The following is a 113,447-nucleotide window of genomic DNA, read 5'->3' on the forward strand; positions in this document are numbered from 1 at the left end:
TGGAGGCAGAATTGACAATCAGTCCATTTTCAACCACCCCTGGAATCATGTTCAACTGCACCTCAAGTTCAGCGGGGGATTCGATCCGCTTAAAGTCACAGTCCAGTATGTAATTGCCATTATCCGTTATAAACGGTTGACCTTCTTTTTCTCTTAATTTCGGCACACAGCCCAGGCTTTTGATATTCCTGGCAGTCATGTAAACTCCAAATTGGACAACCCCCACTGGCAGCGGAAAAGTCCCCAGCTTGTGCGCCAATTTGGTCGAATCGGCAATCACAATAAAGCTGGAAGCAGCATTTGCGATGATTTTTTCCCTCAGTAATGCCCCTCCTCCGCCTTTTATCAAGTTCAAATTGGAATCCACCTGGTCTGCCCCGTCAATGGCAATATCAAGTGCATCGACCTCTTTCAAATCGACCAGGGGAATTCCTTCTTCCTTCGCAAGCGCTGCTGTCTGTTCGGATGTCGGGACTCCTTTGATTTTCAGCCCGCCTCTTACTAATTCACCCAGTTTTCTGATTGTATAATAAACGGTGGAGCCAGTCCCCAGTCCAACCACCATTCCATCTTTGATATACTCAACCGCCTTCTCGCCAACCATCTGCTTTTCATTCATTTGTTATCACCTCTCGTTCATTTTACCCTTTATTAAGAAATACTCGCTTTATTGCGAGCTTAATTTTAAATGGCGATGATTATGGAATTTCTTTTTAGCGTCTAAGCATTTTCAAGAAATGATCCATTAAACTGCAGCTTTTAGCATTTCATATGATTTAAAAAATCCAACTTTTTGTAGAATTTAATGACCCCTAGATACTCTAACACCTCGGGCATTCACGGATATTTCTTGAGAGTAATTGGCCAGATTCCAATGTGCATCCTTTTCTCCTCGCAAGATCGATAAAAAGACCATTTTTCCTTTATGTTGTGTAAGGTGTTGTATAACGTCTTTACTCCTTGATTATTACCTTGACAATATCAGCAAAATCGATGGAAATAGCACTGCCATCTTCAGTGACCATTCGAACCCGCTTCCGGATGGGATCGAGGTAATGGATATGCCCTGTTTCTTCATATGTAAATCCGTCCCACCATTTTGTGATGATGACTGGGTATGTATATTCCATCGCGAAGCAAATCTGGTTCTCCAGTTCCTGGATTTCGTATTCGTCGAGCAGCGGACGAGGCTGCCGCAATTCATCCCGGGCGAGTTCTCTCAACAAGGCCCGATGTTCCGGCATAAAATGTGCCGGCATAAATTTCAGCTTTCCTCTGTCTCGTATTCTCATGCTGACCATCCTTTCGGGATAACTTATCTTCATTATATCCCGAACAAACGTTCGTAAACCATACCAATTTTATTATTCCATGAAAAAAGACCAGCCTCAGCCAGTCTACGCAGTCACTTCATGAAATTTAAAATAAGTCGAGAGCTTTGAATCGACATGATCCTTCCACCCATCAAGCGGTACGTTCAAATTCTTTAGTATTTTATAGGCATGAACCCAGGCACTCATCTCTGCCGTTATCCGGTAGGACCAGTCATTCAGCCATTTTTCATAATCCAACTCTCCATTTACAAAGTCAATTAAATGGCCGACTTCATGGGCAAAAGCATAAATATTTTCAAGCGTGGTCGACAATGGAATTGTTATGGACATGTTAGGATTAAAATTGATTTTTTTCTTAGAATCATAAATCACCCTGCAGTTCAACTTCTCCGCCTCTTCTACTAAACGTAAAAAAGTACCATACGTTACCATACCATTTTCCCCTTTTTTCTTTCTAGTTTTCTAACTATTATATACTAATTTCTATAATCGCATACCCTTTTTCTTAATTTTCAGAAATCACCTTTTTAAAAATAGGACATCTTTTCTCGGCATATCTTGATAAAAGGTACAAATAATTGGGAGGTGATTTACTGTGAATATACATGTCATTAAACCTGGGGACAGTCTATGGAGAATTGCACAGGGATACCAAACAACAATCAACCAAATCGTTTCAGCAAATGAACTTGATAATCCTAATGTATTAGTAGTCGGGCAATCGCTTGTGATACCCGAGAATAACCGGGAATATGTCGTCCAGCAGGGTGACAGCTTATGGTCCATCGCCTCCCGTTACGGGGTTACTCTCCAGGAACTCGCAAGCTACAATAATATAACGGATCCATCATTGGTGTTTGTTGGCCAGTTGCTTAAAATGCCTTATTTTTCACACAGGATTCAGGCTGGGGAGACCCTCTGGGCAATTGCACAGAGATATGGAGTGACGGTCAACCAGATTTCAGAGGCTAATAATATTTCGAATCCCTCTCTTATTTATACAGGGTATGTTCTGAGAATTCCCGCACCTGCAAAACCAGTAATCGAGGTTAATGCCTATATAACCAGGATGAGTGAAGCAGGAAGTCTAACTATCTTAAAATATGGCTCCCTTTTTACCTATCTATCGCCTTTTTCCTATAAGGTGAGTGAAAGCGGTGAATTGATTGAACTGCAGGATGCAAGAGTTCTTCAGGCTGCAAAAAGGACCAACACTTCCTCTCTGCTGACAATCACAAATGAAGCGGATGGGGCTTTCAATTCAGACCGGGCGGCTGCCATCCTGCGCAACCCAGCTGTTCAGGATACTATTTTGACCAATGTCCTTGCAGAAATGAGAGAAAAGGGCTATTCAGGACTGAATATTGATTTCGAGTACGTGTATCCCGAGGACCGGCAAAACTACAATGATTTTCTGCGAAAGGCTGTTGCCCGCATGCATCCCGCCGGTTTTACCGTCTCCACTGCCCTGGCTCCGAAACAAAGAGCCGACCAGCAAGGGTTGCTGTATGAAGCCCACGATTATAATGCACATGGACAAATTGTTGATTTTGTCATCATCATGACGTATGAATGGGGCTGGTCTGGAGGCAGGCCATGGGCAATTGCGCCGATAAACGAAGTGAAGAAAGTCTTGGATTATGCAGTCACAGCCATTCCGCGTAAAAAAATCCTGATGGGTGTGCCTTTGTATGGCAGGGACTGGAACATTCCGTGGGAGCAGGGAACTTACGCGAAGACACTGAGTCCAAAAGGAGCAGTTGAACTTGCCGCACAGCAGGGAGTGAACATACAGTTCAACGAACAGTATCAATCCCCCTTCTTCCGCTATACAGACACAAACGGACAGCAGCATGAAGTATGGTACGAAGACGCAAGAAGCGTACAGGCGAGATACGATACGGTAAAAGAATACGGACTGCGAGGTGTGAGCTACTGGGTACTAGGGCCTTCTTTTCCGCAGAATTGGCCTGTGCTGCAGAACAACTTTAGGGTGAGGAAGCTATAAAAAATACAGCAGAATCCTGCGATTTTGGAATCGCAGGATTTTTTAAATGCCATCAAATATGGATCTCGCAAGGAACCTGAACAAATAGAATACCAGCCGGAATGGAAGGAGAATCAACTCCGGAATATAAAAAAGTACATCAAAAACAAAATCCACAAAAGTATAACTGCCGTTCTGCTTCTTCTTTCTTCTCTTTTCCGTCCGTTTTTCTACAAACATACCAGGTCCCCCTGTCATTTCACTTAACATAGCACACATTAGAAATTATTTTTCCGGGATACTGAATAAATGCTTTGATTTCCGTCATACACTTCGATTTCGGGTACCTAATTTTAACGCATAACTCTTCATTGGCTTGGATTTCTTTCTTACATACCTAGCATGTTGTGTTTTCATTCAAATTTTATACGATTTTTAAGCGAGAAAGTTTCAGCCTATTATTAAAATCAAGCTGAAGAAACCCAACTAGTATTATAACTGTTTCAACTGGTATTAAATCTGATGCAACTGGTATTATATTTACTCCAACTGGTATTAACGCTGCCAAAATCCATATTGATCTCTTTCCACTCCTAAAAATCCTTTCAACCGTCGATAAAATAACTGCAACCGTCGAAAAATGCTGTCCAACCGTTAAAAAAACTGCGACAACCGTTCATATTTTGTCTCTAACCGTTAAATATCTCTCAATCAAAGCCAAAACAATCTCCAATTGTTAAAACCCTGACCAATTCCGGCCAGGGTTTTAGAATTTTAATATATATCCTGCCTGATAAAGACCCCAAATGAAACAATCAAGGCCGCTAATCCCCACACAGCCAGCACCACAAGTGAAAAGCCCAGCGACATTCCTTCGATTGGCGGTGCCTGGCCGGACAGGTAGCCTGTCAGATTCAGATTGATCATGAACAGGTATTTTGCCGATTCCCAGGATGAGACCATATTACTAAGGATTGCTCCGGATATAAGTGCTGCGAGCATGACACCCATTCCGGCTGGTGTATTCCTGATCAAAACGGACAGCATGAAGGTGATCGTGCCGACAATCAGCGCCACAAACCACACAAGGCTGAATTCCATCAGTAGATACTGCCACTGGGGAATCATCTGGACTGCGTTCGTGTTCAGTTCATTCCCTTCAACACTGAACCCGGTGATCACAGGGGCTGACCATCCTTGATAACCAAATATTAGCCCGGATATCAAATATGAGAGCACTCCAAACAGGACAACGATGATTGAGACGGATAGAATCAATGCGATGTATTTGCTCATCAGGATCTTCCAGCGCTTCACCGGCCGTGTCAGCAACAGCTTTACCGTGCCTGCTGTCCGCTCAGATGATACGATATCTGCCGCGACAACCATGATCATCAATGGAAGGAACAGGTTGATCGAATGCTCGGCGAACATCCTCGCGAAGCTTGGTGCACCAGGCTCCATCGGGTTCACATTTTTATCGAGATAATATTGTTGCTGCTGGATCCGCAGCAGCAGCTCGCTTTTCCACTCGTCTGAAATCCCGCTGCTCGTGATCCTGTTTTGCGTATCAATGATTTGCTGCTGCAAGGTCGTCCGCCAATCCACATCCCCGAAACGCTCAAGCCGCCTTTCAATTTCCCTGTATTGGGAATAGGTGAAAAGCGCCACAAGAACCGCGATGATTCCAGCGACTATCAGGATTCTCTTTTTGCGGACGATTTTAAGCATTTCATTCCTGACGAGGCTAATCAATCGATTCACCTCCAGTCAACTCAAGGAAAAGGTCTTCAAGCGCAGGCAATTTCCTGTTCATTTCGTTTACTTGAACCCCTCTTTCCACTAACATCTGATTCCATTTTGCCGATTGAGTTTCAAGATAAGGGGTGATAATAGCCCCATCCGGGCCGTCCAGTACATCTGTAACACCACTTAAAATCTCTTTAGCAGTCTCCCGGGGTTCTGCCTGCCAGATAATTTTTTCCTGCAAAGCCAAAAGGTTTTCTACATAATCGACTTTAATCACCGAACCCCTCGAAATAATGGCGACACGGTCACACATCAGCTGGATTTCACTTAACAGATGGCTTGATACAAGAACAGTCAACCCTTCTTCCTCAGCGAGATAACGGATAAAATTCCGCATTTCCCTTATGCCCATCGGATCAAGGCCATTTGTCGGCTCATCAAGGATTAACACCTTCGGCTTGCCAAGCAAGGCCTGGGCAATTCCAAGGCGCTGCCGCATCCCGAGGGAATATGTTTTAACAGGGTCATGAATCCTCTCTTCAAGACGAACTAGTTCGACAACATAATCCATATAGGCACGATCAACATCTGGCAGCATCCTCGCAAAATGCTCAAGATTCTCCCAGCCTGTCAAATAGGAATAGAGTTCGGGATTTTCCACGATACAGCCCATCTGCGCCATTGCTTTTGTGAAATTCTTCCTGACATTATAACCGCCAATTTCAATTGTTCCGGCACTTGGTTTGATCAAACCGACAAGCATGCGGATGGTCGTCGTTTTGCCCGCTCCGTTGGGCCCAAGGAACCCAAAGACTTCCCCTCTTTTCAAATCAAAGTCGATTCCTTTGATGATCTCTTTTTTGCCGATTGTTTTTCTCAGCCCTTTTACAGACAGCGTAATCTCACTCATCCTTCTCCCCCCTTACCATGTAATCAAAGACGCGATCCGTTCCGCAATCAGCCTGTACCCCTCTGCATTCGGATGGAATTTATCTGTGTACAAATAGTCGTTGACACTCAACTGGAATAAGTCGAAGGTAGGCACATAAAGAGCCTTCTTCTTCTCATCAAGAAGTTTATTTGTATCGTAATTCCAGTCACGGACAATTTTCGTCGTTACCGCTGAATCATTTAAATCGATGAATGGATTATACAAGCCAATATGGAAAATGACTGATGAATCATTCAAGCTCCGCAATTCTGTCAGGATGGAATCAAGATTTTTTAAATATTCTTCCTTCGCCAGGGTTATTTTCTGTTCATCCATCTGTAAAATCGTTTGTCCGCTCTGGAACAGATCATTGCCGCCAATCGTAATCAGTATATAATCTGCATCCTGGACTTTCCGCCGGATTTCGCCCTGCTTCAGCTGTTCAAGCAGTTGATTTGAACGATAACCTTTGACTCCATAGTTATGTATTGAAATTTTCTCATTTGATTTTTCTTCTAACTCTTCGACAAGATAACCAATATAACCCTTGCCTGTGTCATCCCCGGTTCCCCGTGTCAGTGAATCTCCGAGGGCAACAATGACCTTGGCGTCTTGATCTGATGGTTTATCCTCAACCGGCTTTGCCTGCTCAATGGCACCAGTTGAACCTTTGCTGAAAAATTGATTTTGAATTGTCCAGCCGAGACCAAACAGCATTATGATCAATGAAAGCACTGAAAAAAACAGTGTTATACCAACAGAATATTTTTTCACCTAAACATCCCTCGTTCCACTAATTGGTAAGGTTTATTTTATAATAATTTTCCCGTTATTAAAAATGATAATACTGTGGCAGATGTGCTGGCAGTGGCTTCCTCTCTTTTAAAAAGCAAAAAAGCGCGCAGCATTTTATGCTGTACGCGCTTTTAGATGGCAAATGCATGTTTCCCTATTGTTTTCACGACATCACGAGTGAAAATCCATTTGCTTGTTGCAGTTTCTGGATTATAAAAATACAGGCAATCAATTCCATTCTCATTTTCCAGTGCATCTTCAACTGCTTTGATTGCTTCTTCGTTTGCAGGTTTATTGATTGCACCATTTTGGACCGGTTGGAATGCGTTTCGTTGGTATATGACTTCTTTTACGGTATCAGGAAATTGTTCGTTCTCCACTCGATTCAGGACAACTTCCGCCACAGCCACCTTGCCTTCATATGGCTCACCTTTTGCCTCTGCATGGACAAGGCGTGCAAGAAGCTTGACTTCCTCTTCCTTAATGAAGCGTTTATCCGTGACCGAAGACTCCTTGACGACAACATCCACCTTTTTCGTTTTCAATGTATCCGCCTGAATGGTTTTTGTTGATTCTGCAGCATAAACTGTATATGAACCAATTACTAATGTAAGGATTGAAACCAGCATAAGTATTTTTTTCATTGTAAACCTCCTGTTTGGTTTATTAGACTCCACAGGCCCTTTAATAGGCTAACAGGCTTACAATCATATCACACTAGTGAATCAATGGGTTAAGCCTTAACTTATACCAAGAAGGGTAAAAACTGTATCTATTATTACGGGATTATGCTTCCTCGTAAACTTTGTTACAATTTTTTAATGCTTATATCTAATTTCCTATCTATTTCGTAAGTCTAAATAACTGTTTTTCTAAAAATTCAGAATAAATATTTTTTACTATCACACTTCATGTTAAGATGTTGGAAACTATTAACAAAGTGGAGGATGATAGAATGAAAAAGAAAAAAGCACTAGGTTACATACTTACAAGCGGTTTAATCTCTGCTTCTCTGCTGGGCACAACAGTCACAAGTTTCGCAGACTCAACGACAACTCCAAATGGTCCATGGGTTCAGGATGAACAGAATCTGTCTTTTGAAAGCCTTATGTCAAATGAGCAACTGGAAAAAAAACTAATACAGATAGAAAAAACCTCCCAGGGCAGGATGGTCCTGGAGCAGTTCGGTACGTCTAATGACGGCTATCCGTTATACGTCAGCAAATTCGGTGACAATGATACGAGCAAAAAGCGGGTATTAATTTATACTCAGATCCATGGCAATGAAACACTTGGCACCGAGGCAGCTGTTGAATTAATGCAAAAGCTGGCAGCTGGCGGACAAGAAGCGGATAAAATTCTGGAAAAAGTCAGTGTCTGGTTTGTTCCGCGGATCAATCCGGACGGTACTGCCAATCTGTATGAAGGCAAGCCGTTCCCAACTCGATACTCCCATCAAACATGGAACCCAGAGGAACTTGGCCTCCCTTCCGGAACGAAAGCCCCTTGGTATTATAATGCGGAAGGAAGCGAACGAGGACAAAACAACGAAGGAAAAATTGTCTATGGAATCCCTGGTTTTGACCTAAATCGAGATTTTCATCCAAACTATGATTTTGACGTAACTGAAGAGATCAGCAAGGATCCGGCCAAAGTAGCAAGTATTTTAAATGAAAGAGGCACAAACAATGGTTCCCAGGCATCACTTGTCTTCTCTCCTGAAACACGTGCATTGACAAAACTTGTCAAGGAACTAAATCCAGACGTGGCCATCGACTTGCATCACCGCGGATTCAATCGCTTGTCTGAAGATGACAGCCGTTCCGTATCCATACAGCTACTCGCGCAATTCACGACCAAGCCATACACAGATCCTTTCAGCGAGAAAACTTATGACCTGGACCCTGAAGTATTGGAATTAAGCAAGAAAGTAAATGCAGTGGCATATGAATCCTTGCAACGAGGCAATTCATCTTACGGAGCCATTCAAAAATACCCTACGGTCAACTATCCGGGATCGGGTCTTGGCGCCATCCAGCTGAACGGTACAGCAACAATGCTAATTGAAATAAAAGGGCAAACCCAAACCCTTGGCCAAAAACAAAACGGGATGTTAAAGGAAACGGCAAAAGTTCCAGCGATGGCCGTGTTGAACAGCATAGCAGATGGATCAGTTGAAAAAGCGGATCCTGCTGTCTATGATGCTATACCAGAATATGCTCTTCCGGTAAGTCCTGGCGGCGGGCACGACCATTAAGCACAGAAACACCGCACGAGAGTCCCTCCGTGCGGTGTTCCTATTTTGGTTGATGTTCATGACTAAACCACTTCAGACAATGTTTCAAGATATGCATTCGAGCGGTCAAAATAAATAGATCATCAGAGTTATTTTCAACATAGCGTTCGATAATACTGAATCCTTTACTGAACCTGCCCACCAGCAATAAAGTGTATTTTTCATCCCAATCAAACGTATTGATCCTTTTCAGTTCAGCAGCCAGCAATTGAAATTTATACTCTTCTACCCATGACCTGACCTGATACAATTTATCGTGATTTAAAATCAATCCGGATTTCTCCTGATAGCATTTTTGAACAAAGTCGGAAAAACCCCTTATTTGATTAGCCAATAGATTGGCTTTTTGCATTTTAAATTTCAAGTTTTCCCCTCCCTCAAAACAAAATATGCTTTTTGCCGCAAATTTATACAAATCTAGGAAAATAGTCCGTTTTGATATGAATGTAGTTAATTTATAATTATGCGTATTGTTGTATTTTTATATAAAAGGAGGAAATTCTATGAAGAAGTCCATTTGGTCCATTCTAGCTGCTTTCGTACTGTTATTCTCTGCCACAGGAAGCGCCTGGGCGTATGCCCCGTCTTTCGTACATAAGTCTGGAACACTCGCCTACGAACATACCAAGTACTTATCTGAAGAAATAGGCAGCCGAGTGACAGGTACCGAGGGAGAAAGTTTGGCAAAAGAATATATTAAGAAACAATTTGAAGATACGGGTTACAACCCTGATGTACAGGAGTTTTCTTTTACAAAGAGGGGTACATCGCTCTCATCCTCAAATGTGATTGCAATCAAACAAGGTCAATCACCTAAACAAATTATCGTTGGCGCTCACTATGATTCAGTTAAGACTGGCAAAGGGGCAGATGATAACGCATCGGGAGTTGGAGTGATGCTCGAAGCAGCACAGGTCCTGCAAAAGGTATCAACTCCATATACCATCGTCTTCATCGCTTTCGGAGCTGAGGAAGGCGGTTTGAATGGTTCAAATTATTATGCAAGCCAGATGACAGCAGCCGAAATTGACAATACGATTGGAATGATCAATCTCGACAGTCTTGCTGTTGGCGACAAAATGTATGTCCATGGCGGCGCAGATGATGCAGGTTTTATCAGGGAACAAGCTTTGAACATTGCAGAAAAAAGAAAGCTTGATATCGGCATAAATCCAGGTCTGAATGAACACTATCCGGCAGGAACAACAGGTGACTGGAGCGACCACGCTCCGTTTAATAAGCTTGGTATCCCATTCGCTTACTTTGAATCTACTAATTGGGAGATTGGCGAATTAGATGGCTATGAACAGACGATGGAATATGGCGGTGTCTGGCACACAGAAAACGACACGCTCACTTTCATCGAAACCGCCTACCCAGGCAGAATCCAGGAACGCCTTTACAGCTACAGCCAGGTCCTGTCAGAGCTACTTAAACATTTTGATAAAACCAGCACATCTAAATAGGATAAGAAAACTGCTCGGGTAAGATTCAAAACCGTTCCGTTTTAAGGTGCATATCTACTAAATGACAATGAAAATGGCGTGCAAACTGACATCAGTTTTGACACGCCATTTTTCTAATTTAATATATTTTCAGTCCTGAAATATAATTGATCTTTTTAGACATAAGCACATTTTTATTTCATTCTTTAACATTCTTGCCCCGTTTATTTAATAACAGATCGGATAAAATGGCCTTTAATCCTCTCATGATCAAACTACCGCTTAGCTTAAACAGAAATATGTTGTTCCAATTCTTTGTTTAGAATAAAATCCCCTTGATCGTTTTTTAGAAACGGCAACACTGAATCAACTGAATCAACATTTAATTCACCATAAATATGTGGATATTTTCTACCACTATTTTCATCATCTTCCCATTTAATATCTGCTTCAACTTTTCTAGAGTCAATGCAAAGAAGCAACAGAGGTTCATCAATATCTTTAAAGTTAGGAGCAACTCTCCAAAAATTTCCAATAGAAGAACAGTGAATAAAACCAAAAGCCTCAATTGATTCTTTGCCGTAATAGGAGTTTTCCTTAATTTTATCCCAATTACTTTTGGTCAAACAATGCAAAATAATCATCTTTTCGCCTCCTTTGTAATTTAATTAAAAAACTCTTTTGAAAAAAAGACATTTTAAGCATCTCTAATCTGGTACATGCTCTATCCTTAGTTGAAAAGTCAAAGGAATTCTAGTTTTAATTTTAAATCTCCCAATTCCTCAATTAATTTCTTTGCCTTACCATAAGGAATTTCCTGTGTAAGTACAAATGGTAAACTTTTAGACATCTTAAGTAATTCAGATGTAGACATATTTAATCCCAATATCGCTTTAATTTTAATTAAGTCTCTTAATCCTCCGTCTTGAATGTTTACTACAACTATTTTACAATTTTCTGACCAATCAATATTTGAAGATGTTTCTTTTAAATCAATTCTCAAACCAATATTAACCCATTCATTTAGATTTGTTGAAATTAATTCTGCATGATCAGGAATCATGTCTCCAGAATCTACAATTAATATTTCCTCTTTATCACTCAGTGACAACAGAAAAACTCTTCCACCACTATCATCTCCGATAGAGATAAAACCAGGCGCATACTCCTCTGTTTCCCATGCTTCATTACGTTCAAGAATGTCATCAGTACCATAAATGATTATTCCCTCATTAGTTACTAAACCATTAGAAGCTCGTAATAATTCTTTATATGGAATGGGAAGTGTAGTATTTAACCTTTTTTCTACTATTTCAATATCAATATCAGTAGCTGCAGGGCTTAAAATTAAACCACTAACACCATTTAGATTCAAGACCAACGCACCTGCTTTTATAAAAATTATTGTTCTTTTCATAGTCAGCACCATATTCCAAGTTTGACTAACTGCTTCACAAAATATTATTTATTAAGCGAATTATCAATCTTGGTATAAACATTAAGATGTTCCAAACGACCTCACCAATTAGTTCAATTAGGGTATCTTTAAAAAAGCCGCCTCTATTTCTTTTTTTATTTTTCATTTTTTAGCTCCCTATTAATCACTCTTTATTGAACAATTCTTATTTGGAACAATACTACCTATTTATTCAATTTCTTTTTATGCTATCCTGCCCCGTCTCCTAATATAGTTACTAATTATTAAACTAACAAGCCCTTAATTTCAATAAGAAAAAGCCACCTGATTCGGCAGCTAGTCAACCTTAACTCCACTTAACCTTTTTGAAAAAGAAGAAATGAAATCATTTATACTCCTATAAACTTCATCTGGCTGGACATTAAATTCGGCAGTCTGATAATTTGGCAGCCATTGAACTCCAACCGTAAGTACATTCGCTTTTTTACCGGCAAGAATATCAGCGTCGCTATCTCCCAGGAAAACAGCCTCGTTTGGTAACACGTCTAGAAATTCCAATGCCTTATAAATTCCCTCTGGGTGAGGTTTAGGAAACTCGACATCATCGCCTGTAATGATTACATCAAAAAATTCATTTAACCCTAGATAATCTAAAGATATGTCGAGACTTCTTCTTGCTTTCCCGGTCACTATCCCAAGTTTATACCCGTTTGCTTTTAATCTTCTAAGTAAAGTGTTTATATCCTCATTATTCTGAACGAGATTTTCATGTCGATCTCGATATATTTCATAATATAATTCAATAGCTTCATCATAATTATTATTATTAAGGTTTTCACGGATAATTCCAGTCTCTGAGGGTCCGAACATTGCCTTAATTTCCTCCGAGTTAACCTCACGATTATCAAATTGCCTAAACACAGATTCAAATGCCACGAAACATACCGGTAATGTATCAGCAAGTGTACCATCAAAGTCAAAAATCACTGCTTTAATAACAATCACATCCTTTTCCAATACATTACATGTTCTACATTGTGTAATTATTTTCCTTCTTCAACATTACTGGCGGGCATAAAAGGAAAAATGGCGTGGACAATTTCCACGCCATTTGTTGTGCCATTTTCGCTATATTCATTTAATCTTGGAACGGTTTATCAATGTCCCTAAGCAGTTTTCAATCTAAATATTGAGCCATTTTCTTAAGCAATTCACCGGAATTATTTGCAGTCACAAACTCCCCATCCACCATCGCATACGGAGACAACCGGCATTCCTTACATCTGCTTTGGCATTCGAACTCCTTATAATTCACATTTTTGCGACTCAAAAACTCATTATATTCAGCGTAATTTTCTTCTTTTAAAAACTGCTCTAAATTTCGCTGGCAAAATTCAATCTTCACTTTCTTTTGTTTTGAAAAAAGCTTTTGAATTACATTCATATGAGAAACTTCCTTTTCTAAAAAAGTCTAGTTGCCAAAAGGAGTATACAGTGATTGATTATTAAAATAGGCTTCTTTATTAGTAGTATAAACAAGCACAGTAACATATGCCTTATTATAGGATCAAAATAGACAGGGAATATACTTCAATAACACTAACACGAGCATCTTATCCATAAAAAGTATATCATTATTTTTGATATACCATAAACACTTAAATTTTAGTAGTTTTCCAAATAAATTAAGGGGAGAATGATATGATCATTCACGAACGGGAAAAGGATTTTATCATGGTTGCCCAGCATGACCATGCCAGGATTTCTATGGAAACGGCTATAAATTGGAGAGATGATTATTTTGAGGGGTTAGACAGAAAGGACTCTGTGGTTCTCGCTGTTCGAGAGCATGATCGATGTTGGATTGAACCTGACAAAGACCCATTATGGAACGAACAAACAGAGCAGCCCTATTCATTCATGGATTACCCGGGCAGCCCAAAGCTTGACTTTTACAAAAGAGGGATCGATGAAGTCGTGCAAATGGATCCATACGCCGGCTTACTATGCAGCCTCCACTATGCCTCCTTCCTTGAAGATGCGACAAGCACGATAGGAAAGAATTTTTGGAACGAGGAAAAACAAAGACAGGAGTTCTTGCTGAAAGACTTAAGGATTACACATGACCCGGTCCTCACTTTCCATTTAAATCTATTAAAATTCTGCGATAATCTCTCATTGTACATTTGCCTCAATGAACCTGGAACGCCAAAAGAACTTGAGCATTATTTTTACCGGGATGGGTTTCCGCAGCGATTCTCATTTGCTGGGGAAAAACCAATCCACGCCAATTGGTTAGACAAGGGAACTGTCACCCTTTCAATTTCGCCATTTAAAAGACCACTTAAGGTTAAGCTTCCCTATAAGTCTGTTGCCAAAGAGCAAATCATAACATCCGGTCTGTCTGCTGCCTACAATAAAAGCGCCCTTTTACAAAGGGAAGTTAACTTTGTTTAAAACGAAAAAGACCGCTTTTTACTAAAGCTAGTCAGGGTTAATAATATACAATTAATGTTAAAAGAGAGACAGTGACTGAACTTAACCCGAAAAAGAATGCACCAATAAGAATTCTCCCGTAAAGATTGCCTTTGAACTCTTTTAACTTTTCATTGTCTGCTGCCCTTTCGTCTTCACGTTCCATTGCTCTTGATTTTGGGGATATAAATGATCCGAGTTTATTGAAACCATTCATGAACAAAGACAGAAATCCAGTTTTCAAAATCAGGAAGGCCGCTGCCACTAACAAGGATATAATACCAACCATGAATGACCGATCGATGACTTCCCGCCACGAGAGTGAAAGAACTGGTTTTGCTAACAGCCATGCCAGCATGATGAATAGAAAGGCGGTTATTTTCTTTCCCATTGTCATCCTCCTTATTCGATAAAATTGTATGGCAGGAAAAAACAGGGGGCTGTTTTTTCCTGCCATATCACAAAATAGTTACGGAATATACATAGTCAGTGTTTTACTCAGATACCTTCTTTGCCCACTTAACGTTAGGATAACGGTTATATGGGTAGACAAGGCCCTCAAAATTAGGGGATGTCAGGTATGTGTTCGTATAATGATACACAGGAACAAATGGAAGTTCATCCATCAGCACATCTTCTGCCTGGCGCAGTAAGTCAAAGTGCTTCGCTGGATCCTGTTCAGCTTTTGCCTGGTCCATAAGGCTATCGTATTTTTCATTTCTCCATTCTGTACGGTTATTCGGGCTGTCTCCAAGGAAGTAATCAAGGATGACTGCCGGGTCAAGCAGAACGCCGATCCAGCCCATGCGCGCCATCTGGAAGTTACCCTGGTCCGTAGTATCAAGGTAAGTCTTCCATTCCTGGTTAGCCAATTTGATATCCACTCCAAGATTCTTCTTGTACATTTCCTGGACAGCTTCTGCAATTTTCTTGTGGTTTTCAGCAGTGTTATACAAAAGCGTTACTTCCGGAAGAGTGGACCAGCCTTCTTCTGCCATTCCTTCTTCTAAAAGCTTTTTCGCTTCTTCGATATCTTCTTTAAAGTACTTGCCGCCTTGATCACGGAAATCTCCATCAGGCGTTTCAACACCAGGTGGCACGAATGCGTATGCAGGTGTTTCACCAGCTTTTGTGATATTCTTCGTCAGGGCGTCCCTGTCGATAGCCATTGCGAATGCACGCCGTACTTTTTCATTTGTGAATGGCTCTTTTGTGATATTAAACATGTACATATATGTTCCAAAGTAAGGGACGTTCTTGAAGTCTTTGTTTTCCTTTTCCTGTTCTACTACATCGGATGGAAGAGTGGTTACAAGATCCAGTTCCCCTGTTTTATACATCTGATAATAAGTAGTTGCATCATTAACCATTTTCCAGGTAACTTTTGTAAGATTGATATTTTTGTTGTTATAGTAATGTTCGTTCTTTTCGACCACTACTGAGCTGTCATGCTTCCATGCAGTCATTTTGAAAGGCCCGTTGCTGACATACCCTTCAGCTCCTGCAGCCCAGTCTTTGTTGTTTTCAACCAGGTCTTTTTTAACAGGGTAGAAAGTCCACATTGTTAAAAGTTCTTTGAAATAGCCAAGCGGATCATTCAGTTCGACCACTAAAGTCTTTTCATCAGTTGCCTTTACTCCAACATCTTCAGCAGAACCTTTTCCTTTGTTGAAGTCTTCAGCACCCTTTACGTAATAAAGGTAGAAAGCGAATTGGCTTCCAGTCGCGGGATCAAGTGTACGCTTCCAGCTGTACTCAAAATCTTCAGCGGTTACCGGTGAACCATCAGACCATTTTGCATCATCACGGATGGTAAACGTGTATGTCTTTCCGTCTTCAGATACTTTCACATCTTTTGCTGTACCAAGTACTGGCTTGCCATCCTTGTCCTTTGTGAACAAGCCTTCAAACGTATGATCCAACACCCATCCGGATGTTGTATCTGTTGCCATTGCCGGATCAAGCGCTGGCGGTTCACTCATTGCATTCAATACAAGTTCCTGCTTGATGTCTTTTGTGCTTCCTTTAGAACCCGAATCTGATGAAGTGTTCTTGTTGCCCCCGCCGTAACAGCCGGCTAAAACCGAACTGACAAACATAAGGGCAGCTATCATGGATAGCAGCTTTTTCATTGTTTTTCCTCCTCGAAATTGTCTAGATGTTAGTTATATAGATGGCATGCAACGAAATGGTCCTTTTTGACTTCCCGGAAATCAGGAATTATCTCGGCACAAATAGACATCGCATGCGGGCATCTTGTACGGAAGCGGCAGCCGCTTGGAGGGTTGACCGGGCTCGGGGGATCCCCCTGAAGCACGATCCGCTCCCTTTTCGCGGCACCTGGTTTTGCAACTGGAATTGCAGACATTAGTGCCTGTGTATAGGGGTGAAGCGGTTCAGCGAACAAGTCATTGCTGCTGGCAAGCTCCATCATTTTCCCTAAATACATGACACCGATCCGGTCACTGATATGCTTGACCATTCCCAGGTCATGGGCAATGAACAAATAAGTGAGTCCCTCCTGCTCCTTCAGATCCTCCATAAGGTTGATGACCTGGGCCTGGATGGAAACATCGAGTGCTGAAATTGGTTCATCCGCAACTATGAACTTTGGATTGACCGCAAGTGCCCTCGCAATCCCAATCCGCTGACGCTGCCCTCCGCTGAATTCATGCGGGTATCTTCTTGCATGTTCTGGGCGAAGGCCGACTCGTTCCAGCAAATCATATACACGATTTTGCCTTTCCTGCCCGCGGGCAAGACGATGTGCATCGATTCCTTCCGCAATGATATCGCCTACCCTCATCCTTGGGTTAAGGGATGCGTGCGGATCTTGGAAAATGATTTGCATTTCGCGATTCGCAAGTGCTTTATCCTTTCTATCCATAGTGGATAGATCGACACCGTTATAAAACATGGTTCCTTCTGTAGGGTCTTGAAGACCGACAATGGTTTTTCCCAGAGTCGATTTGCCGCTTCCGGATTCACCCACAAGTCCGAATGTTTCTCCCCTTTTGATTTCAATTGAGATATCATCAACAGATTTAACTGTCTTGTCCTTTTGGATTGTGAAATACTTTTTTAGATTTTCGATTTTAAGAAGCGTATCAGCAGCTGTAGCTTTTGGCTCTTTAATGGTTGCTTCGGTCATGTTGTTTCCCTCCCTGCAGCGACAAGATCTTCGACTTTCGGTGACCTCGGATCGTTCAGCCAGCATCTTGCATAATGCCCTGACTCTGTCTCGAATGCTGGAGGCATGTCCTGAAGGCAAACTTCCATTGCATATTTGCATCTAGGAGCAAAAGGACATCCCGGCGGCGGCGAGAACAAATCCGGAGGCGTTCCTTCAATCGGGATGAGCCGCTCTTTTGCAGAGCTTGTATGATCGGGAATTGATTCCATCAATCCCCATGTGTAAGGATGGCGCGGGTTTTCAAAAAGTTCTTGGACCGTACCGCTCTCGACCATCATTCCTGCATACATGACTATCACTCGTTCAGCTGTTTCTGCCACAACGCCCAAATCATGTGTAATGAGGATAATCGCCGTGTCAGTTTTTTCCTTCAGGTCCCTCATCAGATCAAGAACCTGTGCCTGGATTGTCACATCCAATGCTGTCGTTGGCTCATCAGCAATTAACAGCTCCGGATTGCATGCCAGGGCAATCGCAATCATTGCCCGCTGCCTCATGCCGCCGCTGAATTCATGTGGATACTGGTTATAGCGTTCTTCAGGGTTTGGAATTCCCACGAGGCGGATCATTTCGATTGCCCGCTTTTTCGCCTCCGTTTTTTTCATATTTTGATGGACAAGCAATCCCTCTTCAATTTGTTTTCCAATTTTCATGGTTGGATTGAGAGATGTCATCGGGTCCTGAAAGATCATGCTAATCTTTGAACCTTTCACTTTTTGCATTGCCCGTTTTGATAGTTTTAAGAGATCGTTGCCTTCAAAAAGCACTTCTCCATTTTTGATAATTCCTGGGGGTGTCGGGATCAGCCCCATTAAGGTTTGTACAGTCACGCTTTTACCGCTTCCACTTTCACCAACAATGGCGACAATTTCACCTTTGTCCACATGGAAGGAAACATTTCTGACTGCCTTAACTTCACCGCCGTATGTTTTAAAATTCACTTCGAGGTTGTTTACTTCTAGTAAGTGACTCACAGTTGTTCCCTCCTATTTCCGATTCCTAGGATCCAATGCATCCTGAAGTCCGTCCCCAAAGGCATTAAAGGCAAACATCGTCAGGGAAATCATGAATCCAGGGAAGAATAGCCTCCACCATTGGCCGCTTAAAATGACTCCAAGAGCATCGTTCGCCATCGTTCCCCAGCTTGCAAATGGAGCCTGGACACCTAACCCAAGGAAGCTCAGGAACGATTCTGCGAAGATCGCCTGTGGAATCGTGAAAGTCAGATTAACGATGATGATTCCAAGTGCGTTTGGCAGCAGGTGACGCAGGATGATTTTCGCATGGGAAGTTCCCAGCTTCTCGGCAGCCATGACATATTCCTGCGATTTCAGCTGCAAAATCTGTCCCCTGGTAATGCGGGCCATGCTCACCCACCCTGTAACGGACAGGGCGATAATGATTGATGTCACACCAGGATCCATGATGACCATCAGCAAAATGACGATTAAAAGATAAGGAATTCCATAAAGAATTTCGATTACTCTCATGATGGCGTTATCGACTCGGTCGCCTTTTTTGCTGCGTCCAGCCATGTAGCCGGCAATTCCTCCAATGGTAACACCAAGGATTAGGTCGATCAAGGCGGCAACAAACCCGATTGTCAGGGAGACCCTTGCACCATACCAGGTTCGAGACCACATATCGCGGCCAAGGTCATCTGTTCCAAACCAGTGAGAGCTGGATGGTGCAATATTCCCCTTCATTAAATCCTGGTCGGATGGGCTGTAGGGCACCATCTTCGGGCCAAAGAGCGCGAAGAAAACAATCACTAATAGAAGAGACAAGCCCAGGATGGCCAGTTTGTTTTTCATGATATTGATAAGTGTTTCCTTCCATACGCTCAGTGATGGGCGCTGGATGGGGTCGAGAACTTTCTTTTCTGGAGAAACGGGTACGAATAATTTTCTGTCAAGTTGTTTAGGCTGCATGCTATTTCCCCCCGCTTGTCAATTTAATTCTTGGATCAATCAGTCGGTATGAAATATCAATCAAGAACAGGATCACAACAAGTATGGTACTGAAGAAGATCGTTGTTCCCATGATTACTGGGTAATCCCGGTTAAAGATGCTGTCTACGAAGTATTTTCCCAGGCCAGGGATCGCAAATATTTTTTCTATAACGAATGTTCCTGTAATCAAGACGACTGCCAGCGGCCCGATGAACGTGATGACCGGCAGGATAGCATTGCGGATGCCATGTTTGATGACTAACTGTACGGTAGATAATCCTTTTGCATTTGCGGTCTTAATGTAATTTTGGTTCATGACATCGATCATGCTCGAACGCATGAAGCGAGCGATGACTGCCATCGGCGAAGCAGCCAGGGCAAGAGACGGCAGAATACTATGCTGGAAGCTTCCCCATGACGCTACTGGCAGCATTCGCCATTCCACGGCAAAATATTTGATTAAAAGCGGCGCCAATATGAAGCTTGGCACTGAAATTCCAATAATGGCAATCATCATCGCAAAAAAGTCCAGCGGTTTGTTGTGGTTCAGTGCAGCTATGATTCCCAGGATGAGTCCAAAGAACATTGCGACAGTGAGTGCCTGAATCCCAAGAGTGGCCGATGCCGGCATGCCATCAAGAATGATGTCATTTACGGATCGTGTCTGGGATTTAATTGATGGTCCCAGATCAAACATCATGAGATTTTTCATATAAAGGGCATATTGCACAGGAAGCGGCTCATCAAGGTTGTACTTTGCCCGGATATTTTGCAGAACTTCCTCCGGCAGAACATCTGCATCCGACGCGAATGGATCCCCAGGGATAAATTTCATGATGACAAATGTTAACGTAATGATGACCCAGATGGTCAAAAGCATCGTTAAGAGCCTTTTGACTATGTACATTCCATTCACCTCGTTATTTTAAGATTTAAGCATTTACTGAACCGAGAACTCCATTTGTGGCAGTCATGGCAATAATGACGCAGCCCCACATATGCTTGTAGGCCGTAACCATGTCATCGCAGGTGAAGCGGATGCTTTTAGGGCCAGTCAGTTCTACAGTTGGCAAAGTCGTTGTCATTTTTGCCTGCTGCGGGCCTTTAAATTTAAGATCAAACTTAACTGGACCATCAGACACGGTGAAAGGCTTCGCCTGCTTTGCTTTTTTCACAGCCGCTTCTGCCTTTGTACGGATTTCTGCACGTGCAGCTTCTGGATGAAGCAATTCGGCAGCAAAACGGTCAACCGCTCTTTTGGTTACCGCACCTTCAACTTCAGGAAGGGTTTCCTGCACTTCTTTTACATAAGCGTCGTCGCCGCTGATGAATAGCGGAGGAACGCCAAAGGAACCGGCAACATAGGAATTCAATTCCGTTTCTCCTACCACTTTCCCGTTAACCTTCATTTCCTCGACACAGATTCCGGCCAAAGTGTGGCTGATGACTGTTACATCGGAACCGCCTTCGCGTCCATGGTGGCCGACAAACATGATGCCATCGAAGGTCTCATCCAATCCTTCAAGCTGGCACATGACCCGATTGCTTCCGGAAACCAGACGTGCGCGTAGATCCAGCTCTTCAATGATGATATTTGACATATTTCCGTGTCCATCTGCTACAACAATTTCCATAGCTCCTCCGTTAAATGCGCCTTCGATTGCTGCATTCACATCTGCTGTCATCAGTTTGCGGAAACGCTGATATTCGGACGGAGTTTTTAACTGCTGGTTTGTAGCAACACCTGAAATGCCTTCCATATCTGCGGAAATAAATATTTTCATTTTCTTAACCTCTCCCCTTTTTTCAATTTTTCGATAACTAAAGTTAAATGAAAGCTATAATTCTATTAAAATTCAAAACTCTGCTCTTCTGATAGATTCAAAATAAACGCCTTTAACAAGTCTTTTGTTGCCTCAAGATCTCCCAAATCCACCACTTCAACAGGTGAATGGGCGTAACGGGAAGGAACGGATAGGACACCTGTTGGAATCCCTTTGTTGGCATAGTTGACTGCTCCGCCGTCTGTCCCGATACCGGGGAAAACTTCAAGCTGGTAAGGAATGTTCTGTTCTTTTGCAAGATTCACGAGCGTCTCTTTCATGGTTTTATGTACAATCAGGCTGAAGTCCATTACCTTGATTCCTGTACCCCGTCCAAGACCAAGACTCTGGTCCATTGTCTCCTCTGGTGTATCACTGACAGCCGTAGTATCGACAGCAATCGCTGCATCTGCTTTAATATGTTCGGAAGCTGTCTTCGCTCCTCTCAGCCCTACTTCTTCCTGTACTGCAAAAAGGAATATCAGCTCTCCTGCAAAGTTTTCTGCCTGGATTTCTTCCAGTGCCTGCAGCAGGACGGCAACCCCTGCCCTGTCGTCCAACGATTTCGCTCTTACTCTGGGTGCATACTCAGGTCCAAAGACAACGAATTCGCTTCCCCATGTGATCGGCGTTCCGATCTCCACTCCCATTTCGAGGACCTCATGGCGTGAAGAAGCACCAATATCAATATAAAGCTGCTGATGTTTTCTAAGTTTTGAAGGGTCATCAAATTTCACATAATGAGCGGACATTGTACCAATCAGTCCAGGTAACAATCCTTGACACCCCATTACCGTTAACGGCTGCGCCAGAAGGGTTCGGTCATCATTTCCGCCTAGTTTTTCAAATCTCAGCAGTCCGTTCTCCTCGATCTTTTTAACCATAAAGCCCACTTCATCAATATGCGCGGTTAAAATAACTTTTGGCCCAGGCTTGTCCCCTTTCTTCCTGGCGATGACATTTCCGATTGGGTCAATGCTGACCTGATCAGTCCGTTCCTCAAGGTACTCTTTCAAGAAATAGGATACGGAATGTTCATAACCGCAAGGTCCCGAGAGACCTGTCAGTGTTTTCAATAAATCAAGCATCATCTTGCCCCCTCCTAATAATACTCATATGAATTTTTGTAAACATCCAGCTGGATAATACTGTTCATTTCGATGATAGAAGGAAGTTCGTTTATCTTAAGCATGGTTTCGTTTATATCATCCTGTGTTGGTACAGCAATCTGGACCAATAGAGGATATGGGCCTGACGTCAAGGTGATATAGCGTATTTCTCTGAACTCTTTCAAAGAATCGATGGCTTCCTTGATCTTTTGCGGCTGAACCTTCAAAAGAATAATTGCTCCTGCTTTGACCCCAATCGCTACAGGGTTAACTACTCCTACTACATCAAGGATTCCGTTGTCCTTTAGGTTCTTATATCGCAGCCTGACTGTCTTTTCCGTCACATTAAGATTGGCGGCTATTTCAGAAAAAGACATCCTTCCATCATTGGCTAAGTGTTTGATAATTCCCCTGTCCATTTCATCTATTTCGTATTTCAAAACTTATCCTCCTTCCGGTAATAGTTTGTTTATATTTTATCCTTTTTAGTACTTTTGTATTATATAGATATTAATTTAAGTATGTTTTAGCTTCATTAGTATCGTAATAAGGAATTAATATGTATTATAGTAAAAGAATTTTCTAAATTCAATAGATTTTTCAAAAAATCTTTAATGCGTTGCAGTATTAACCCTTTTTATTATCAAAATTGTTAACAGAATTTCAAACAACTGTAACCTAATCTTTCACTAACTGAAATCTTTTTATGGGATAATAGCCCTTCTGGTAAAAAGAGATAGTTCAACCCGGGTGGTGTTAAAGTGACGAAAAAAAGAGGCAGAAAAATCCGGTGGGGACGAGTGATTGGCGCCCTGCTTATCCTTGCGATCTTTACTGTTGGGCTTTTTACCATATATCAGTACATAGAAGGAACTTACCAAGCATTCAATCAACCATTTAAAAAGGCCGAAGCAGAATCGTTTCAAGGAGAGAAGAATACTCAAGAAGAAGTAAATGTTCTATTATTAGGCAGTGACTCTCGCGGAGAAAAAGCAGCGCGAACTGATTCCATCATGGTTGCCCATTACAACCCAAAAACGCATAAGGTAAAACTGATTTCACTTATGAGGGATATGTATGTGAACATTCCTGGACACGGTCAGCAAAAATTAAATGCTGCCTACTCTTTCGGAGGCCCGGAATTACTAAGGGAAACGATTAAAATGAATTTGGGTCTCGACATACATCATTATGCTATCGTCGATTTTAAAGGCTTCGTAAAAGCCGTCGACCTCCTCGTCCCAAACGGAATTCAAGTGGACATTCCATATGAAATGTCCGATGGCATCGGTATGACCCTCGAACAAGGAACACAACAGCTCCACGGAGAAGAGCTATTAGGATATGTCCGTTTCCGCCAGGACCGGTTAAGCGACTTCGGACGAGTCCAAAGGCAGCAGGAAGTAGTCTCTAAATTAAAAGATGAAGCCATAAGCCTTAACAGCGTGGCCAAGCTTCCCGAACTGTTAGATCTCCTAGGTTCATATGTCGAAACGGATATTGAAACATCCACACTCCTGACCATCGGAAAAGACATTCTGACTAATGAAACCGGAGAAATTCAAACCATCCGCCTTCCTGAAGACGGCAGTTTCGAGAATGAACGTTATGAAGGGATTGGAGAAGTGCTCGAGGTTGATTTTGAGCAAAACAAGAGAGCCTTGGAGAAGTTTTTAGAGGATGGAAAAGAATAACTGAAGTATCGGAAACGATGTTTCATGATAGTTGGGGAGTCCATTTAATGGTCTCCTCTTCTTTTTTCTTTGTTATTTTACTTGCATGAAATTTTCATCTCAGTAATCGCTCAATAACTTACAATAATAGGCTTGAGTCTAATTTATTTTTTCCCCGCACCCTGAAAAAAAACGATTGCAAAAGAAAAAAAGAACTCATTAAGAGCCCTTTTTCAAACTAACAAAAACACACGATATGGATTGGAATTTTTAAGGGATTAAATCACATTCTCAGGTGGATCGGTTTTATCTCTCCCGGCTGCTGTTAAAATACCTTAAATAAATTTCAACCAGATCATAAAAAAGGGTATCCGTTCATTAAACAAACAAAAGCTGATTCTTCCATACCGTAGAAAAAAGATGCTTTATATTTTTTATCTGCAGGGTCCCAATAAAAAACTCATATATCCATTACGGTGTACCGTAATGGATATTTTGCAAGCCAATTTAAAATGTTCCTAGTCAATCTTAATCTGTGATTTACTATATAATGTTTTTAATATTTACCGGAACCTCCAGTAACCATCCAACATTTCAAAAACGTGACTTTGGTTCGTGTCAGTTAGGTTCACTAAAAAAAGCGTTTCCCCTTTTTCTTTTAATACCTTAGCAGCCGGACCATCTCCAATTGGTGTAAAAAATAATAAATTAGTTCCGTCCAATTTTAAAATTCTACAACGCGCATTTATTTCCGTATCGATAAATTCCTCACCTTGCTTAAGACCAAATAATTCCCTCCAAATTTCTGGTGTTTTATCCAAATCATGCACGACAAATCCGACACTCTCCAATTTTGGTTGACCAACCATGTGCGACCCTATGACTCCTTGTTCTTCTAATTCTGAATATCTTTCTTCATCCGATTTTTCCCATTGAATAAAAAAAGGTAAAGAAACCTTTTTCCCCGGGTATTCAGGGAATAACAATGACCACATGATTACTTGACCATCAGCACGAACTCTCTCCCCAGTTAGCGGCCCATATACTGTTAGTCCTTCTGCCTTAAGTTTTATTGCTAGTTCTTCTATTTCATTTGTTCGGATAGCTACTGTCGCAGGACCTTCCCGATTTTCTTTTGCTAACTGTTCAACGATTTGCGTTATCAATCGATTTTCATCATGCTTTTCAGCTATTGATAGATTTTCAATTCCTAAAAATTCAATATAACTTAAGCCAAAATAAGTTAGGGTATTATATGTTCCCCAAAACTCATGTCGGCCTCCGGCCACAACATGAAGTCCTCTTTCGTTTAAGGGAGAAATTGCTTTCTCTGGTTGCTTTAAGAACCAAACAAGGTGATCAAAGAAAAATTGCATTATTGTACCCCTTTCTAATAATAAAATAAACATTGGCAATATTTAATTAATTTTCTCTATTATACTGTAAAGAAGTAGAGGGACGAACTTTTTGCTCTGAAATAGGACAAGGTGCTTAAGCTTTCCAATTAACCTTGGATAAACTATACTTCAAACAAAAAAACCGCCCAGCATTCTGAGCGGTTACTATTTATGTATTTGTCGGGACCGCCTGGGAATCGAACCCAGCTGACCTGGCAGGTACCTTGTTTTACGATTTCGACTAACTCATTCTTTTAAACAGTAAAATTCAGTCAGGTACTTAAAAAGTATTCAGTGTTTTCCTAATTGTGTTAAAATATTGACAATAATTGATCAGGAGGTAAATCATGAAAAAGAATAAGTTAGTAATTGTAGGAGTTGGCCATGTTGGCTCGTATGTTCTAGCTGATGCCATGAAATTGGGGCTTTTTAGGGAAATAGTTGTCATTGATAAAGATAAGGATATTGCTTATGGTGAAGCCCTTGACCAGGCGCATGCAACCGCTCTTACCTATATGTCAAATACAACAGTTTATACCGGGGATTATTCCGAATGTGCTGATGCAGATGTAATTATCTGTGCTGCTGGTCCAAGTATGATAAAAAGTGATCAAGATACAATGCCGGACAGGGCCAAATTAGCTGTTGTCAATTCAGAGGTAATTCGTGAAGTTATGACTGGAATAACTAAATATACGAAAGAAGCAATCGTAATTCTTATAACAAATCCGTTAGATACCATGGTGTACATAGCAGAAAATGAATTCGGATATCCGAAGGGACGAATATTTGGAACCGGAACAATGCTTGATTCTGCACGTCTCCGTAAAATAATCGCTACTAATTATGACATCGATCCAAAAAGTGTAACAGGTTATATGATGGGCGAACACGGACACACAGCTTTCCCAGTTTTAAGCCGCTTAAGTGTGCAAGGGTTTGGTGAAAATGAACTCGACCAAGTTTTTCAGGGAAAAGAACCATTAAGTCGGGAAGGTTTGAAAAAACAAGTTGTAAAGGCAGCCTTTGATGTGTTAAATGGAAAAGGGTGGACAAATGCAGGTGTTGCCCAAGCTGCTGTTACACTGGCAAAGGCAGTAATGCTGGATGAACGCAGCGTTTACCCGGTGTCCACAACATTACACGGGCAATATGGATACGATAGAGATGTTGCATTAAGTATGCCATGTATCATCGGCAGAAATGGCGTAGAAAAACAATTAGAAATTACTCTCGACTCACAAGAACTTAAATGGCTGCATGAATCAGCGGAGTATATCAAAGCAGCGATGAAAGTTGCAAAGACAGGCAAAACTCAGAATTCAAAAATTCCTGGGTGATGTTACATTTCTTTTAAGGCGAACAGGATTTGTACTGTTTGTCTTTTTTTTATATTTCCTAAAGCATAGATGTTTATCTTCAAAGCACGTTAGAAGTCATGTAATTCTACTTTTTTTAAAGGTTTATATCTTCAATCCTCCACTTTTTAATACGGTCATCCCTTCCCCTTGCCTTTGTCAAAACAAATCGATACTTATTTTCAATTTCCGGTACGGTTTTATAGGTGAGATTTTTCTTTCTATATTTTAATTTTTTCAAGCCCAAGCATGTCTAAATTAAAAACTTATAAGTTTTCTCTAACTATATTTCTTCTTGTTTTTCAGTCTTTTGTCGACTACCTTCAAATTCCCTATCAAATCCAACGTTCTCAACATAGAATAGGTGCCTGCCCCCTGCCTTATATATCTTTACCGGGATTAGGCACCTATTTTCATTTCTATAGCTTGACTTCGACTGGACGGACTGGGCTCTTCTCTTCTCTGCTGACAGCAGGTTTTTTAGACCAGTAAGTGGCAAGTATTGGTCCAGAAATATTGTGCCAGGCAGCTCCCAGAACACTTGGAAGTGCAGCCAGCGGCCCGAAGTGTGCGGTCGCAAGTGCAACGCCAAGTCCTGAGTTTTGCATTCCAACTTCAATCGCAATCGCTCTTCGATTTACTTCATCCTGACCAAGCACTTTTCCTGCAAAATAGCCAAGCAGAAGTCCGAATCCATTGTGAAGCATGACAGCGGTAAAGATCAACAACCCTGATCCGGCAATAGTTGCCGCATTGCCGGAAACGACAGCAGCCACAATCGTGATAATCGCCGCAACTGAAATAAGCGGTAAAACTGCTAAGCTTTTTTTTACTGCAACAGGGAAAAATTTCTTAACTGCCAATCCTAATACAATCGGAACAATAATTACTTGGACAATGGACGTGAACATGGCTACAGCATCAACCGGCATCCATTGACCTGCCAGCAAAAGCAAAAGCAACGGTGTAATGATTGGAGCCAATAATGTTGAAACGGAGGTCATGGCAATAGATAATGGTACATTTCCCTTTGCCAGATACACCATAACGTTAGAAGCAGTTCCCCCTGGTACAGATCCGAGCAGTACCAGGCCGGCTGCCAATTCTGCCGGCAAATTCATTAGTTTTGCAATGGCGAAAGCAACGGACGGCATGATGACGAACTGTGCACAAACTCCGATGAACACAGGCAGCGGTTTCGTAAAGATGATTTTAAAATCGACTGCCTTCAATGTGAGCCCCATTCCAAACATGACTACGCCAAGCAGGATGGTGATATAGCTTCCCAGGCCTAAAAATGGGTCTGGAACCATAAACGCAATCACCGATATTAAAATTACCCAAACAGCAAAATATTTTCCTGCAACATTACTTACCGCCTCTAATAATTTCATATCATCACACTCTTTCTTTTTTATTCAAGATTTTATTTGGATTCAAAAGGTTATCCGGATCAAGGGCCTTTTTGATTTTCTCCATAACCGCCAATGCTGGTCCATGTTCAATTTGCTGATATTTTTGCTTGCCGACACCCACTCCATGCTCACCCGTGCAGGTTCCACCCTGCTTAAGGGCATAGAGGACAATTTGTTCATTGAGGTCCTCAGCCTTTTTAATCTCCTCAGGATTACTCATATCAATCATCAGGAGAACATGATAGTTTCCATCCCCCACATGACCGAGAATTCCGCCGGTAAGACCGAGTGAATCGACTGCTACCCTTGCATGGCTTATTGCGCCTGACAGCTTTGAAATCGGAAGGCATACATCCGTCACCATCATTTTCTTACCAGGGTGCCCATGGATATAAGCATAAGCAAGATTATGCCGCGCCTCCCATAACCGATTCCTCGCTGCATTATCTGTTTCAAACTGAATATCCAGACAATGATGATCTTCAACGATTTCAGTTGTGAACGCTATATCCTGCTTCAAGCCCGCTTCATTCCCGTGAAACTCCAAAAATAGTGTTGGAGTTTCACTATAGCTAGTTTCACTAAACAGGTTCACCTGCCTCATGGAAGGTTCATCGACAAGCTCTACCCTGGCAATCGGCACACCTGACTGTAAAATCGAAACAACTGCTTCTACCGCATCGTTCAATGAAGGAAAAGAAGCTCTTGCCGCCATCACATGCTCAGGAATCCCATATACTCTTAAAGTCAGTTCCGTAAAGAGTCCAAGAGTACCCTCCGAACCAACAAATAAACCATTCAAATGGTATCCTGATGAAGACTTGGCGGCCAAATTTCCAGTATGTATAATCGAACCATCCGCAAGCACCACTTCAAGATCACGTACTTGGTCACGCATGACTCCATATTTGACCGAAGACGTTCCACTTGCATTTGTCGCTGCCATTCCACCCAGCGTCGCATCTGCTCCAGGATCCACAGAGAAAAACAGGCCATATTTTTTCAATTCTTTGTTCAGCTGCGACCTTGTCACACCAGGCTGTACCCTGACAAGGAAGTCCTTTTCACGTACTTCCACGATTTTATTCATAAGCGAAAAATCGATTGTGATGCCATGTTCGTATGGTATGACATGACCCTCTAGACTGGTTCCAAGCCCAAAAGGCACCACTGGGACTTTATATTTGTCTGCAAGGTGTACAATTTCACTGACTTGCTGTGCTGTTTCCGGAAAAACAACAAGATCGGGAAGACTTTCCCTATGGTATGATTCATCCCGGCCATGCAACTCCCTTACTGACTGATTTTCCGATACCTGCTGTTCAGAAAGGATCTCCTTTAAAGCATGTACGATGTTCATACTAGCTGTTTCCATCCAATACTCCTTCTTTCTACCACAATGAATTTGGTCAGACCAAAGATAAAATTGGTCCAACAAGTTAAAGTCAATTATACTAACTTATCAGAAAAATTCAATAATTCTTTCAAAACTTTTTGTCTTGATTATTAGATTTTACGTCTGTTAAATTTAGGACAGTATTTGAGAACTATTTTGAAAAGAGGCTACGGTTAATGGCGGAGAAGAAAAAGACCTATCTAGTTTTAGTGGATAAAATTACTGAACGCTATTTGACAGGAAATCTTAAACAAGGTGAAAGGCTGCCTTCAGAAAGAGAATTGGCAAGCCAACTAAACGTTAGCCGGACAACCATAAGAGAAGCCCTGAGGACCATGGAACAAAACGGGGTAATAGAAATCCGCCAAGGAGGCGGAAGCTACGTTAAAATTTCTGACTTCCAATCGAGGAAAGAAGAAATTATTGCAGCTGTCAAAGCTGAGACACCACTTGTTTATGAAACGCTGGAACTTAGGCGCGCCCTAGAAGTTGAATCAGCCTTCCTCGCCGCAAAAAGAGCTGCTTCAGCAGACCTTGAAAAGCTGCGGACGGCTCTCAACAATATGGCAGAGTCCCAACAGGATCCAGAGTTGAGGCTTAAGGCGGATCTTGACTTTCATATCGGAATAGTCGAGGCCACCCATAACTCCATATTTATACAACTGATACATACCATTAGCGGACATATGAAAGATACCATCATGGCTACCCAAAAGCATCGCTTTAAAGATCCCTCTCGGTACGGAGATACACTCGACGAACATAAAGAAATCTATCTAGCGATAGCTTCCGGGAATGCGAATAAAGCCAAGGATCTGATGGAAGAGCATATTACAAGGATTAGAGAAGAACTGTTAGAGTCGATGGTGGTTGATCTAGGGAAATGAGATGGATTTTAAGGCAGGATTAGGTTTGTGGATAGTATTGCTGATATCTATAAAGCTGTAATAGATGCATGATACTCAGTTTTAGTTGACTATATGTTCATCTGCCCGTTTATTTTGAATACTACTTCTTAGAGTGCGGCTTAAGATTAAAACAGAAAAAAATCCACCCAACATATCTGATGGGTGGATTTTTGGCACGTTCTAAAACGTTTATACTGTTATGTATTTAATAGAAGGAATAATTGTGTATGTATTAAACGAACACACTGTGCAAATCCAAGTAGTATCACTTTAAAAAAACAGTTAAAACCGATAAGTATACCGAAAAATTGGCGGGACCGCCTGGGAATCGAACCCAGCTAACCTGGCACGCAGGTCACAAGCGGTTTTGAAGACCGTGGAGGACACCAGTACCCCATTCAGCCTCTACTAAATGTTGGTATATCAATGTTTATCCGTACAACCCCGACGGTTTTTCAAGACCATTCGCACGGTCTCTACGTCAGTTCACACGGTCTAGTGTACTGCAGGTATACAAGATTTCAAATGAAATTATGAAAATCTTAATTATTCCCTCCGATCTACCTATCCTCATTTCCTCTTACATCTTAATTAAAAATTCATTCAACTGAGTACATATTAGCCCATTATTACATCGGAGAGTGCAGTGTGAAATTGTTCCTTTGTTACGATTAACATATTTGTGGTATTAAAGGTGTTTTTATCTGCTTCTTTTAGATAATGCAAGTAACGAACTAGTCTAACAAATGCTTTCAACTTATCGTCGGTCCAGGGAATTACTACCCCTAATCTTCCGAGAGCAGATGCATTAATTGCCCCACCCATTAAGTGTTTCCGACTTACTTTATTCTCAATTTCTATTGCCATAAAACATCTGGCATTTAAGTTTTGATATATTACGTTTTCATAAGCACCTGCTTCTACAAAATCTCCATAGCGATACAAATTATCTCGGTTGTAAGTAATTAATCGTTCAACAAAATCACGGATACTACTTAATCTAAACATTTCGTTGTAGTCTAACTCGTGCCTTTGGTGAGTTGCAAAAGGTCCAACTGCAACGTCCACCCTTGGAGAGTAAATATTTAAGGCTCTTTCATCTCTCATTGCATCCCACTCTGTTCTAACATCCGTATTCGGAAACAATATTTTCAATTTTTCCTTAAGATACTCTTGATAAATTTTAAGTTTCACTTCGTCTAAATTTTTCAAATTAATTTCATTAATTGCTAAAGGTCCAGACATAATACACTCTCCTTGTTTAATGGTACTGAACAGCATTGCTCATCTTCACTAAAGTAGAATATTAGTATTATACCAATAATTACTAATACCTAAGTATATCATCCTTCTAATTACCCCTTTAACAATTACTAAATATTTCAAAAGTAGACAAGAAATGAATTGAATATAGCAGGTTTCTGGTATTTTTTGTCGAAATATCTTCTTTAGGAAATCAAGGAGGACAAAAGTATGAGAATAAAAGAGTTTACCATTAGAAATTTCAAAAATTTTGGTAATGCTGAACCATGTACAATTACCTTCCCAAGAGTAGATGGAGAAGGAGCATCAGACTTCATCACCATTATAGGAGAAAATAACATTGGAAAGTCATCTCTTCTTGAGGCATTAAAGTTATTTCTTCCAGAGACGGATTCACCTAATACACCTAATATTGATATGTTTCCTTTTAAGAGAGAACCTACCACTCCATCTATGAATATGGAGATATTAGTAGTATTTGATGATTTTAATCATGCAGATAGGAATAACAGATTTATCAAACCGTACATTTTTAATGAAGAAATGCGGATACGCCGTATCTGGACTGCACCTAACTTAAAGGATAGTGATGTTCCCTTTGAGGTATACATTCCTAAGCGGTACATATCAGAAATTGACATGGAGGGAACATGGAATACTAGGATGTTCAGCAGTGTATCAAATGCTTTAATTGAGCAATACGAAAACTACTGTAGTGGACAAAACATTACAACTGGGACTATTCCTAGAGCTAAAAAAGATGACTTTGTCCAGTATGTCTACCTAAACAACCCGGATCTTATATATGAGGGTGAAGTTGACTGGATGAAAAATCCTAATGGTTTTGCATCAAATATACGGTCTGTAATGCCCAAAGTTATATATGTTCCAGCTGTAAAGTTAATAGATGAAGAAGCTGACGCAAACAAGAACAAATCTGCCGCTAATCAGATAACAGCTGCCTTATTTGAACATCATTTGAATCAGACTGAGGAAATCCAAGTGTTTAGGGCGTCTCTAGCATCCCTTAAGAACATTTTTAACGAAGGTACACGCCATAACGAAGTTCAAAATCTTGAGAGTAAACTCAGTAGAAAACTGAAGCGTTTAATGGATATCGAGGCAAATGTTGACTTTGATGTACCAGAGGTAATGGAAAAATTACATTTGAATTCAAACATCTATCTTAAACATAACAACCTAATTACTCTCCCTAGTCAGCAAGGTAATGGCGTTCAAAGGATGCTTATACTTTCCTTGTTGGAACTTATGGCAGAACAACTAACACAAAATAACTTAGAAGAAGACGAAGCTGCAAACACTGAGGTCTGGAAAAGAAGTTTCCTATTTTTAGTGGAAGAACCTGAGATATACCTTCATCCACATCTCCAACGTAAAATGCGTGACTCTCTAGTTCAAATATCTAAACACCCATTAGCGCAAGTCATTTGCACATCTCATTCAGAAAATTTTATCGACTTGGCAGGAAGACATCAAGGCATAGTAGTAATGCAAAGAGATGAAGAACTATTCACTAGAGTTAAACAGGTTACACACGACATCTATATTGGACAGACTGCGAGAGAGAAACGAAACAGGATGAGAATGCTATTGAACTTTAATACCACTACACTGGAAGCATTTTTTGCCAAAAGGGTAATCCTTGTTGAGGGAGATTGTGAAGTTGCTAGTATTATAGCCATTAAGAATAAACTACAAGAACTTCGTCCTGAGATAGCGGATAATTTGGAAAGAGTGATAAAGGAAATTTCAATAATCCCTTGCAACGGTAAGTTAACTCAGAAAGCCTACTATGAAGTATTGTGCTACTTCGGTATACAGCCATATTTAATACACGACCTAGATGATGAAAACTTGGATACTGGAAGTAACTTAAATATCCTAAATACCATTGGACACGAAGCTTTTCGCCTCACGCATCAACCAAACTTTGAAGGCGATATTTTTGAGCAGACATGGAATAACGATAAGCCTTGGAAGGCTACTCGACTTATTGAGGATGACTTTAGTACATACCAAGACAAACTTCTGCGCTTCTTTAAATTTGTTATTGGCGAGGGAAACTTTAATGATCTCCAGCTAGACAACTTACTTCAAACAGTATAAGTTGGTTGTTAGTAGAGTCGTTTCCGCTTTTAGCAAGAGACGGCTCTACAGCTTTTTACACATATAGTATCTTATAAACACTATGCTAAGTAATCATATCAGATTGTCTGATTTCTTTTTCTTACCTTACTAACATAAGTATACAACCTACTACTTAATTAGATGTGGAGGAAGTTTCTTGAAAACATTTTCACCATTAAAACCTTGGCTAACCAGGATTCATCCGCTACCTAGCTTTAAATATCTTCAAGAGGCATCTCCAATTTTTGAACTTGGGGCTTCAGTGATATTTGATGATTATGTCCCTCTATACAAATTACATCGACAAGAAGCGCAAAGCCTCTCAATCTCTTGGGAGGAGCAAAGGAACTATGTTGAACTTGCTTTAGATATAATAAATTCAGATGAGGGTGGTTGGTTGGATAGAGAGGAAGTTCAAATGATTCACGATGAACTTGGACCTCCTCCAGAATCATGTTACCCAATTTACATGTTTACTGTTAAACGAGATGAGTTTGAAGAAGTTTTGTATATTGGAAAAACTTCTTCAAAGTTCTCCAGATTCTCTGGAGGACATACTGCCGCTATTAAATTGCACCAGCCTAAATATGATGGCTTTGAAAAGAGGGTTTATTTTGGTTGTGTAACATTATTAGATGAAGAAAACAGCCTACCTCTAGAATGGATTCACCCTAAAAAATTTAGCTTAGAGTTGTTAGACAGTATTGAATCCCAATTAATTCATTCTCTTAAGCCAGCATTAAATACACATAAGAAGAAAAATTACAAAGCCCTACATCCCACATCTATACACATTCAAAATACTAGTCCAGACTCTATGTACCTAAATGACTATATGATATCACCCTATTAGAGAAGTTGAGAGAAGGAGTGGGTTCGCCCACTCCTATTTAAATAGGAGTACAAGTTTTCTTAATCAAATATTACTTTTTCCATTTCCGTTCATTCTTCCTACGGATAAGAGTTCTCTTAATTACACCTTTCATTTCTTCGACTTGCATGTAAGTATGTGTCTCAAGCGATTGTAAGCATTTTCCACTTGTAGCTTGATATTGGTTTATTGGTCTCCCCTCTCTAATTTTGCAATGGCTCTTCCGCTGATTCAAGGATTATTTTCTTATTCGTTTCGGATTATCTGTGACGTGTGAATTTGGTTACATAGGGTGAATCCCTTCTTTAAATCCCGTGAAAATGGGGAAAATATGCCCCTATTCCCTGTATGAAAATGAAAAGAGACTCTTTAGTTGCGGTATCTCTTATAATTGCTTTGCTTCTAGTTCATTTTTTCTGTTAATCAGTGTTCGCTTCTTTATTCCCGTCATTGCTCCACTTCTTTGTATGTATGAGTCTTAAGCAATTCTAATGCGTTAACACTTGTTGCTTGGAATGTTTTCTTACTCTAACTTCTCTGCAATCAATACGTTGTTTTACAAGGGCCTTCCCTTCGTCTATACCCTCTACGAACTTATCGTCTTACTTTTGAATTTTCTACTACTTCCCTATGCCATTCATTAAATGGCTGTATAAAGCTTTGTTTTCCCAACCATTCTTGAGTATTCAATTGAAATGTATGTATAAAGTTTCCTGTCGTACCAACATCAAATACGCCACCTTCAATACCTTGGTCACGAATAACTAACAGAGGTAAATTCAACATAAATGCCATAGAAGCCTCAATGTGATTCCAAGGAGTAGGTAATAGGGTGTTCTTTAAAATTTTTTCATTACTTGTTCCAGGCTTGGAAATACCTTCGTGTATTACTGCTTGAGGAAATCCTAATATAACAGCACCAGAACACTGTCTCATTAACTGTTCCACTGCTTTCATCGGAGAGACATTTGGAAAGTCTGTTTTACCAATTGTCCTGGCTCTCAGTCCCCTAGTATTTAACAGTTCATCAATTCTCTGCATAGTTTGGTCTTGGTTTTCATCCACACTATTGGGTCTACTAACAAAAATATCAATATACATAAATTTTCTCCTTGTACTTTTTATTTTTTCTTATATATACCTGACTATTATACTATGATATTTATTATAGACGGAAGAAACATTTATTTAAAAGCTTAGAAATTTCCAAAAAATAGGAACAAAGTCTTTACAAGAACAAATATTCAAAGCAATTCACCAATGGTATGTGAGTTTATTAATTACTCTCTAATCTCACAAAAAGAGCGTAAAACATTGGTAATACCCCCATTTGTTTATAACATATGAGATGTTTTATAGGGGGTTCTAAAAGGTTGAGGGAATTTTACTCTTCAACCTTTTTCTGTGAAAAGAATTAATTCCTAGGATCACGGTATACTTCAAACGCCCAAAGGTTAACCTATAGCTAACCGAAAAAAGCCAATAAGAAAGCAGGGCTACCTGTGGGAGGGTAACCATGTATATTCTTATTTGGTTCTGGCTAGACTAACTAAGTTGTGGTTCCTTATAACACTCCTTGTTGATGAGCATGGAGTAAATGATTCGAAGCATTCGATGCGATATGGCAACGAGTGCTTTTTTCTTTCCTCGTCTCGAGGCGAGTGGCCAATATTTTGCAGCCAGCCATCGATTCCTGCAACGTGATACAGCCCAGGCAACTTCGCACATGGTGGACTTGATATGGGGATTCCCCTTGGTCGTCCTGGAGCTTCTCCGTTTTCCTGCACTCTCATGGTTCCCTGGGGAGACCCCTGCCCATGAAGCGAGGTGTTGGGAAGTCGGGAATTGTGTCATGTCGACTCCAATCTCGGCAATGATGTTGGCTGCGGAATCCTTCTTGATTCCGGGTATGGTTAGGAGGATTGTTAATTCTTCCTTATAGTTTTCTAACAGACCATCAATGCGTTTTTCTATTTCCGAGATCAGCTCCTCCAACTGCTGGATGTGCACCCAAGACTGTTTGATGAGGAAACGTTGATGTTCATTAATTGTTCCAAAAAGGGAATCCGTGATCAGTTGTTTTTTCGCAGACATACTTCGATGAATGCAGCTTTCTACATCGTTTGGGTCCACGTATCCCTGTTCCACCAGCTTCTCTAGGAGTTTCTTTCCTGAGACGCCGAAAACGTCTGAGATCACTGTACTCAATTTAACATTTGAGCTTTCCAGTACTTTCTGTATTCGGTTTTTCTCCGAAGTCAAATGGCCGATCCACTTTTTCCGGAGCCTTGTAAGATCCCTTAATTCCCGGATTTCTACCGGGGGAACAAAACTCCTTTCTATCAGTCCATGTCGAAGTAGCTTAGCAATCCATTCGGCATCGGATACATCGGTTTTCCTGCCAGGAACATTTTTGATCCTTTGTGCATTGGCTAGCGTGATATCAAAAAAACCTTCCAGGACGTTGAAAACTGGTTTCCAGTAAATCCCTGTACTCTCCATCGCGATGTGAGTAACCTCATAGTCCTCAAGCCACTTTAATAGTCGAAAGAGATCCTTAGTCAAGGTGGGAAAACTTTCGGTCACCTTGACCAATTCTTCTTCATGATTTCCGGTGATGACACAAGCCACAATGGTTTCTGAATGCACATCGAGACCAGCACACCGTTCAATAAATACTTCCATGTTTCCATCCTCCATAATAAGATCACAAACAGTGAATGGATTTGAAACTAGGCATTTTTCTGTACGTGGTCATCCTTCCCAATGGAAGGTGCCAACAAAGGGTTGATCACCAAATCCACTCAAACAGTTTTATTTACAGGGTCTTAAGCCACCATAAAAAGCTACGTCTTGCATACTGTTTGTGTCATCAACATTATGGTCAGTAGGGATTTATTTTCATGTATGGGTTGGGAGTCGGAGAAATCATGATTGTTTTATTTAATTAGGGTGTTATTTTAGAACGCTTTAAAGCCCCTTTTGTTGTTTTAGTATTTATTATATTACTCTGGTGTATGAAATACTGATTTCACACACAAAAAGTCCCATTGACTATGCTACGATTGAGATACTTAACCAAGTTTACTCAATCACCCACACAACCAAAGGAGGTCATAGTCAATGAGACTACTTAATGGTAAACAAGGTCTAAGAAGAAGTCAATTCGCAAAAGAACTTAAAGGTGCTGATTTAGAAAGAGTACTGATTATCCCTATCGATGCTTCAAAGGTTGTACAGAAAGCAATGATTCTGAATTATTTTGGAGATGTAGTCCATACTCCATTTGCCTTCATGGTCAGTCAGACTGGAATGAAGTCACTGATTCAAAAGGTGGAGGAAGCGAAACAGGCATGCCAGGCTGAGCGGATATTTGTGGGCATAGAAGCCACTGGTCATTATTACGAAGATATTGTCCGTATTCTAACAACCGAAGGATTCTCTGTTCACATCATAAATCCTGCTTCCACCCATGAGGAGCGCAAACAACACCTCACTTATACCAAAACGGACGACATCGATCTATACCTGATTGCCGAAGCATTGGTGGGCAATAAAGCGACGAATGCCAAGATTTCTGCCGGAGAATATAGACAGCTCCAAAATCTTACCCGAGCCAGGAGAAGTGAAATCAATAAGCGATCACGAATCAAAACAGAGATCCGGACCCATCATGACCACATCTGGCGTGAATATCAAGGATATAGCATTTTGGAGGAAGGTAAAATCAAGACAACTAAGATATTCAGTGATTTTTGGGGGAAATCAAGTTTATATATACTCGCTCACTCCCCTCACGCTTCCCAAATTCTCGAACTTGGAGAAATGGGCTTAAAGAGAATCTCTAAAGAACACAATTTAAAGATACGCAACACATCGATAAAAAAGCTCCTTTTCGCTGCCCATGAAAGTGTGTCTAAGCCGGTAGACGATCTCTCCAGTGAGTTTTTTCTCTTGAAGCAGAAATTAAAAGATTATGAATGGCATACCCAATCCATTCAAACCTACGAGAAGGAAATTGAGCGCATTCTCGTTAATACAAACGGTCTACTTCTCCTTACCGTGCCAGGAATTGGGGTAGTCACAGCTGCCGAAATATACTGTGAAATGGGCGACCTTACTCATTATACAAGTGCTAACCAGCTCATAAAAAAGGCAGGTACAAATCCTGTTATCAAACAATCCGGTAAAGAAGAAGGCTATCGTGGCCGTATTTCCAAGCAAGGGAATGCGAACTTGCGAAGGGCTGTTTATACTGCCGGTAAAAGCCTTTCTGTCCATAATGAAGCACTAAAACCTTTCTATACACGTTTAAAAGAAAAAGGAAAAAAATCAGGATCAATATACATTGCGATGGGAAATAAGTTTCTTAAGATTGCTTTTTCGATGCTTAAAAACAGAAAACCATTTAAGTGGAATAACTCCACTTTTAATTACAAAGAAGAAGTCTTTAAAAAACTGTCACTACCAATAGCTGCTTAAAAACAAAATAATAGGTGCCATCCTTTTGGTTCGAGTGGAGATCGGATCTAATTTCCTGAGGCCCAGACCTCGATGTTTAGCTTAATCCCACTCGTCCTGTAAATGCGGATCAGTACGTTAATATTTAAATTTGTACTCATTGCCAGATTGCATCAATGCAGACCAAGAAGCGAGTGAAAGCACATTTCTGAATCAAGAAGATGGCATCTGTTTTAATAACAACTTGGTTGATTGTTACTGGTAAAAAATAGAATTTACGGTAATTGTGTTTGAGTTACCCAAAAAACTAAAAAAAGTATTTGACATTGTACGCTATTTAATTAATTTTAAGATCGTCTTTTCCTACGTAGGCACTCTGCAATTAATGTACTAGCTAATGACGTGTTTAAGAACATTACCCCATTTTAAATCGTTTAACAAAGTCTTTTTCTCACTTACCAATGAATTATAAAGTGTATAGTATAAGTAAAAAGAGGAGGAGGATATAATGGATAAAAAATTCGAAGAAATGCTAAAGATGAGAATTAATCCCGATATCAAGGACTTTAAAATGGATAAGAAAAAGTCCTTGTTTATTAACCCATCTATCCCACATACGAATAAATCTTACGGGGAATTGTATGTGTACAGTTTAACTATTGGACACCTATGGATAATAGAATTAATTAAAATTCATGGTTATGGAGAGTTTATTAAAGATTTAATTTGGTTTGCGAAAACAAATGGTACAAATTTGATTGAGTGGACAATTACTGAAATAGAGGAAGAAGAAATTAATAAATTATTATCAAAGTATAGTCTGAAATTTGATCGTAAAATTGTTAGAGGGATTAACGTCCTAGATTATGAAAATGAACTTAACTTGTTGAAGGAGAAAAATCATCCATATCATGCGTTAGTTAGAGTTTTCCATATGTTGAAATCCGATTTATTACCTGAAAACTTTCTGGATTTTAGTGGAAATATAGAAGAAGAACTTAGAGAGAAGAGTCCAGTTATAAACGCTATCTATTTGGGTCTAAATGCGGCAGGAGGTTTAGATGAAGAAGAAACTTTTCCAACTGAAGAAGTGATGGACATTTTATCAGAGTTTTCACCATGCATGGTAAAAGAACGAGAAATGAAATATTATCCTAAAACAGGAATAGAGAATAACTATTTTGAAGACTTACCGATATTATTCTCACGAAATTGGGACTTGTTCGGTGATGAAGAATCAGTCATCATTTCAAAATTACTTTATAGCTTTAGAATAATTAAAGAGTTAACTTACTCTCTCTTTGCTGTAAATGGAATATTAGCGTCAACTTCAATCCGAATATTATTTGATAATTATTGGCAAACAAAATACTTAATTGAAAATAATGAAGTTCAAGATTATAAGGAATTTGCTTTAGATAGAATGCGACTACATATTCTTAAAAGAACAGGAAAGGAAGATGTTGAGGATATTGGAATTATAATGCTAGCTTCAAAAAATAATTTGTTAGACCCTATTCCAATCCATGGGGATTACTTTAAAAAATCCGCAAGAGAATATGCGATTCAATTAAATTTGAAAGAAGAATATGACAAATATTATGAATACAATAGTGAATTTATTCATGCATCCTTAACAGCGGTTTTATCTGGATTAATGGTTGAATGTACTAATCCAGAACACCTAAGTCATCTTACGATAGACCCATCATCTTCTAGGTATATAAATGCGATACCTCATATGTTTGAAATTATTAATTCACATATATCTTTAGTTAATGATTACTTAGGGGATAACACTTTAGAGAATGTGCAGTTAGAAGATTATTTCTTCACAGATAGAAAGTCATTTTTAGACCATATGGAAACTGTATACGAAAAACATAGGGGGACACAGTAAATCAATCCTTTTTTGATTGTCTTTTATATAGTTAAAGTAGAGGGTTATTGGTGCTTTACTTCCATGGTAATCAATGCACTTCTTTTATCGGTCTAAATTGGGTGAAACCGACGTGGATTCGTGCGGTCTAAAGCGAGGGTCACCAACGGTCTATGACATCGGTCTCCCTCGGTCTACATGAAATAAACAAAAAAACCGCACGAGTGAAAAATTCACCGTACGGTATAAACATCTGATTTATGTATTTTGGCGGGACCGCCTGGGAATCGAACCCAGCTAACCTGGCACGCAGGTCACAAGCGGTTTTGAAGACCGTGGAGGACACCAGTACCCCATTCAGCCCCATTTGAAGAACAAGGTCTATTATACTTACAAGCTGTTGATTTTACAAGAGAGTTACTCAAATTGTCACAAGACTTGTCTTCCCTTGACCGCTGATACTATAATAAGTAAAGATATTAGAAATGCGTGGGTGAATGGTTATGTATCAGCTTGAAGGTTGGTTTTTATGGTTTATTTTATTCTGGGTCGTAGTATTGGTTGGCTTATTCGCGATTGGCGGATATTTCATGTTCCGCAAGTTTTTGAAAAAGCTGCCTAAGGACGACGGCAAATCGGATATGGACTGGGAAGAGTATTATGTGAATCAGACGAGGCACATGTGGCCTGATGATCAGAAGGAATTGCTCGAAGATTTGGTAAGTCCGGTTCCTGAATTGTTCAGAGATGTGGCTAGGCACAAGATTGCCGGTAAAATCGGTGAGCTTGCGATTGAGGAAAATGCGGATAAGATTACGCAGGAGCTTGTCATCCGCGGCTATATACTGGCTACACCCAAGCGGGACCATAAATTTTTGCGAAAGCGTCTTGCTGAAAAACAAATCAGCACGGCTCCATTTGAAAGCCTGTTTTAAAACTGCCTTAGTGTTAAGGCAGTTTTTTTCATTTGAGTTAAGCTGCTCCTCCGGACGGTTTCTTTTTACGCTTGACGAAAAGCTTGAATACATCATCACTCTTCGTCAGTATGATGACTTTGTCCTTGTACGGCTTCATCATCTTGATTGCCTCTACCAGGTTGTTGCCATCATATTGGTGGTTCCACTTCAGGAAATCGATCAGCGTCTTAAGATTCTCTTTTCGTGGAGAAGGTGCCAACTTTGCTTTTCTTAACATAAACCTTTTCACAATTCTCCAGTCGCGAACGAACACATTCGTCTTGAACACAAAAATATAGTCAGCATGCCTGAAGCTTTCTTCAAGCCAGCTATAATATACTCCCTCGATAATCCACTTATCGCCCGATAGAACCTTTTTCAGCATTTCGTCCCTTTTTACCGGAGGAGTTTGGGAACCGAAATATTGCGAATCTTGATCCCAAAAAATGCTGTCCAATTCATACTTAGGAACCCCAAGCATTTTTGAAAGTTTTGCCGCTATGTATGTTTTCCCGCTTCCCGGGCCGCCAATCATATGTATTTTCGTCACTATCTTTCACCCTGTCGATTAGTCTTTGTCGAGATCATTGTCAAAAACTGACGGTGTTCTTTCCTCTTTTATGCCTATATGTGCTTTAATGATAGCCAATTCTTTTAAAATCAGCCTTGTATTCAGCCAGGCTCCAACTGCAGCGAGAAACGCAACCACTAAAATGATTATCAACCATATATTGATAACAACCAAATCGCTCACCTCTAAACCAATTTTACCACAATCTAACATGAAAAAATGATAGAATTCATGAGGGAGGGATTTTCATGATAGAGATCGGGTTCTGGATCTTTTACTATTTGCTGTTAATGACGATTTTCGTCAGGGCCATTTATATGGTCATCAAGAAAAAACAGGTTGCCCTTGCAATGGTTGCGATATTGCTGATCATTTCTGTGCCTATGGTCAGCCTGATGAATAGCATTGGCAGGCCCCTAGATATGAATGAATTTGAATTTTTAGCGAGGGAATTCAAACACGGAGCACTATGGGCCATTTTCACCGTTGCAGGATACATCTACCTGATCGTTTGGTTCTTGTTTTCTTTTAAAAAAATAACGAGTTTCAGAATCTGAAACTCGTTTCTCACCTTATTCTTCTTCTCCGCCTGCTATAGGCACCGGACCGCATAGCCTTTACCTCACACACATTCCCTGCGATCAGGAGAACAACTCCAATAGCAATTAAACTAAACATAACTGAAGGTGAAATGGTCGCAATATATCCCATTCCCTTCATGAACATCGGTACAAGGAAAACAGCAAGACCAAGGGCTTTCAGAAAAAATGCATAAAACTTCAAAGACATCTCGGCTCCTCCTGACTGAATCAAGTGGTCTTATCATTGTATTCAGTGAGGGTTGAACAGTTCACAAAAAATTCAATATTTTTAGATTGGTAAAATAGTATGATGGTGGTGACTAATTAAAGGAAGGAAGATGATTGTGGCTTTTAAGGAGCGGAATGAACCCATCATTTTATCAAAACTGCGAATTTTAAATAAAAGACTTGCGTTATCAGATGAGGAAAAAAGGTACCTATCGAACCTCGAAAAAGGATATCAAGGCGAATTACAATTCGATGCCATGACAGAGACACTGACAAGCAACTGCTTAATTTTGAATGAATTGCTGCTCGAAGTAGAGAAAGCAACCTTTCAGATAGATACTCTAATTATATTCGCTGACACGTTATACGTTTTTGAAATAAAAAACAACCACGGAGATTACCTGTACAAACAAGAAGGACTTACCTCGACTACAACCGGAGCATCAATGAAGAATCCCCTTGATCAACTTAATCGCACTAAGCTGCTTTTTAAAAAGCTGTTGAATCAACTCGGCTACAACTTTAAGCTTCAAGGCTCCGTCGTTTTCGTTAACCCCGAGTTCACACTGTATCACGCACAACCCGAACTCCCATTCATTTTTCCCACCCAAATCAAACGACTCCTCAATCATCTCAATAACCAACCCGGAAAAGTATCCACCAACCATAATAAACTTGCAAGCAAACTAGTCTCCCTTCATCAAACTGACAGCTTATCCAATAAACTACCTTCCTTTCATTATGATGAACTCAAGAAAGGGATTACTTGTTTGGAATGTGAGTCTTTTGCGGTGATAGCAGTTGGACATAAAATATATTGCAATGATTGCGGCCATATAGAAAAAGCTGAACTTGCAGTCTTAAGAAGTATAACCGAAATTAAGTTGCTATTTCCGTCCCGTCCAATAACTACACCTGCAATAAAAGAGTGGTGTAATATTATCCCTGATAACAAAAGGATTAGCAGGATACTGGCAAAACATTACCATTTTACAGAAATAAAGAAAGGGAGAACCTATTCATGATCGGTATTAGTAAAAATCTCGAAAATTATTTAGTGGAGAACGTTTACTTAGACATTTTGACTGGTATTCCACTCTGAAATGTCCATTAAACCCACTTTCTTAGACATTTTGACAGAGATGCCTCTCTGAAATGTCCATTAAACCCACTTTCTTAGACATTTTAACTTAGATGCCTCTCTGAAATGTCTATTAAAACCACTTTCTTAGACATTTTGATTGGCATCCCTCTCTGAAATGTCCATTAAAACCATTTTCTTAGACATTTTAACTGAGATGCCTCTCTGAAATGTCCATTAAAACCACCTTCTTAGACTTTTTGATTGGCATCCCTCTCTGAAATGTCCATTAAACCATCATCAACTATACATCATCAGTGAATTTCACTTCTTTCCTCAACAAAAAAACAACCAGCCCCACCTTCGCTGATTGCCTCGATAGCCACACTTGCTATCCTGCCTAGTATTTATATTAATGGAGAAATATAAAATCCGTTGCCTGAATTTGTTAAGACTTTTTTAACATCTGTTAAAGAAGATAGAAGTGGGCACATACCAATAGGAAATTAATGATGACTTTGTAAACCATCGCCAACACTCCTTAAATTATGAGATCCCTTACATCTATACTTTAGCACAGTATTGTAAAGATGGAATGAAGCAAATTCGGCTATTTTGTAAACATTTTACCGTTTTTCCTATTTTAATGTAGCTTTGTTAGCGTCTTCCATCTAACTCCACAGCCAGGTTTACCTTTGATAAGTTTACTAAGGGTATCATTCATTTACTCAGGATCTCCACTCTGTTTCCAACCTGCATAATCATGATGCATAATATGGACGATATCTTTAAAAATGGCATCCATACTATCCCTCCCTGCATCTAAAAATGCTTATGTAATAGTCCTCCACAGGAAAATCTCCGATATATTCAAAGCCATTCTCGCTGTAAAAGCTTTTTAACTTTTCATTTCCTGCCCAGCAATCCAGATACAGTTCCTGCCCGAAACCTCGTACTTTTTGACATGCCCAGGACACAATATCAGCACCGTATCCTTTTCCCTAGTAATCGGGGTGTAGAGCTAGCTGGTATAAGTATTTTACGGCTCCCTCAATATGCCATTGCCCCACATCTTTAATGCCAAATGTCCCGATAATTTTTCCATCAACTGATGCAACATACAAAAATCCAACCTGTTCCAGCAGCTGTTTTTCATTCCATGGGTAATTCCACTGATTCACACCTTTTTGGTGTAGAGAAAGCGAAGCTGCATTTAACACAGACAGGATTTCACTAACATCCTCTATCTCTGCTGATCGGATTTCCATACCAATTAGCCATGCTTCCTGCAAGCGAACATCAATACCAGCGGAATCCTTATCCTCCGCTCGTATTCTTCCCTGGTGGAGAAGTTTTCGGCTTTCGGAGTCCCTTCTCTCAGGTCTTCTATCATAAAACCAGCTTCCAATAAGAGGGTGAAATACTCTTCGACTGTTCGATGGTATTTGATTACCTTTTTCCCAATCCAAGGTTCAGAGCGTTCTCCCTGGTTGAAATAATCATCCACAATCCAGTCAGTTCTTCTGCCGCTGCCTTCAGCACTTTTCGAGGAGGAGGTGAGTACCGGGTGCTGAACGCTGAAAACAAACCTTCCGCCGGGGATCAGCGAGTCGTGAACCTTTGTAAAAATACTGCCTAAGTCCTCTAAATAATGCAGTGCAAAACGAGAAAGGACTAAATCATATTCCTCTGCCAGCGGTTGCCATTCTTCCATTGAAGCGTGCAAAATCTGGCCAGCAGTGCCTTTCAAATTTCCCACTGCAACATGCATCATATTTTCGGAACCTTCCAACCCGATATATGCACCAGCACCTTCTCTCAGGAGTTCAACCCCTATCTCGGCATCGCCGCAACCCAGATCGAGTATCTTTTTACCTTTCACATTCCCCATTAACTCGAGCAAGATTGGTTTTTCTATACTATTATTTGGACTTTCAGGCCGTGTTCTTCTCTTCATGTAATTCTTGAAAAAATCCTCTTCCTCATAAGCCGATGACCCTTTATACTCCATAAAACCCCTCCGTTCCCTTAATAAGTTAAATCTTCAATATTTTATCAGATTAAGGGTGAATAGGAATATATATTTCTATCATTTCTATATCATTCTCAACAGGATGATAGGTTTCAATTATGTAGCTTCCATCGAGTTCCTTTTGATATCCCTGTCCATCGATCCACTCATCAAGTGTTGAATACAATTTACCGATTTCATTCCCTTTCCCAGAGATCATTCCGTAACTATGCTGAATTTCTAAGAATTCAATTTCCTCCGGCAAGGATACAGGCTTTTCCTCCACAAGGATTCCTACGTAAAATATCCCTTCAACATGACTGTTACTTGCTTTTGGCTCATAAACTGTCACTTCGGTTCCCTCATTATTCGGCATACGCTGTAAAAACTGCTGTGCCGCCTGAGGTACCAGCTGTGCATAATTTTCAAATGGCCCACTATGTTTCGACCCAATCACTTTAAATTCCCTGTTCACAACCTGGCACATGTTTGACCCTCCTAAAAAAATTCGTATAAACCTTCTTTAAAGTAAAGGTATTCTTCATCTGATACTCGGTATCTGGTATATCCTTCGTAAAAAGGAGCCAGCAATTCCGGCTTATCCCTGAATTTTCGAATCGCCAGAGATTCATCATAACGAGGGTCCCCAAGCGTCATACCAGCAACATCGATAAACAAACGGACTTCTCCATCCACTACCAATACATTATCTGAGGTACAGTCTCCGTGGATGGTCGTTTGTTTTACCTTTTCCGGTTTCCCTCCTTCCAACTGTTCCAATAATGTTAAATTGCCATCAGCCTGTCCTGACTCAGCGTATAATCGAGCCCTGGCCAACTGGGTTTCAAGCCAGTCGGTTTCTGATTCTAAAACGGCTTCCTGCTCGTGAAGCTGATTGATAAACTGACCAAAATTCCTGACCAGCCTTTGTTTTTCCTTCATAGTCCCGGCCTTTTTTAATGCAGCAGTCAATGTAATTCCATCCTCAAATGACATCAGCAAATGGCTGGCATCCTCTTCCTCGACGAAACCATAATACTTCGGAACAGGAATGGAATTTTGATGGGATAAAATTTGAAGCACTTCTGCCTCTGAGTGTAGCCACTCTCGATATTTTTTCTTAGTCGCACTTTTCATGATGTAAATGCCGTCTGGTGTAACAATCTTGCAGACTTCCGATGTGCAGCCTTGTTCAGGGAGTTTATTGATCTCCGTTATCTCCCCAAGAATACCTGCAAATAATACCTTTTTACCGTTCATAAGCATGTTTCGGCCCCCAGTTTCTGCTTCCATCCGGTAACAATTCAAAGAGTGACCATATGCTGCAGTAATCATCACCAGGGCCGAAAGTTGCTTTTGAGTAATGCTTAATTGTTCCATCCTCTTCTTTCAATAATATGGAAACTCCTGGCCAAAAACCCTCGGCATTTTTAAACCCGAGGTCGTCTTTAAAAGTTGTCCCCTTTGTCGAAACGCTTTTGAATTTCCAGTCTCGTTCCTTGGAAAAAACCGATAATGTTTGGTAATCATCCGGACTTGTTAAAACAAATGCCGCCCTGTTCTCAAGGTGTGGTGTAAACCCACTGAATCCATCTGCCCATAAAGTGCAATAGGAACAGGATTTCCCCATATTATGTATAACGATCAATTCATTTTTATCGCCAAAAAGCTCACTTAAATGTACCTTACTGCCTTCGGTGTCAGTCAGTTCATAATTGGTTACTGCGAAAGAAGGATGCTGCTTGCGCAAAACGGCCAGCTCCTGTTTTACAAGGATCAATTCTTCCTCTTTTTCTTGTATTTCCATTTCTAATCGTTTAATAGGCTCCATCAATATTCCCCCTTTTATCACAATTCAAAATGTTCTCTTACCCGACTGGCAACCTCGGCTGCAGTTAAATTGGTGTTATTAATCCGAATATAGTTCGCTCGTTCAATTTCACCTTCATATGAATTTAAGCGATACTGATCCATTGATTTCAGCAAATCGTTTTCGGACCGTTCTATGTTTCGCTTGGAAGCTTTTTGCTCCAGCCGATATGTACTTCTGTTTCTTACGAGCCTCTCTTCCAGGTCTGCCTCAAGCTCAACAAAATAAACCGAGCCGCCTTCTGACTCGAATAATTGGCAAACTTTCTCGACATACTCCCAGTCTTCCTTTATATCAAACGCCCAGACATACGTGAAAATCATTCCGCTTTGATCACTTTTTGCCATAGCTTTAAAGAGCTCTTCTCGAAACAGGCCAACTAGCCTTTTCCCTTCCCTTGTCCCATAGTCAAAAAAGGGATTTACCAACTCAATCGTCATATGATTATGAAAAAGTTTTAAATCAGTTATTTTTTCCAGTTCATGCCCCACTGTCATTTTCCCTACCGCCTGCGGGCCAAATATCAAGACAAACTTCATATTGACTCCTCTTCCATCTTCTTTTTATACTCTTTGCTTAGCTCACTCCATACATCGAATTTATTTCCATCGAGATCATAAAAAACAAAATTGCGGCCAGCATGTCCCCGGTTTTCAATCTCACCGACATTCATTCCTAGTTCAATAAAATCAGCATGCATCGCTTCAAGAGTGTCCTCACCATCAACTTCATAAGTAAGAATGAACCTTTCTGTTCCATTTACATCCCTAAAATTTGAACTTTCACCCGGAGACTTCACCAAAAACAGACTAATATCAGCCAAGTTCATAATTGCCTTATCTTCATCCAGATAATTTAAACTTGCACCAAGCATATCCTTATACCAATCCGATGATTTCGATGGTTCTATTACCGGTATGTAAATTGTCCCAACTCTGATTAATTGATTTTTCAATTCCCTCCACCTCTGTTATAAAGATTCTCTATTTCACTGATATCCCCTTCTTATTTGTTTAAAAATTCCATATTTAAAAAAGCACACCCGAAACGAGTGTGCTTTAAGCTCTATCTTTTATCCAGTCGTTGTATGAATTTATAAAATACAAACAATCTAAAACTTTCCACCTGCCATATACTGCGGGGCCTATAAAAAATTAAAGACAAGAACCATCCGACTATATGAAAAAAACTTCACTCTTTCCCCTTGATTTTCTCCCTTAGTTCCTCTAACTCCTCGATTGAAAGGCCGCCAAGAGCTTGTGATATTTCTGATTCGATCTCTTTTCTGTTTCTTTCACGATATTGATCCCACCAGTCCCGGAGACCCTCCGTGTTGTTAAGCAAATATTCGATGTCAATAACCTCGACTTCATCATCGGAAATATAATTAAGTACGGCTGCCAACATTTTATTTAATTTTTCAATTTCATTATTTTCTTTGTCTTGATGGATTTCTTTTTCCAGACCCTCAGCTTCTTGTACATCAGGATTCTCTGCTGCTTTCCGTGGCAAGGTCTCACCTTCTTTTTTACCTTTTAGTATGCATTATTCCCTAAAGATTGGATTTTTATTGAACAGATAATTCCCCCCCCATGTTACATTTTTAATGATGAGGTGGTACATTTGCTATGTACATTATCCTTAATGCTGCTTTATTATAATCAATGGACTCATAACAGCAAGCCCGCTGGAATAGTCCTAAAGCTATTTCCTTTCACCATTCCCCAGGTATTGATTGAGACGTTCGCTGCCAAAAAAACAGATTTAATCACATGGAGGAAGGGTTGGACAAGGTATCACTCATTCATTAGTTTAGCGATTAAATTATTGTTATGCCGAGGAATCATTTCAACCATCCGAATCATCAATAAAGATGATCTCTCAGTAGATTAATATCCTGAAAAAGACCAAATCAAAGGATGATTTGGTCTTTAGCGATTTTCAATTATCGATGCCTTGTAAAACCTAAATAACGTGTTCCTTGAAAAGTCAGTTCTCCATCATCACCTTCAACCAACTGGCCGTACTCCTGTCCGTTTACATGAAGCTCCAATCTGTCTCCACTATCAAACTCAAATGTCACATAATAAACATTACGTGCTGCAGTTTCTCCACCTCCGCGCACGCTCGTTCTTTTGGTTACAACTTTAGCGAATGAGTTTACGCGTGGTGATTGGTTATTTTTACTCCAGGTACCTAGACTTTTGATAATCGTAAAAATTACTATGCCGAATACCAATATAAAGACCGCTCCTATAAAAATAGGGCCAAACGTAAACATAAAATCCATTCCCATTGGTTCTTCTATCATGAGCCATCCTCCCCCTTGTCACTCAACGCTTATATATCTTTACGAAAATATAAGAAAAAAGATTCAAATCATTTCCAATTACATTATCGTATCCATCAGTTCAACTTCGATTTCCTTCGGATTCGACCAGTCATGAAATACTTCCAAATGCCATTGATCCATCAATCTTCGATATCCGTTTCCTTCAATCCATTGATGAAGCTTGCTATATGTTTCTCTTATTTTTTCATTAGATCCTTTGTGCCGTATGACCGCATATCTTTGTGCTGGAATCCTCAGGGTCACCATGTTTTCAGGAATGTCCTCGTAGTCAGATACTTCAACACAAACCCAATAACCATCCTCCTCGTCTGAACAACTGTCAACAACAAAAGCCCCATGCTGCAAAGATGGATTTAATACATTCTTTATTTCATGTACTCGCTCACTCAATTGCTTTGATGCTTTCGGAATTTCCTCGATATATTCATTACCAGGACAGAATACCCGGATGCCTACTAGTTTAATTTCTGAACACTGCTTGATTTCAGTCATAGCCTATTCCTCCCCTCATAGCTGCTTGATATAACATTACTATGCGTGAATTTTAAAGATTAAAATTCCTCTAAATGCAAATGGTAAATAAACATTTCTCCTTCTCTTCCCATAGCCCTTTTACCTTGGTCAACGAAGCCGCCTTTTTTGTAAACATTTTGCGCTATAACATTTGAGTGATTTACAGCCAGTATTATTTCATTCACTAAAGGAAAGTGGTCGTTTGTAAATTGTTTCAATAACCGGATTGATTCTGAACCAATACCCTTTCCTTGATAAGGAAGATTGATGGAATAGGCTCTTAGCAGCATTGCATTCTTGTTTTCACTGTACACCTTCGCTCCCTCCCAGCCATGAAGCACAAAAAATCCCGCCGGATGCCTATCATAAAGAATGACAACTGGATGCCGGTCTGGCTCTACATCACATTTTTCCAGAGCTTCTGCAGGAAGAGCAGTGAATCTCCTCTGTTCATCTAGCAAAGCGTAATTCAATAAGCGACTTTTGAATTCATTATTATAAAGCTGCAGAGAAACCATTTCTTTTTTAGCCATTGACATCCAGAACTCCCCTAGTATTTTATGATATATTAATAGAAACCCTGCCCTCTTTGTTCTCAGCATGATTCCATACTACCTGTATTTCGAAAATCCCTTCCTGAAAAAACAACGGAAACCTTCTTCTAACTGATTCCTGCATGGGCAAATGGCAGGCTTCTTCAATGCTTACCCAAACTGCTTTTCCTTCAGGACCATCCTTTAGGAGTTCCCCTTTGAAATCAGTAGTAATATAATGGAAAATCATATACCTGTCCCTCACGGCAGGATTCACATATTCATAAAGACCCTTATATTTTAAATTGCTTACGTCGAGCCCTGTTTCCTCTTTCACTTCTCTAATAGCACCTTCAACAATGCTTTCCGGAAAATCCACTTTTCCTCCAGGAGGGAGATAACCCTTGAAATGATCAAGCTGACGGTCGAGGAGTAATACTTTATCTCCATTTTGGATCATGCACATCGTCCAAATCTTATAGTTTACTTGATCGCTCATATAATCTCCTTATACTTCTTTAATTTCATCTCATTACGTTTCTTTTAAAAACAACCCTAATACCTGGATACGATACCTATAAGCAGTTTAAAATTCTTATCTTTCTTATGTACTCTTTTAAAACCTTCCCTGCAATCCAATATGTATACTGTTTTCCATACCCAAAATCTTATATATGCCGATTGAAAATGAATGGGTCCCTTTATTCCCCTCACTTCATATTCATTTCCGTTCTCCATTTCAATTTCAGTCCTTACCACCCATCTGTTTCCGATGCCTGCCTCGATATATTTCAACTGATGATATCTCCTTATTTCTTACTCCCTAAAATGGCCGTTATTCTTTTATGCATTTCCCTCTCATCAATATATTCAAAGAAACCAATCTCATTTCCCCAAGGATCGGAAAAAGTCGCCCACTTGACAGGAACTTCTTCTCTCTCGTAAATCTCAAATAGCTCAACATCTAGTTCCCTGACTAATCGAGATCGTTCACCCTCAAGCGACCTTACTCCCAAACGCAATGGGCCGCACCCTTCCGCAGGTTTCCCTTCCGCTACCTGAAGCCACGCTCCGGGAATCAACTCCCATTCAGCAAACCCACTATGAGGGGTAAAATCCGGCTCTTTATTAAGTACATTTTTATACCAGCGCAAACCTTCTTCAAAATCTGTTACTCGCACCTGATACGTCATTTCAAAAATCACTTTTATTTCCTCCTTTGTCTTTTATGATTCAATTCCAATTTTGAACCTCATATCCAAGAACCCAGTCCAGCCTTTTGATTTTCATTTCGTCTGGTGTACTTCTTAGCAGGAGATTTCGTAATCTAATCGCGGCCGAATTTTCAAGTTGCATCATTCTGGCCATCATCCTGGAGCTTTGAACAATTTTTTTAGTACGGGAACTCCTCAATTGTTCATATTGGTTCAGTGCTTTTTCAATTTCCCTTGGATATTGTTCTAGACAATTTGTAAGGACTAGCGCATCCTCCATCGCCTGGGCTCCACCCTGACCGAGATTCGGAAGCATCGGATGTGCTGCATCTCCCAAAAGTACAGCTCTTCCCTTATGCCAATCATCAACTGGCTTTCTGTCAAAAATCTTATGTACAAGGATTTTCGATTCTTCAGTTGATTCAATGACTGCTTCTATAGGACCCCACCAACCCTTAAAATGCTGTAGAACAACGCTTTTAATCTTTTCTGTCGTTATTAGAGTCCCTTCTGGCATGTTCACCGCTGCGAACCAAAACACGCGACCTTTTCCTAAATGAGAAAAACCAAACCTTTTACCCCTTCCCCAAGCTTCAAAGCCTCCACCGAGCTCCACTGGGAAACGATCATCCTCAAAATAAGATATCCCCCTGAAAGCGGTGAAGCCTGAATAACGCAAAGGAGAATCCTCAACAATTTCCTTTCTCACCCTTGAGTGAACACCGTCCGCTCCGATAAAAAGATCTGCAATATCCATCTCGCCATTCTCAAAAAAACTGGTGACTTTCTTCCCCTCCTGTTTCAGCCCTGAAAACTTTTTCCCAAACACAACGCTATCAGGTGTTAATTTTTCATATAAAATCCTTTGCAAATCCGGCCGGTAAATCAAATAACTATAAGTGTCATACCGCTCGGCCTGTTTATGGACCGGCATGTTCACAATGAGTCTGCCATCAGAGGTTCTAATTTCTGCCTTCTTCACTGGTGAACCCGCTTGACGCACTTGATTGGCAACCCCTAACTTTTCCAATACCTTAATCGCATTGGCTGCCAGCACAATGCCTGCACCAGTTTCTTTCAGCTCTGTACCTTTCTCAAAGACTTTTACCATCAATCCCTTTTGCTGCAAGGCAATCGCGGCAGATAAACCTCCAATACCAGCACCGATAATCGTTATCTCAGGTTTGTTCATTGCTAAAGACATCTGCCTCGCTCCTTTCTATCCAATCCCGTATTGAATATTCTTTCTTCACTGGTTTTGTTTGGTATGACAGCGTTGTTAGATTCTATCGGACATTTTTTCGCTCATGCACGTTCCCGTTAGTCTGATAGAGTCTGTTTATCGGACACTTTTCTACGCTGCACAGTTTGATTTGTCCTTTAGAGCCCTTCTACCGAACACTTCTCACTCTTGGACGCTTCAGTTTGTCCGAAAGAGTCGTTTTTTTTTTAAAACTAGTTTCTAAAATGATCTTTTATAGATAACATCCACCCTCGAATATGGTAAAATTATGTAAAAATAATCTAACGAGGTGCTACCTATTGTCTAGACCAAGAGCTTTTGCTGCTATCATTAATGAAAATAATATCCTTATGACCAAACATGTCTACCCTGATGGAGAGTTCTGGACACTTCCAGGCGGTGGTTTAGAGGCCGATGAAACGTTCGAAGATGCGGTCGTTCGAGAAGTGAAAGAAGAAGTGAATTTGGATGTAGAAGTAGTGGATTATCTTTTCACCGGTCAATACAGCGGTGGTGAAGAGCAGTGTTTCCTTGTCCGCCAAATGAACCATCAAGAACCTATCCTCGGTTGTGACCCAGAGTATGGCGAGAGCCAAACATTAAGTGAAGTACGGTGGCACTCACTGGAATCCATGAAAGATGACCTGCATGTTTCAAAAGTTTTAGAAGCTTTGAAAATAGTAGTTTAAATCCATCCGCATTCACATATTTGTTCTAATATAAAACGGCTGGAAGGTTTGAATTATTTCAAACCTTCCTACCGCTTATTTTTATAATAGATAAAAAGACACAGTCCATTTTCCCGTAAAAACTTCTCTCTACATTCATGCCAGAAATCAGCTTTCCACCTTTGCCATATAAGAGGCCGGATTCAACTCTTCGCTTTCTATGACCACTGCAGTTAAACCCTTGTCTGTCTTTGTTTCATGCCACTCGCCTTTTTGCCAGAATACTGCAGTGCCAGGCTCTACTTTAAAGTATTCTTCCGATTCTCCGCGAACAATGCCGGAGCCGCTTACCACCAGCAATAGCTGCGGCATGGTTGCCTGATGAAAACCGATGATCCCATTCTCATCTAGATACATAAACCCAATATGGGTTGCGTTCACTGTCCTTACAATCCTTGACATCACAAAGTCCGAATCAAATTTTGTGATGGCCGCTCCAATGTCCTTTTTAAAATTATAGAATTCCATTTTGCCACCTCCATTCCTTTTCAACAACCCCGGACCGCGTTCACTTTCCAGCCCTGATACTATACTGCTTTACAATCAAATGCTGAGGAGTTTCAGGCACTGCATGAAGAGAGGTTCTGATAAACTCGGGGTACAGCTTTATCTTTGCAAGTTGGCTGATTGGCACCCATTGGTAAACTAATCGTTCTCCTTCTTCCCCAAAGAACGCATCTGCTTGAAAATCGAAGCTGCCTTCCAATGGTGATACATGATAATACAAGCCAATTTCATGAAAATCTCTATGTTTGTAGTCAAAGAAGTTTTCGGTAAACCATAACAGCCGATCCACTTTGACGTCTATTCCCAATTCTTCCTTTACTTCTCTTACAATACTGGTTTGTGAATCTTCCATTACAGTGACCCTGCCACCTGGCAATGCCCAGTGTTCATCGTCTGCCTGCCTATGTATGAGTATATGGTTGTTAACTATCATCACAGCTGCGACACGATAATTAAAAACCGTCTTTTCCATGTAAAATGTAGCGTCCATCACTGTTCCTCCCCCTTGTAAAAGCTGTCCAATTCTCTTGCCAGACTGGATCTGCGAAACGCTTTTTGCCGCTTCAATTCCTTCAGTTCCTCTAACGTCTGATAGGAAAGGCGGATGCAATAGTAATTAATATATTCAATGGCAGCAAACAGATATAGAAAAAGAAACCAATACCGCTCCAACTGATTGCGAATCATCAAATAGGCCAATATAAACAAACCTATAAATATGAAAAATGCATTCATCTTTTTAAATAAGGAAAATAACTTAAGCTTTTTAGCCGGCAGCCTGGACAAATTGCCCTGTTTCAACTGTTGCAGCTTCAAATACCAGTAATAAATTCCCTGCATCAAGATAAACTCCAGCAATCCAAAGGCATAAATGGAAGAGAATGCTCCTAAGTATGGAATCGACCATTCAAAAAGCTGGATATATATGCTCCAAATGATTGCAAAGGTAAAAACCGCAAAGAGTTCACCAGTATATAAACTGACTAATTTTCTTTTTACTTTTTGCTGCATAACCCTAGACTGCTAATGTAAATTGCTTCATAAGATTCTTAATCATCGGATTCAGCTTCTCTGGCAAATCATTCACATGAAAAAAGCGGGTCCCTTCCGTTTCCACTCCATCTGCTTTCAATTCTCCACCTTTAATATCCCTAGTCATATACGCAACTGTTACCGAATAAAACTCATCCCCGTTTGGCAGCTTTACATAGTGCTCCTTACCCGAGAAAACTCCAACCAGTTCTAGTCTCCCTATTTCGAGCCCAGTTTCTTCGAACACTTCACGTCTGCCTGCATCCTCTGTCGACTCCCCTAATTCAAGAAAACCTCCTGGAACACCCCACTGTCCGTCGTGACGTTTCTGCAATAAAAACTCTCCATTTTCGTTGATCACTGCCACTGCTGTTCCCACTAAAATAAGCGGCTGGTGGCCAATCACCTTCCGCAAATCCTCGATATATCCCATGACAACCTCCAATAGGTAAAAATTAACTAGTTAAACAAGATTCGACAGCGCCTTGCCATTTCCTTCTTTTTCCCAAATTTAATATAGAATTTAACTGCTAGTAATTCTAAATTGTGTCCGTTAATCTCTTCTATAAGAGAAACTTTTCCTCTTGTTCTCGCTCTTTTTGTCAGTCATAAAGGCTATGTTGGACACTTTTCCTCTGGTTCTCACCCTTTCTGTCCGTCATCATGGCAGTGACGGACACTTTTCCTCTGATTCTCACTTTTTCTGTCCGTCATCAAGGCTATGACGGACACTTTTCCTCTTATGCCCGCTCTTTTTGTCCATCATCAAGGTTATGATGGACACTTTTTCTCTTATTCTCGCTCTTTCTGTCCGTTATCAAGGCTATGATGGACACTTCTCCTCTAATTTTCGCTCTTTTTGTACATCATCAAGGTTATGATGGACACTTTTTCTCTTATTCTCACTTTTTCTGTCCGTCATCAAGGCTATGACGGACACTTTTCCTCTTATGCCCACTCTTTTTGTCCATCATCAAGGTTATGATGGACACTTTTTCTCTCAATCTCGCTCTTTTTATCCATCTTCAACGCTATAAAGGAAACTTCCTCCTGTTCTTGCCAGATCAAGATAAATAGCACTACCCAATCGGGCAGTGCTAAGTACATTTTAATTTGTTCTAGTAATTATAATGACACCGCCACAGTGGGACATCGGCTGAAATTCCAACTTACATTCCTCTTTCAACATAGATTGCAATTCGTCAAAAACAAAGTAAAATTCATCATCGTCCCAGAATTCAATGCTGTCATGTTTGCAGGATTCAAGCTGCTGCCTGGTTCCAAAAGCGATATCCCCAATCAGAATTTTGCCTTCCTCTTTCAGCATCGGCAATAACATTTGGATAAACCGTCCTTTTTCGTTGTCGGTTAAATGATGCAATGCATATGTACTGACAATGTAGTCATACTTCTTCGCCTGGATATACTCAGGAAGTCCGTTTGTAATATCCCATTCTGCCAGGTTGGCATCCGGCATTTTGGGTTGCGCTAGTGCAATCATCTGTGATGAAAAATCAATTCCATCTATCTGATGTCCATGGTCATACAGCTTGGATGTCAAAACTCCCGTACCAAAACCAATATCTATAACCCTTGCATTTTCTTGTCCCATCACTTCATTAAAAATGGTATTCAAGATAACTCTATACCCGGCGAATGGGTATACACCGTTTTCCTCGCTTACCTGCACGGTCTTGTCATATCCATCTGCCCATAAATCAAAGCCCTGTTTGCTTAACATGGACTCCCCTCCTCTGTTCTCATCTGACGCTATCCAACCTTTGATAATAATCTAAAACATCTTTTTCGAAAACAGCTATCGGCTTCCCTGTCAGCTGTTCCAACGCCACATAGAAATCCTCTGTTTCTTTTGTTCTATCAATCAATTCATCAACAACATTTATCCCATATTCCTTGATCAGATAATTCACAGTAAAATAACTTTGCAAATAGGGTTCCGAGATACCAGCATGACGCGCTTCATGGAAATCATTGTCCCAACTGATCTCTTTAAGAGGCAGTGCTTCGTATGGATTGGAATCGAAGCTAACTTCTGTTTTGTCATTTCCTACATACTCAGCTATTCCCTCAAGGAACCAGGTCGGAAAAAGATCACCAAAGGTTTCCGCTTCAGCTATTTTCATGAAAGTGGTGTAATGGGCGTACTCATGCAAAATTGATTTTTGAAAGAAATACAGCGGTGTTTCTAGCTCCTGTAAGATCCCTTCCAAGTACTCAGGGTCAACACTTACAGCAATGACCTTCTCAAAATCAGAATAATATCCTGAAGCTTCCTCAATCTTAGAATCCTGTACAATATCCTCTTTACTCATAAAAATCAAATCGATGGGAACGTTTTTAGTGCCGCCAAAAAGTTCGGCTGTTTTCTCCTCAGCCCATTTCAGCGTTTCGATTGTCAAGGGAATCAGTTCTTTGTCCTTTTCCTGATAGTAAATGGAAACTTGTTTATACTGCTTGTTCTTGCCTGCAGCTTTATACTCTTTTTCCAATTCACTGTCAAAGTTCTGATTGAAAAAAGATTTCGCAATCACCAAAAAGCTTGAATGTTCACCTGTTCGCTCATTGAATTCATCTTGAAAGGATTTCGCCATTCCGACCCATCTGCTTAAATAAAAACCAAAGATGATTGCAGGGATGATCAGCCATACCCTTCTTTTAGCACCCTTCACTCGTTGCCTCTATTCACTTGCTCTTCAAGCAAAGAGATAATCCTGTCATTCTGCTCGATCATTTTCTCATTCTGCTGCCTTAGCTTTGTAAAATCAAACATGAAAACTAGTAATATAATAGCTAAAAAAATTGTCATTTCCCCACTCCTTCACAATAGCCAGCTGATCACATCGTTGAGAGCGTAGGCAATATAGTCAGGCTGTAACTCTGACCGAATCACTTCATCCCACAGTACCATCCCGGTGGATAAAAACTGCCTGGAGACGTTTCATTTTCACCAACAATCTCTCCCTATGAATACTTACTATCATCATAACATTCCAGATTTTAGATGAATATCCATTTATTATAAAAAAATTCGCCGCTGTCCACTTTTTCATGAATATAAAAAAATCCCATCGCAACATGCGAGAGGATTTCTATAGATTATTGCCGGTCATCCATGCAGTTCATTATGCAGCTTTTTGTACTGCATATACATAGCAACCCGCCATGGTACAATCATTCCGAATGCCAGGATCCAGAACATACCGCTAAGTTCGCCAACATCTATGGTACTGCTGAGAACGAGCTTGGCTATTACGCGGACTATCAATAGACCGATTAATATGAAAACAAAAGCTTTGGACCTTTTAAGAAAAATTTCCCGGCCGCGCACTTCAAATTGCGATGTTTTGATCAGCAGGATCGAGAATAACATTCCTACTGTAAGTGCCTCAAGAATCTGTAAAAAATGCACCCGGAACATCGGGAAGATAAACATGAGGGCACCGGTACTCATGAAAATTGGCGGCAAAATGATTTTCTTGGCTGATGCTGGTTTTTTTGCTGCCTTCATCCTCATGACTGTCACGAAGATTGCCATGCCAACTGCGCCAACTGTAGATGCCAGAACATAATTCATCTATATTTCATCCCTTATTTTTAGATTACCCTATTATTATAATGAAAAATAGCCATTTAAGATACACTTAAATGGCTATTATTTATCTTAGAACTCTTGATACTGAGTCGACTACCTGGGAATCATCAAACGGCTTAACAATAAAATCCTTAGCTCCCGCTTCGATTGCATCCACCACCATCTTCTGCTGGCCCATCGCTGAGCACATGATGATTTTTGCATCCTTGAAATCCTTTTTGATTTCTTTTACTGCATCCAGGCCGCTCATTTCAGGCATTGTTATATCCATTGTCACTAGATCGGGCTTAAGCTCGCGATATAGCATGACTGCCTCACGTCCGTTTTCAGCTTCTCCTACTATTTCGTGATTCGCTTTCCTCAGAATATTGGTTAAGGTGATCCTCATAAATTTTGCGTCGTCAACTATCAAAATTCTGGCCATTATATCCTCCCCGACAATCACAACAAGTATATTTTATCTGTAAAAATTCCCCTTAATTACTATATAACTATAAATAGTCATTATTTTCAATGTAAAGACACCGACAAAATTCTCATATACAGAAACGGAGGATTATCTCATCTTTAAAATCCTGTGAAATCGCCAAATAACATGGATAGAACTGAAATCAATTTTGTCATCCAGTCAAAGAATAGCATGACTCCCACCAGAATCATGATATAACCGCCGATTTTCACTATTTTTATATTATGCTTGCGGATCCACTGCATTCTTCCGATAAAGAAAGAAAGAATGAAGAATGGAATCGCGAATCCGAGAGTGTAAGCGATCATATAAAGCATGCCCGAGCCGGGATTCGAGCTTGCAAGCAGGATGACAGATGCAAGAATGGGGCCAGTACACGGTGTCCAGCCAGCAGCAAATGCCATTCCAATCAAAGATGATCCAAAATAACCGGATGGGCGGTTCTTGAATTCAAATTTACGATCCTTCATCAAGAACTCTGGCTTAAAGAATCCAATCACCATCAATCCGAAAGCGACAATGAAAATTGCCCCAAGCTGACGGATAAGGTCCTGGTACTGGATAAAAAATTGGCCTACGTAAGAGGTCCCGAAGCCGATTGCAATGAAAATGACCGAGAAGCCAAGCAGGAAAAACAAGGTGTGGAGCAAACTCCTTTTTTGCAGCATTGCGTTTTCACTTTTCAATTCCCCTACCGACATACCTGTAATATAGGATAAGAAAGCGGGGTACAGCGGTAAACAGCATGGAGAAATAAAGCTTAGGAAGCCAGCTCCCATAGCGATAAAAATATTAATATCTGACATCATTCCATCTCCAGTCCATATTCGATAGTCCCATTCTAACAAATTATTTTCACTATTATCATAGTTCAACTGTGAACAATTTATTAATTCTATAAAAATGATGTTTAACTTTAAAAAAACTGGGTAATTAACTTTAGTGTCTTATTTTTACAGGAAAATATTTTACAAATGTTTCTTTTGAAATTTGCCAGTATATGCTATATACTAATATAGCACTTGTAATAATTTCTATATTTATAACGATTTTACATAATATACTGTTGAAACATATAACAGAGAGGATTTTCAAATTGTCTAAAGAGCAACTGATCACCCTTATAGAGAAAAAACGGGAAGAACTGATTGAAATCGCATCGAAGAACGGCTTGAGTTCCACTATTGCCATTCATTACAGCCAGGAACTCGATGAACTGTTGAACGAATATAATCGCGTCTATATTAAAAAAATTGCAGCCCATTAAAAAACAGCTAAACGCAGCAAGCGTTGTAGCTGTTTTATTTTTATTATCCCACAACATCCTCTAACCGCTCAACTGAACCATTCTGAAGCAGATACATCTTATGGTAAAGTCCCTGTTGGGATATCAATTCCTGATGTGTCCCTCGCTCTACGATTTCCCCGTGATGAAGGACAATGATCTGGTCTGCATCCTGGATCGTTGAAAGTCTGTGTGCGATGGCAATCGTTGTCCTGCCTTTTCGCATGTTGGACAACGCTGTTTGGATAGCTTCTTCCGTTTCGGTATCAATGTTTGCCGTCGCTTCGTCGAGAACAAGGACTTTTGGATTGGCAGCGATTGTCCTTGCAAATGCGATCAGCTGCCTTTGTCCGCTGGAAAAAGTGGATCCCCTCTCCGTCACCTTGTGTGCATAACCATTTTCAAGTTTGTTGATAAAAGTGTCAGCCTGGACGAATTCAGCCGCTTGCTTGATATCCTCATCACTCAAATCCTGATTATGCAATCTGATGTTATCCCCGATTGTGCCGTAGAACAAGAATGGATCCTGCAGTACAAGTCCCATTTTATTCCGAAGCTCATTCACCGGGTAATTCTTGATGGAATGACCATCGATCAAAATCTCACCGCGCTCAAATTCATAGAAACGCATCAGCAGATTGATGATCGAACTTTTTCCGCTGCCGGTATGGCCGACAAATGCAATGGTCTCACCAGGTTTTACGGCAAAACTGATATTTTTTAATACATCCCGCTTGCCATCATATGAAAAGCTGACATCCTTAAATTCAATTTTGCCATCATTAATTTTGTCCTTTTCCGTTCCATACTGTGCCGGAGCCAATTCCTCTTCATCCAGCAGCTTGAACACACGTGAAGCAGCAACAATCGCCTGCTGATACATGGAAAGCCGCATCATCATGTTGTTCACCGGTTCAAAAAAACGATCAAGATAATTGATAAATGCGTAAAGCACTCCGATTTCAATCGGGCTGTCAAAGGAAGTGATCCCGAAAAAGCTAAGCACAATGATCAACGCAAGAATATACACCAGGTCAACCGCCGGTCGCAATAGCAGTCCATCCGCCTTGATGTTTCTCATCCCCGCCTCAAAATGCTTGTCATTTATGTCACCAAATTCCCTTTTCAGTCTCTCTTCCTGACGGAATATCTGGATAATGGACATCCCCTGGAGGGATTCGCTAAGCTTTGCATTCAATTGACTGAGCCGCTCACGCATATCCTGGTAAAACTTTGAACTCAACTTCCTGTATAAGCTCATAATGAATACAATGAACGGTAGAATAAGCATCGTAAACAAGGCCAGTTTAACGTTCAGGATGAACATCGCGACAAAGATTCCGAACAACAAAATCCCGCTCTGGATAAAGGTCGCTATGACACTGACAAACATATCCTTGATCGCCTCAGTATCATTCGTGACCCTGGAAACAAGCGAACCTGCAGGAGTTTTATCAAAATACTTCAAACCCAATTGCTGAACCTTCGTAAAGACATCAATCCTCATCTGCTGAATGATTTTAAGCGCGATTTCCTGGAATTTTAAAAGCTGAAAATAGGAAACAAGCACATTGAGGACCTGGATGCCGATATACGCTGAACCAAGCAGTAATAAAGGTTGGAACGGCAAATACCCTTCCCTCAAGTAATCATCGATAAAAATCTTCACTAAAATCGGTCCAAGTACATCCCCAATCGTCGCGAACAGCAGGAATCCAAATGCGACAGAAATCATTTTTATATGCGGCTTAGCATAAGCAAGAAGCCTGAACAGCACCGACCGCTGTTCTTTTGCGTTTAATACAGGCGTTCTGTCCATGGTCACCCTCCCTTCTCGACAAGTTCTTCAAGCTGCTGTCTCAAATACATGTCTTTGTACCAGCCATCTTCCTCCATTAACTGGTCATGCGTACCACGTTCAGCTATTCGGCCATCTTCAAGGACAATGATCAAGTCCGCATGATGGATCGCACTTAAACGATGAGCAGTGATAATCGTGGTTTTATCTTTCCGATTTTCTTTTAGTGCTGAGAGAATCTGTTCCTCGGTCTTAGCATCGACGGCCGATAGTGAATCATCGAGTACCAGGATTTCAGGATTCATCACAAGAGCACGCGCTATCGAGATCCTTTGCTTCTGGCCTCCTGACAGAGAAACGCCGCGCTCCCCGACAACTGTCTGGTAGCCATCAGTAAATTCAAGAATGTCCTCATGGATGTTCGCCACTCTGGCCGAATTATGGATGACAGCCCTCTCGACAGATGGATTCGCAAAAGCGATGTTTTCTTCGACTGTGGCTGAAAAGAGGAAGTGATCCTGCGGAACATAACCGATTGCCTGCCTCAGCCTGTCAATCTTATAATCCTCGATGTTCCTGCCGCCAATGGAGATGCTTACATCCGAAAGATCGAATTCCCTGATCAGCAGCTTCAATAGGGTAGTTTTGCCTGCTCCCGTTTTCCCAACAATTCCGAGCGTCTGTCCTTTTCCAAGCCCAAATTTGACCTTTTTCAAAATCGGGTCCGTGTCGCCTGGATAAACAAATGTTTCAATATTATATTGAATATCTCCCTCTGGTACTATGTCCAGTGCCTCGGCTTTGTCCTGAATATCAATCTGTTCATCAAGTAATGCAGAGACGCGGTCATACGACGCCCTCCCACGCTCGACAATATTAAAAAACCAGCCGAATGCCAGCATCGGCCAAACCAACAATCCGAGATAGGATGTGAAGGAAACCAACTGACCGATCGTCAACTCCCCGTTTAGGACATATCTTGATCCAAACGCAATTGACAGGAAAAAGGAGATTCCTACTATGATAGAGATCGTTGGGTCAAAAAGAGCATCTACTTTTGCAACGGAGATGTTCTTGTTCACGACATCCTCGGACTGCTTTCTAAAATCCTCGATATCTTCGCTTTCCTGGCCAAACGTTTTAATTACTTTTATACCAGTAATGCTTTCCTGGGTCTTGTCATTTAAATCCGAAAATGCTTCCTGTGCCTTATGGAATCTTTTATGAAGCATAGTTCCGTACCAGCTTGTCAGCATGGCCATGAACGGCATTGGAATCAAAGCGATCAAGGTCAGCTTCCAGCTGATGGTCGCTGCCATGGCAATAATGACAAACCCGCCTGTCGAAACCGAGTCCACGAAGGTTAGAACCCCTGCACCTGCTGTCTGCTGGATTGCCGACAAGTCGTTCGTTGCATGTGCCATCAAGTCCCCTGTCCTTCTTTTTTGGTAAAAGGATTGCGACATGCTGGTAAAATGCGCATACAAACGGTTTCTCAACAATCGGGACAGTTTTACCGCAGAACCGAAAATCATGATCCTCCAGTAATAACGAAGCGAATACATCGCCAGACCGGAACCAGCCAGCACGACAATCCATTTACCCAGCTTTCCAGCCGTAAGAGTCCCATTCGTAATTTCATCTACGATAATCCCGATTACCCGTGGAGGCACCAGCTGCAGCATCGCTACGAACAGCAAAAGGAAAATCCCTGTTAGATAAGCTTTTTTCTCTGACTTAAAGTACCACAACAAATCCTTGAATACGCTCATATGTATATCCCCCATACGCCTCAAATGCTTAAATAGTTTAACAAATATTTGTAAAATGGGGAAGATTTTTTCTTTTACGAAAATCAGCTTTTTGGTATTCTTATCCTAAAAAGCGAACATTATCTATTTATTAGATTAAGAAAATACGGTTTTAATAGTTGAAGAATACAAAAATGATGTTATAATGACTATAAATTAATTTATTCACTCATATAATCGCGGGGATATGGCCTGCAAGTTTCTACCGGATTACCGTAAATGATCTGACTATGAGTGAGCAATGCAGAGGCGGATTTCTGCCCTCTTTTTGTCTTAAGTTGCTTTCAAAAGCCCAAAGACCATTGCTTCACTCAGTTATGACGTGAATGCATGGACTTCGGGCTTTTTTTTATCGGCTCGGATAAAAAGAGGAGGATTAACATGGAACAGCTTATTGAAAAAATCAAAAACGATGGTAGTGTCCTTTCTTCATCCATTCTTAAAGTTGACTCTTTCCTGAATCATCAGATTGACCCACAGCTTATGAATGAAATTGGATCAGAATTTGCAAAAAGATTTGCTGGATCAGGGGTTACGAAAATTGTAACCATCGAATCATCTGGTATAGCACCAGCTGTCATGGCAGGGCTTCACTTAAAAGTACCAGTGATTTTTGCAAGGAAAAGAAAATCTCTTACTCTTGTAAATGACCTGATTACAGCTTCTGTTTACTCCTTTACCAAAAAGGAGAGCAATGACATTGCAGTGTCCAGCAAATTTCTTTCTGAACAAGATAAGGTATTAATTATTGATGATTTTCTCGCAAATGGACAAGCCGCATTGGGACTATCAGAAATAGTGAACAAAGCCAAAGCCTCGATTGCAGGTATTGGTATCGTGATTGAAAAAGGATTTCAGGATGGCGGACGTTTGTTGCAGGAAAAAGGCTACCGGGTAGAATCACTGGCAGTCATTCAATCTCTTGAAAACGGCATCGTAGAAATTGAAAATACTGAAGAAAGAAAGGCGGAACTAACACGATGAGACAGAATCCATTTAAAATAGCATCATTAGGAATCCAGCATGTATTGGCCATGTACGCAGGTGCTGTAATTGTACCGTTGATTGTCGGGGGCGCCCTCGGACTTTCGGGAGAACAACTAACTTATTTGGTTTCAATTGATATCTTTATGTGCGGTATCGCTACGCTTCTGCAGGTTTGGCGGAACAAGTTTTTTGGAATCGGCCTTCCTGTCATGCTGGGCTGTACTTTTACAGCTGTAGGACCGATGATCGCCATTGGCGGACAGTACGGTATCTCTGCCATCTATGGCTCAATACTAATTTCAGGTATTTTTGTCGTTGCTATTTCAAAGTTCTTTGGGAAGCTAGTCCGATTTTTCCCACCCGTGGTTACCGGATCTGTTGTGACCATCATCGGAATAACTCTGATTCCAGTTGCAATGAATAATATGGCTGGCGGCCAGGGAAGTCCTGACTTTGGGTCCCTGTCGAATATCGGCCTTGCCTTTGGAACATTGCTTTTCATTATCCTTCTATTCCGTTTTTCCAAAGGTTTTATCCGTGCTATCGCCATTCTGCTCGGACTTGTGGCAGGAACGATTGTTGCTTATTTTATGGGACTTGTTGATTTATCAGCTGTTAAGGAAGCTTCCTGGTTCCACATGCCAGCACCGTTTTACTTCGGCCTACCGACTTTCGAGGTATCAGCCATTCTGACGATGATCCTGGTTGCAGTGGTAAGTTTAGTGGAATCCACAGGAGTCTACTTTGCACTCGGAGATATCTGTGATGAAAAGCTTGAGGAAAAAGATCTGGAGAATGGTTATCGTGCAGAAGGGCTCGCAATCATACTTGGTGCTTTCTTTAACGCGTTTCCCTATACAACTTATTCGCAAAATGTCGGCCTTCTACAAATGTCCGGGGTTAAGTCAAAAAATGTCATTTACACAGCAGGGTTCTTCCTGGTCCTCCTCGGATTGATGCCTAAAATCGGCGCATTAACCACAATCATCCCAACTCCAGTACTTGGCGGAGCAATGGTCGCGATGTTTGGCATGGTCGTTGCCTATGGAATTAAAATGCTAAGCAAGGTCGAGTTCTCATCACAGGAAAACCTATTAATCATTGCCTGTTCTGTTGGAATGGGCCTCGGAGTCACAGCAGTACCAGAGTTATTTTCACAGATGCCGTCCAGCATCCGTATCTTGACAGACAACGGAATCGTTGCAGGAAGCCTGACAGCGATTGCTATGAATCTAGTTTTTAATGTGTTTAAAGAAAACAAAAAAGTTCAGCAAACCACATTTGCCGGACAAAAAGCTTCATAGGTTTATAGAAATGTAGAAAAGAGGTGCCAGCTTGTTAGCGCCTCTTTTCATTGTGAAAAATATAGGTGACATGATTTTCCCTACATTGGACTTTTCGGGCGTAATCGGCTTTATTGGTGACTTCTTTTTCCTAATACTAGAGTTATTGGGGACCATTAAGCTCTATTGATTACACCATTTTCTAAAAACTGGAGTTTAAGGGTACCAATAAACTTTATTGGTTACAACAATTTCTAAATAATGGATTTCGAGGGTCTCAACAAGCTCTATTGGTTACACCATTATCCAAATACTGGTTTTTCAAGATCCCAATAAGCTCTATTGGTTACACCATTTCCCTTATTTTGGATTTTAGCGGCCTCAATAAGCTCTATTGGTTACATAATTATCCAAATACTGGATTTCCAGTGCCCCAATAAGCTCTATTGGTTACACCATTTTCCTGAATATGGATATTCAAAGCCCTAATTAGCTCTATTAGTTATAACATTATCTAAATACTGGATTTCCAGGTTCCCAATAAGCTCTATTGGTTACATCTTTATCCAAATAATGGATTTTCAGGGCCCCAATAAGCTCTATTGGTCACATCATTTCCCTAATACCGGAGTTTCAGGTGTCCAATCGACTTCATTGGCGACCTCTTTTTCCTTATACTGGATTGCAAGGGCACCAATCAAGCTAATTAATCACCTTTTTCAGATTCTAACAGACCCGCTTCCTTCTATTGTAACGCCTGACTCAAATCCTCCAGTAAGTCCTCTACATCTTCAATCCCGACTGATATGCGGATCAGACCGTCGGTAATTCCCAGTTCTGCTCTTCTCTCTGCTGGAATAGAAGCGTGGGTCATTTTTGCCGGAACAGAAATCAAGCTTTCGACTGCCCCAAGACTTTCAGCAAGTGTGAAATATTTTAGTTTTCTAAGTACCTCTGCTGCTTTTTCAGCGCTCCCTACATCAAAGCTGACCATCCCGCCGAATCCGCCTGCCTGTTCTTTGGCGATTGTATGCTGGGGATGCGATTCGAGGCCTGGATAATAGACTTTTTCCACATTCTTATGATCAGATAGAAACTCGACGATTTTCTTCGTGTTCGCTTCATGCGCTTCCATTCGCAAGCCCAAGGTCTTTATTCCCCTGACTAATAGCCAGGAATCTTGAGGGCCTAATATCCCTCCGGTCGAGTTTTGGACAAAATGAAGATCTTCAGCAAGCTGTTCATCATTAACGACAACCAGACCAGCTACCACATCACTATGGCCGCCAAGATATTTAGTGGCCGAATGAAGGACGATATCTGCACCAGTATTTAACGGCGTTTGCCAGTATGGAGTGCTAAAGGTGTTGTCAACTATTGTCAACAGTCCATGTTCTTTTGCCAATCCGGCACTTGCCTTTATGTCTGTAACCTTCAAAAGCGGATTTGTTGGCGTCTCGATATATAAGGCTTTTGTGTTTGGCTGGATCGCCGACTTTATTGCATCGAGATCTGTTGTATCTACAAATGTTGACTCTATGCCAATCCGGTTAAGCACTTTATTCATGACCCGATAGGTTCCGCCATACACGTCATCTGTCAGGACAATATGGTCTCCTGAATTAAATAGCATCATAACGGCTGTAATCGCAGCCATTCCTGACCCAAAAGCAAATCCTCGCTTCCCGTCTTCCAGGTCCTTGATCAGTTCTTCCAGGGCAAACCTCGTCGGGTTCCCTGTCCTTGAATATTCATAACCGCTATGGACCCCGACATCTTCCTGTTTGTAAGTACTTACCTGGTATATTGGAAAGGAGACAGCACCAGTTGTTTTGTCACCTGGAATACCACCGTGAATCAATTTTGTTTTGCGTTTCATTTATATTCCCCCCTCGTATATTTTTTTGCTCAAATAACGCTCACTTCCATCAGGAAAGATCGTTACGATTTTTGTGCCTGGAGGGGCTTTCAGTGCTTCCAGTAATGCTGCATGAAGAGCTGCGCCAGATGAACTCGCAGCAAGTATTCCTTCATTAGCCGCAAGTTCTTTCACACGATCAAATGCATCCTGATCTGAGACAGTATGAATCTCATCAAAATAAGAAGTGTCCATATAAGACGGAAGAAATTCCATCCCTATGCCTTCTGTTTTATGGGAGCCAGCTGCGCCCCCGTTTAGAATCGAGCCTTCTGGTTCAACAATGACCGTCTTTACTCTTGGGTCCTTCTCTTTTAAAAACCTTGCAGTACCCATGAAAGTACCTCCCGTGCCAGCACCAGCTACGAAAATATCAATCTCCCCTTCCAAGTCATCCCAAATTTCCGGTCCTAACGTTTTATAGTAGGTTTCCGGGTTGGCTGGATTGGAGAATTGTGACGGCGAATAGGAATTTGGGATTTCTGAAAGCAATTGGTCTGCTTTTCGGATGGCTCCCTCCATTCCCTCCGAAGTCGGCGTATGGATGATTTTCGCACCGAGTGCCTTCATGATTGCCTGCTTTTCAAGGCTGAATTTTTCCGGGACGACAAAGATTACATTAATGCCTTTGTTGATCGCCGCTAATGCGAGCCCAATCCCGGTATTTCCTGCAGTCGGCTCAATCAATGTGCCACCGGATGCCAATTTCCCGGTACGGAATGCCTCGTCGAGTAAATCGATTCCCAGGCGGTCTTTAATACTGCCGCCCGGGTTCAGATATTCCAGCTTTGCAAAAAGACGTACTTCGGCAGGCAGATGGAACTGGGTAAGTTCGATCATAGGTGTATGCCCAACCAATTCATGGATACTGCGGTAAACCGTCATTGTATTTAACACTCCCTATTCAGCAAAAACCTGGCGCCATTCATCTTTCTTTTCCAGCATTTTCGCAGCAATTTCTTTAGCACCCTCTAAGCTGTGGCTTGCAGCCCAGCCGCACTGGATTTCGTTGCATGCTGGCACCTCATCTGCCTCAAGTACATCATTCAGTGTTTTTTCCAGTACATTGAGGATATTGTCGTAATCATCATGATTGATCACAGAAAGGTAGAATCCAGTCTGGCAACCCATAGGACTGATGTCTACAACTGTATCATGATGGTTGCGGATATTTTCAGCCATTAAATGTTCCAGCGAGTGAAGACCTGGCATTTCCATATGTTCCTTGTTCGGCTGGCAGAAGCGGATGTCATACTTATGAATGACATCCCCATTCGCACCCTGAGTTGTCCCAGCTAGCCTGACATATGGGGCAGCAACTTTTGTGTGATCAAGATTAAAACTTTCCACATTCATTTTCTTAACCATTATTCTTCAACTCCTCTAACATTAGTAAGATTAGTTCTGCGGAATTTTTAGCGGCCGTTTCAAGGAATTGATCGAATGAGACATTCGAGTCTTTCCCTGCAATGTCTGATAAAGACCTGATGATGACAAATGGCACTTGAAATTGATGGGCAACCTGAGCGATTGCTGCTGCCTCCATTTCCGCAGCATACAACTCAGGCATCTTGCTTCTGATGAACTCAACCCTTTCAGGATCGTTCATAAATGAATCACCAGATGCAATCAAGCCCTTCACAACCTGAATGTCATTGATTTTTTCAGCGCTCTTTTCAGCGACACTTACCAGGTTGTCATCCGGTGAAAAATAAGCCGGCATCCTTGGTACCTGGCCATATTCATACCCAAAGATTGTCACATCTACGTCATGGTGTCTTACCTCAGTTGAGATGACGACATCACCGACATTCAGCTCCTTATGGAAACCGCCGGCCGACCCTGTGTTGATGATGACATCAGGATGGAACTTTTCAATCAACAAGGCTGTTCCCATTGCCGCATTTACTTTCCCAATTCCCGACTTTAGCAGTACAACTTCCTGGTTATCAATCTTGCCATTGTAAAATTCACTTCCGGCAAGATTAATCTCTTCGATGTCTTCCATTTTACTGCGAAGCAAATCCACTTCTTCATCCATTGCACCGATAATTCCAATTCTCATTGCTGCAACTCTCCAATACTGTCTTTAATTTTTGTTTACCTTAACAGCCTCCATCAGCCAAACATAGGGATTCATCTTTTCAAAACGAACCTCAAAACCGTTTTTTTGAAAAAGATGTTTCAGTACTTCAAGAGTTGTATAGTACTCACGCTGAAGGTCTTCAAGGAGATTATTGAAACCCTGCTCTTTTACGATGCGATGCCTTTCCTCGCGATCCTTTTCATCCAAAAAGGCGGTATCAGCAAATACAATCTTTCCTTCAGCCTCTAACAATCCACTATATAATTTGATTGCGGAATCCTTTTCTTCATCTGTTAAATGATGAAAAGCATAGGTGCTGACGATGGAATCAACTTTTTGGGGTAATTCAGGGAAATGAATAAAATCTCCATCATACAAGTCCATATCCAAAAATCTTGCTTTCGTTTTCTCCCTCATCACTTTGGAAGGTTCTACACCGTAGACCACTCTTCCCAGAGAAATCAGCTTTTCTGTCAGGTTACCTGTTCCGACTCCAAACTCCAGTACTGTCCCTGTTGACTTAGATGCTACTGCATGTAATATTCTATCATAATCTTCGAATACTTCTTTATACTCAGCATCATGTCCTGATACGGTTTCGTCATAAAATTCAGCCCAATCATCGAACAACGGGATAAATTCTCTCCCCATTTTACCTCACCCGCTTTTAATTATTATAATTCCTATCAGTATAGTATGAATTAAAATATTATAAGACACATACTAGCACAGAAAAAATTTGAAATCAATTTTTTCTCGTCATTTTACGCTCAGCAAACAAGAAAACAACCCGGCAATAGTGTATACTTAATTCATATTAAGAACTTTCAGGGGGAAAATATGGGGAAGAGAGTATTGGTTGCAGAGGATGAGCAGAGGATTTGCCAACTGCTAAAGATGTACCTAGAGAGGGAGTCTTTTGAGGTTGAGGTTGCAAACAATGGTGTAACAGCACTGGAGAAAGCAATCCAAGGGTCCTTTGATATCATCATTCTTGACATTTTAATGCCTGGAAAAGATGGTTTCACAGTCTTGGAAGAAATCAGAAAAACCAAAGCCACGCCCGTGATCATGCTTTCTGCTAAAGGGGAAGCAAATGACCTTAAACGAGGGGAAGAATTAGGGGCCAGCGATTATATTTTAAAGCCCTTCAGCCCAAAGGATGTAGTGTCAAAAATAAAGGATTTAGTATAAACAAAAGGCATTGTGCAGTTACAATGCCTTTTTAGCTTATAAAAACTGACAGTTCCGAATCTCCTGCAATTCTCCATAAAATTCTATTTTGTCGTTATCGATGACGATACCATCACCATCGTTACAAAGGTATATTCCTTCATCATTGAGGGCGGAATAATCCAATAGCTTTTCGTGACGAGCTTCCAGCCGGCCCCCATGTGGCATGAATTCAAATCCTACCAGTCCCAAACCATTCAGACAATCTAACTCCACTTCATTTTCATCCAGAAATGCCGCTATTTTAATGGAATGTGACATGATCATGCTTCCTGCACTGACACCGATTAACAGCTTACCCTCGAGTGCCATCTTACTTATCAGTTTAAGCATATTCCGTTCCTGAAGGTTTTTCAAAAAGGAGAATGTATTTCCGCCAGACAAAAAAATCCCGTCACAACCTTTGAATTCCTCCAGCTTACTTTCATCGAACTCCTGATCGACATCGAAATATAAGAAGTCCGAAACACCCAGCTTCTCCAGCTCCCGCTTCCCTTTTTCAAAATACATTCTTTCCTTATCGGTTCCCGACGGGACATAGGCAAGCTTAAAAGGACTTTGAGACATTAATTCCCCGATTCTGCTCACCAGAGCTGGATTATTATTACTGACCTCACTCAGCAGTACTAATTTTTTCATCAAATCAAACTTTCAAGAATTTTTACCAGTTATGTTCAACATTCATCTCATTAAGTCCTTTAAAAAGCTGAAAAAAGAGCCTGGAAATCCAGACTCCTCATTTTTTATTCGACCAAATCACAAATGGTATCAACACAAGCGATAGTACCCCGCCTGCCAGAGATAAGAACGCAAAGCTCGAATTAGCCACGACCATGCCCGATAGCATCCCGCCAGACGCTCCTGACAACGCGACCATAACATCAATCGTTCCTTGCATTTTTGCCCGGTTTGTTGGATTTGTTGCATCGACTAGCAATGCTGTACCGCTGATCAAACCGAAGTTCCAGCCCAGCCCAAGTAAGATGAGAGCCAAAGTAATCCAGAGCATGGACTCACCCGGGGCAACTGCAGCCATAACGCCTGAAGCGAGCAATGTAACTCCTGAAGCAACCGCCATTGCCGCGCGTCCGATTTTATCCACAAGCACACCTGTCAGTAAAGATGGAAGATACATGGCTCCAATATGGAAACCGATGACCATCCCCACTGCACTCAAACCATGGCCATGACTCCCCATATGAACTGGTGTCATGGTCATGATCGCAACCATCACCATTTGGGTCAACACCATGATCAGAGCAGCCACGGCAATACCCCGTTTATCCGTTGCTTCTTCTTCCTCGATAAACTCCCGTCTGGCGACTCTTGCATTCCGTTCTGCCAACGCTATTGCCCTTGCAACGACAAACGGGTCAGGACGAAGGAAAAATAACAGGATCAGACCTGCAACAATATAAGCTGCAGCAGCCAAAATAAAAGGTCCGGATAAAGCCGGAACTCCTACCGATAGTGCGAAGTTCCCCATAACATCTACAAGGTTCGGACCGGCCACAGCACCAAACGTTGTTGAGACCATTGCAATACTGACAGCTGTCGCACGCTGTTTAGCACTGGCTAAATCGGTACCTGCATAACGAGCCTGCAAATTGGTCGCACTACCTGCACCATAAACCAACAGAGCTGCAAACAGCAGATATATATTATTGGTAACAGCAGCAATAATGACTCCAATTGCACCGATTCCACCCGTCAAAAATCCGGAAGCCAGGCCGGCGCGCCGTCCATACCGCTGGGAAAGCCTTCCGACTACGAGGGCTGCCCCAGCCGATCCTAAGGTAAAAAGAGCGGTCGGAAGCCCGGCCACAGTATCAGTGCCAAGCATATCCTTTGCCAGCAACGCTCCTACCGTGATTCCAGCAGCGAGACCTGCACCCCCAAAAATCTGTGAAAGGACAACGATGATTAATGTCCTCTTATATAAAGCTTTCTGCTTTTCGGGAGATTCCACGTAAGCTTGCAGCCACTCCGGCTGACTCTCCGCCGCCGCTGCTTCATCATATTGTTTTGACATTTTTTCAGCTCTCTCTTTCTCTTCATAGATAAATCAATTATACCACAAAGGGTATATTTCGGAGTGCAAATGAATCAATAATTTTCAAGCTCAGCCAACAAAGACTGTTGTAAGACGTCGACATCCACCACTGCAGAGTCTATGTCCGCAGGAAAATTCGAGGGCTTGATTCCATCAGCCTTCATCCCTGGTATCCATTTTTCAAGCAAATCCTCCAGCTCAATCCTTTTTGGGGTGCAAGCTTCCCATTCGTCCTTTACAAAGGCTTCAGCGAATTTTTCATTAGGGAATAATGGCAGCAATAACCTTTCCATCTCATCCTTAGCGGTTGCCCATCCATCATGGTATAGGCCCCAAACCTCTTCATAATCTGCGGCTTTTTTGATAAAGTACTCGTATCTAATCTTAGCAGGCTGCCGTATTACAGCCTCAAATTCTTTTTGGTTCATAACCGTTCGTTTCTCCTATCTATGCCCGTCTTTTCTCGCCTGAATATATCCATAATAGGCGCAAGTCCCGTTCTGACTAAGATCCTTCACCTCGAAACCGCATTTTTCATAAAAAGTGAAGTTGTTCGCTGAAGTATGGGCAAACCAGTCTCCGTGAGGCAATTTTTGAAGACATAACTGCACTAGCTTCTTTCCGATACCCTTTCCTCTGTACTCCGATAGTACAGCCAGATCCATAATATTTGCAGCCATAATTTGATCTGAAATGACTCTGACCATACCAACCATTTCATTATGGTCCCATACCGTGAAAGCCCAGGTAGAATTTCTAAATATCAATGTAAACTTCTCCTTTTGCCATTCAGGAGTATTCCTTGACCATCCAGCGTCTTGGAATAACTTCTCTACCTGACCTGCAGGAACCCCATTTGTACCTTCGCGGATCACCAATCCGTTAAAATACTGATACATACTTTTTCCCCTTTTTTATGTTTGTCAGGGAACTATATTCTTTATCAGCCACAAGATGTCCTGCCATAGTTTCACATTTACTTTTGCCGGTTAAATTCATCTGCAATGACAAAATCTAATTAAAGGAGGTGCTTTATATATGGTCAGAATCCATAATCCTATTAATGCTGATAAAAACAAGCGAGGCACAGACGGACAATTACATGGCGGAACATTAGAAACGGCAGATGAGTTTTTTGACTCGATTTTTCAGCAAGGAGCAAAAAAGAAGGCCGGAGACAAACAAAAATAACGCCGATTTTGGCGTTATTTTTATTGATTAGTTGAATCAGCCAATTCAAGATCCCCTCTATCCTTTTAAAAGGCCATTAAGAGAGTTTCTTAGACATTTCACCTTCTGTGCCACTTCAAATTGTCCATTAAATCCGGTTTCTTAGACATTTCCACTCCTAATCCACTCCGAAATGTCCATTAAATCCAGTTTCTTAGACATTTCAGTTCCTAAGCTACTCCAAAATGTCCATTAAATTCGGTTTCTTAGACATTTCAGCTTCTTAACCACTTCAAAATGTCCATTAAATTCGGTTTCTTAGACATTTCAGCTCCTTACCCACTTCAAAATGTCCAATAAAACTCCACTAATAAGAAAAGCACCCATCCATATGATGAGTGCTTGTCCTTCTTTATTATTTTCCTGTCTGCTTGTTCATTGCTGACATCATTTGATTGATTTTCTTCTGGGATGGTTTCATACCCATTTGCATCATCATCATTTTAAGCATTTGTTCGTTGATTGGCGGATTTTTCTTTAAGTAGCTCTCCATGTATTTACGAGCAATGAAAAATCCTAGCGCTACACCGACAACTAATGCCAGTATACCAACTAGAATTATTGTCCACATAAAACTTCCTCCTTCATGTTGTCTAACATACAGTGTACTAAACCAACAGCTATTATACAATATCTGTGTATTTTTTTCTCTATCAAAAACACTCTTTAATGAACTTTTTCGTCATTTTCTATAAAAAAGCTACCTCTAAAATGTACAGGTGAAAATATCACACGTATTTCCGCTCTTTGATCGGCTTCAGCCATCCATATTTGTTTGATTCAAGGTCGATCGCAAGGAATGATGATTCACATTTGCGGAGGATTTCAAAGAAGACTGTTTCAGTATCGACTTGACCATCGGAATCCAACTCGAGCCACCTTTCATGGACCCTAAGTATGGCTAAACTATTGTTTGTTTTGTTTTCATATACATATGTTCCGTTCTCGACATAAAACCCTTGTGTTTTGGAAAGCTGCTGATGCAGAAGCTGATGGATTCGAAGGGCAGGAATGGACCTGGTCACGAAGTCTACTTGTTTTGATATGATGGATTTCAAATAACCTTTTGCTTGACTATATTCTAGAAATAATTGATAAAACATCCGTTCTCTTCCGAAATAATGGGAGGCAAATTCATCTTCTATTAGATATAGCTGGTAGGATCTCACCTGATCCCCTCCTCTGCAGACAAGCTTTTGTCTTTATTATAGAAAAACCATCGGTCTGCGTTTGTCTAAATATGCCGAAAATATCCACTAATCTTGTCGAATTCAAAACTTTCTTACATTTTATTATAAATTTTTTCTCTTCTATTGTCACCACTTTCACAGCAATGCCAATTTTGGAGTGAATGATACCTTTTTTTGGAGCGAGAACCCTTGCATAAGGGTGTTTTTCGACTTAAATGGTACCCTTATTGGCGCAAGAACCCTTCCATAAGGGTATCTCTTGCCTTGAATGGTACCCTTATTGGCGCAAGAACTCTTGCATAAGGATATCTCTTGCCTTGAATGGTACCCTTATTGGCACAAGAACCCTTGCATAAGGGTATCTCTTGCCTTGAATGGTACCCTTATTGGCACGAGAACTCTTGCATAAGGGTATCTCTTGCCTTGAATGGTACCCTTATTGGCGCAAGTACCCTAGCTTAAGGGTATCTCTTGCCTTGAATGGTACCCTTATTGGCGCAAGTACCCTTGCTTAAGGGTATCTTTTATCGAAAAAGAGGAATAGTGGGTCCTATTTAGGGGAATATATCAATGTTACTTTGAAATAGAAAGGATGACTATACATGGCTACTGTACTTTATATTACTGCTAATCCGAAAGCCGTTGAAGAATCATTCAGTTTAACGGTTGGTGAGGAATTCATCAAGGCTTACCGCGAGAACAATCCTGCAGATGAAGTCGTTAGACTCGATCTTTATAAAATGGACGTTCCGTTTATCGATACAGATGTTTTCAGCGGCTGGGGCAAGTTACAGAAAGGTTCTGCTTTCGAACAGCTCAGTGACGATGAGAAGCAAAAAGTTAGTGCAATCAATACCCTTACTGACCAATTCGTTGCAGGAGACAAATATATCTTTGTAACTCCGTTCTGGAACTTCAGCTTCCCTCCGAAAATGAAGGCTTACATTGATAATATTGCGATTGCCGGAAAAACTTTTAAATATACAGCAGAGGGACCGGTGGGCTTGCTTGGCGGAAAGAAAGCTCTCCATATCCAGGCGCGCGGCGGAGTCTATTCTGAGGGCCCGGCTAAAGAAATGGAGTTTGGTGACCGTTACCTGCGTACCGTCCTGGCATTCATGGGTATAGAAGATGCAGAAACACTTGCGATTGAAGGAATGGCAGCTATGCCTGAGAAAGCAGAGGAAATCAAGCAACAAGCCATCCAGCGTGCAAACGAACTGGCAAAACAATTTTAGACAAACAAAAAAGCCTGTTTTCAGGCTTTTTTTACTGAATTATTTAACTCCGTCCAATGGAATGTCCTTACGGTGGTCAAAGCTGTAAATGGTTCCTTCGCTAATTTGCTGTTCTACTGCCTTTTCCTGCTGGGCAGCCTGATCCACTAAAGCACCCTCCAACGGAATATCTTTCCCATACTCAAACATACGATACACCTCCTGTATCATATTATGGGTATTTATTACTAATATATTTACCTTTTTGTTTCTTTTTCCCGCAAATTTTCTCCATCTAGCAAAAAAAAACACCCATTAGATGGGTGTTAAGTTTTAAATGTGTCTCGATAAATCTGAATATAAATCTAAATCTAGTTTCAAATCCATCTGGTACTTTTGCTATTTGCAATAATCTTACAAAGGTGATTAAGTTATGCGAATAAACATTGGAAGTTCATGTACCTGTTGATAGTCATATGATAACCGGAGATGAAAGCTGTCACAAAGGGAGTTTCTCTACTTTCATTCGTATGAACGAAAAGCAAACATTCCGGTCTTTTCAATATTGGAACAGTCAATTGGAACAGTCAATTGGAACACTCAACCAGAAAAATTAAAATGCTCGTTTAGTTGAATCTTCATTTAAACTCCCAGGACTGTTGACCGAAATGGTTTCCATATGCCTGGCAACTTTTGTGCTATAGGTGAAATCTCCATAGCAATATGGATAGCGGAAATTATTCTTGTCCCCTCCACAATTATAGGTTTGCGGATTTTTCTCAACCTGGATCATCGAAAACTTCTTTGCGAGTTCCTCGCTGTGCTTGTTGCCATTTTGAGCAACAAAATCGATGTAGCCGATTCCCATATTATATGCCTGGATAACCGTTGGAAAATCGACTTGCATCTTTTTGCCATAATCCATAACCCGGTGAAAATACTTAACACCCTGCTGTATGCTTTGTTGGGGATCCTTGATCGAATTTGGCGCTAATCCCATGGATTCAGAAGCTTGCATGGGATCACCACCCTTTCCTTTGCTTTCCTGCATCATTAGTGCGGCAACAGTAACAGTATGTTCCTCGAGGCCGACCTTTTGCAATTCCTCCGCAATCAACGGAGTATATTTAGCAACCTCACCAATAGAACTGGTCACCCCGACATTCATCTTCTTTAGGTTATAAATATCTAAATCAAGGAACCTATCAAATAGGAAGAAACCTATAAAGGCAAGAAACAATAAAATTGCCAGATTGAAGTTCCTTTGGACTTGATTTTTCTTTTTAGGTTTCTTTTTGGTGTACTTCATTCGTTCTCTCCCAAATGATTTTCTATTTCTATTTTATTAGAAATCATCTGAAGTTAAAAGGGAGCAGCCATCATTTTTAGCAGCTCCCTGAATCCTTATTCTTCATAAATCATTTTACGAGTCATTCCTCCATCAATGACGAGGTCCTGCCCATTTATAAAATCATTATCCTTGTCAGCCAAATATAAGCACGCTCTTGCAATATCTTCCGGTTTCCCGACACGATTGGACCAATGCTGAAGATGGTCCTTCTCACGCAAATCTTCATAATCTACTGTCTGGATCCACCCGGGGCTTATTGAGTTGACTGTAATCCCTTTCTCTTGAAGCGAAGCGGCAAGTGCATGTGTCAAGGCAACGATTCCGCCTTTAGAGGAAGCATATGCTTCTGAATTTGGTTCAGACATAGTTGCCCTCGTTGATGCGATATTTATGATTCGTGCACCTTCATTCATCCTTCTGGCCGCTTCACGTGAGCCGATAAACACACTCCTGAGATTGGTAAATACAACATCCTCCCATTCTTCAGTAGTAAGCTCGAACAACGGCTTGAACCGCGACACTCCGGCATTATTTATCAATACATCTATCTGCCCGAAGTCACTCAACACACTGTCCACAAGATTGACAATGTCCTTTTCTTTTCTGACATCTGTTTGATAAAATCTTGCTTTTCCGCCGATTTCTTTAAGATCGGATATTAATTCTTTTCCCCTGGATTCATCTATGTCTGCGATACATACATTTGCATGTTCTTGCGCAAATGCTCTTGCAATCCCTTTGCCGATTCCATTAGCACCGCCCGTTATAATTACAGTCTTTCCTTTAAACCCACTCGACATAAACAATTCCCCCTCCTAATTTACCAAAGTTGATATATATAGTGATTCCACTTTGCGTAACCATTCAATCTCTTTATGTAAATAAAATAAGCCAGACTGCATATGCAGTCCAGCCGGGGATTATTTACTTTCTGTTGATACTTGCCACTCGATGCCAAACTTATCGGTCACCTGGCCGTAAGCGGGACTCCAGAAGGTTTCCTGAAGGGGCATTGTTACCTTTCCATCCACCTGCAATTTATTAAAGATTTCTTTTGCTTCAGCAGCATCATCCACCAGAAGCGCGATTGTTACCTGGGAACCAAGCTGGTATGGGTGGCCAGGGAATGTATCTGATAGCATGAGGCCAGCACCGCCAATTTTCAACTGGGCATTCAACACCCGGTTCTTCGCTTCTTCAGGAAGAGGATGATCAGGGTTTGCAGGCATATCACCGAATGTTTGCAGACTGATCACTTCTGCTCCCAATGCTTCCTGATAAAATTTCACTGCTTCCTGGCCATTCCCGTTTGTTACTATGTAGGGGACAATTCCTGTTACCATAACAGCACTCCTTCCATTTTTCAGAACATCAGTTCGTTAACATTTTAACATTTACTGTCTCTTTTTTCAAATTCTATATAAAAGAAGGTTATTTCCCCAAGGAATATAGTTTTGCTAAAATAGTCTAAAAAAAAGCGGAGGTTCTTTTAATCACAAAAGCACGCAACCATTAATGGTTACGTGCTCTTTTATAAAGTTAATTTTAGTCTTGCTCGATCAATGCTTTTACGCGAGCGACAACATTGTTGACAGAGAATCCATACTCTTCCATGATCTTTTCACCAGGCGCTGATGCACCAAATGTATCGATCGCAAGTACTTCTCCCTCGTCACCAACATAACGGTGCCAGCCAAGTGAAGAGCCCATTTCGATTCCTAGACGCTTCTTGACAGACTTTGGAATGACACTTTCTTTGTATTCCTTTGATTGCTGCTCGAAGCGATCCCATGCAGGCATGCTGACAACCGCAATGTCGATGCCTTCAGAAGCTAAAGCCTCTTGTGCCTTAACTGCAAGTCCTACTTCTGAACCTGCTGCAAGGATCAATGCATCTGCTGTTTCTTTTCCAGCTGGAGAGATGACATAAGCACCTTTTGAAACGCCTTCGTACGCATTCTTGTCCGTATTCTTGATTGTCGGCAGGTTTTGGCGAGTCAGCACCAGAGCTGTAGGATTCTTAGTTGATTCAACTGCCAGCTTCCATGCAGCTGCTGTTTCGTTGCCATCCGCAGGACGAATCACTGACAGGTTTGGCATTGCGCGAAGTCCGGCAAGCTGTTCTACAGGTTCGTGGGTTGGACCATCTTCCCCAACCGCGATGCTGTCATGTGTGAACACAAAGGTTACAGGCAATCCCATTAACGCAGCAAGTCTGATTGCTGGTTTCAGGTAATCAGAGAATACGAAGAATGTTCCGCCAAACACCTTAAGGCCTCCGTGAAGTGCCATACCGTTCATAGCTGCTCCCATGGCGAATTCACGCACCCCGAACCAGATATTGCGGCCTTCGAATGAACCTGGGAAGAAATCGCCTGTTCCCTTGATCATTGTTTTGTTTGAACCAGCAAGGTCAGCTGATCCGCCAATCAAGTAAGGAAGGTTTTTCGCAATGCCGTTAAGTGCTTCACCAGAAGATGCACGGCTCGCAAGGCTCTTGCCTTCTTCGTATACTGGAATGTCCTTATCCCATCCATCTACTAACTCACCCTTTATAGCTTTTTCAAGCTGGGCACCCAGTTCTGGATACTCCCTCTTATATTGAGAGAATTGTTCATTCCAAGCTTGTTCTGTTTGTTCACCTTTATCAGCGATTTGCTGTTTGAAGTGATCATAAACTTCACTTGGTACATGGAAGTCTTCTTCAAATGTCCATTTGTAAGCTTCCTTTGTAAGTTTCAATTCATCGGCGCCAAGTGGGGCACCGTGAACATCTGATTTACCAGAGAGGTTAGGTGAACCATATCCGATGATGGTCTTAACTTCTATCATGGTCGGACGATCTGCATCTGTTTTTGCTTCCTCGATCGCCTTTGCGATTTCATCGAGATTATTGCCATCTTCAACGCGGATATATTGCCATCCGTATGCTTTAAAACGGCCCTCAACACTTTCAGAGAATGACTTATTAAGATCGCCATCCAGTGAGATATCGTTTGAATCATATAGAACAATCATTTTACCCAATTTAAGGTGAGCTGCAAGTGAAGCTGCCTCAGCAGAAACGCCTTCCATAAGATCGCCATCACCGCAGATACTATATGTATAGTGATCAACGATATTGTAGTTATCCTTATTATAAACAGCAGCCAGGTGACGTTCAGCCATCGCCATACCAACCGCCATGGCAATTCCCTGGCCAAGCGGTCCGGTTGTTGCGTCTACACCGGCAGTGTGTCCAAACTCAGGATGTCCTGGTGTCTTGCTTCCCCACTGACGGAATTGCTTAATATCTTCCATTGATAGATCATAACCTGCAAGGTGCAGTAAGCTGTATAGCAGCATAGATCCGTGTCCGGCAGACAAGACAAACCGATCGCGGTTGAACCATTCTGGATTCTTAGGGTTGATATTCATATAACGAGTCCATAATGTGTAAGCCATCGGTGCTGCCCCCATCGGCATGCCTGGATGGCCGGAATTTGCTTTTTCAATCGCATCAATTGATAAAGTACGAATGGAATCAATTGAAAGCATATCAATTTCTTTAAACATTTAATACATCCTTTCTATAGGTACTGGCTACATCATTAATATTATAGCGAGAGAAATTATTATACAACAAATTATGCCTGAAGGAGACAGAAAACGCCGTATTGTTATTTATTTTGACACATACTCGCTGTACTTATGTAAGCAAACGCTTCAGATGAAGACGGAATATAGATTTTGACATAGAAGCTAAGAGGCCTTTAAAATTGTTCCATTGCTGATTTTTCACTTCAGTAGTCGAATATAACATTCAGTTTTTTCATCTGTCATGCTTCCAAAATAAAAATGGAATACATTCTCTCATGTATTCCAAATTGAATATATTAATGAAGTTTATTCTTCATTTTTTCTTCTTTTAGTTTTTCAGGTGTAACATCATTGCCTTCTGGATCAACAATGGTAACTCCCTTTAGTGTATTCAGCATAGAAGAACGGAATGACTGGAGATACTCGGCTCGAAGCTTTGTCTGTTCCTTTGCTTCCTCTTCTGTCAGCGTTGATGTTTTTGCTTTCCTTGCCAGTTCATTGATTCTAGCAATTTTATCACTTGATAGCATTGTAAAGCTCCTTTGTGTAAAAAATTACGTCAAATGACATCTTACTAAATTTTTTCTAGTTTTACAAGAAAGGAGCCTCATTCCTCATTTGATTCTATATGTTCAAGGTATCGTCGATTCACTGTTGCCTTGGATACATTGTAGCCAAATCCTTTCAGAGTAGCGGCAATTTCAGCAAAAGTAAGGCCATTATTCCGCAGCCTGACAATCTCTGCTATCGGCATATCTTTACGTTCCCTGCCGGAATGCTCGCCCTGATTTTTGAGATTGCGCTGAGGCTTGTATCCATGTTCAACCGCACGTTTCATTCCGCGTTTAATCTTTATGTTATGGATTTTCCTCTGATATTCTTCTACCATACTGACAATCTGGAGCACCATGGAATCCGATTCAGAAAGCTGAAGTTCCCCGCTGTGAGAGATGCTGTATAACTTAACGTTCTCCTTTAATATGCAATGGAGAATAGCTACCTTTGCATTACCCCTGCCAAGTCTGGTCTCATCCTGAATCAATACGGCACCGACTGACTTGTCCTTTATCAGCTCCAGCAGTTCAAGGATCCCGTCCCTTTCAAGGTCATACCCGCTGGCTTGTTCCTTGATGATGTTCATCACTTCAAATCCATACTGTTCTGCAAGGCGGAGCAATTCTTCCTCCTGCCTGGCAAGCGAAGTTTCCTGCGTTTCTTTCGTGGTACTTACCCGGCAATAAATAATCGCTTTCATGCTGTCACCTGATTCTATGTACAAATTATCTTTCAGCCCCGGCAATCTGTGTTGGCTCCAGATATTCAGCCGTCACCGGGATGACAAGTTCATCTCCCGGAAAAACCCTTTCTCCAACAATCCCATTTTCCTTTTCTACCCAGCTCACGAAATCATTTTTCGATAAACGATGCTCACTGGCGTACGTCTCTGCAATCTCCCATAGTGACTGCCCTTCTTCTATAGTAACAGTTATGTATGCATCATCGTTATGTAAATTTGCTTTTGCCACCAGCGAAAAAATCAGGCTGACAGCAAGAAGGATTAAAGCGTAAGAATAGTTTTCCCATAGTCTTTTCATAATCGACACTCCCTAACGAATATATGTTCGCCTATTTGATTTTTATTATAATACGAACATTTGTTTTGTGTCAACTCAAAATTCGAACTTATGTTTGTATCTATCAAATAGACATGGTATAATTAGGACAAGAAAAAATACGAGGTGCGTGAATATGACAAAGTTATCAAAGCGGCAACAAGATATTTTTGAATTCATAAAAGGTGAAGTCAAGAAAAAAGGATATCCGCCATCCGTACGTGAAATCGGCGAAGCAGTTGGACTGGCATCAAGTTCCACGGTACACGGCCACCTTGCAAGGCTCGAAAGCAAAGGGCTGATCAGACGTGATCCAACAAAACCGCGTGCAATTGAAATACTGGAAATCGAAGAGGAAAACCGTATCCCTAAATATAATGTTGTCAACGTGCCTGTTGTCGGTAAAGTAACAGCCGGTATGCCAATTACGGCTATTGAGAATGTTGAAGAATACTTCCCGCTTCCAGACCGCCTTGTTCCTCATGATGAGCAGGTTTTCATGCTCGAAATCATGGGTGACAGTATGATAGAGGCTGGTATCCTGGATGGAGATTATGTAATCGTCAAGCAGCAAAAGACAGCCAATAACGGAGACATTGTAGTAGCAATGACTGAGGATGACGAAGCAACTGTTAAACGTTTCTTCAAGGAGAAGGACTATTTCAGGCTCCAGCCGGAAAATTCATCAATGGAACCGATTATCCTTAGGAATGTATCGATTCTTGGTAAAGTCATTGGTGTATACCGTCATATGCACTAAAAAGCAAGCGGACTCCGCTTGCTTTTTTTCGTTCTATCAAACTTTTATTTTTTTAAAGGTTCTATGAAAAAAGCATATTCCTTTCCAAAGTAGGTACAAGCCCTGACAACTTGTCCCTTTCCGAATAAGATATCGTGTATTTTAGCTATGGAAGAAGTTTTAGCTCGAATGGGATCCAATCTAATAATAACGATTCAGCAGGAGTTTTTTACTCTAACCGCAACAACAAACAGGTAAGGGCGACAATTGATTTTGAAGATCTTTGCCGTGCTGACCGTCGTTGCATTATCAATGACTTGGTTGCTGGTGCTCAGGATGAGAATGATCGTGACCGCGATGATAGAAAGTGCGGATGCAGAGACTAATTTCCGCAAAAAAATCCCGAAAGGCTTGGACCTTTCGGGATTGCCCCTATACTAATGAATGTCACTAACAGGAAGCACTGCTGTTATTTCTTCCATAAATTCTGCTTTTTGCTTACCAGTAAGCCATAAATGGACGGCACCTTCGTCCTGGCTGCTCCTGATCAACCTGCCTATTCCCTGTCTTAACCGAAGCAGCATGTATGGAACGTCTACTTCTGCAGAAGGGTTGGCCGCATGCTTCCTTTTTGCCTGGAAGACCGGGTCATGAGGCGGGAATGGCAATGAAGCAATGATGACCTGGGTCAATGATTCACCGGGGACATCAAGACCTTCCCATAAACTGTATGAGCAAAGTACAGTGCTTTTGACATTCTGGAAGTCTTTTACGGTTTCACTAATCTCACGGTCGCCTTCAAACAGGATGTCAAAATCCCACTCCTGTTGATCGGACCATACTCTGAACCTTTCCATTTCCTGCATGGAAGAAAACAAAACCAGTGAGCTCCCGCTTGCAGTACGCAGATCCGTACCTATTTTCTCCCATTTTTGATTTTCAGCATCCTGAACATGCACTTTAATTTCCATTTGCTCTTGATAATCAAACGGTGATGCAACCGTGAAGGAAGTATATTTTTCAATTCCGAGACTCTTCGCTATATAGTTGAAGTCCCCTACCTGGGATAAAGTTGCTGAAGAAAAAACAAACGGGATATTTTGTGCAAAAACTTCTTTTTTCAGAATGTCCTCTACCAGACGAGGCATGATGACGAGTGAAGACTGAACTTCATTCTCTTCAAGCCAGAAAATCCCTTCATCGTTCTTCAGGAAGATCGATAGACCATATGCAAAAAACTCGAGATATTCTTCCATGATTTTTAAGTGGTATTCATCAATCAGGAACATTTCTGCGTCAAATACCAGCTGGTCCATTAATTCGCTGACCTTCTTTTCCAAAGTTTCAGCTGTCTTCCTGATTGCAGGATGCTTCGCAACTTCTTTTCGATTCGAACCCTCAACAGCAGTAGAGTTCTCAACCAGCAGGTCGAACCATGAGTCATGCAGCTCTATGATGTCCTCGATTAAATAGAGAGATTCCTCCCTGACATCCTGATGCATATAGCCTGTTAACACAGTCGTCAGAGTTTGCGAATTAAATCTGTATGTCAGCCCTTTTTGCGCTGCGAATTCAAGCAGATGACCTTCATCAAATATGACGGTGCTCGCTTCAGGCAGCAAAGGCATCTGGCCCTCTCTTTTCCGTGATTCTTTTGTCCACACATGCTCCATGTAAAAATCATGAGAACAAATAATCAAGTCTCCGGCATGCCGGTAGTAATCACGATTCAATGTTTGCCCGCAGCGATGGCGCCAGCTGCATGTCGAGCATTGCTGAAGTGGATCCCACGCCATCTGAGACCATTTTTCATTGGTGACCCAAGGATATTCCTTTCGGTCACCGTACCGGCTGAATGAATTCATGGAAATGCCTTCATCAAAAATAAAATCTGGCAGTTGGTCATGGACATCAAGAATTTCCATGTCGTCAGAGGTGTTCGAAAGCTCATCAAGCTTCTTGATACATACATATTGCTCTCTCGCTTTTGCCAGCCGGACGTCCACTTTAAGTCCCAATGCCTGCTCGAGTTTTTCGATGTCTCCGCCCTCTTTTACAAGCTGTTCGATCAGTGTTTCATCTGAGCAGGATACAATTGCAGGCTTCCCCATATAACGAGCGTAGAGGATCGCGTAAATCAAGTAAACGAATGTCTTGCCTGTTCCTACACCAGCTTCCGCAAACACAATCCCTTTGTTCTTAAAGGCCTGTTCCACCTGGAAAGCCATATAAATCTGTTCGTCGCGCAACTCATAGCCCTTTTCAGGCAAAATATCATAAAAAACATCACCAATGTAATCCCCTAATAAATCAAAGAATGTATCATTTTTAGTGATGGTAAATGGAAGATTTTTTGTCATTCAGGTTCTCCTTGAAAATTGATTCTGGCAAAAAGCCAGTTTTAATCATAACAGAAAAAAGTGCTGGAAGTGAAAGAATTCATTCTGGTAAAAATTCTGATTGCCCTTTTGGAATTTTCTGTTATTATTATCTCAGCTTTATACAAAGGAGTGGTCATATGAAAACTAAATATTTTATAAACCTGACCAAATTCATTCTTGCTGCATTGATTTTACTCAATCTTTATCAGTATAAAAAAATCACTGACCTAGAAATTCAGGCAGGATCTGAATTCCAGCGGACAGTAAGAGACTCTATATTTCTACTGGAGAACGATGCTGATCCGACCCTATGGATAAAGATCTTGAAAGAAGAGGATGGCGAATTCACGTTTGCCAGTCATCTAGGGGAACTCTCTATTCTAAGCCGACAATATTATATGATGAATGGAAAGATTTCAAATTTAGGAGAAGTCTGGGATCAACTTGCAGACCATTATAAGCACTTAGCGTTCAATATTAGAAATGGCAGAGATTACACACAAATTGAAGAGCAAATCAACAAAGATAGGGAGTTTCTAGTTATGTTGTTAAATGATATCGACTCAATTTCGGGTGAAAATGAAAAGCGTTATTACCGGGAATTTTCTGATTCTGACTCCAAAACTTCTAATTTGGTATGGAGGGAGTTTAAGAAATATGAAGAGCGATGATTATTTTATTCGTTCTGAAGTTATTAAAGATATTCATGGTATCAGGGTTTTAAATCAAGCGGCTTTTGTAAATGGTGAAAATGAAGCACGTTTGGTTGAACTAATCAGGGATTCCGAAAATTTCATTCCTGACTTAAGCATGGTAGCTGTTGACGAGAACGGAGAAATCATCGGACATATTCTTTTCAGCATCATCAGTCTTCTTGCAAAAAAAGGAGTGATCCCAACAATCGCTCTCGCTCCAATGGCTGTGAAGCCCGGATATCAAAATAGCGGAATCGGTTCAGCACTCGTCAAGGAAGGTTTAAATAAATGCAAGTCTTTAGGATATCAACATGTATTTGTACTTGGCCATCCGAATTTTTACCCTAAATTCGGGTTTCAGCCCTCGAAGAATTTCGGTGTCAACGCTCCCTTTCCAGTACCAAATGAAGTGTTCATGGCAATCGAGCTTGAGCAGGGCTCATTGAATGGTTTAGAAGGAAAAATAGAATATCCCCCAGCTTTTAGTGCAGTAAGCTGAAAAAAGTGCTCGTATTGGCACTTTTTCTTTTTGTGACCCTAAAAGCAATGACCTATTCACCTGGCAGCAATGCTGATTCCAGGTCATGAACTTCAGTTTTATCTGTTAACCTTCCATACCCTTCGTTTTCCATTCTGCTGATAATGGTGGCAGTTTCTCCCTCAAACCATACTCGGTATTCATACAAGCTTTCCGGCATATTTTTCTCTTCCTGGATGAAGAAAACCGCCAGTACATCTTCTTTCCTTGTCATTTCCGGCTTCGTCTTTGGGGACCATTTGATTTTTTGGAACGCTTGCTCTAGAGTTTGGAGCTCATCTTTAGAAGCAATTATTCTCTCCTCACCGTCTTTATTGCCATCCTTTGTTAGTTTTTGCACATCAACCCTGGTCAATTGCGGTTGGAAATCTGAACTGCAGCCAGTCATGAATATTATTAGGATCATTGTTAAAATAGCAAGCTTTTTCATTTAATCCCCTCGATTGCACTATTCTAATAGATACTACAATGTTGGATTAGCATCCATGATTCTTAGCACTTATAATTGGAATATCATTCAAAATAGTGAAGCCAGTATCATAACACCATTTCAATGATTCTCCTGAACTCTTCTTCATCCGTTTCCAGTCCTGCCTTTTTATGTAGAACTCTATATAATCTCATTACTTCTGGAAACATTAATGTTAATGCCCCCAAAATTTGTTCCTTTTCTCTTTTACAATGCCATTTGGCCAGCAAGGATAATTGCCGCTCATTCAATAAACTTCTTTCTCCTTCAACCTTAGACCAAACACCATATGAAGAATCCAGATGATTGCCGGCTTCCATATACCAGCCGCCAGCAATCAACCATCTTACCCGGTCCAGGTTTGCCAATGCATAGTACCAATCTTTTCGCATTACAGCGCGGTATGTTTCATGGTAAAAAGCCAATATCTTACCTTTCCAAAACTCAACAGCTTCTGAATCTAACACAATTTCAATCCTTGAAGATTCTTCGAAAATATCTGTTAATATATCACCAGGATCATACAAAACCTCCAAGCCTTTCAGCCAAATTGAAGGCTTCACTTGTCCTTTAGTTTTATACCAAGTGTCCGCTTTAACAAAGGAATCAAAATGTGCGACCACAACTGGTGAATCCGGGTGACTGTCTTCAAAAAATAAAACATTTCCCCAATTCAAAGAGCGCTGCCTTTTATTGCGAATAAAATCTTCCAGACTGATATCCTCAACAATAATATGTAAATCTATATCTGAATAGTTATCATAATTTCCTTTTGCCAATGACCCGCCAAGATAAATTGCCCTTACTTTTTCATCGCCAGTAAAGTCTGCAACTGCTTTTAGTAAAACTTCATGACGGTCTCTCGATAAATTCATATCCCTTTCAAAATGCTTAGTTTCTAATCCCGCACATTATATATCACTCCTTTATTATGATAATACATCATTACTTAATGCTGTTTAATTAACCCCCTAAATCAAAACTTGATGATTTAACATTGAGATTTATGATGTTATAATCATCTTCTTTTAACTCTTCCACTGAGGTAATGACTTCAAGGAACCGTTTGTAAAAATCATTGATTCCAGGCTGTTGATCAACGGCATGAATACTGTCAGTATAGCTTTTTTCGTCCTGATAGATATGCATCTCAATCCAATTTGAACTGTCTGCCTTGCTTTGTAAGTAAAGAGTTTGTTTATTTGTGAAACGCGAATAAATTTGCTCTGCTTTAACTTGAATCTCAAGGTAGTCCTTTTCCCTTTCTGGCTTAATGCTGTAACTATATGTTTTTACGAACATAATGGAGATTATCGTCCTTTATATTTTTCTTGAGTAAATCTCAATCCTTCCGGTCGAAATACTCTTTATGGTTCTTGGTCAGTTGAAACAATTCAAATTCATTTGATTCAATCAGTTTCTTAATTTGCTTGGCCTCGGTTATTGCGATGTTATATAATTCCTCATTAATCACTCCTGTTAAAAGTGCTTCCTCTAGTTCATCATGATCTTTATAGTAGATTTCTCCGGTTGGCATTATGATAATATCCAGAAACAAGTCATCCCAATAGGGACGGTTGTTTTCAACCCCATTTCTAAGGCAAATGTCGATATACCACTGAACAACCTCCCCTTGGGAATTGAACATGGTTGTGACGGAATGGCGTTTTCCTTCTGGAAAATGCTGCAGCCAGGTAAATCCATCGTTTACTATACAAACCTTTTTATCTTCGTATTGAAAAAATAATGGTTCAGTGACTTTATTTACTTTCAATGAAGTTACATACCCTCGGAAGCCATCCTCTTCAAAAAATCCCTGTTTGAACTCCTTCTGGCTAACCCTTATCCAATCGGCGCGGTCACCGTACCTTCTTTTTAGCAAAGTCTCATTCATATAAATCTCCCATATTATTAGTCAACGGAATATTAAATTCTTGCAGCTTTTCCATAATTCTATGCTTGTTATAAGATACCTTGCTGTTATTTGGCAATTCAATCACTTTCCCATCGTTGGTGGTAAACATATAATGATCGGATACAGTTACTCCTTTGGTTTTGACGAATATCTCCTCAGCTTGCTTAATATCCTTCCAGCCATACGAATGTATATCATTGAAACTTTTTGCCTCATTAAAATGCAATCCCTCGTCATTAAGATAGTAATAATTCGAAATACCAAACATAAAGAATGGTACGCTTCCGAACATGAGAACAATAATGAGCCACTTGATCCCTTTCCGTTCAAATTTCCATTGAACAAACAAATATATGAGCAGGGTAACAGCAAGCCAAAGCATGCCGATCATGAACAGAATGTAAGCTGAGGGCGGTGTCGCATAAAACCATTTATCTTTAGTCAGGTACAGATAATCCTGTATAAAATAAACGAAAACGAGAGGCATGAATAAACTGCTGATGATCAGAATGATGGCCGAAACAAGAATTATATTCGAGGTATTCTCGGATTTGAGGGATAATTTAGCCATAACTATTTCCTCCTTTTACCAATATAAATAATATACGGGTAAAAGGGAAGGAAGGTTTCAAAAAAATCTGATTATTCGAGCTCTTCCTCATCCTTTAGATAATTTCTTCTTCCAGTCCTTTCACTGTTCTAATGAAAATAAGTAGGTATAATGAAAAAAACATAATTCCACCCATAAAAAATACTCAATAAAAAAGGACCCTTCTCCATTAATGACACCCTATCTGGTAAATTTGAAGCTAAAGATTCAAGCTGAACCAGCGGCCATGACCCTCGGTTTCCCCGATTGTGTTCAGGCTTTCTTTTCCATCCAGATAGTAATCCAGGTGGAGCCTTGAGTCGTAGATATTATTGTAAATATGAAAGATGTCCCTTCTTTCACCAATCTCTTTTACTTGGTCCAAAAGCTTTTTCTTGGTTGTGCCGGGCATTTGGTTGGCAACATGGGTATGAAAAACGCAGATTACCTGCTCATCAGGGATTTCACCAGCAAGGGAGCTGAGCATTTCTGCTCCATCCCCTTCTATTAATCTCAAAGACTGGTTAGCCACAAAGTTCGCTGCTTTTTCAAACAGTTCCCGCCTTTCATGATGTTCCGGCCAAATGAGAGCATTAAGCCAAAGATAATCCTCCATATTCTTCACATCATTAATATGCAGGTCGATTCCAATCCTCGTCTTCACCTTAGGGATGTCCATTTCACTAAATAGATTATTTTGTCCTTCGATCTTTGATGTTAAGTGAACAGGCGAATCAGTTTCCCCATATATTTGGCCTGTACCATATGAATAGCTATATTGATCCAGGAAAAGCTGCAAGCCCGCACTAGTCCCGATTTCAATCAAGGCCAATGGTTTTTGGACCATTCGGTAAATATGGCTGAAAACCGGGTATAGATAAGAACAGCGCCTTACCTCATTTGTCTGAACGATTTTGCTTTCAATTATCTCAGTGATCTCTTCTCTATATTCCCGGCAAAAATCCACGAAAGCAGCAAAAGCTTCATCACTCTCCCGTGGATTGTCAGTCAGGCTTGGGTAAAATTCAGCAAGTGGATGCTCATACCCTTGCATCAGCAAATAATGTACTGCCCCCAAAAGCAAATTTGGCACCGGCTGGCCAATCCTCACTTTACTTGCAAGTTCAAGCATTTCCCGATCCTCAGCTATTTTTAAAGAAAGACATTCATATAATGGACTTGATCCCCAGCATTCATGAACAGCAAAATGTTTAAACTTCTCGAAAATCTTTGAATCCATATCGATCCCCCCGAATGATGATCAGTCCCACCATAAGAATAATTTCTTCGACTCTTTCAATTCTTCCATTAATCCATTGATTGAACCTGACCCTTGCTCAACGATGTCTGGACAGAATTTATACATTTCGGTGGCGAAAGACCTCAAATTTTTACCATCAGGAATTACCTGGAACGTGGCTTCCACCCAGTCAAAATCCGCCCCTATGATGGTGAATGGATACCTGAGATGCCACTCCTTCAGTTTGGAAACAACCATTTCGTTGCTAATATCATAGTTATCTCCATTGGTTTGCTGAATTTTAATGATGTCAAACTGGTCTGAAACTTGGCTGATACACACCTTATTATGTTCGGTATCACATATAAAAGGGAGGAATCCTAATACCTCCATTTCCTTTCTCATTTTTAAAACAAGATTTTCCGCTTGATCCTGTTTTACCTCCATACAGACTCCTATGATTTCTCCCCTCTTATCTGTATACAGATCTGTTTTATAGAACGGCTTCAACTTGCCAGTGGTGAATTTACTTATGATGGAAAGCACCTCATCAGGAATCCCCAGGTCAGCTATATTACTGTCTTGGTTTGAACCTCCGCCAATGCTAAATATTTTTTTCCAATTCATTCACTATCACCTTCTATACAAAATGGAGCGTCCACCAATTGATGACATGTTAGGACTTTATCGGCTTTCACCCTCGGATTGAGCTTTTCCAGATAATAATCCTCCGCTTTCCAATATCTATTCTCGAACTTTTCGATATTCTTCCGAGTTCGGGCATTTTCCCTCCGAAATCTTATTTCACGTGGGCAATCGATAAAAATGGCATAGTCCAGATACGCTTTCCATTCTTCCCGCTGCAGGAATATCCCTTCGACCAAAACAACCTTCTTGCCTGTTAAGTCCAGCTTTTTATATACTTGCTGATCCAGTTGCTCATCATAGAATGGAAGCACCAGTTCATTTTCTTGTTGGAGTTTTTCAAATAATATTTCCTCCAGTTTCTCAACTTCCCACTGCAAGTAATAATACTCCTTCCACTCCGCTTCACCGGTTCCATATCTTTTCGTCCGATCGACAATATGGTCATCCAAATGGATGATCTGGCTTTTCATTTCGTATTCTTCGAGCAATGCAGCCAACTTCTTTACAATGGTCGTTTTCCCTGACCGGCTGAGCCCGTCAATGCCAATGATCAATCTATGCTTATGATTACTCATCGACATGAATTCACTGACTAACTTTTCTAAGATATTCAAATTTGCCTACCTCTCAATTCACTGAAGAAATTCCTTAACATATTCGATATCCGACCTTACATTTCCTTTTTTAGGCAAAAAAACAACCACCTTAATTGGTGGCCTTCATTGTCGAAGATTGATCATAACGCTCGGCTTCTTCTATGCTTTCCTTTAACCAGATTGGTGCGTTTGGATGATCATAAATTTCTTCTGCAGACATCCAATATACCGCCTCCACCTCATCTGGACTTTTTGCAAACGGTTCTCCTGTTTCAATGACACAATGGAACACCAGGTCGAGTACTTCTCTCCCGTCAGGCAGTACAAACGAGCTGCTTCGCAGATATTTCAAATTGCAATTAATTTCGATTCCGACTTCCTCAAATAGCTCCCTTTTCAAGGTCCGCTCAAGCAAGTCTTTAGAAAATCCTTCATTTTCTACTTTGCCGCAAACAAGTGATAATTGCCCTCCAGCGTGTTCTTCCTTTGTACTCCTCTCAATAATGAGCCATTTTCCCTCTCTCTGGATCGCACCTTCCACATTCAAAATAAACATTTTTGTCCTCCTCTTTAACAAATCATTCTTAATGCTTCAGACGCCCGTATCAAATGCGTTCTTTATGACTTTAGGCCTGTAACTTTTCCAAATTGGACAATAAAACATTATCTTCCAAAAAGTTACACATATTATTTACCATATAAATATACTGAAAATTCGATAAATTTACGCATGCTTTTCCACCATTAATACTTGTATAATAGTAATACATCCAGAGTTACCTAAGGTCGACCAACAAAAATCTGGACTTTAGGAGAGTGATCAATTTGTTAGAAAACATGATTTTCGCAATGGTCATTGGTGGATTTGTTGGACTGACGGCACATGTAAGAAAACGCGGCAAAATCATCATGCCAAGAAAAACAAAGAAATTTATCTACCTCGGTTTTCTTGAAGAAATCCTTACAGGTTCCTTAGCAGCAGCACTGTTGGTAGTCTCATCCGAGGCTGACTCAATGCTCCGGGTATTTTTAATGTCCATAATGGCTGGTTTCGGGGGGGATGCCTTACTAAGAGGACTGGAATTATTTCGAATAAGCAGCGGTAATAATGGCGGGGAGGATATTGGCAATGAAAAAACCAATACCTCAGCCTGAGAGAAAGAAGTTTGCTAACGCCACTGGTCAAGCAGCTTCCTGAGTGCTTGTTTTTTTTTGATAAAAATGAACTTGGGAAATTTTAAGCCACTCCATTTATCCCCAAATATTCCTCAAAAATCCCTTTTAAATGCCATGCTAAATCATAATTGGAATATGAATCTTCAGTTCAGGTGCATCTTTTAAAGGATCAAAGCTTCCTGGATACTCTTCCAGATGCTCCAAATCATTTTGTATTAAGGTATAACCTTTTTCTTTGACCCAAGTATACAACCTTGTATATGCTTCATGCACTGCTGATCCTTTATATTCTAAGCTGGCAAATGTATACGCCGGAACCGTAATGAACTCCATTTCTTCAGGTATAGACTGAGTATCTTTCACTTCAAGGGCAAGATAATATGTAAAGCCATGTTCTGTGTTGTGATAAGATAGCCCCAAAATGTTTTCAGGCTCGATAGCATTTTTAATCTGATTCTTTCTTTCAAGGAATTCGTGATGAAAAGTCTTAATTTCCCCTCTGGCTGCCTGTTCAAAAGTTCCAATCCATTTAACTCCCACTGCTTTAAATGCTTCTTTTTTGACTACCTTTGCTTGCATTTATATAGTCTCCTTTTTCCATACATTTTTGGCATCAGCAAGGGAAAAGTAAAATTAAAACATTGAGGAGAAACATGATGGACCTTAAACTTTTCCAGCTGATTAACAGACTATCCGGCCGTTATTCAACAGCGGATAAATTAATGATCCTTATTTCAAATCGTATACGTTATGTTTATCTTTTCATCATTGTAGTGATGCTGTTCAAGAACAGGTTCAACAAAAAAATCGCAATTGAAACGAGCCTTTCAGTGGCCGTCAGCTTGGCTGCCCAGTTCTTCATCCACTTATTTTACTTTAAACCGCGCCCATTCATGAACCGGCGCGTTGGAATTCTTATTCCTTCAAAAATGGATTCTTCCTTTCCAAGCAAGCATACAATGCTCGCTTTCGCAGCATCTACCACTATCCTGATGTTCCACCGGACCCTGGGGACAATCATGATGTGGATGTCGGCACTTACAGGTTTTTCTAGAATCTGGGTGGGACACCATTACCCATCTGATATTGTTGGAAGTGCCTTTCTTGGAACAATGATAAGCGTTGTGACGAGAATCTTTTCATTCGGTAAATCCGGAAACAAACCTGAGCCCAGCTAGTTACACGAATTTCGCATAAGTTCAAGTAATTCCGGTCTGCGATTTATTAAAAATACATCTTCAATTGGCAAAGTTAGGTACCAGGATTGCTGAAAAGAACCACACAAAACCAGGCGGTCATACAACAAAGCGATATTTAACCGGTTATTTTCACGAGTTGTTTTTACTGAGCCTGCCAGTTCCTTGTATAACTTGGTCATGGCATCCCCCTCAAAGACACGTTCAACCGCTATTTTGCCAGCAAAACTTATCCACCATACCAGGAAAGCCTTTGAGCTTTCCTCAAACCCAAACACTCCCGCAGCCGTACCTTGAAATAACCTTTGAAACAGAGCCTTCTCATCAGTTAGAATGCCATTATGGTCGAACCTCTTATTTAAGTTTTTTTGAAGCAAAGTTTCCCATACTTCCTTAAAGGCATCAACAAATTGAACATTCCCCAGTAATCCCCATTTGCTCGAATCAACATAAGGAAAAACCTGCCGATCCTCCTGATACCTATTCTGATTCAAATAGATATTCTGGAGAAAAACCATATAGTTTAAGGCATAAGGAGCATTTACTTCTATTTCAAATGCATTTTCTTGCATGTAATCACTATCCTTTAAGACTTATTGCCAATTAGCAATGCTTCTCAACTTTAAAATTTCAATACTTTTATTCTATCCAAAACCTTCTTACCACATTGCCATCTTCCTCAGTAAAGCTGACATCCTCTACTCCGCCATTATTGATTATGGTTCTTGCGGATCCAATATTGACAGCATCACAAACGACAAGGACTTTCTCGATTCCTAATTCCTTCGTTTTTTCCAGTGAATAGGCAAGGATTTTTGTCGCGTACCCTTGACGCCTTTCACTAGGTCGAATCCCATAGCCTATATGGCCGCCAATGTTGAATAGTTTCTCAGTGAGGCCATGCCTGATGTTGACTACACCCAATACTTTTTTGTTATCGTTTACAAGCCAGTATGTAGAGTCTTTAACCCAGCCTTTCGGAATGTTGACTCCTTTTTCATTATCCAGCAAGAATTGGACCATGCTAGGAAAATCCGCTGGGTCCCTTGCAATTACCCAGGGAATCATATCTTCTCCGCTGTCTTTCCACTCATGATAAAACTCAAGATACTCACTTTCCAAATCTTCTGTTGGCTTAATCAGATGAACTTTTTCTTCCATTAGCAAATCCCCCCTAGTTTTAACACGCACATATTTTCTACCGAATATAACCAACATCAGCCCAATAGATAACCCAGCTGCTATAAAATAGCCTGTGGCATAAGAAGGAATACTAGTTTCTGGAACGCTGTCATTGATTTCAAAAACCCCAAGAAATGAATACCCATTCCATCTCCATCAACATCAGTCCCTAGCTTCCATAAGTCCATCCCTTGTTTTAAAAACAATACAGAAACAACAATTAAAACGATTGACGCAAGCCAGTATTTCATCTTATTTTCTGCTCCTTTTTAAAGCCACCATTTTTCCTGAGGAACCAGGATAGTCTCCATTTTGAGTTTTTCGTGAAACCAGTCCCTAATCAATGTTTTCTTTACCAAGTATTCAGAAGCCGAATGAGAAACGCCGATCAACGACATGTTGGATTCGCTGACATAATCCATCATCTGCTGATATTTCCTTTTCCCATAATCATTATCAATATGGCAATGGATTTCACCTGTGATATATGCCTGAACTCCTCTCTTTTCGGCCTCCTTCATCCAGTCAACCTTGTCACCGCAGCCCGCAACAATCGCTACTTTTGTAATCCGGTCATGTTTCTTGCCTTCTAGATCAACATATGGGATTTCGAAAATTTTCTCTAGTTTAGTAACAAGATCATCGGTACCGATTTCGTTTATTTCACAAATAAACACCAGGTCCTCCCCATTATTCCCTGGTAAAAACCCATCGATTTTCCTCCCGCCAAGGGATTGCTGAATCGCTACACTAGTCCCCAATTCTCGGTGAAAATCCAATGGTTCATGAACTGTATAAACGGATAGCTTTTTATCTATTATTCTGTTTAAGAATTCTTCTTTTATTGGTACAAACCCGCGTCCCCATTCCCCATTAGGATCACCACACTCCATCAGGAGAGAGTGGTGCATGAAAAGCAGGTCTCCTTCTGTGCTGGTACGGATAAAATATTCAAGTACCTCATCGGTTGGAAACACAGCCAGGAATACCTTGCTCACTTCAGGCGTCCCTTTAATCATTAGCCCGTTAAAAAGCTCAGTATATCTCTTTTCAAAAACTTCCTGCCACTTAAATCCCGTAGATTCATATGCAGCCGGGATGAACCTGCTAAAGCCTGGGTCCTTGCCAAATGACTCCACATCGAACTCCCTATTTAAAGCAATCACTAACTCTTCCAGATTCAAAAAACCACTCCCCATTTGTTTCAATTTAAGGTCTTATTGATTATTACGGACACTTTTAACTTCATTTCTCTCACTTTTGTCCGTCATAGCCCTGTTGATGGACACTTTTGACTTCGTTTCTCTCATTTTTGTCCGTCATAGCCCTGTTGATGGACACTTTTGACTTCGTTTCTCTCATTTATATCCGTCACCTCGGTGATGTAACTTTTGCATTAGTCTCTCTCACTTTTGACTTTCATTGAACATCTTTCTTCGGTCTATATGCTGCCAGCTGCTCTCCCCAAGGAGCGACTTTTGTCTCAACAAAGCCCGCTTTCATGTAGGTTGCTTTTGCACCTGCGTTTTCCTGGTTGTAGCCGATCATTATGAGCGGAATTCCAGCAGTGTTTTTCTTTTTGATCTCGTCAACGATCAATTTTACAGCTTCCGTTCCAAGCCCTTTTCCCTGATGTGCCTCATCGATCATCAGCCGATAAATCCAATAGTTATTGTCATCCGGGTCAATGCCATACATCGCAAAGCCCACCATCTGATCACCATCATAAATCCCGTAAGCTTAGAACTGGTCAAGGAACTGGACTTCAGCAATTGAATACAGGTTTGAAGCCATAAAAGGCTTTTGCTCTTCTTTAACTTTTAACTGGATTGCCTCCTCCCAGTTGCCCTTTATTATTGGCTTTAAAATTAACATCCTAAAATACTCCTTTGTATCTATAAAAATATAAAACTTATCCGATGATAATCATGTTGATATTTTAGATAATTTTACCATTAGTTGAAAAATTCTCAACCTTCTAGGTGGTTTTTTTATAATTAGGTGTAACTTTTACCATTTTCTGATGTCTATGCTTTCAGAGAGAGGGGGATGGAATGTCAGACCCGAGGATTGAATTATATGAAACCTACAAGAAGGCGATATTCTTGTACCTATACCGGTCAACTATGAATCAGCATATTGCCGAAGATCTTACCCAGGATACATTTTTGAAGGCATTCCATTCACTGTCCAGTTACCGTGGTGAATCCTCGTTGAAAACCTGGCTTTTTAAAATAGCACGAAACACATATATCAATTTCAGCAAGAAGAAACAAAACAAAATCGAGTTTCAGTCAGATTTGATCGACGAACAATGGGCTGAACAGCCAGATCAATACAAACGTTCAGATGATCAAAACCAGATTGAGCTGACGTTGCTGCAACTGCCGGAGAATTACCGGACTTATATTATTTTACGTGATGCCAACGGCCTTTCGTATGAGGAAGTTGCCTTTGTAACCAACGAAACAATCGGCCAGGTAAAAGTGGGCTTGTACCGGGCCAGAAAGAAATTCAAGGAAATTTACAGAAATTTGGAGGAAGGAGAATGAGATTGGAACATGAAGTAGTTCAGGATCTTTATCCGTTATATATAGAAAACGACTTAAGACCTTCGGTGAAAACAGCTGTTGAGGATCATCTTAAGGTATGTGAGGCATGCAAGCATTTTTACGAAACGGGAGAAACTACGATTCATGTAAATGACATAGAAGAGCCGACTGTGTCCCAATCACTTGATGAGAAAATCATTTTGAAGATGAAGCTGAATCGCTTAAGACTTATATCCGTTGTCCTTGCCGCCATCATATTTTCAATGATTTTAACAAATTATATAAATGAAAGGGAAAAAATGTTCATGGCTGTTAGCGACTATTATGTCGCGATCGAAAACTCTCCAGTAATGTTCGATTCCATTAAAAATAAAGAACAGAAAGATCTTATGTACATTGAGCAAGCATTTCACCGATTATTCGAAGGAGTAATGGAGCTTGAAGAATATATGAACTTTATTGAAAGCAAATTCACTGACTCGACTACCTTCCATCTCAGCCTAAATACCCAGAGATTGAATTCGATGGTCCAAGTCATGAAAACCCGTTACGACCAGGGAAGATGGTCTGAAACAGATGAAGCAGCATTCCAGGCACTTAAGAAGTACTTTAAGGAACAGGAAGAAATAACAAGCGTGGAATATTGGAAAACACACCATGGATATAGTTCATATCTCCACATGTTGGATGTAAAAAAGATGGATAAATTTTATGAGAATGTCAATTTATTGAGCTACAGCTATACCCGTTTTCATAAAATGCCGGACCAAATCAAGCCTATGAAGGAGTCCGAGTTGAAGAAACGAATTGCCGACGCACTGAATATGGATCGAGATGAAATTGAATTGGAAAAAGAAAGTCCGGTCAATGCATTGTATCTCTACCGTTTTGAAAATAAAAATGGCTTCGGTGGGGATATTGACGCAGTCACCGGCCAAATCACTAATTACGTTGGGGATACTGGACCATTAACTGATGGGCCAGTCATGGACCAGGAAGAAGCTGAGAAAAAAGCCAGGTATTATTTAGAAAAGATGTATGGAAAAGATATAAATCTTGAAGTCGTTTCATTAGGCTTTAATTTTAACTCTTCTGCAAATGATTCAAGATACAAGATTTATAGCTTCAAAGCGGTGCCAAAAGTTCAAGGTTATTCTTTATATACACCGTTTGAAACTGAAACTTATCTTAATCTAAATGCCAGGAACGGTGAGCTTGAAAGCTTCGACCACAGTCGCCATGTTCCTTCATTCGAATCACTGAATCAAGTTCATTTTTCATCTACCTTTGACCTTACTGTTAAAAAACAATCAGTAATCATTTATTCCGCTTTAACAGGCAATTTTGAACTAGTCTACATGGAACCCGTTTTGGAAAACTTCGAGGATGGGAAATTTATTTCAGCCAAAACTGGCCTCGAGGAGAAAATATACTTTGAGGAGTAATAGAATGGTAAAAGACTGCCCGGTAACAGGCAGTCTTTTATACTAAATAAAGAGTTTCGCATCTTTAGGCAGATTCCTGACTTTCAACAAGTACTCCCTCATTTTACGCTCATATTCAATGGGATACTGATACCCCAAACTCTCCCCGACTTCCTGGGCCAGACGGCTGAACAGGTCTGCAGTCCTGAAAAGGGCTACCCAGTTTTCTTCAATCCCGGCTCCTGCATAAGTCCCCTCCAATTCTGACCATGTTTCGGGGTCCAGGTAACGTTTGAACCAGCGCCCGAACTTGTTGGGATTTATTGACCAATCATGTTTGACCCCAAGATACCATTCAATTGCTGGCTGAAGGTAATCGAATCGGATCACATTGTCGAGCATGAATTTCGCAAAATACAGTTCATCACGCCAGAGGCTGTTGGCTACGTATGCCGTATCTCCCCAAAAACTGTTGATGATCTCAGCGTAGATTTCTTCCGAGGGCCTCTTTGTGATAAAAGCCTTATAGGAAGGAGCGGGCATTCTTTTAGTGTAATCATCCTTGTCCAATAGGACTTTATAGCCATTATCATATTTTGCCGGCAGCTCTTTAAGCTTTGTGAGGCTCTTTATGAAATCATTGGTTGATATCTGAAAATCGATTTTTGTGCCATCCTCGTAAAGGACTAGACGCGTACGCCAGTTCCCGTCCTGCAAAACCACTTTCTTGATGAGCGTACCAAATTGATCGAGCCAGCCATCGTCACTCATAAAACCATCTAAATCATCCACAAAGATTTCGAAATCATAGTCGGTAAATAAGTCTGTGAAAGCGTGCGGGTTGGCTCGGGAACTTGTCATAAGAACTGTGCGTATATGATCATTTCGCTGTGCCCAATCAACCAGCAGGCTCAATATTTCTTTTTCCTGTTTCATCTGCTAATTTCTCCCTTTCGAAACCACTTTACATAATAACTTTATGATTAACAAAGTTATCTGGATGCAACCAATCGCTATTCACTTCTCCGGCTCTCGTTGTCTTTACTCAACCGTTCAACTTCTTTTTCCAAAAAATCTAGCCGTCGATGGATTCGGTAAATTATCGGCTAATATCCAATAATGACAATAACCAACCAGCCCATTGATTTCCCCCTCTAAAAAATACTATTTATTATACTTCTTTTATAATTTGATTTATCCTTTAATTATAGAGAACAAGCTTTTAATTATTTGAATTCGCCACCCCATTTTGATACAGTTTTAAAAAGGAGTAGTTTTCCCTATATCTGTGTTGTTAATTACAGTAAAGTATATATTGAGGAGTGTACAAAGAAATGGAATCAACTTTTAACGAAAAAGATATAACCGATTTCATTAAAACAAATAGAGACCAGTTTGAAAAACAATTATTATCAGAAGCAGTGAATGTTGCTACTAAAATTCACGAAATCCTTCAAAAGGGAAATATTGACCTGTTAAAGAACGCTGAAAAGTTGATTGTCTACATAGTTGAGGAGCAAGAAGATGAACTGATCGCTTTTGCTGAACAAGAAGGGATCGCCTGGGCAGAACATTCTTTGACTGTTGCCTTCAAACTAGAATGGATTCAGGCCATCCGCCGGACGTTATGGCAATTTCTGAACCAGTATGACCAATTGCATAATAATGATACCGATCGCGAGGATTTTTTCCAGCTGGAGAAAAAGATCAATGACCAGGTAGACCAATTCTTGAATACCTTCTTCTTAACTTATACAAAGTACAAGGATGAACTGCTCAATTCACAGCGAAAATTGGTTGAACATCTCTCCGTTCCTATTATCCCTGTCAGCGCTACTGTTGCCGTACTTCCGCTAATCGGGATGATTGATGATTACAGAATGCAGATTATTGAAGAAAAGGTCCTGATGGATATATCCAGGCTAAAAGTCCAGACCTTGATCATGGACCTATCCGGAATTGCGGATATGGAAATGAACGTCATCGACCATTTCCAAAAAGTCTTGAATGGTGTTGCCATGATGGGCTCTAAGGCTGTCATAACCGGGATGCGCCCTGAGCTTGTAAGGAAAATGATCCATACTGGAATCAACCTGGATCAAAAAGCAGATACCAGGGGAACATTACAGCAGACTCTTAGGTCTTATCTAGATAGCGAACCAAAATAAAGACACTAAAAGCCCCTTTGTTTTTGACAAAGGGGCTAGCTTTTTATGATTAATGCACTCTCTGATCTAACTCAAGCAGAAGCTTATTATTTTCCTCAATATCGCTGTTGATGCCATCGATCTCTGAGGAGATATTCAATTCCTGTTGTTTAACTGAGCCAATTTTCCGCTGTTGGGCTTCTTCACGGTCAGTGATGTTTCGCAGACGGTCCGCCAGGGAGGTACTCTCGTCCTTAATGGACAGTATGCCAGACGAGATCGTTTCCAACTCTTTGTTTTGTGATTTTACCTTTGCGTCAATTTGCTGCATCAGCCCGTCAAAATCATTAAATGAAGAGAAACTTGAACTGATTTTATTTTCGATTTCTTCCAGTTGTGTGGAAATGTTTTGTGACGCATCTGAAGAAGCAGCTGCCAGTTTGCCAACTTCTTTTGCCACCACTGAAAAACCTTTCCCATGCTCCCCCGCTCTTGCCGCTTCAATGGAAGCATTCAAGGCAAGGATTTTTGTTTGGGCAGAAATTGAAGAAATAGTCGAGCTGATGCTTCCAATCGTTTGTGTCAAACCCACTAATTCCTTCAGCAATTCAGATGTTTGTTTCATATGGTCAGAGGCCTGTCTATTATCCTCTATGACAGCAACAGAGCCATCAACTACCTTATCAATTGCCTCACTGTATCGATTGATCTGTGATTCCATTTGCTCAAATACAGAAAAGAATTGTGATAACGCCTCTTTATTCTGAGTTAGCTGATTTTCCAGTTCATGAATGGACGATAGATTGTGTTTGACACTGGTTTGAATTGTATGGGTAGATAATACAATATCCTGGAAGGTCTCCCTCATTGCTCCAACAAAAACAGCAGCGTTCCCGGTACCCTCCGGTTCCTCCCCGGCTTCGCCAGGAAGACGGAATTCATCCACTTTGCTGAAAATCTCTTCGAGCGCCGGGCGATCGAATTGCGAATCCCCGATATAGCTGTAACGGATGACATGATCTTCATCCAAAATATAGGTGCTTGGAATTGCAATCCTGAAACTATCCCATTTAATAGGGACAAATACTTCATATCTCTTAATGACTTGCCTGGATTCATCAGACAAAATCGGAATTTTTATTCCTTCTTTGTCTACATACGATTGGATTCCTTTTAAATTCTGGCCTGCAATACCCAATACTTGAAGCCCTTTTTCTTTTAGGAAATCATAATGTTCATTCAGCTGGACCAGCTGATTCCGGCAGTTCGGTCACCATGTGCCTCTTAAAAAGACAAGAATGACCGGCTGGCCGGAAAAATCAGATAAACTATATTTTGTATTATTTGTCCCCTGCAGCGTAAAATCCGGTGCTTGCTTGCCTACGTTCAATCCTTTATTGGCCAATATAATCTCTCCTCTATCTATATCATGCAAAAGCTTGGCTCACAGATTATTATCGGCCTAACTAGAACTTTGTTAAAGCTATAACTCTCTAAGAAGTCATATCATAAGGATTTCGCGGATATCATCCTCTGTCAGCGTCACTGAGGATTTTTCTTCAATGATTTCTTCGATCATATTTCGCTTTTTCTCCTGCAGCTCATTCATTTTCTCTTCAATCGTTCCTTTTGAGATTAATTTAATGACCTGAACTTTATTTTTCTGGCCCATACGGTGTGCCCGGTCAGCAGCCTGCTCTTCAACCGCTGGATTCCACCATAAATCATAAAGGATGACTGTATCGGCTCCAGTCAGATTCAAGCCCGTCCCTCCTGCTTTCAATGAAATCAGGAAAAAATCCCGCTCTCCGGCATTGAACTTTTCGCAAGTTTGTACCCGGTCTTCGGATGGCGTCTGTCCATCCAGGTAAAAGTAGGGAATGCCCTGATATGCTAACTCCCTCGCAATCATGCCAAGCATTTTAGTGAACTGTGAGAAGATCAATACCCTCCTGCCAGCATATCTGGATTCCTCGATTATTTTCTTCAATTGTTCAAACTTTGCAGAACTTCCCTTGTATCCATCGACAAACAGGCCCGGGTGGCAGCAAATTTGCCTGAGTCTGGTAAGTCCGGCGAGGATTTTAATCCGATTTTTTCTGATTGTGTTCTTATCAAGCTGCTTTAAGGTTTGATGACGAAGCTTGGCCAAATATGCTGCATAAAGCTTCTTTTGTTCAGGAAGCAATTCCACTCTATCAATGGATTCTATTTTTTCAGGCAGCTCTCCAAGTACCTCCTCTTTTACTCTCCGCAGCAAGAATGGCCGGATTCTTCGTGCGATTGTTTTGCTTGTCAGATGGCTGTATTCCTTTAATCCCTGGAACAGCTCCGGGAATACTACCCTGAAAATGGACCACAGTTCTTCTGTTGAGTTTTCAATCGGCGTTCCAGTCAAGGCAAATCGGTGCTCTGCCTGGATATTCATAACCGCCTTTGCCGTTTGCGTCAACGGATTCTTGAAGGCTTGTGCTTCATCGAAAAAGACAGTATGGAATTTTATTTTTTCATATAAGTGGATGTCTTGCCTTAACAGCATGTAAGAAGTGATGACGACATCCATTTCCGAAACAGCTGTTAATAGTCTGGCCCGTTCGTTTTTATTTCCGTCAATGATTACAGCATCTATTTCTGGTGTGAATTTCAAAAATTCACTCAGCCAGTTATAGACCAGTGATGAAGGACAAACAATCAGAATTGGCTGGTTCCTATCCCTTGCATCTGGGAGTTCTGAAGCTATATAAGTGATGCTTTGAAGCGTTTTCCCCAGCCCCATGTCATCAGCTAGGATGCCTCCAAAGCCATAACTTGCGATTGTCTTAAGCCACTGGTAGCCCTGCTTTTGGTATTCGCGCAAAACTGGCTCTAGTTTTTCAGGAATCACGTATTTAGCTTCTGACGGAAGGGTGATTTCCTCCAAAAATTTCCTGAAGGATTCTTCTGCAAGAATGACAGATTGATCATCGAATGAATCCAGCATCTGCATTCCCCGTATGATCGGCATGTTCAACCCTTTTTCCAGGTCCTCTGCCTGGATCGGCCCTGCTTTTAAGAAACGCTGGATTTCTTCCCATTCTCGTGTTTCAAGCGACATTAGCATCCCATTGCGCAAACGGAAGTATTTCTGCTTCTCTTCCAGTGCTTCAAGGATTTCCCGAATTTGCTTTTCGGCTATTCCATCCATTTCAAACTTGAACTCAAGCCAGTTTGTCCGTTCTTTTTTTACCTTCACACGGATTTGCGGTCTGGCCGGCTCCCTGAATATCCTGTTCCTGACCGCAGTCGTTGCATAGACCTGAACAAATTTCTGGAGTTTCGGCAGCACATGATACAGGAATTCATATTCGAGTTCTTCATTATGCAAAAAATAACCGCCATCCGTTTTGGCGAAAGAACTTTCGTCCAGTATATCAATGATCACATCTTCTTTTTCAACATCACGGATCAACAGCGAATTCACCCGGGGTTCCCTGTCCTCGAGCGGGTTGAATACAATATTGCCATATTGGAACTCCAGTCCTGCCAGCAATCGGTTATTGACCCTGTCAAGGTAAAGCTTCGCCGCCAAGGGGTCTGTCAGGAATTGCTTCGCCATATCGCCATCGATTTGCACCTCGCCAATACGGCGCAGGCCGGGAACGACTTTTTCCACGAAGAATCCCATTTGATCCTGTAAAATTGGAATGCTGTCTGTCTTTGATTTCGCCAGCATATTTTTCAGTTCAAACAATCGGCTGAAATCCTCCGGGCTTAGTTCCACTAATTGGCTGTTGGACAAAACCACGTTATATTTATCGAAAACAGTCAAAGCATGGATGCCGACAATTTTCAAGGAATAGTCATTCGCTGTATTTTTTTCAAAATTGAATTCCAGCGGAAGCTTTTCGTTGCTAACAGTGAATTCTGTAATCTCGCCGCCACTTTCCAGTTTTGCATCTGGCACCTTCCTAAGCAGCTGCAGTATTTGCTGCCAAAATGATGGCGGTATGATCACTATCGAAGCATCGTCTCCTTTATTAATAGCCAAATCCGCATCCTGGACAATTTGAGTCAGCAGCATAATGACAGAATCCGTTTCATTTTGAAAGCAATGGAGCTGTGGATCGTATTGGAACAGAGGAGAAATCGCTGCTGGCTCGCGTTTCGCTATACTCAATAAAAAGCTTGCCAGATCATCGACTTTGACTGGCCCCAGGCTGATGGAGACACCTAACAAATTCTCCTGGTTGCTGCCTGCCAGTGGCTTGATTACAAACTGAGTATTCAAGATTTTCCTCGTTTCAAAATGCAGCTGATGGCCGCTTTTCCTCCTGGGCTCTTCAGTGAAAATGGCCAGCATTCCATCAGCAAGTTCGTTTTTCGTTGGAATTATCCTGGTAGTACTTCCCCGCTTCTGTTGATCGAGAATCGCAATCAGGACAGATGCCACATGCTGGCACTCTTGTGTGACAGATGCAAGCTTCGGGCATGTGCACTCAGTCTGGAAACGTCCATCCCCGGTATTCATGACAGTGACCTGGAAGTCATCTGCACCTGATACAATTGCTTCTGCACGATTGGCACTATAATCAGTAAACTTCACTTTATCCGCACGGTAAAACGCATCCCCGCGTTTAAAGGAAACAGTTCCACATAAATCTTTGATGAGTTTTTGATTCAGTTTGATTTCCATGCCTGCTTCCCTCCTGGCAGATGCGTTTATCAATAATTATTAGTGTAGACTTTATCACAGCATTTGTTAAGCAGGAATGTAAAAAGCATGGAGGATTCTCCATGCTCACAAGGATTAATTAGGCAGATTCAATTGCCAGGAGACGCCAAACCTGTCAACTGTCCAGGCGAATTTTTTACTGAAGGAATAATCCCCTAAGGGCATTAATACTGAACCTGCTTTAGACAGTTTTTCATACAAATGGTCAATTTCATCTTCAGAACTGCAGGTAAGGTAGATTGAAAAAGATGGAGTAAACGTGAATTCATGATGTATATTGCTGTCGATGCACATGAATTCCTGCCCTTTTAAGGTAAAGGTCGCCAGAATGACGCTCCCTTCCTGTCCTGGCCCATCTGATCCATACCTTGATATGGAGGTGATTTTGGAATCTTCGATAAGCGAAGTATAATACTTCATTGCTTCCTCTGCATTACCTTCGAACATCAAAAACGGGGTTGCTTTTTCCATGTGATTGCCTCCTATTATTCATCAGATTCCACAAAGTTTTTCAGTGCCGATAATTTGTTATCCCAATAGATTTCGAAAAAGGATAGCCATTCCTGTAATTCACGGAGCGGTTCCGGCTGCAATAGGTAACGTGTTTCCCGTCCAATTTTCCTGCTGGTGACGAGCCCCGCTTCTGATAACACAAATAAATGCTTATTGACGGCAGTCCTGGTTATCGGGAATCTTTCAGTTATGGAGGCGATCGGCATCTCCTTATCGGCAAGAAGCTTTAAAATTTTTCGGCGAGTCGGATCCGCGACAGCCTGGAACACATCATGTCTCGCTTGAGAAGCTGGCATGTTAACCCTCGATATAGGAAGGAAGTGCTTCTTTGACGATCTTATCCCAGCCATTATCCATGATACCCTGGACAATTGTGTGTGGCTGGCCGAATTCAGTAACCTTTTCAGGATCCCAGCCGGAGTGTATTAATGTAAATTCAGTCTTGCCATCAAGATCGCTTAACTCAAATACAAGATGCCAATCCTTTCCCCAGTCAAAACCAAGTCGATTTGGCGGATCCAATTCTGTCACCTTGCATGGCGAATCACCAAAAGGCCCAGCGTGCAGAATGAACTCCCTGCCAAGTTCTGCTTCGAACGTATTCGGCATCCACCATGCGGCTATTCCTTCCGAAGTGGCAACTGCTTTCCACACTTTTTCAATTGGTGCATTCAATAAGATTGTTTTGCGTATTTCAGGTTGTATAGTCATGGTTTGACCTCCAATGTTTTTATAACACCTTTTTGTGTCACTTTCTAATTTATAACACCATATAGTGTTATGTCAACCAAAAAACCAGATACTTGATCAGTACCTGGTTAGATTTCAATGATAATCGGCAGGATCATCGGCTTCCTTCTTGTCTGCTGGAAAATATGCTGGCCAACCGCCTTTTTGATTCCCTGCTTGATGACATTCCAGCGGTGAACATTATCCTCCTGCAGTTCAGTTACAGTCTTCGTAACGAGATTATTCACATCACGCATCAGGTCCTCCGAGTTTTTCACAAACACAAAGCCTCGCGAAATGGTATCAGGCCCCGAGATTATTTTCCGTTCGGCCTTGCTCAAAGTCAGGACAATCACCAGCATGCCATCCTCGGAAAGCTGCTTGCGGTCCCTGAGCACGATTTCGCCAACATCCCCGACACTGACACCATCCACATAGGTATCACCAGCCGGAATATTCCGCGTCTGGCGTGCTTCACCATTTTCAATGTCAACGATATCCCCATTTTTGATAATGAACGTATGCCCTTGTTCCACTCCCACCGATTCTGCCAATAAACGGTGATGGTGAAGCATCCGGTATTCTCCATGAATCGGGATAAAATATTTCGGTTTCATCAATGTAAGCATCAGCTTGAGGTCTTCCTGATAGCCATGCCCTGAAACATGCATGCCCGTTGTACTGCCTGAGCCGTAAATGACTTTCGCACCGAGCCTGAATAAATTGTCGATGATCTTCGATACATCTTTTTCATTCCCTGGAATCGGGGATGCCGCCATGATGACCGTATCTCCTGGGTATATGTTGACATCACGGTAATTTCCTGTGGAGAGCCGGGATAGTGCCGCCATCGGTTCCCCCTGGCTGCCTGTACAAAGAATGGCCACCTTGCCCGGGTCCAACTGGTCGACAGCTTGCGGCTGTATCAGCATTCCTTCCGGGACATTCAAGTATCCTCGTTCTATCGCAACATCCACAACATTCACCATGCTCCTGCCAAGCAAGACAAGCTTCCTGTCTGTTTTGATTGCTGCTTCGACAACCTGCTGTACCCTGTTCACATTCGAGGCGAAAGTAGAAACAAAAATTTTGCCTTCCGCCTTCATGAACGCCTCTTCCAAATGGCCGGCAACCATCCGTTCAGATGGTGTCAATCCTGTCCGTTCTGCATTTGTGCTCTCAGAAAGCAAGGCCAAAACACCATCTGTCCCGATCCTCGCCATTTTATGGATTTCCGATTGTTCATCATTCGCAGGGGTAAGGTCGAATTTGAAGTCTCCTGTATGGACGACATTCCCTTCAGGAGTTTGGAAAACAATCCCGAGGCAATCCGGTATGCTGTGGCTCACTTTGAAAAAGGAAACCTTGACCTTGCCGAAATCCAGTTCTGAATCTGAATTGATTTTCTTCAGTTCCGTACCTCTTAATAGCTTGTGCTCACTCAGTTTCAACTCGATTAATCCAAGCGTGAAATCTGTCGCATATACAGGCGTCTTAAGCTTTTTGAAAAAATAAGGAACACCGCCAATATGATCCTCATGTCCATGAGTCACAATCAACCCGCGGATTTTTTCCCGATTTTCCTCCAGAAAGGTCATTTCAGGGATGATCAAATCTATTCCGAGCAAACTCTCATCAGGAAACTTGCCTCCGCAATCAATCACAAAAATATCGTCCTCATACTGGACAACATACATATTTTTGCCGATTTCATTGATGCCGCCCAGGGCAAAGATAGATAAAGTCACATTATATCCTCCTAAACGTAATCGATTTTGATAGTATTGCCCATTGTTTTTCCGATTATTTCGTCTTGAAGAGGAAAAGCCTATCTTTTCTATACCCTTTTCCATGGGGTGAATATGCTTATAAGCGAAAAACTCATTTTATTGGCGGAGTTCACAATTTTTTTTGGCGATAAATTAAATTTATTGGCGACTTGGAAAAAAGCGCGCATTTTTTCCAAATTTATAATCATATAAAAAGGCCAATCCACCTGCCAGCGAATTAGCCTTTTTTCCTATTTCTCAATCCATGTATACATATACTGATCATCTTCAATATCTTTAGCTTTTTTAACGGTCTTCAGCGGGCGGAAGGTATCAATCATGACGGCAAGCTCAAGTGTCTCTTTCTTGCCGATGCTTGCTTCAGTCTTACCCGGATGCGGACCATGCGGGATTCCGCTTGGGTGCAAAGTGATCGAACCTTCCTTGATGCCTTTCCGGCTCATGAAATTTCCTTCTACATAGTACAACAGTTCATCACTGTTGACGTTGCTATGGTAGTAAGGCGCCGGAATCGCTTCAGGATGGTAATCGTAAAGCCTCGGCACAAACGAACAAACTACATAGTTATGTCCTTCGAATGTCTGATGGACCGGAGGCGGCTGGTGGATACGGCCAGTGATCGGCTCGAAGTCCTCGATATTGAAGGCCCACGGATACAGATATCCATCCCAGCCGACGACATCAAGCGGATGATGGTTCAGCACATGGCGGTGAAGATGCCCGCGCGTCTTTGTAATAACCTCGTGTTCCCCTTTTTCAGAGACCGTTTCCAATGTCTCTGGTCCGCGGATATCACGCTCGCAGA

General features: G+C 41.0%; 131 protein-coding genes, 2 tRNA genes, 2 pseudogenes and 1 riboswitch (2 of these 136 running past the window's edge). Of the genes and pseudogenes, 30 read left to right on the forward strand and 105 right to left on the reverse strand.

From position 1 onward, the window contains the following. The 3 genes from rpiA to FS736_RS08270 form a co-directional block, all read right to left on the reverse strand. A protein-coding gene (rpiA, locus tag FS736_RS08260; RefSeq protein ID WP_144475899.1) for a ribose-5-phosphate isomerase RpiA crosses the window boundary here: on the reverse strand, positions 1-619 show its 5' portion. 56 nt of this gene lie to the left of the window's left edge; only the first 619 of its 675 coding nucleotides appear in the window; the start codon lies at positions 617-619; the stop codon falls past the left edge of the window. Between the two features lie 334 nt (positions 620-953). Then, entirely contained in the window at positions 954-1,292 is a 339-nt protein-coding gene (locus tag FS736_RS08265) for a YolD-like family protein (protein ID WP_186326723.1), read from the reverse strand. Positions 1,293-1,397: 105 nt separating this feature from the next. Continuing rightward, positions 1,398-1,766 carry a hypothetical protein gene (locus FS736_RS08270; protein WP_144475901.1) on the reverse strand — a complete coding sequence of 123 codons (369 nt, stop codon included), beginning with the start codon at positions 1,764-1,766 and terminating at the stop codon, positions 1,398-1,400. 163 nt (positions 1,767-1,929) lie between these two features. Here FS736_RS08270 and FS736_RS08275 point away from each other — a divergent pair, with 163 nt between their 5' ends. Then, complete coding sequence (locus tag FS736_RS08275) at positions 1,930-3,342, forward strand: LysM peptidoglycan-binding domain-containing protein (protein ID WP_144475902.1); 1,413 nt, start codon at positions 1,930-1,932, stop codon at positions 3,340-3,342. Positions 3,343-3,384: 42 nt separating this feature from the next. On the opposite strand, the gene FS736_RS24240 is transcribed toward FS736_RS08275, so the two are convergent. The 5 genes from FS736_RS24240 to FS736_RS08300 form a co-directional block, all read right to left on the reverse strand. After that, on the reverse strand, positions 3,385-3,561 hold the full coding sequence (locus FS736_RS24240; protein WP_186326724.1) for a hypothetical protein: 177 nt from the start codon (positions 3,559-3,561) through the stop codon (positions 3,385-3,387). A 534-nt stretch (positions 3,562-4,095) separates the two neighbouring features. Next, positions 4,096-5,076 (reverse strand): ABC transporter permease, encoded by a 981-nt coding sequence (locus tag FS736_RS08285; protein ID WP_144475903.1) that lies wholly within the window; start codon positions 5,074-5,076, stop codon positions 4,096-4,098. Beyond that, entirely contained in the window at positions 5,069-5,980 is a 912-nt protein-coding gene (locus tag FS736_RS08290; RefSeq protein ID WP_144475904.1) for an ABC transporter ATP-binding protein, read from the reverse strand. Before FS736_RS08290 ends, FS736_RS08285 begins: the two co-directional genes overlap by 8 nt. 12 nt (positions 5,981-5,992) lie before the next feature. Continuing rightward, positions 5,993-6,775 (reverse strand): SGNH/GDSL hydrolase family protein, encoded by a 783-nt coding sequence (locus FS736_RS08295; RefSeq protein WP_260983560.1) that lies wholly within the window; start codon positions 6,773-6,775, stop codon positions 5,993-5,995. A 152-nt stretch (positions 6,776-6,927) separates the two neighbouring features. Next, complete coding sequence (locus FS736_RS08300; RefSeq protein ID WP_144475905.1) at positions 6,928-7,440, reverse strand: cell wall hydrolase; 513 nt, start codon at positions 7,438-7,440, stop codon at positions 6,928-6,930. A 311-nt stretch (positions 7,441-7,751) separates the two neighbouring features. Here FS736_RS08300 and FS736_RS08305 point away from each other — a divergent pair, with 311 nt between their 5' ends. Further along, positions 7,752-9,053, forward strand: coding sequence for a M14 family zinc carboxypeptidase (locus FS736_RS08305; protein WP_186326725.1), 1,302 nt, complete (start codon positions 7,752-7,754; stop codon positions 9,051-9,053). Between the two features lie 40 nt (positions 9,054-9,093). Here FS736_RS08305 and FS736_RS08310 read toward each other — a convergent pair whose 3' ends face one another. Beyond that, a complete protein-coding gene (locus tag FS736_RS08310; RefSeq protein WP_144475907.1) occupies positions 9,094-9,456 on the reverse strand; it encodes a hypothetical protein in 363 nt (120 codons plus the stop codon). A 139-nt stretch (positions 9,457-9,595) separates the two neighbouring features. Here FS736_RS08310 and FS736_RS08315 point away from each other — a divergent pair, with 139 nt between their 5' ends. Beyond that, positions 9,596-10,558 (forward strand): M20/M25/M40 family metallo-hydrolase, encoded by a 963-nt coding sequence (locus FS736_RS08315; protein WP_144475908.1) that lies wholly within the window; start codon positions 9,596-9,598, stop codon positions 10,556-10,558. 266 nt (positions 10,559-10,824) lie between these two features. Here FS736_RS08315 and FS736_RS08320 read toward each other — a convergent pair whose 3' ends face one another. The 4 genes from FS736_RS08320 to FS736_RS08335 all read right to left on the reverse strand — a co-directional run bounded on the left by FS736_RS08320 (position 10,825) and on the right by FS736_RS08335 (position 13,398). Further along, a complete protein-coding gene (locus FS736_RS08320; protein ID WP_144475909.1) occupies positions 10,825-11,181 on the reverse strand; it encodes a DUF952 domain-containing protein in 357 nt (118 codons plus the stop codon). A 98-nt stretch (positions 11,182-11,279) separates the two neighbouring features. Continuing rightward, complete coding sequence (locus tag FS736_RS08325; RefSeq protein WP_144475910.1) at positions 11,280-11,954, reverse strand: SMI1/KNR4 family protein; 675 nt, start codon at positions 11,952-11,954, stop codon at positions 11,280-11,282. Positions 11,955-12,290: 336 nt separating this feature from the next. Further along, positions 12,291-12,971, reverse strand: a complete 681-nt coding sequence (locus FS736_RS08330) for an HAD family hydrolase (protein ID WP_395883506.1) — start codon at positions 12,969-12,971, stop codon at positions 12,291-12,293. 160 nt (positions 12,972-13,131) lie between these two features. Continuing rightward, on the reverse strand, positions 13,132-13,398 hold the full coding sequence (locus tag FS736_RS08335) for a DUF1450 domain-containing protein (protein WP_144475911.1): 267 nt from the start codon (positions 13,396-13,398) through the stop codon (positions 13,132-13,134). A gap of 257 nt (positions 13,399-13,655) precedes the next feature. Between FS736_RS08335 and FS736_RS08340 the strand changes: the two genes are divergently transcribed. After that, a complete protein-coding gene (locus tag FS736_RS08340) occupies positions 13,656-14,411 on the forward strand; it encodes a DUF3891 family protein (RefSeq protein ID WP_144475912.1) in 756 nt (251 codons plus the stop codon). Positions 14,412-14,448: 37 nt separating this feature from the next. Here the strand turns inward: FS736_RS08340 and FS736_RS08345 are convergent, their stop codons facing one another. From FS736_RS08345 to FS736_RS08385, 9 genes are all read right to left on the reverse strand, one after another. Continuing rightward, the gene (locus tag FS736_RS08345) at positions 14,449-14,820 is read right to left on the reverse strand and encodes a DUF3899 domain-containing protein (RefSeq protein ID WP_186326726.1); all 372 of its coding nucleotides are present in this window, start codon (positions 14,818-14,820) and stop codon (positions 14,449-14,451) included. A gap of 103 nt (positions 14,821-14,923) precedes the next feature. Continuing rightward, on the reverse strand, positions 14,924-16,561 hold the full coding sequence (locus FS736_RS08350; protein ID WP_144475914.1) for a peptide ABC transporter substrate-binding protein: 1,638 nt from the start codon (positions 16,559-16,561) through the stop codon (positions 14,924-14,926). Between the two features lie 29 nt (positions 16,562-16,590). Beyond that, positions 16,591-17,580, reverse strand: coding sequence for an ABC transporter ATP-binding protein (locus FS736_RS08355; protein ID WP_144475915.1), 990 nt, complete (start codon positions 17,578-17,580; stop codon positions 16,591-16,593). After that, a complete protein-coding gene (locus FS736_RS08360; RefSeq protein WP_144475916.1) occupies positions 17,577-18,596 on the reverse strand; it encodes an ABC transporter ATP-binding protein in 1,020 nt (339 codons plus the stop codon). Before FS736_RS08360 ends, FS736_RS08355 begins: the two co-directional genes overlap by 4 nt. 12 nt (positions 18,597-18,608) lie before the next feature. Beyond that, positions 18,609-19,553 carry an ABC transporter permease gene (locus FS736_RS08365; RefSeq protein ID WP_144475917.1) on the reverse strand — a complete coding sequence of 315 codons (945 nt, stop codon included), beginning with the start codon at positions 19,551-19,553 and terminating at the stop codon, positions 18,609-18,611. Between the two features lies 1 nt (position 19,554). Next, positions 19,555-20,481: an ABC transporter permease gene (locus FS736_RS08370; RefSeq protein ID WP_144475918.1), complete on the reverse strand. Its 927-nt coding sequence runs from the start codon at positions 20,479-20,481 to the stop codon at positions 19,555-19,557. Positions 20,482-20,506: 25 nt separating this feature from the next. Continuing rightward, on the reverse strand, positions 20,507-21,358 hold the full coding sequence (locus FS736_RS08375; protein WP_144475919.1) for a M55 family metallopeptidase: 852 nt from the start codon (positions 21,356-21,358) through the stop codon (positions 20,507-20,509). A 65-nt stretch (positions 21,359-21,423) separates the two neighbouring features. Next, positions 21,424-22,488 carry a M42 family metallopeptidase gene (locus FS736_RS08380; RefSeq protein WP_260983561.1) on the reverse strand — a complete coding sequence of 355 codons (1,065 nt, stop codon included), beginning with the start codon at positions 22,486-22,488 and terminating at the stop codon, positions 21,424-21,426. An 11-nt stretch (positions 22,489-22,499) separates the two neighbouring features. After that, positions 22,500-22,946: an Lrp/AsnC family transcriptional regulator gene (locus FS736_RS08385; RefSeq protein WP_144475920.1), complete on the reverse strand. Its 447-nt coding sequence runs from the start codon at positions 22,944-22,946 to the stop codon at positions 22,500-22,502. A gap of 321 nt (positions 22,947-23,267) precedes the next feature. Here FS736_RS08385 and FS736_RS08390 point away from each other — a divergent pair, with 321 nt between their 5' ends. After that, positions 23,268-24,200 carry an LCP family protein gene (locus tag FS736_RS08390; RefSeq protein WP_144475921.1) on the forward strand — a complete coding sequence of 311 codons (933 nt, stop codon included), beginning with the start codon at positions 23,268-23,270 and terminating at the stop codon, positions 24,198-24,200. Between the two features lie 542 nt (positions 24,201-24,742). Here the strand turns inward: FS736_RS08390 and FS736_RS08395 are convergent. Beyond that, a complete protein-coding gene (locus tag FS736_RS08395; protein ID WP_186326727.1) occupies positions 24,743-25,555 on the reverse strand; it encodes a VOC family protein in 813 nt (270 codons plus the stop codon). 368 nt (positions 25,556-25,923) lie between these two features. Here FS736_RS08395 and FS736_RS08400 point away from each other — a divergent pair, with 368 nt between their 5' ends. Further along, positions 25,924-26,916, forward strand: a complete 993-nt coding sequence (locus FS736_RS08400; RefSeq protein WP_144475923.1) for an L-lactate dehydrogenase — start codon at positions 25,924-25,926, stop codon at positions 26,914-26,916. Positions 26,917-27,353: 437 nt separating this feature from the next. On the opposite strand, the gene FS736_RS08405 is transcribed toward FS736_RS08400, so the two are convergent. Together FS736_RS08405 and FS736_RS08410 are read right to left on the reverse strand one after the other, a co-directional pair. Then, a complete protein-coding gene (locus FS736_RS08405) occupies positions 27,354-28,328 on the reverse strand; it encodes a bile acid:sodium symporter family protein (RefSeq protein ID WP_144475924.1) in 975 nt (324 codons plus the stop codon). A 4-nt stretch (positions 28,329-28,332) separates the two neighbouring features. Further along, positions 28,333-29,724, reverse strand: a complete 1,392-nt coding sequence (locus FS736_RS08410; protein WP_144475925.1) for an FAD-binding oxidoreductase — start codon at positions 29,722-29,724, stop codon at positions 28,333-28,335. Positions 29,725-29,921: 197 nt separating this feature from the next. Between FS736_RS08410 and FS736_RS08415 the strand changes: the two genes are divergently transcribed. Further along, the gene (locus tag FS736_RS08415) at positions 29,922-30,632 is read left to right on the forward strand and encodes a FadR/GntR family transcriptional regulator (RefSeq protein WP_144475926.1); all 711 of its coding nucleotides are present in this window, start codon (positions 29,922-29,924) and stop codon (positions 30,630-30,632) included. A 330-nt stretch (positions 30,633-30,962) separates the two neighbouring features. Here the strand turns inward: FS736_RS08415 and FS736_RS24245 are convergent. Both FS736_RS24245 and FS736_RS08420 read right to left on the reverse strand, forming a co-directional pair. Continuing rightward, positions 30,963-31,059, reverse strand: a tRNA-Sec gene (locus tag FS736_RS24245). 212 nt (positions 31,060-31,271) lie between these two features. Continuing rightward, positions 31,272-31,898, reverse strand: coding sequence for a hypothetical protein (locus FS736_RS08420; RefSeq protein WP_144475927.1), 627 nt, complete (start codon positions 31,896-31,898; stop codon positions 31,272-31,274). Between the two features lie 228 nt (positions 31,899-32,126). Between FS736_RS08420 and FS736_RS08425 the strand changes: the two genes are divergently transcribed. Both FS736_RS08425 and FS736_RS08430 read left to right on the forward strand, forming a co-directional pair. Beyond that, complete coding sequence (locus FS736_RS08425) at positions 32,127-34,043, forward strand: ATP-dependent nuclease (RefSeq protein WP_144475928.1); 1,917 nt, start codon at positions 32,127-32,129, stop codon at positions 34,041-34,043. A gap of 178 nt (positions 34,044-34,221) precedes the next feature. Next, positions 34,222-34,917 carry a hypothetical protein gene (locus FS736_RS08430; RefSeq protein ID WP_144475929.1) on the forward strand — a complete coding sequence of 232 codons (696 nt, stop codon included), beginning with the start codon at positions 34,222-34,224 and terminating at the stop codon, positions 34,915-34,917. A gap of 70 nt (positions 34,918-34,987) precedes the next feature. Here the strand turns inward: FS736_RS08430 and FS736_RS25140 are convergent, their stop codons facing one another. From FS736_RS25140 to FS736_RS08450, 4 genes and pseudogenes are all read right to left on the reverse strand, one after another. Further along, the gene (locus tag FS736_RS25140; RefSeq protein WP_260983562.1) at positions 34,988-35,170 is read right to left on the reverse strand and encodes a hypothetical protein; all 183 of its coding nucleotides are present in this window, start codon (positions 35,168-35,170) and stop codon (positions 34,988-34,990) included. 150 nt (positions 35,171-35,320) lie between these two features. After that, positions 35,321-35,394, reverse strand: a pseudogene (locus FS736_RS25465) (hypothetical protein). Between the two features lie 135 nt (positions 35,395-35,529). Next, complete coding sequence (locus tag FS736_RS08445) at positions 35,530-36,036, reverse strand: hypothetical protein (protein WP_144475930.1); 507 nt, start codon at positions 36,034-36,036, stop codon at positions 35,530-35,532. A gap of 444 nt (positions 36,037-36,480) precedes the next feature. Further along, positions 36,481-37,620: an IS110 family RNA-guided transposase gene (locus tag FS736_RS08450; RefSeq protein WP_144475931.1), complete on the reverse strand. Its 1,140-nt coding sequence runs from the start codon at positions 37,618-37,620 to the stop codon at positions 36,481-36,483. 438 nt (positions 37,621-38,058) lie between these two features. On the opposite strand from FS736_RS08450, the gene FS736_RS08455 reads away from it, so the two are divergent. Beyond that, the gene (locus FS736_RS08455) at positions 38,059-39,417 is read left to right on the forward strand and encodes an IS110 family RNA-guided transposase (protein ID WP_144475932.1); all 1,359 of its coding nucleotides are present in this window, start codon (positions 38,059-38,061) and stop codon (positions 39,415-39,417) included. A 487-nt stretch (positions 39,418-39,904) separates the two neighbouring features. Continuing rightward, positions 39,905-41,296 (forward strand): hypothetical protein, encoded by a 1,392-nt coding sequence (locus tag FS736_RS08460; RefSeq protein ID WP_144475933.1) that lies wholly within the window; start codon positions 39,905-39,907, stop codon positions 41,294-41,296. A 247-nt stretch (positions 41,297-41,543) separates the two neighbouring features. Here FS736_RS08460 and FS736_RS24250 read toward each other — a convergent pair. Beyond that, positions 41,544-41,640: transfer RNA gene (locus FS736_RS24250), tRNA-Sec, on the reverse strand. A gap of 138 nt (positions 41,641-41,778) precedes the next feature. Here FS736_RS24250 and FS736_RS08465 point away from each other — a divergent pair. Next, positions 41,779-42,210 carry a DUF2621 domain-containing protein gene (locus tag FS736_RS08465; RefSeq protein WP_144475934.1) on the forward strand — a complete coding sequence of 144 codons (432 nt, stop codon included), beginning with the start codon at positions 41,779-41,781 and terminating at the stop codon, positions 42,208-42,210. Positions 42,211-42,247: 37 nt separating this feature from the next. On the opposite strand, the gene FS736_RS08470 is transcribed toward FS736_RS08465, so the two are convergent. Together FS736_RS08470 and FS736_RS24255 are read right to left on the reverse strand one after the other, a co-directional pair. Then, positions 42,248-42,781: a P-loop NTPase family protein gene (locus tag FS736_RS08470; RefSeq protein WP_144475935.1), complete on the reverse strand. Its 534-nt coding sequence runs from the start codon at positions 42,779-42,781 to the stop codon at positions 42,248-42,250. A gap of 18 nt (positions 42,782-42,799) precedes the next feature. Continuing rightward, a complete protein-coding gene (locus FS736_RS24255) occupies positions 42,800-42,976 on the reverse strand; it encodes a hypothetical protein (RefSeq protein ID WP_186326728.1) in 177 nt (58 codons plus the stop codon). A 74-nt stretch (positions 42,977-43,050) separates the two neighbouring features. Between FS736_RS24255 and FS736_RS08475 the strand changes: the two genes are divergently transcribed. Then, a complete protein-coding gene (locus FS736_RS08475; RefSeq protein ID WP_144475936.1) occupies positions 43,051-43,359 on the forward strand; it encodes a hypothetical protein in 309 nt (102 codons plus the stop codon). 10 nt (positions 43,360-43,369) lie between these two features. On the opposite strand, the gene FS736_RS08480 is transcribed toward FS736_RS08475, so the two are convergent. Further along, complete coding sequence (locus FS736_RS08480; RefSeq protein WP_144475937.1) at positions 43,370-43,591, reverse strand: hypothetical protein; 222 nt, start codon at positions 43,589-43,591, stop codon at positions 43,370-43,372. A 136-nt stretch (positions 43,592-43,727) separates the two neighbouring features. On the opposite strand from FS736_RS08480, the gene FS736_RS08485 reads away from it, so the two are divergent. Continuing rightward, entirely contained in the window at positions 43,728-44,636 is a 909-nt protein-coding gene (locus FS736_RS08485; protein WP_186326729.1) for a nuclease-related domain-containing protein, read from the forward strand. Between the two features lie 1,057 nt (positions 44,637-45,693). Here the strand turns inward: FS736_RS08485 and FS736_RS08490 are convergent. The 8 genes from FS736_RS08490 to FS736_RS08525 form a co-directional block, all read right to left on the reverse strand. After that, the gene (locus tag FS736_RS08490; protein ID WP_144475939.1) at positions 45,694-45,960 is read right to left on the reverse strand and encodes a GNAT family N-acetyltransferase; all 267 of its coding nucleotides are present in this window, start codon (positions 45,958-45,960) and stop codon (positions 45,694-45,696) included. 5 nt (positions 45,961-45,965) lie between these two features. Continuing rightward, positions 45,966-46,703, reverse strand: a complete 738-nt coding sequence (locus FS736_RS08495; protein ID WP_144475940.1) for a class I SAM-dependent DNA methyltransferase — start codon at positions 46,701-46,703, stop codon at positions 45,966-45,968. Between the two features lie 49 nt (positions 46,704-46,752). Beyond that, positions 46,753-47,190: a GyrI-like domain-containing protein gene (locus FS736_RS08500; protein WP_144475941.1), complete on the reverse strand. Its 438-nt coding sequence runs from the start codon at positions 47,188-47,190 to the stop codon at positions 46,753-46,755. An 11-nt stretch (positions 47,191-47,201) separates the two neighbouring features. Further along, the gene (locus tag FS736_RS08505) at positions 47,202-47,963 is read right to left on the reverse strand and encodes an aminoglycoside phosphotransferase family protein (RefSeq protein WP_395883510.1); all 762 of its coding nucleotides are present in this window, start codon (positions 47,961-47,963) and stop codon (positions 47,202-47,204) included. Then, the gene (locus FS736_RS08510) at positions 47,953-48,534 is read right to left on the reverse strand and encodes a DUF899 family protein (protein WP_144475943.1); all 582 of its coding nucleotides are present in this window, start codon (positions 48,532-48,534) and stop codon (positions 47,953-47,955) included. Before FS736_RS08510 ends, FS736_RS08505 begins: the two co-directional genes overlap by 11 nt. A gap of 17 nt (positions 48,535-48,551) precedes the next feature. Beyond that, positions 48,552-49,112 carry a DEAD/DEAH box helicase family protein gene (locus FS736_RS08515; protein WP_144475944.1) on the reverse strand — a complete coding sequence of 187 codons (561 nt, stop codon included), beginning with the start codon at positions 49,110-49,112 and terminating at the stop codon, positions 48,552-48,554. Next, complete coding sequence (locus FS736_RS08520) at positions 49,109-49,528, reverse strand: VOC family protein (RefSeq protein ID WP_144475945.1); 420 nt, start codon at positions 49,526-49,528, stop codon at positions 49,109-49,111. The genes FS736_RS08515 and FS736_RS08520 overlap by 4 nt, the downstream gene beginning before the upstream one ends. Before the next feature lie 236 nt (positions 49,529-49,764). After that, the gene (locus FS736_RS08525; RefSeq protein WP_144475946.1) at positions 49,765-50,085 is read right to left on the reverse strand and encodes a hypothetical protein; all 321 of its coding nucleotides are present in this window, start codon (positions 50,083-50,085) and stop codon (positions 49,765-49,767) included. 132 nt (positions 50,086-50,217) lie between these two features. On the opposite strand from FS736_RS08525, the gene FS736_RS25410 reads away from it, so the two are divergent. Beyond that, positions 50,218-50,466 carry a CBO0543 family protein gene (locus FS736_RS25410; protein WP_313959713.1) on the forward strand — a complete coding sequence of 83 codons (249 nt, stop codon included), beginning with the start codon at positions 50,218-50,220 and terminating at the stop codon, positions 50,464-50,466. Positions 50,467-50,518: 52 nt separating this feature from the next. Here the strand turns inward: FS736_RS25410 and FS736_RS08530 are convergent, their stop codons facing one another. The 7 genes from FS736_RS08530 to FS736_RS08560 all read right to left on the reverse strand — a co-directional run bounded on the left by FS736_RS08530 (position 50,519) and on the right by FS736_RS08560 (position 54,390). Next, positions 50,519-50,884: a DUF2500 domain-containing protein gene (locus tag FS736_RS08530; protein WP_144475947.1), complete on the reverse strand. Its 366-nt coding sequence runs from the start codon at positions 50,882-50,884 to the stop codon at positions 50,519-50,521. 78 nt (positions 50,885-50,962) lie between these two features. Beyond that, a complete protein-coding gene (locus tag FS736_RS08535) occupies positions 50,963-51,418 on the reverse strand; it encodes a GyrI-like domain-containing protein (RefSeq protein ID WP_144475948.1) in 456 nt (151 codons plus the stop codon). 59 nt (positions 51,419-51,477) lie between these two features. Next, the gene (locus FS736_RS08540) at positions 51,478-51,978 is read right to left on the reverse strand and encodes a GNAT family N-acetyltransferase (RefSeq protein WP_144475949.1); all 501 of its coding nucleotides are present in this window, start codon (positions 51,976-51,978) and stop codon (positions 51,478-51,480) included. 19 nt (positions 51,979-51,997) lie between these two features. Beyond that, positions 51,998-52,471: an 8-oxo-dGTP diphosphatase gene (locus tag FS736_RS08545; protein WP_144475950.1), complete on the reverse strand. Its 474-nt coding sequence runs from the start codon at positions 52,469-52,471 to the stop codon at positions 51,998-52,000. Between the two features lie 56 nt (positions 52,472-52,527). Continuing rightward, positions 52,528-52,767 (reverse strand): DUF3977 family protein, encoded by a 240-nt coding sequence (locus FS736_RS08550; RefSeq protein ID WP_144475951.1) that lies wholly within the window; start codon positions 52,765-52,767, stop codon positions 52,528-52,530. Between the two features lie 14 nt (positions 52,768-52,781). Beyond that, positions 52,782-53,177, reverse strand: a complete 396-nt coding sequence (locus tag FS736_RS08555; RefSeq protein WP_144475952.1) for a VOC family protein — start codon at positions 53,175-53,177, stop codon at positions 52,782-52,784. A gap of 28 nt (positions 53,178-53,205) precedes the next feature. Further along, complete coding sequence (locus tag FS736_RS08560) at positions 53,206-54,390, reverse strand: FAD-dependent monooxygenase (protein ID WP_144475953.1); 1,185 nt, start codon at positions 54,388-54,390, stop codon at positions 53,206-53,208. A gap of 338 nt (positions 54,391-54,728) precedes the next feature. Between FS736_RS08560 and FS736_RS08565 the strand changes: the two genes are divergently transcribed. Beyond that, positions 54,729-55,118: an NUDIX domain-containing protein gene (locus tag FS736_RS08565; protein WP_186326730.1), complete on the forward strand. Its 390-nt coding sequence runs from the start codon at positions 54,729-54,731 to the stop codon at positions 55,116-55,118. 147 nt (positions 55,119-55,265) lie between these two features. On the opposite strand, the gene FS736_RS08570 is transcribed toward FS736_RS08565, so the two are convergent. The 10 genes from FS736_RS08570 to FS736_RS08610 form a co-directional block, all read right to left on the reverse strand. Next, positions 55,266-55,625: a cupin domain-containing protein gene (locus FS736_RS08570; RefSeq protein WP_144475955.1), complete on the reverse strand. Its 360-nt coding sequence runs from the start codon at positions 55,623-55,625 to the stop codon at positions 55,266-55,268. Positions 55,626-55,665: 40 nt separating this feature from the next. Continuing rightward, positions 55,666-56,154 (reverse strand): NUDIX hydrolase, encoded by a 489-nt coding sequence (locus FS736_RS08575; protein WP_144475956.1) that lies wholly within the window; start codon positions 56,152-56,154, stop codon positions 55,666-55,668. Continuing rightward, complete coding sequence (locus tag FS736_RS08580; protein ID WP_144475957.1) at positions 56,154-56,675, reverse strand: hypothetical protein; 522 nt, start codon at positions 56,673-56,675, stop codon at positions 56,154-56,156. Before FS736_RS08580 ends, FS736_RS08575 begins: the two co-directional genes overlap by 1 nt. Positions 56,676-56,679: 4 nt before the next feature. Then, entirely contained in the window at positions 56,680-57,129 is a 450-nt protein-coding gene (locus FS736_RS08585) for an NUDIX hydrolase (RefSeq protein ID WP_144475958.1), read from the reverse strand. 675 nt (positions 57,130-57,804) lie between these two features. Next, positions 57,805-58,437 (reverse strand): class I SAM-dependent methyltransferase, encoded by a 633-nt coding sequence (locus FS736_RS08590; RefSeq protein ID WP_144475959.1) that lies wholly within the window; start codon positions 58,435-58,437, stop codon positions 57,805-57,807. 19 nt (positions 58,438-58,456) lie between these two features. Beyond that, positions 58,457-59,386, reverse strand: a complete 930-nt coding sequence (locus FS736_RS08595; protein WP_144475960.1) for a gluzincin family metallopeptidase — start codon at positions 59,384-59,386, stop codon at positions 58,457-58,459. Beyond that, a complete protein-coding gene (locus tag FS736_RS24260; protein WP_186326731.1) occupies positions 59,383-59,523 on the reverse strand; it encodes a hypothetical protein in 141 nt (46 codons plus the stop codon). Before FS736_RS24260 ends, FS736_RS08595 begins: the two co-directional genes overlap by 4 nt. Positions 59,524-59,823: 300 nt before the next feature. Continuing rightward, positions 59,824-60,291: a CcdC family protein gene (locus tag FS736_RS08600; RefSeq protein WP_144475961.1), complete on the reverse strand. Its 468-nt coding sequence runs from the start codon at positions 60,289-60,291 to the stop codon at positions 59,824-59,826. A gap of 82 nt (positions 60,292-60,373) precedes the next feature. Further along, positions 60,374-60,733 (reverse strand): response regulator, encoded by a 360-nt coding sequence (locus FS736_RS08605; RefSeq protein ID WP_144475962.1) that lies wholly within the window; start codon positions 60,731-60,733, stop codon positions 60,374-60,376. Between the two features lie 143 nt (positions 60,734-60,876). Next, positions 60,877-61,584: a cytochrome c biogenesis CcdA family protein gene (locus FS736_RS08610; protein WP_144476082.1), complete on the reverse strand. Its 708-nt coding sequence runs from the start codon at positions 61,582-61,584 to the stop codon at positions 60,877-60,879. A gap of 290 nt (positions 61,585-61,874) precedes the next feature. Here FS736_RS08610 and FS736_RS08615 point away from each other — a divergent pair, with 290 nt between their 5' ends. Continuing rightward, on the forward strand, positions 61,875-62,045 hold the full coding sequence (locus tag FS736_RS08615; protein WP_144475963.1) for an aspartyl-phosphate phosphatase Spo0E family protein: 171 nt from the start codon (positions 61,875-61,877) through the stop codon (positions 62,043-62,045). A 43-nt stretch (positions 62,046-62,088) separates the two neighbouring features. On the opposite strand, the gene FS736_RS08620 is transcribed toward FS736_RS08615, so the two are convergent. Next, positions 62,089-63,882: an ABC transporter ATP-binding protein gene (locus FS736_RS08620; protein WP_144475964.1), complete on the reverse strand. Its 1,794-nt coding sequence runs from the start codon at positions 63,880-63,882 to the stop codon at positions 62,089-62,091. A 2-nt stretch (positions 63,883-63,884) separates the two neighbouring features. Next, positions 63,885-65,633: an ABC transporter transmembrane domain-containing protein gene (locus tag FS736_RS08625; protein WP_144475965.1), complete on the reverse strand. Its 1,749-nt coding sequence runs from the start codon at positions 65,631-65,633 to the stop codon at positions 63,885-63,887. Between the two features lie 188 nt (positions 65,634-65,821). After that, positions 65,822-65,923, forward strand: a riboswitch (purine riboswitch). A gap of 130 nt (positions 65,924-66,053) precedes the next feature. Here FS736_RS08625 and FS736_RS08630 point away from each other — a divergent pair. After that, positions 66,054-66,656: a xanthine phosphoribosyltransferase gene (locus FS736_RS08630; protein ID WP_144475966.1), complete on the forward strand. Its 603-nt coding sequence runs from the start codon at positions 66,054-66,056 to the stop codon at positions 66,654-66,656. Further along, positions 66,653-67,963: a nucleobase:cation symporter-2 family protein gene (locus FS736_RS08635; protein WP_144475967.1), complete on the forward strand. Its 1,311-nt coding sequence runs from the start codon at positions 66,653-66,655 to the stop codon at positions 67,961-67,963. Before FS736_RS08630 ends, FS736_RS08635 begins: the two co-directional genes overlap by 4 nt. Before the next feature lie 724 nt (positions 67,964-68,687). Here the strand turns inward: FS736_RS08635 and FS736_RS08640 are convergent. The 5 genes from FS736_RS08640 to FS736_RS08660 are packed head-to-tail and all read right to left on the reverse strand — an operon-like array spanning position 68,688 to position 72,597. Beyond that, positions 68,688-69,821, reverse strand: coding sequence for a bifunctional cystathionine gamma-lyase/homocysteine desulfhydrase (locus FS736_RS08640; protein WP_144475968.1), 1,134 nt, complete (start codon positions 69,819-69,821; stop codon positions 68,688-68,690). Next, a complete protein-coding gene (locus FS736_RS08645; protein WP_144475969.1) occupies positions 69,822-70,745 on the reverse strand; it encodes a PLP-dependent cysteine synthase family protein in 924 nt (307 codons plus the stop codon). A 15-nt stretch (positions 70,746-70,760) separates the two neighbouring features. After that, on the reverse strand, positions 70,761-71,228 hold the full coding sequence (locus FS736_RS08650; RefSeq protein WP_144475970.1) for an S-ribosylhomocysteine lyase: 468 nt from the start codon (positions 71,226-71,228) through the stop codon (positions 70,761-70,763). Beyond that, a complete protein-coding gene (gene mtnN, locus FS736_RS08655) occupies positions 71,221-71,925 on the reverse strand; it encodes a 5'-methylthioadenosine/S-adenosylhomocysteine nucleosidase (RefSeq protein WP_144475971.1) in 705 nt (234 codons plus the stop codon). Before mtnN ends, FS736_RS08650 begins: the two co-directional genes overlap by 8 nt. A gap of 24 nt (positions 71,926-71,949) precedes the next feature. Further along, a complete protein-coding gene (locus FS736_RS08660; protein WP_144475972.1) occupies positions 71,950-72,597 on the reverse strand; it encodes a class I SAM-dependent DNA methyltransferase in 648 nt (215 codons plus the stop codon). A 189-nt stretch (positions 72,598-72,786) separates the two neighbouring features. On the opposite strand from FS736_RS08660, the gene FS736_RS08665 reads away from it, so the two are divergent. Beyond that, on the forward strand, positions 72,787-73,140 hold the full coding sequence (locus FS736_RS08665) for a response regulator transcription factor (protein ID WP_144475973.1): 354 nt from the start codon (positions 72,787-72,789) through the stop codon (positions 73,138-73,140). Between the two features lie 36 nt (positions 73,141-73,176). Here FS736_RS08665 and FS736_RS08670 read toward each other — a convergent pair whose 3' ends face one another. The 4 genes from FS736_RS08670 to FS736_RS08685 all read right to left on the reverse strand — a co-directional run bounded on the left by FS736_RS08670 (position 73,177) and on the right by FS736_RS08685 (position 76,131). After that, on the reverse strand, positions 73,177-73,818 hold the full coding sequence (locus FS736_RS08670; protein WP_144475974.1) for a Type 1 glutamine amidotransferase-like domain-containing protein: 642 nt from the start codon (positions 73,816-73,818) through the stop codon (positions 73,177-73,179). A gap of 97 nt (positions 73,819-73,915) precedes the next feature. Next, complete coding sequence (locus FS736_RS08675; RefSeq protein WP_144475975.1) at positions 73,916-75,211, reverse strand: MFS transporter; 1,296 nt, start codon at positions 75,209-75,211, stop codon at positions 73,916-73,918. Between the two features lie 74 nt (positions 75,212-75,285). Continuing rightward, positions 75,286-75,660, reverse strand: a complete 375-nt coding sequence (locus FS736_RS08680) for a DUF2750 domain-containing protein (RefSeq protein WP_144475976.1) — start codon at positions 75,658-75,660, stop codon at positions 75,286-75,288. 15 nt (positions 75,661-75,675) lie between these two features. Then, positions 75,676-76,131 carry a GNAT family N-acetyltransferase gene (locus FS736_RS08685; protein ID WP_144475977.1) on the reverse strand — a complete coding sequence of 152 codons (456 nt, stop codon included), beginning with the start codon at positions 76,129-76,131 and terminating at the stop codon, positions 75,676-75,678. 139 nt (positions 76,132-76,270) lie between these two features. Between FS736_RS08685 and FS736_RS24265 the strand changes: the two genes are divergently transcribed. Further along, positions 76,271-76,423, forward strand: a complete 153-nt coding sequence (locus FS736_RS24265; RefSeq protein ID WP_186326732.1) for a hypothetical protein — start codon at positions 76,271-76,273, stop codon at positions 76,421-76,423. Positions 76,424-76,817: 394 nt separating this feature from the next. Here the strand turns inward: FS736_RS24265 and FS736_RS08690 are convergent, their stop codons facing one another. Further along, positions 76,818-77,033 (reverse strand): YneF family protein, encoded by a 216-nt coding sequence (locus FS736_RS08690; RefSeq protein WP_079508605.1) that lies wholly within the window; start codon positions 77,031-77,033, stop codon positions 76,818-76,820. Positions 77,034-77,190: 157 nt separating this feature from the next. Continuing rightward, positions 77,191-77,631, reverse strand: coding sequence for a sporulation inhibitor of replication protein SirA (gene sirA / locus FS736_RS08695; protein WP_144475978.1), 441 nt, complete (start codon positions 77,629-77,631; stop codon positions 77,191-77,193). Positions 77,632-78,254: 623 nt separating this feature from the next. On the opposite strand from sirA, the gene FS736_RS08700 reads away from it, so the two are divergent. Continuing rightward, positions 78,255-78,890: an FMN-dependent NADH-azoreductase gene (locus tag FS736_RS08700; protein ID WP_144475979.1), complete on the forward strand. Its 636-nt coding sequence runs from the start codon at positions 78,255-78,257 to the stop codon at positions 78,888-78,890. 39 nt (positions 78,891-78,929) lie between these two features. Here FS736_RS08700 and FS736_RS24270 read toward each other — a convergent pair whose 3' ends face one another. The 8 genes from FS736_RS24270 to yneA form a co-directional block, all read right to left on the reverse strand. Beyond that, entirely contained in the window at positions 78,930-79,079 is a 150-nt protein-coding gene (locus tag FS736_RS24270) for a hypothetical protein (RefSeq protein WP_186326733.1), read from the reverse strand. A 403-nt stretch (positions 79,080-79,482) separates the two neighbouring features. After that, the gene (locus tag FS736_RS08705; protein ID WP_144475980.1) at positions 79,483-80,178 is read right to left on the reverse strand and encodes a lysozyme family protein; all 696 of its coding nucleotides are present in this window, start codon (positions 80,176-80,178) and stop codon (positions 79,483-79,485) included. A gap of 95 nt (positions 80,179-80,273) precedes the next feature. After that, the gene (locus tag FS736_RS08710) at positions 80,274-81,020 is read right to left on the reverse strand and encodes an SDR family NAD(P)-dependent oxidoreductase (RefSeq protein ID WP_144475981.1); all 747 of its coding nucleotides are present in this window, start codon (positions 81,018-81,020) and stop codon (positions 80,274-80,276) included. 120 nt (positions 81,021-81,140) lie between these two features. Continuing rightward, positions 81,141-81,563: a VOC family protein gene (locus FS736_RS08715; protein ID WP_144475982.1), complete on the reverse strand. Its 423-nt coding sequence runs from the start codon at positions 81,561-81,563 to the stop codon at positions 81,141-81,143. Positions 81,564-81,765: 202 nt separating this feature from the next. Next, on the reverse strand, positions 81,766-83,775 hold the full coding sequence (gene tkt, locus FS736_RS08720; protein WP_144475983.1) for a transketolase: 2,010 nt from the start codon (positions 83,773-83,775) through the stop codon (positions 81,766-81,768). Between the two features lie 320 nt (positions 83,776-84,095). Next, the gene (locus FS736_RS08725; protein WP_144475984.1) at positions 84,096-84,329 is read right to left on the reverse strand and encodes a DUF896 domain-containing protein; all 234 of its coding nucleotides are present in this window, start codon (positions 84,327-84,329) and stop codon (positions 84,096-84,098) included. 77 nt (positions 84,330-84,406) lie between these two features. Further along, positions 84,407-85,054, reverse strand: a complete 648-nt coding sequence (locus FS736_RS08730) for a YneB family resolvase-like protein (protein WP_144476083.1) — start codon at positions 85,052-85,054, stop codon at positions 84,407-84,409. A 25-nt stretch (positions 85,055-85,079) separates the two neighbouring features. Then, positions 85,080-85,394, reverse strand: a complete 315-nt coding sequence (yneA, locus tag FS736_RS08735; protein ID WP_144475985.1) for a cell division suppressor protein YneA — start codon at positions 85,392-85,394, stop codon at positions 85,080-85,082. Positions 85,395-85,548: 154 nt separating this feature from the next. Here yneA and lexA point away from each other — a divergent pair, with 154 nt between their 5' ends. After that, positions 85,549-86,172, forward strand: a complete 624-nt coding sequence (lexA, locus tag FS736_RS08740; protein WP_144475986.1) for a transcriptional repressor LexA — start codon at positions 85,549-85,551, stop codon at positions 86,170-86,172. Between the two features lie 416 nt (positions 86,173-86,588). Here the strand turns inward: lexA and FS736_RS08745 are convergent, their stop codons facing one another. Then, positions 86,589-88,511, reverse strand: coding sequence for an ATP-dependent DNA helicase (locus FS736_RS08745; RefSeq protein ID WP_144475987.1), 1,923 nt, complete (start codon positions 88,509-88,511; stop codon positions 86,589-86,591). Between the two features lie 158 nt (positions 88,512-88,669). On the opposite strand from FS736_RS08745, the gene FS736_RS08750 reads away from it, so the two are divergent. After that, positions 88,670-89,203, forward strand: a complete 534-nt coding sequence (locus FS736_RS08750) for a hypothetical protein (RefSeq protein WP_144475988.1) — start codon at positions 88,670-88,672, stop codon at positions 89,201-89,203. Continuing rightward, positions 89,190-89,726, forward strand: a complete 537-nt coding sequence (locus FS736_RS08755; RefSeq protein ID WP_144475989.1) for a GNAT family N-acetyltransferase — start codon at positions 89,190-89,192, stop codon at positions 89,724-89,726. The genes FS736_RS08750 and FS736_RS08755 overlap by 14 nt, the downstream gene beginning before the upstream one ends. 52 nt (positions 89,727-89,778) lie before the next feature. Here FS736_RS08755 and FS736_RS08760 read toward each other — a convergent pair whose 3' ends face one another. The 9 genes from FS736_RS08760 to FS736_RS08800 form a co-directional block, all read right to left on the reverse strand. Next, a complete protein-coding gene (locus tag FS736_RS08760) occupies positions 89,779-90,195 on the reverse strand; it encodes a hypothetical protein (protein WP_144475990.1) in 417 nt (138 codons plus the stop codon). Between the two features lie 107 nt (positions 90,196-90,302). Continuing rightward, entirely contained in the window at positions 90,303-91,109 is an 807-nt protein-coding gene (locus FS736_RS08765; RefSeq protein ID WP_144475991.1) for a nucleotidyltransferase domain-containing protein, read from the reverse strand. 88 nt (positions 91,110-91,197) lie between these two features. Further along, a complete protein-coding gene (locus FS736_RS08770; RefSeq protein WP_144475992.1) occupies positions 91,198-91,536 on the reverse strand; it encodes a hypothetical protein in 339 nt (112 codons plus the stop codon). A 40-nt stretch (positions 91,537-91,576) separates the two neighbouring features. Beyond that, a complete protein-coding gene (locus FS736_RS08775; protein ID WP_144475993.1) occupies positions 91,577-92,128 on the reverse strand; it encodes a ribonuclease FAU-1 family protein in 552 nt (183 codons plus the stop codon). Continuing rightward, positions 92,121-92,720, reverse strand: coding sequence for a hypothetical protein (locus FS736_RS08780; protein WP_144475994.1), 600 nt, complete (start codon positions 92,718-92,720; stop codon positions 92,121-92,123). Before FS736_RS08780 ends, FS736_RS08775 begins: the two co-directional genes overlap by 8 nt. 238 nt (positions 92,721-92,958) lie before the next feature. Continuing rightward, on the reverse strand, positions 92,959-93,978 hold the full coding sequence (locus FS736_RS08785; protein WP_144475995.1) for a DUF2332 domain-containing protein: 1,020 nt from the start codon (positions 93,976-93,978) through the stop codon (positions 92,959-92,961). A gap of 21 nt (positions 93,979-93,999) precedes the next feature. After that, the gene (locus tag FS736_RS08790) at positions 94,000-94,605 is read right to left on the reverse strand and encodes a DUF4253 domain-containing protein (RefSeq protein WP_144475996.1); all 606 of its coding nucleotides are present in this window, start codon (positions 94,603-94,605) and stop codon (positions 94,000-94,002) included. Then, positions 94,602-95,201 (reverse strand): kinase, encoded by a 600-nt coding sequence (locus tag FS736_RS08795; protein WP_144476084.1) that lies wholly within the window; start codon positions 95,199-95,201, stop codon positions 94,602-94,604. The genes FS736_RS08790 and FS736_RS08795 overlap by 4 nt, the downstream gene beginning before the upstream one ends. 130 nt (positions 95,202-95,331) lie before the next feature. Then, positions 95,332-95,778 carry an NUDIX hydrolase gene (locus FS736_RS08800; RefSeq protein WP_144475997.1) on the reverse strand — a complete coding sequence of 149 codons (447 nt, stop codon included), beginning with the start codon at positions 95,776-95,778 and terminating at the stop codon, positions 95,332-95,334. A 269-nt stretch (positions 95,779-96,047) separates the two neighbouring features. Between FS736_RS08800 and FS736_RS08805 the strand changes: the two genes are divergently transcribed. Beyond that, positions 96,048-96,377: a DUF4257 domain-containing protein gene (locus tag FS736_RS08805; RefSeq protein ID WP_144475998.1), complete on the forward strand. Its 330-nt coding sequence runs from the start codon at positions 96,048-96,050 to the stop codon at positions 96,375-96,377. Positions 96,378-96,515: 138 nt separating this feature from the next. On the opposite strand, the gene FS736_RS08810 is transcribed toward FS736_RS08805, so the two are convergent. Further along, positions 96,516-96,977, reverse strand: a complete 462-nt coding sequence (locus FS736_RS08810; RefSeq protein ID WP_144475999.1) for a GyrI-like domain-containing protein — start codon at positions 96,975-96,977, stop codon at positions 96,516-96,518. 74 nt (positions 96,978-97,051) lie between these two features. Between FS736_RS08810 and FS736_RS08815 the strand changes: the two genes are divergently transcribed. Beyond that, positions 97,052-97,576, forward strand: coding sequence for an undecaprenyl-diphosphatase (locus tag FS736_RS08815; RefSeq protein ID WP_313959711.1), 525 nt, complete (start codon positions 97,052-97,054; stop codon positions 97,574-97,576). On the opposite strand, the gene FS736_RS08820 is transcribed toward FS736_RS08815, so the two are convergent. From FS736_RS08820 to FS736_RS08840, 5 genes and pseudogenes are all read right to left on the reverse strand, one after another. Continuing rightward, positions 97,573-98,166 carry a hypothetical protein gene (locus tag FS736_RS08820; protein WP_144476000.1) on the reverse strand — a complete coding sequence of 198 codons (594 nt, stop codon included), beginning with the start codon at positions 98,164-98,166 and terminating at the stop codon, positions 97,573-97,575. The genes FS736_RS08815 and FS736_RS08820 overlap by 4 nt on opposite strands. Before the next feature lie 67 nt (positions 98,167-98,233). Continuing rightward, positions 98,234-98,755, reverse strand: a complete 522-nt coding sequence (locus FS736_RS08825) for a GNAT family N-acetyltransferase (protein WP_144476001.1) — start codon at positions 98,753-98,755, stop codon at positions 98,234-98,236. Positions 98,756-98,835: 80 nt separating this feature from the next. Then, positions 98,836-99,027, reverse strand: coding sequence for a hypothetical protein (locus FS736_RS08830; RefSeq protein WP_144476002.1), 192 nt, complete (start codon positions 99,025-99,027; stop codon positions 98,836-98,838). Positions 99,028-99,045: 18 nt separating this feature from the next. Then, positions 99,046-99,960, reverse strand: coding sequence for a Nif3-like dinuclear metal center hexameric protein (locus FS736_RS08835; protein WP_260983563.1), 915 nt, complete (start codon positions 99,958-99,960; stop codon positions 99,046-99,048). 235 nt (positions 99,961-100,195) lie between these two features. Then, positions 100,196-100,651: pseudogene (locus FS736_RS08840) on the reverse strand (GNAT family N-acetyltransferase). A gap of 179 nt (positions 100,652-100,830) precedes the next feature. Here FS736_RS08840 and FS736_RS08845 point away from each other — a divergent pair. Next, positions 100,831-101,328, forward strand: a complete 498-nt coding sequence (locus FS736_RS08845; RefSeq protein WP_144476003.1) for an RNA polymerase sigma factor — start codon at positions 100,831-100,833, stop codon at positions 101,326-101,328. After that, the gene (locus FS736_RS08850) at positions 101,325-102,773 is read left to right on the forward strand and encodes a zf-HC2 domain-containing protein (RefSeq protein ID WP_144476004.1); all 1,449 of its coding nucleotides are present in this window, start codon (positions 101,325-101,327) and stop codon (positions 102,771-102,773) included. The genes FS736_RS08845 and FS736_RS08850 overlap by 4 nt, the downstream gene beginning before the upstream one ends. A 42-nt stretch (positions 102,774-102,815) precedes the next feature. On the opposite strand, the gene FS736_RS08855 is transcribed toward FS736_RS08850, so the two are convergent. Further along, entirely contained in the window at positions 102,816-103,688 is an 873-nt protein-coding gene (locus FS736_RS08855) for an aminoglycoside 6-adenylyltransferase (RefSeq protein WP_144476005.1), read from the reverse strand. A gap of 398 nt (positions 103,689-104,086) precedes the next feature. Here FS736_RS08855 and FS736_RS08860 point away from each other — a divergent pair, with 398 nt between their 5' ends. Beyond that, positions 104,087-104,920, forward strand: a complete 834-nt coding sequence (locus FS736_RS08860; RefSeq protein ID WP_144476006.1) for an STAS domain-containing protein — start codon at positions 104,087-104,089, stop codon at positions 104,918-104,920. 49 nt (positions 104,921-104,969) lie between these two features. Here the strand turns inward: FS736_RS08860 and FS736_RS08865 are convergent, their stop codons facing one another. From FS736_RS08865 to FS736_RS08900, 7 genes are all read right to left on the reverse strand, one after another. Then, entirely contained in the window at positions 104,970-106,334 is a 1,365-nt protein-coding gene (locus FS736_RS08865) for a redoxin domain-containing protein (RefSeq protein ID WP_313959714.1), read from the reverse strand. 66 nt (positions 106,335-106,400) lie between these two features. Continuing rightward, positions 106,401-109,571 carry a DEAD/DEAH box helicase gene (locus FS736_RS08875; RefSeq protein ID WP_144476009.1) on the reverse strand — a complete coding sequence of 1,057 codons (3,171 nt, stop codon included), beginning with the start codon at positions 109,569-109,571 and terminating at the stop codon, positions 106,401-106,403. 114 nt (positions 109,572-109,685) lie between these two features. Further along, on the reverse strand, positions 109,686-110,081 hold the full coding sequence (locus FS736_RS08880; RefSeq protein WP_144476010.1) for a VOC family protein: 396 nt from the start codon (positions 110,079-110,081) through the stop codon (positions 109,686-109,688). Between the two features lie 14 nt (positions 110,082-110,095). Further along, positions 110,096-110,419 (reverse strand): ArsR/SmtB family transcription factor, encoded by a 324-nt coding sequence (locus FS736_RS08885; protein ID WP_144476011.1) that lies wholly within the window; start codon positions 110,417-110,419, stop codon positions 110,096-110,098. 1 nt (position 110,420) lies between these two features. Continuing rightward, positions 110,421-110,834, reverse strand: a complete 414-nt coding sequence (locus FS736_RS08890) for an SRPBCC family protein (protein WP_144476012.1) — start codon at positions 110,832-110,834, stop codon at positions 110,421-110,423. 107 nt (positions 110,835-110,941) lie between these two features. Beyond that, entirely contained in the window at positions 110,942-112,549 is a 1,608-nt protein-coding gene (locus tag FS736_RS08895) for a ribonuclease J (protein WP_395883511.1), read from the reverse strand. Positions 112,550-112,872: 323 nt separating this feature from the next. After that, positions 112,873-113,447 carry the 3' end of a homogentisate 1,2-dioxygenase gene (locus tag FS736_RS08900; RefSeq protein WP_144476014.1) on the reverse strand. 583 nt of this gene lie beyond the right edge of the window, so the window shows 575 of its 1,158 coding nt (coding positions 584-1,158); its start codon lies beyond the right edge, outside the window — the gene reads right to left on this strand; the stop codon is at positions 112,873-112,875.

This window comes from Cytobacillus oceanisediminis 2691, assembly GCF_007678455.1.
Taxonomy (GTDB): Bacteria; Bacillota; Bacilli; order Bacillales; family Cytobacillaceae; genus Mesobacillus; species Mesobacillus oceanisediminis_A.

What these genes read in the sequence shown, in the direction of transcription:
- FS736_RS08265 (WP_186326723.1), bottom strand. Translation starts at nt 1,292, where the DNA reads ATGAGAATACGAGACAGAGGAAAGCTGAAATTTATGCCGGCACATTTT.
- FS736_RS08270 (WP_144475901.1), bottom strand. Translation starts at nt 1,766, where the DNA reads ATGGTAACGTATGGTACTTTTTTACGTTTAGTAGAAGAGGCGGAGAAG.
- FS736_RS24240 (WP_186326724.1), bottom strand. Translation starts at nt 3,561, where the DNA reads ATGTTTGTAGAAAAACGGACGGAAAAGAGAAGAAAGAAGAAGCAGAAC.
- FS736_RS08290 (WP_144475904.1), bottom strand. Translation starts at nt 5,980, where the DNA reads ATGAGTGAGATTACGCTGTCTGTAAAAGGGCTGAGAAAAACAATCGGC.
- FS736_RS08300 (WP_144475905.1), bottom strand. Translation starts at nt 7,440, where the DNA reads ATGAAAAAAATACTTATGCTGGTTTCAATCCTTACATTAGTAATTGGT.
- FS736_RS08305 (WP_186326725.1), top strand. Translation starts at nt 7,752, where the DNA reads ATGAAAAAGAAAAAAGCACTAGGTTACATACTTACAAGCGGTTTAATC.
- FS736_RS08315 (WP_144475908.1), top strand. Translation starts at nt 9,596, where the DNA reads ATGAAGAAGTCCATTTGGTCCATTCTAGCTGCTTTCGTACTGTTATTC.
- FS736_RS08320 (WP_144475909.1), bottom strand. Translation starts at nt 11,181, where the DNA reads ATGATTATTTTGCATTGTTTGACCAAAAGTAATTGGGATAAAATTAAG.
- FS736_RS08325 (WP_144475910.1), bottom strand. Translation starts at nt 11,954, where the DNA reads ATGAAAAGAACAATAATTTTTATAAAAGCAGGTGCGTTGGTCTTGAAT.
- FS736_RS08335 (WP_144475911.1), bottom strand. Translation starts at nt 13,398, where the DNA reads ATGAATGTAATTCAAAAGCTTTTTTCAAAACAAAAGAAAGTGAAGATT.
- FS736_RS08340 (WP_144475912.1), top strand. Translation starts at nt 13,656, where the DNA reads ATGATCATTCACGAACGGGAAAAGGATTTTATCATGGTTGCCCAGCAT.
- FS736_RS08345 (WP_186326726.1), bottom strand. Translation starts at nt 14,820, where the DNA reads ATGGGAAAGAAAATAACCGCCTTTCTATTCATCATGCTGGCATGGCTG.
- FS736_RS08350 (WP_144475914.1), bottom strand. Translation starts at nt 16,561, where the DNA reads ATGAAAAAGCTGCTATCCATGATAGCTGCCCTTATGTTTGTCAGTTCG.
- FS736_RS08355 (WP_144475915.1), bottom strand. Translation starts at nt 17,580, where the DNA reads ATGACCGAAGCAACCATTAAAGAGCCAAAAGCTACAGCTGCTGATACG.
- FS736_RS08365 (WP_144475917.1), bottom strand. Translation starts at nt 19,553, where the DNA reads ATGCAGCCTAAACAACTTGACAGAAAATTATTCGTACCCGTTTCTCCA.
- FS736_RS08370 (WP_144475918.1), bottom strand. Translation starts at nt 20,481, where the DNA reads ATGTACATAGTCAAAAGGCTCTTAACGATGCTTTTGACCATCTGGGTC.
- FS736_RS08375 (WP_144475919.1), bottom strand. Translation starts at nt 21,358, where the DNA reads ATGAAAATATTTATTTCCGCAGATATGGAAGGCATTTCAGGTGTTGCT.
- FS736_RS08380 (WP_260983561.1), bottom strand. Translation starts at nt 22,488, where the DNA reads ATGATGCTTGATTTATTGAAAACACTGACAGGTCTCTCGGGACCTTGC.
- FS736_RS08395 (WP_186326727.1), bottom strand. Translation starts at nt 25,555, where the DNA reads ATGCAATTTTTCTTTGATCACCTTGTTTGGTTCTTAAAGCAACCAGAG.
- FS736_RS08400 (WP_144475923.1), top strand. Translation starts at nt 25,924, where the DNA reads ATGAAAAAGAATAAGTTAGTAATTGTAGGAGTTGGCCATGTTGGCTCG.
- FS736_RS08405 (WP_144475924.1), bottom strand. Translation starts at nt 28,328, where the DNA reads ATGAAATTATTAGAGGCGGTAAGTAATGTTGCAGGAAAATATTTTGCT.
- FS736_RS08410 (WP_144475925.1), bottom strand. Translation starts at nt 29,724, where the DNA reads ATGGAAACAGCTAGTATGAACATCGTACATGCTTTAAAGGAGATCCTT.
- FS736_RS08415 (WP_144475926.1), top strand. Translation starts at nt 29,922, where the DNA reads ATGGCGGAGAAGAAAAAGACCTATCTAGTTTTAGTGGATAAAATTACT.
- FS736_RS08420 (WP_144475927.1), bottom strand. Translation starts at nt 31,898, where the DNA reads ATGTCTGGACCTTTAGCAATTAATGAAATTAATTTGAAAAATTTAGAC.
- FS736_RS08425 (WP_144475928.1), top strand. Translation starts at nt 32,127, where the DNA reads ATGAGAATAAAAGAGTTTACCATTAGAAATTTCAAAAATTTTGGTAAT.
- FS736_RS08445 (WP_144475930.1), bottom strand. Translation starts at nt 36,036, where the DNA reads ATGTATATTGATATTTTTGTTAGTAGACCCAATAGTGTGGATGAAAAC.
- FS736_RS08450 (WP_144475931.1), bottom strand. Translation starts at nt 37,620, where the DNA reads ATGGAAGTATTTATTGAACGGTGTGCTGGTCTCGATGTGCATTCAGAA.
- FS736_RS08455 (WP_144475932.1), top strand. Translation starts at nt 38,059, where the DNA reads ATGAGACTACTTAATGGTAAACAAGGTCTAAGAAGAAGTCAATTCGCA.
- FS736_RS08460 (WP_144475933.1), top strand. Translation starts at nt 39,905, where the DNA reads ATGGATAAAAAATTCGAAGAAATGCTAAAGATGAGAATTAATCCCGAT.
- FS736_RS08465 (WP_144475934.1), top strand. Translation starts at nt 41,779, where the DNA reads ATGTATCAGCTTGAAGGTTGGTTTTTATGGTTTATTTTATTCTGGGTC.
- FS736_RS08475 (WP_144475936.1), top strand. Translation starts at nt 43,051, where the DNA reads ATGATAGAGATCGGGTTCTGGATCTTTTACTATTTGCTGTTAATGACG.
- FS736_RS08480 (WP_144475937.1), bottom strand. Translation starts at nt 43,591, where the DNA reads ATGTCTTTGAAGTTTTATGCATTTTTTCTGAAAGCCCTTGGTCTTGCT.
- FS736_RS08490 (WP_144475939.1), bottom strand. Translation starts at nt 45,960, where the DNA reads ATGGAAATCCGATCAGCAGAGATAGAGGATGTTAGTGAAATCCTGTCT.
- FS736_RS08495 (WP_144475940.1), bottom strand. Translation starts at nt 46,703, where the DNA reads ATGGAGTATAAAGGGTCATCGGCTTATGAGGAAGAGGATTTTTTCAAG.
- FS736_RS08500 (WP_144475941.1), bottom strand. Translation starts at nt 47,190, where the DNA reads ATGTGCCAGGTTGTGAACAGGGAATTTAAAGTGATTGGGTCGAAACAT.
- FS736_RS08505 (WP_395883510.1), bottom strand. Translation starts at nt 47,963, where the DNA reads ATGAACGGTAAAAAGGTATTATTTGCAGGTATTCTTGGGGAGATAACG.
- FS736_RS08510 (WP_144475943.1), bottom strand. Translation starts at nt 48,534, where the DNA reads ATGGAGCCTATTAAACGATTAGAAATGGAAATACAAGAAAAAGAGGAA.
- FS736_RS08515 (WP_144475944.1), bottom strand. Translation starts at nt 49,112, where the DNA reads ATGAAGTTTGTCTTGATATTTGGCCCGCAGGCGGTAGGGAAAATGACA.
- FS736_RS25410 (WP_313959713.1), top strand. Translation starts at nt 50,218, where the DNA reads ATGCTGCTTTATTATAATCAATGGACTCATAACAGCAAGCCCGCTGGA.
- FS736_RS08530 (WP_144475947.1), bottom strand. Translation starts at nt 50,884, where the DNA reads ATGATAGAAGAACCAATGGGAATGGATTTTATGTTTACGTTTGGCCCT.
- FS736_RS08535 (WP_144475948.1), bottom strand. Translation starts at nt 51,418, where the DNA reads ATGACTGAAATCAAGCAGTGTTCAGAAATTAAACTAGTAGGCATCCGG.
- FS736_RS08540 (WP_144475949.1), bottom strand. Translation starts at nt 51,978, where the DNA reads ATGTCAATGGCTAAAAAAGAAATGGTTTCTCTGCAGCTTTATAATAAT.
- FS736_RS08545 (WP_144475950.1), bottom strand. Translation starts at nt 52,471, where the DNA reads ATGAGCGATCAAGTAAACTATAAGATTTGGACGATGTGCATGATCCAA.
- FS736_RS08560 (WP_144475953.1), bottom strand. Translation starts at nt 54,390, where the DNA reads ATGTCTTTAGCAATGAACAAACCTGAGATAACGATTATCGGTGCTGGT.
- FS736_RS08570 (WP_144475955.1), bottom strand. Translation starts at nt 55,625, where the DNA reads ATGGAATTCTATAATTTTAAAAAGGACATTGGAGCGGCCATCACAAAA.
- FS736_RS08575 (WP_144475956.1), bottom strand. Translation starts at nt 56,154, where the DNA reads ATGGACGCTACATTTTACATGGAAAAGACGGTTTTTAATTATCGTGTC.
- FS736_RS08580 (WP_144475957.1), bottom strand. Translation starts at nt 56,675, where the DNA reads ATGCAGCAAAAAGTAAAAAGAAAATTAGTCAGTTTATATACTGGTGAA.
- FS736_RS08585 (WP_144475958.1), bottom strand. Translation starts at nt 57,129, where the DNA reads ATGGGATATATCGAGGATTTGCGGAAGGTGATTGGCCACCAGCCGCTT.
- FS736_RS08590 (WP_144475959.1), bottom strand. Translation starts at nt 58,437, where the DNA reads ATGTTAAGCAAACAGGGCTTTGATTTATGGGCAGATGGATATGACAAG.
- FS736_RS24260 (WP_186326731.1), bottom strand. Translation starts at nt 59,523, where the DNA reads ATGACAATTTTTTTAGCTATTATATTACTAGTTTTCATGTTTGATTTT.
- FS736_RS08600 (WP_144475961.1), bottom strand. Translation starts at nt 60,291, where the DNA reads ATGAATTATGTTCTGGCATCTACAGTTGGCGCAGTTGGCATGGCAATC.
- FS736_RS08605 (WP_144475962.1), bottom strand. Translation starts at nt 60,733, where the DNA reads ATGGCCAGAATTTTGATAGTTGACGACGCAAAATTTATGAGGATCACC.
- FS736_RS08610 (WP_144476082.1), bottom strand. Translation starts at nt 61,584, where the DNA reads ATGTCAGATATTAATATTTTTATCGCTATGGGAGCTGGCTTCCTAAGC.
- FS736_RS08620 (WP_144475964.1), bottom strand. Translation starts at nt 63,882, where the DNA reads ATGGACAGAACGCCTGTATTAAACGCAAAAGAACAGCGGTCGGTGCTG.
- FS736_RS08625 (WP_144475965.1), bottom strand. Translation starts at nt 65,633, where the DNA reads ATGAGCGTATTCAAGGATTTGTTGTGGTACTTTAAGTCAGAGAAAAAA.
- FS736_RS08630 (WP_144475966.1), top strand. Translation starts at nt 66,054, where the DNA reads ATGGAACAGCTTATTGAAAAAATCAAAAACGATGGTAGTGTCCTTTCT.
- FS736_RS08635 (WP_144475967.1), top strand. Translation starts at nt 66,653, where the DNA reads ATGAGACAGAATCCATTTAAAATAGCATCATTAGGAATCCAGCATGTA.
- FS736_RS08640 (WP_144475968.1), bottom strand. Translation starts at nt 69,821, where the DNA reads ATGAAACGCAAAACAAAATTGATTCACGGTGGTATTCCAGGTGACAAA.
- FS736_RS08645 (WP_144475969.1), bottom strand. Translation starts at nt 70,745, where the DNA reads ATGACGGTTTACCGCAGTATCCATGAATTGGTTGGGCATACACCTATG.
- FS736_RS08650 (WP_144475970.1), bottom strand. Translation starts at nt 71,228, where the DNA reads ATGGTTAAGAAAATGAATGTGGAAAGTTTTAATCTTGATCACACAAAA.
- mtnN (WP_144475971.1), bottom strand. Translation starts at nt 71,925, where the DNA reads ATGAGAATTGGAATTATCGGTGCAATGGATGAAGAAGTGGATTTGCTT.
- FS736_RS08660 (WP_144475972.1), bottom strand. Translation starts at nt 72,597, where the DNA reads ATGGGGAGAGAATTTATCCCGTTGTTCGATGATTGGGCTGAATTTTAT.
- FS736_RS08665 (WP_144475973.1), top strand. Translation starts at nt 72,787, where the DNA reads ATGGGGAAGAGAGTATTGGTTGCAGAGGATGAGCAGAGGATTTGCCAA.
- FS736_RS08670 (WP_144475974.1), bottom strand. Translation starts at nt 73,818, where the DNA reads ATGAAAAAATTAGTACTGCTGAGTGAGGTCAGTAATAATAATCCAGCT.
- FS736_RS08675 (WP_144475975.1), bottom strand. Translation starts at nt 75,211, where the DNA reads ATGTCAAAACAATATGATGAAGCAGCGGCGGCGGAGAGTCAGCCGGAG.
- FS736_RS08680 (WP_144475976.1), bottom strand. Translation starts at nt 75,660, where the DNA reads ATGAACCAAAAAGAATTTGAGGCTGTAATACGGCAGCCTGCTAAGATT.
- FS736_RS08685 (WP_144475977.1), bottom strand. Translation starts at nt 76,131, where the DNA reads ATGTATCAGTATTTTAACGGATTGGTGATCCGCGAAGGTACAAATGGG.
- FS736_RS24265 (WP_186326732.1), top strand. Translation starts at nt 76,271, where the DNA reads ATGGTCAGAATCCATAATCCTATTAATGCTGATAAAAACAAGCGAGGC.
- FS736_RS08690 (WP_079508605.1), bottom strand. Translation starts at nt 77,033, where the DNA reads ATGTGGACAATAATTCTAGTTGGTATACTGGCATTAGTTGTCGGTGTA.
- FS736_RS08700 (WP_144475979.1), top strand. Translation starts at nt 78,255, where the DNA reads ATGGCTACTGTACTTTATATTACTGCTAATCCGAAAGCCGTTGAAGAA.
- FS736_RS24270 (WP_186326733.1), bottom strand. Translation starts at nt 79,079, where the DNA reads ATGTTTGAGTATGGGAAAGATATTCCGTTGGAGGGTGCTTTAGTGGAT.
- FS736_RS08705 (WP_144475980.1), bottom strand. Translation starts at nt 80,178, where the DNA reads ATGAAGTACACCAAAAAGAAACCTAAAAAGAAAAATCAAGTCCAAAGG.
- FS736_RS08710 (WP_144475981.1), bottom strand. Translation starts at nt 81,020, where the DNA reads ATGTCGAGTGGGTTTAAAGGAAAGACTGTAATTATAACGGGCGGTGCT.
- FS736_RS08715 (WP_144475982.1), bottom strand. Translation starts at nt 81,563, where the DNA reads ATGGTAACAGGAATTGTCCCCTACATAGTAACAAACGGGAATGGCCAG.
- tkt (WP_144475983.1), bottom strand. Translation starts at nt 83,775, where the DNA reads ATGTTTAAAGAAATTGATATGCTTTCAATTGATTCCATTCGTACTTTA.
- FS736_RS08725 (WP_144475984.1), bottom strand. Translation starts at nt 84,329, where the DNA reads ATGCTATCAAGTGATAAAATTGCTAGAATCAATGAACTGGCAAGGAAA.
- FS736_RS08730 (WP_144476083.1), bottom strand. Translation starts at nt 85,054, where the DNA reads ATGAAAGCGATTATTTATTGCCGGGTAAGTACCACGAAAGAAACGCAG.
- yneA (WP_144475985.1), bottom strand. Translation starts at nt 85,394, where the DNA reads ATGAAAAGACTATGGGAAAACTATTCTTACGCTTTAATCCTTCTTGCT.
- lexA (WP_144475986.1), top strand. Translation starts at nt 85,549, where the DNA reads ATGACAAAGTTATCAAAGCGGCAACAAGATATTTTTGAATTCATAAAA.
- FS736_RS08745 (WP_144475987.1), bottom strand. Translation starts at nt 88,511, where the DNA reads ATGACAAAAAATCTTCCATTTACCATCACTAAAAATGATACATTCTTT.
- FS736_RS08750 (WP_144475988.1), top strand. Translation starts at nt 88,670, where the DNA reads ATGAAAACTAAATATTTTATAAACCTGACCAAATTCATTCTTGCTGCA.
- FS736_RS08755 (WP_144475989.1), top strand. Translation starts at nt 89,190, where the DNA reads ATGAAGAGCGATGATTATTTTATTCGTTCTGAAGTTATTAAAGATATT.
- FS736_RS08760 (WP_144475990.1), bottom strand. Translation starts at nt 90,195, where the DNA reads ATGAAAAAGCTTGCTATTTTAACAATGATCCTAATAATATTCATGACT.
- FS736_RS08765 (WP_144475991.1), bottom strand. Translation starts at nt 91,109, where the DNA reads ATGAATTTATCGAGAGACCGTCATGAAGTTTTACTAAAAGCAGTTGCA.
- FS736_RS08770 (WP_144475992.1), bottom strand. Translation starts at nt 91,536, where the DNA reads ATGTTCGTAAAAACATATAGTTACAGCATTAAGCCAGAAAGGGAAAAG.
- FS736_RS08775 (WP_144475993.1), bottom strand. Translation starts at nt 92,128, where the DNA reads ATGAATGAGACTTTGCTAAAAAGAAGGTACGGTGACCGCGCCGATTGG.
- FS736_RS08780 (WP_144475994.1), bottom strand. Translation starts at nt 92,720, where the DNA reads ATGGCTAAATTATCCCTCAAATCCGAGAATACCTCGAATATAATTCTT.
- FS736_RS08785 (WP_144475995.1), bottom strand. Translation starts at nt 93,978, where the DNA reads ATGGATTCAAAGATTTTCGAGAAGTTTAAACATTTTGCTGTTCATGAA.
- FS736_RS08790 (WP_144475996.1), bottom strand. Translation starts at nt 94,605, where the DNA reads ATGAATTGGAAAAAAATATTTAGCATTGGCGGAGGTTCAAACCAAGAC.
- FS736_RS08795 (WP_144476084.1), bottom strand. Translation starts at nt 95,201, where the DNA reads ATGAGTAATCATAAGCATAGATTGATCATTGGCATTGACGGGCTCAGC.
- FS736_RS08800 (WP_144475997.1), bottom strand. Translation starts at nt 95,778, where the DNA reads ATGTTTATTTTGAATGTGGAAGGTGCGATCCAGAGAGAGGGAAAATGG.
- FS736_RS08810 (WP_144475999.1), bottom strand. Translation starts at nt 96,977, where the DNA reads ATGCAAGCAAAGGTAGTCAAAAAAGAAGCATTTAAAGCAGTGGGAGTT.
- FS736_RS08815 (WP_313959711.1), top strand. Translation starts at nt 97,052, where the DNA reads ATGATGGACCTTAAACTTTTCCAGCTGATTAACAGACTATCCGGCCGT.
- FS736_RS08820 (WP_144476000.1), bottom strand. Translation starts at nt 98,166, where the DNA reads ATGCAAGAAAATGCATTTGAAATAGAAGTAAATGCTCCTTATGCCTTA.
- FS736_RS08825 (WP_144476001.1), bottom strand. Translation starts at nt 98,755, where the DNA reads ATGGAAGAAAAAGTTCATCTGATTAAGCCAACAGAAGATTTGGAAAGT.
- FS736_RS08830 (WP_144476002.1), bottom strand. Translation starts at nt 99,027, where the DNA reads ATGAAATACTGGCTTGCGTCAATCGTTTTAATTGTTGTTTCTGTATTG.
- FS736_RS08845 (WP_144476003.1), top strand. Translation starts at nt 100,831, where the DNA reads ATGTCAGACCCGAGGATTGAATTATATGAAACCTACAAGAAGGCGATA.
- FS736_RS08850 (WP_144476004.1), top strand. Translation starts at nt 101,325, where the DNA reads ATGAGATTGGAACATGAAGTAGTTCAGGATCTTTATCCGTTATATATA.
- FS736_RS08855 (WP_144476005.1), bottom strand. Translation starts at nt 103,688, where the DNA reads ATGAAACAGGAAAAAGAAATATTGAGCCTGCTGGTTGATTGGGCACAG.
- FS736_RS08860 (WP_144476006.1), top strand. Translation starts at nt 104,087, where the DNA reads ATGGAATCAACTTTTAACGAAAAAGATATAACCGATTTCATTAAAACA.
- FS736_RS08875 (WP_144476009.1), bottom strand. Translation starts at nt 109,571, where the DNA reads ATGGAAATCAAACTGAATCAAAAACTCATCAAAGATTTATGTGGAACT.
- FS736_RS08880 (WP_144476010.1), bottom strand. Translation starts at nt 110,081, where the DNA reads ATGGAAAAAGCAACCCCGTTTTTGATGTTCGAAGGTAATGCAGAGGAA.
- FS736_RS08885 (WP_144476011.1), bottom strand. Translation starts at nt 110,419, where the DNA reads ATGCCAGCTTCTCAAGCGAGACATGATGTGTTCCAGGCTGTCGCGGAT.
- FS736_RS08890 (WP_144476012.1), bottom strand. Translation starts at nt 110,834, where the DNA reads ATGACTATACAACCTGAAATACGCAAAACAATCTTATTGAATGCACCA.
- FS736_RS08895 (WP_395883511.1), bottom strand. Translation starts at nt 112,549, where the DNA reads ATGTATGTTGTCCAGTATGAGGACGATATTTTTGTGATTGATTGCGGA.